The organism is Pseudomonas sp. SCA2728.1_7, from assembly GCF_018138145.1.
GTDB lineage: Bacteria > Pseudomonadota > Gammaproteobacteria > Pseudomonadales > Pseudomonadaceae > Aquipseudomonas > Aquipseudomonas koreensis_A.
In genome coordinates this window covers 2,571,229-2,683,586 of the sequence record NZ_CP073104.1, presented here as the reverse complement: position 1 = coordinate 2,683,586, position 112,358 = coordinate 2,571,229, and the positions used below count along the sequence as shown (strand labels likewise).

Below are 112,358 nucleotides of genomic sequence, written 5' to 3'. Positions count from 1 at the left end.
CCATCCGGTCCATGCCAGCGTAATCACTCACACCAGGCTCAAACGCCAGTGAACCGACAAACAGGCTCATGGTGAAGCCGATCCCGCACAAGATCGCCACGCCCAGCACCTGACCCCAGTTGGCGCCTTGGGGCAGGGCGGCGATGCCGGTTTTCACCGCGAGCCAGGTCAGGCCGAACACGCCGACGGTCTTGCCCAGCAGCAGGCCGACCGCGATGCCCATCGGCACATGATGGGTGAAGCTTTCGACGGTGACGCCGGTCAGCGACAGGCCGGCGTTGGCGAAGGCGAACAGCGGCAGGATGCCGTAGGCCACCCACGGGTGCAGCGCATGTTCGAGGGTCAGCAACGGCGACGGCTCGGCATTTTTCGTGCGCAATGGAATGCAGAAGGCCAGGGTTACGCCCGCCAGCGTGGCGTGGACACCGCTCTTGAGGACGCAGACCCAGAGAATCAAACCGATGATCATGTACGGCCCAAGTTTGACCACCCCGAGCCGGTTCATCGCCACCAGCGCCGCGATGCACGCTGCCGCCAGACCCAGCGACAGGGTCGAGAGTTCGCCCGAGTAGAAGATTGCGATGATCACGATGGCGCCGAGGTCATCGATGATCGCCAGGGTCATCAGGAACAGTTTCAGCGATACCGGCACACGCTTGCCGAGCAGCGCCAGTACGCCGAGGGCGAAGGCGATGTCGGTGGCGGTCGGGATTGCCCAGCCGTCGAGGGCTGCAGGGTTATCGCGATTGAGGAACCAGTAGATCAGCGCCGGCACCAGCATGCCGCCGATCGCTGCGGCGCCGGGCAGGACGATCTGCGACGGTTTGGACAGCTGGCCATCAAGGACTTCGCGCTTCACTTCCAGGCCGATGAGCAGGAAGAACATCGCCATCAGACCGTCGTTGATCCACAGCAGCAGGGGTTTAGCGATTTTCAACGCACCGATCTGCGCCACCACCGGAGTGTCGAGCAGGCCGGTGTACAGCCACGACAGTGGCGAGTTGTTGATAATCAGGGCGAGGACAGCGGCGGCGATCAATAACAGACCGCTGGCAGCTTCCAACTGAAAGAAACGCGTGAAAGTGCTACGCAGAGGCAAGGTCGCTCTCCATCGATAAAGTCAAAAGGTGGAACACCCTAACCCGTACTGTTAGTTGTTAAAACAAAAGTTATATTCTTTTTTGTTATATGGCGTTACAAGGTGTCTGGCTCAAGCCACGCTGAGCCTAGCAGTTGTCTGACATATTGAGACTCAGCTGTATCTGTGCGCGCTATAGGATTTTTCCTAAGCTGATGGGTGAGCCTTTCGAACAGCTTCATCTCCTGCCGATTCAACGAGAACCATCACCATGAGCGACAACCGACAGTGGGCCCGCGAAGCCATCCGCATCATCGAGGCGGATTTTCAGCGCAGCGCCGACACCCACCTGATCCCTTTGCCGCTGCCGGGTTTTGCGGGCATCGAGTTGTATTTCAAGGATGAGTCCAGTCATCCGACCGGCAGTCTCAAGCATCGTCTGGCTCGTTCGCTGTTTCTCTACGCGTTGTGTAATGGCTGGCTGAAACCCGGCGCGCCGGTGATCGAGGCGTCCAGCGGTTCGACGGCGATTTCCGAAGCGTATTTCGCACGGATGCTGGGCCTGCCGTTTATTGCGGTGATGCCGGCGACCACGTCCAAAGAGAAGATCGCGCAGATCGCGTTCTACGGTGGCCAAAGTCATCTGGTGAAAGATCCCACGCAGATCTGCGCCGAATCCGAGCGTCTGGCCCGCGAGCATGGCGGCCACTTCATCGACCAGTTCACCTACGCCGAACGCGCCACCGACTGGCGCGCGAACAACAACATCGCCGAATCGATTTTCCAGCAGATGCGTTACGAAAAACATCCGGAACCGAGCTGGCTGATTTCCAGCCCCGGCACCGGCGGCACCACCGCAACGCTCGGTCGTTACGTGCGCTACCGCCAGCATTGCACCCGCGTGCTGTGCGCCGATGCCGAGCGTTCGGTGTTCTTTGATTACTACCAGACCGGCGATGCGAGTTTGCGTCTGGATTGCGGTTCGCGCATTGAAGGTATTGGCCGGCCGCGCGTCGAAGCGTCGTTCCTGCCCAAGGTGATCGATGCGATGGTCAAAGTGCCTGACGCCTTGTCGCTGGCGGCCATGCATTATCTGGCGCAGCGTCTGGGGCGCCATGTGGGTGGGTCGAGCGGGACCAATCTGATTGGGGCCTTGATGGCTGCGCAGCAGATGAAAGCAGCGGGGGAGTCGGGGTCGATCGTAGCGATTCTGTGCGATGGCGGCGAGCGGTATGCCGACACCTATTACGATCAGGATTGGCTGAAGGCGCAGGGGTATGAATTGACGGGGTTGATCGAGGCGGTGGCGGCGAGTGCCGAGCGGGGTGAGGCGCTGCCTGACTCAGTCCTGCGCGCCAATATCTGATACACCGAAATCAACTGTAGGAGTGAGCCTGCTCGCGATGGCGGAATAACATTCAACATTGATGTTGAATGGACTACCGCTATCGCGAGCAGGCTCACTCCTACAGGGTTTTGTGTCAGTCAGTCAGTCAGTCAGGCCGAGGATGTCGCGCGCCACGGCCTCGGCAATCCGAATCCCGTCAACACCCGCCGACAGAATCCCGCCCGCATAACCCGCGCCTTCACCGGCCGGGAACAAGCCCTTCACGTTCATGCTCTGCAGGGTTTCGTTACGGGTAATGCGCAACGGCGACGAAGTGCGCGTCTCGATCCCGGTCAACACTGCATCGTGCAGCGAGTAACCGCGAATCTGCTTCTCGAACGCCGGCAAGGCTTCACGGATCGCCTCAATGGCAAAGTCCGGCAGCGCCAAGGCCAGATCACCCAGCGCCACGCCCGGTTTGTACGACGGCTCGACTTCACCCAACTCGGTCGATGGAATGTCGTTGATGAAGTCGCCAACCAGTTGCGCCGGCGCCTTGTAATCGCTGCCACCGAGGATAAACGCATGGGATTCCAGACGTTCCTGCAACTCGATGCCTGCCAGCGGGCCGCCCGGATAATCGACTTCCGGGGTGATGCCGACAACGATGCCGGAGTTGGCGTTGCGCTCGTTACGCGAGTACTGGCTCATGCCGTTGGTGACCACGCGGTTCGGCTCGGAAGTCGCCGCGACCACGGTGCCGCCCGGGCACATGCAGAAGCTGTAGACCGAGCGGCCGTTCTTGGCGTGGTGCACCAGTTTGTAGTCGGCAGCCCCGAGTTTCGGGTGGCCGGCGTATTTGCCCAATCGCGCGCGGTCGATCAGCGATTGCGGGTGTTCGATGCGGAAACCCACCGAGAACGGCTTGGCTTCCATGAACACGCCACGGCTGTGGAGCATGCGGAAGGTGTCACGGGCGCTGTGGCCGAGGGCCAGAACCACGTGTTTCGAATGCAGGGTTTCACCGCTGGCCAGTTCGACGCCGACCAGTTGACCGTCTTCGATCAGCACGTCGGTGACGCGTTCCTGGAAGCGCACTTCGCCGCCCAGTTCACGGATCTGCTCGCGCATGTTTTCAACCATACCGGTCAGACGGAACGTACCGATGTGCGGCTTGCTGACGTAGAGAATTTCTTCCGGTGCGCCAGCCTTGACGAATTCGTGGAGGACTTTGCGGCCGAGGAACTTCGGGTCCTTGATCTGGCTGTACAGCTTGCCGTCGGAGAACGTGCCCGCGCCGCCTTCGCCGAACTGCACGTTGGACTCGGGGTTGAGCACGCTTTTACGCCACAGGCCCCAAGTGTCCTTGGTGCGCTGGCGGACTTCGGTGCCGCGCTCGAGGACGATCGGCTTGAAGCCCATTTGCGCCAGCAACAGACCGGCGAAGATCCCGCACGGGCCGAAACCGACAACGATCGGACGCTGGCTCAGGTCGCTTGGCGCTTCACCTACGAATTTGTAGCTGACATCCGGCGCCACGTTGACGTTACGGTCGTCGGCGAACTTGCCCAATACCTTGGCCTCGTCGCGCACTTCGAGGTCGATGGTGTAGATGAAGCACAGTTCGGAGGACTTTTTGCGCGCATCGTAGCTGCGCTTGAACAAGGTGAAATCGAGCAGATCATCGCTGGCGATGCCCAGGCGCTGCACGATGGCAGGGCGCAGGTCTTCTTCGGGATGGTCGATTGGCAGCTTGAGTTCAGTGATTCGTAACATGGCGAGGATCCGGGTTCGCGGGGCGCACAACTGCGCCAGGGCGTTTGAAGGCCGCGATTATAAGCCGCAAAGGCCGGATCCGGTGAGGCTAAAACGCTCAGTCGTTGCGCGATCCGCCGAAATACCCGCAACCACGCTGCACCTGGCCGTCGATGCGCAACTCGGCGCTCATGTGCTGCACGCTGCCGGTGTTGCTGTCGACGCAACGCTGCGGCGCGACCCACAATTCGATGCGCTGGTTGTTGGCTTCGCTGCTGAGATTGAAGCGGCCATCGCCCAGTTGTTCTTCAACATAGGGCACGGCAAGCGGCGGCTGGCCTTCACGGTCGATGACCATGCCTTTGCCGCTGACTTTGACGTTCCATTCCGGGCCATGGCCAGTGGCGCGCAGGATCAGTAGCTTGAAGTTGGGGTCATCGCAGGCAGTGCCGGAGCGTTCGACGCGATACAGCTGCGTCAGGTCGAGTCGATCACCGGCGACTTTGCCGCGCACATCGGCAAACAGTTTGCCTTGCTCGTCGGCGAGGGTCGCGGCTTCTTGCAGAATGCTGGTGCCACCGATGTCATTGACGATGAGCTGGCGCTGCTCCTGACACGGCTGAAACACCAGTTTGCCGTCAGCGGCGGTCAGTTGCCCCTGCATCCGCGTCTGCCCGACGTGCGAGGCACTTTCTCGCTGGCCATCGAACAACTGGCAAGCGGCAAACAACGGCAGCAGGGCAACAACGACTAACGAACGGGCAACACGCATCTTCGGCTCTCCAGACAAGTGCCGCCACGTTACGCAGCCTGACCGTTCATCACAAGGGTTTAGCCCACGTGAAATGTCTGACCTGTCTGCAAGCCTTCGACACTTTTCGCGTAGGCCAATGCCACATCCGCCGCAGGAACCGGCTTGTAACCACGGAAATACGGGGCGTAGCTGCCCATGGCTTCGAGCAGTACGGTCGGGCTGATCGAGTTCACTCGCAGGCCGCGTGGCAGTTCGATGGCAGCGGCGCGGACGAAGCTGTCGAGGGCGCCGTTGACCAGCGCTGCCGAGGCGCCGCTACGAATCGGGTCGTGGCTGAGTACGCCGGTGGTGAAGGTGAACGAGGCGCCGTCATTGGCGAATTCGCGACCGATCAGCAGCAGATTGACCTGGCCCATCAGTTTGTCTTTGAGGCCGAGAGCGAAGCTGTCTTCCGTCATCTCGCCCAGCGGTGCGAAGGTCACGTTGCCGGCGGCGCACACCAGTGCATCGAACTTGCCGGTTTTTTCGAACAGTTTGCGGATCGACGCGCTGTCGCTGATATCCACTTGCAAATCACCGCTGCTGCGGCCGATACGAATGACTTCGTGGCGTTGCGAGAGTTCTTTGTCGACCGCCGAACCAATGGTGCCTCCAGCGCCTATCAACAGAATTTTCATCGAGCTGTACCTCAAGTGAGTGAACGAGGTTTCAGTCTAGAGTGGTTTTTTCTGCGGATAAGCGCGCTAATGGGCAACCTTTGGTTTTCAATTGGAAACAATCCATGAGCGAAATGGATGATCTGGCGGCGTTTGCCGTGTTGATTGAAGCGGGCAGTTTCACCTTGGCAGCGCAGCAATTGGGCTGCAGCAAGGGCCAGTTGTCCAAGCGCATCAGCCAGCTCGAAGCGCAGTTTTCCGTGGTGTTGCTGCAACGCACCACCCGGCGCTTGAGCCTGACCGCCGCCGGCGCAGCCTTGTTGCCGCAGGCGCAAGCGTTGGTCGTCCAGGTCGAAAAAGCGCGCCAGGCCTTGGCGCGGCTAAAAGACGATATGGCCGGACCGGTGCGAATGACGGTGCCGGTGTCGCTGGGGGAAACCTTCTTCGATGGTCTGCTGTTGGAGTTCTCGCACAAATACCCCGAGGTGCAGATCGAACTGGAGTTGAATAACAGTTACCGCGATCTGTCACGGGACGGCTTTGATCTGGCGATCCGCAGCGAGGTGGCCAATGACGAACGGCTGGTGGCCAAACCGTTGCTGGCCTGGCAGGAAATGACTTGCGCGAGCCCGGCTTACCTCGAACGCTTCGGTGAACCGCTGACGCCACAGGCATTGGCCGAGCACCGCTGTTTGCTCAACAGCCACTACAGCGGACGCGAGGAATGGCTGTATCACCAGCAGCATGAATTGCTCCGGGTTCGCGTGTCAGGACCGTTCGCCAGTAACCATTACAACTTGCTGAAGAAAGCCGCGCTTAGCGGCGCCGGTATCGCGCGATTGCCTTCCTACCTCCTGCAGGCGGAATTGGCTGACGGCAGATTGCGCTGGCTCCTGCGTGACTTTCAGACCCGACGCATGCCGATGTACCTCGTGCATCCGTATCAGGGTGGATTGCCGAAGCGCACGCAAGTACTCGCGGACTATCTGATCGGCTGGTTCAGGCGCAGCGGTGAAGCGCTGGATCGACTTCAGCGTTGACTTCATTCTCCTGTGGGAGCGAGCCTGCTCGCGAAAGCGGTTTCACAGACACTTCATGTGTTGACTGAACCAACGCATTCGCGAGCAGGCTCGCTCCCACAAGGATTTTGTTTATTTTGCGAAACGGCGGGCGATCAGATGATCAATCGACAACTTCCCCGGCCCGGTCGCCATCAGGTACAGCAGCACTGCCGCCCAGGTGCCGTGGGTTGGATAAGCATCCGGGTAGACAAAAAGCTGAATGGTCAGGGTCATGCCCAACAACGCCAATGCCGAAAATCGCGTAGCGAAGCCGATCAGAATCAGCAGCGGAAAAAAGTGTTCGGCAAAAGCCGCCATGTGCGCGGCAATCTCTGGCGACAGCAGCGGCACGTGGTATTCGCTCTTGAACAACGGAATGGTCGAGTCAGCCAAGCGTGGCCAGCCGAGTTGAAAAGTGCCGTCAATCAAATCAATGGCCAAACCTTCAACCTTGGTCTGTCCTGATTTCCAGAACACGGCGGCAATCGAGAAACGTGCAATGAAAGCGATCAGGCTGTGGGGGATTTTTTCCAGCAGCGTGATGGCACGGTTGATGAACGTTTTCATGGCAGTTCCTTGTTGTTCAATTGGATGATGGCGTTACGCGCGATCAGCAAGCCGAGGGTTTGCGCGAGGTCGAACTCAGGGCTGTTTTCAGCTGCTGCCAGAAGTGGTTGGCCATCGATCAGGTTGCGGATAAACGTGCTGGCGCCGGGGTCGAGGGCAAACACTTCGACATCCAGGCCATTGCGCAACACCAGCCCGTGTTGCCTTTGGTGGGTGTCGACGCCCGCCAGCGTCGAGTCATGCTGATGTGCGCCCCAGATCGCGACCACGGCATAGGCTGAGTCGAGCAAATGCAGCGAGGGATGAAATTCGAAGCGCAGTTCACTCAGCGTTTGCACATCAGCCAGTGCTGCCGTGATCTGTTCTGCGCGCACGGGCTGGGCGTCAGCCGCGTGGTAGGCGAGGGTGCGCAAGTGCTCAAGGCGCGCCACGTCCGCCAGATAAGGCACGTCGCCGGCCGGTTCAAACGCTGCAATGAAATCCGCAAATGCTTCTCCGTAGCGGCACATCAACGGACTCTGTGGAGGCTGCTGTTGTACGAAAACGGTCGCCATGGCGCGGAAGAATTCATCGCCGACCAATTGCGCAACCACCGGATAACTATCGCCCAACGCATTGATCAGCGAGCCCAGCACGTTGTTGCGATACACCGCGAAACGGCTCGCCGGATCAGCGCCGTTGGCGCTGCACAGACCTTCGGGGCAGGGCAGCCGCGTATCGATGAGCGCCGCAGCGAAAGCGCGTTGAGTGCTCATGTGCGCCCTCCGGCATCCCGCAAAAGCGCATCAGCCTGTTGCGCCTCCGCCAATAGCACCTCGAACGCCGGCACTTGATTGTCGCGCTCGATCAGCGTCGCCACCGGGCCGATGCGTTGCAGCACTTGCCGGTACAAACGCCAGACGGCTTGATCGATCGGCGCGCCGTGATCATCGATCAGCAAACGGTCGCCGAGGTTGTCGCAATCCTCGGCAAACCCGGCCAGATGAATTTCGCCCACCGCGTGTAATGGCAGCGCATCGAGATACGCCAGCGGATCACGCTGATGGTTCACGCAGGAAACGTAGACATTGTTGACGTCCAGCAACAGTCCACAGCCGCTGCGGCGGATGACCTCGGCGATGAAGTCAGGCTCATCGATGGTCGAACGCTGAAACCCCAGATAGGTCGCCGGATTCTCCAGCAACATGGGCCGTTTGAGCGTGTTTTGTACCTGATCGATATGCTCGCAGACGCGGTTCAATGTCGGCGTGTCATAGGCCAGCGGCAACAGGTCATTGAGAAACACCGGGCCATGGCTCGACCAGGCCAAATGTTCGGAAAAGGATTGCGGTTGATAGCGTCGGATCAGTTCGGCGAGGCGCTTGAGGTGCTGTTTATCCAACGGGCCTTCAGCGCCGATGGACAAGCCGACACCGTGCAGCGACAGCGGATACTGCTCGCGGATCAAACCGAGAAAATGATGAAACGGACCGCCGTCGACCATGTAGTTTTCGGCGTGGACTTCGAAGAAGCCGATGTCCGGTTGTGAGCCGAGCACTTCACGAAAGTGCCCGGTCTTGAGCCCCAGCCCGGCACGGGGCGGGAGCTCGCGCAGGGCTGCCTGAGTGGCGGGGTGGGCAGGGTGGTTGGCTATAAACATGATCGTCACTCAGGCAGATCGTCGATCAGGACTTGGCTTTGAACGCTTCCATCTGGCCGAAACCGGTCGGCGAAGTCTTGCTCTCAGTGGTGGCGCAGGTGCCCTTCGGAACGAGTTTCCAGGCGTTGGCCTGATAGTCCATTTTCGCCGTGCCGGCACAGGTGGTGCCTGCGCCTGCTGCGCAATCGTTGTGACCTTTCATGGCCACGCCGAAGCATTTTTCCATGTTGGCGTCAGCGGCACTGACAGTCGATACAGCGGCCATGCTCAGGGCAGAACCGAGGGCCAGAACCAGGGCGGTGGCGGACAGGGTGCGGGTGGTAGCAGTCATGATGTTTCTCCAGTCTTTGTCAGGGTTTTTACAAGCGCGGTTGCGCTTGCTTACCCCACTAGAGAAACGCGGTAGGGTTACGTTACAGCCCCCTCAAAATCTTTTTGAAAAAATGCAAATACCTGTAGGAGTGAGCCTGCTCGCGATGGCGTCGTGTCAGACGCCGATGATGTTGAATGACACTACGCCATCGCGAGCAGGCTCACTCCTACAAGGGATTTTTGGAGAATCTGAAAATCGTACAGGCACAAAAAAACGGCCCGAAGGCCGTTTTTCTGTTGGGTGAAATGCATCAACCGCCGAGGTACGCCTCGCGTACTTTCGGGTCGGTCAGCAGCGCTTCACCGGTGCCTTGCATGACCACGCGGCCGTTCTCCAGGACGTAGGCGCGGTCAGCGATTTTCAGCGCCTGGTTGGCGTTCTGCTCGACCAGGAACACGGTCACCCCGTCCTTGCGCAGCATTTCGATGATGTCGAAAATCTGCTGGATGATGATCGGTGCCAGGCCCAGCGACGGCTCGTCGAGCAGCAGCAGTTTCGGCTTGCTCATCAGCGCACGGCCGATGGCGAGCATTTGCTGTTCGCCGCCGGACATGGTGCCGCCGCGCTGGTTGAAGCGTTCTTTCAGGCGCGGGAACAGGCCGAGAACCTTGTCCATTTGCTCCTGATAGTCGCCCTTGTCGGTGAAAAAACCGCCCATGGAGAGGTTTTCTTCAACGGTCAGACGGGCGAACACCCGACGACCTTCCGGCACCACCGCGATGCTTTTGCGCATGATCTGCGACGAGTCCTGGCCGACCAGTTCCTCACCCATGTAGCGGATGCTGCCGCTGTGCGCTTGCGGCGAACCGCAGAGCGTCATCAGCAGCGTCGACTTGCCGGCACCGTTGGCGCCGATCAGGGTTACGATCTCGCCCTGACGGACTTCGACGTTGACGCTGTGCAGGGCCTGGATCTTGCCGTAGAAGGTGGAAACGTTTTCGAACTGCAGCATTTACGCTTCCCCTAGGTAGGCTTTGATCACTTCAGGATTGTCGCGGATCTGTTCCGGCGTACCGTCGGCCAGAGGCGTGCCCTGGTTGATCACGACGATGTGGTCGGAAATGCTCATGACCAGTTTCATGTCGTGTTCGATCAGCAGCACGGTGACGTTGTGCTCTTCACGCAGCACGCTGATCAGCGCCTTGAGGTCTTCGGTTTCCTTCGGGTTCAGACCGGCAGCCGGTTCGTCGAGCATGAGGATCCGCGGACGGGTCATCATGCAGCGGGCGATTTCCAGACGTCGTTGCTGACCGTAAGCCAAGGTGCCGGCGGTACGGTTGGCGAACTCCTTCAGGTTGACCTTTTCCAGCCAGTACTCGGCAAACTCCATGGCCTCGCGCTCGCTTTTGCGAAACGCCGGGGTCTTGAACAGACCGGACAGGAAGTTGGTGTTCAAGTGACGGTGCTGGGCGATCAACAGGTTCTCGACCGCCGTCATGTCCTTGAACAGGCGCACGTTCTGGAAGGTACGCACCACGCCTTTGAGGGCGATCTTGTGGCCCGGCAGGCCTTGGATCGGCTCACCGTCCAGCAGGATGCTGCCGCCCGTTGGCTGATAGAACCCGGTCAGGCAGTTGAACACGGTGGTCTTGCCCGCGCCGTTCGGCCCGATCAAGGCAACCACTTGTTTCTCTTTAACGGTCAGGGCCACGCCGTTGACCGCGAGCAAGCCGCCGAAGCGCATGCTCAAGTTCTCGACTTTCAAGATCTCGCGGCTCATTTTCGCAACTCCATGTGTGGGCGTTGCATCGGCAGCAGACCTTGTGGACGCCAGATCATCATCAACACCATCAGGGCACCGAACATCAACATGCGGTACTCGCTGAACTCACGCATCATTTCCGGCAACAGGATCATCACCACGGCCGCCAGAATCACACCCAACTGCGAGCCCATGCCACCCAGCACCACAATGGCGAGGATGATTGCCGACTCGATGAAGGTGAACGACTCTGGCGTCACCAGACCCTGACGCGCAGCGAAGAAGCTACCGGCGAAACCGGCGAATGCAGCGCCGAGAGTGAACGCGGACAGCTTGATGATCGTTGGATTCAGCCCCAGCGCACGGCAGGCGATTTCGTCTTCACGCAGCGCTTCCCAGGCACGGCCGATCGGCATGCGCAGCAGGCGGTTGATGACGAACAGTGCCGCCAGCGCCAGCAACAGCGCAACCAGGTAGAGGAAAATCACCTTGTTGATCGAGTTGTATTGCAGGCCGAAATACTCGTGGAAGGTTTGCATGCCTTCCGCCGCTTTACGTTCGAAGGTCAGACCGAAGAACGTCGGCTTCTCGATGTTGCTGATGCCGTTCGGACCGCCAGTGATGTCGGTCAGGTTACGCAGGAACAGACGGATGATCTCGCCGAAACCGAGGGTCACGATCGCGAGATAGTCACCGCGCAAACGCAGCACCGGGAAGCCCAGCAGGAAGCCGAACGTCGCCGCCATCAGGCCGGCAATTGGCAGGCAGATCCAGAAGCTCAGGCCGTAGTAGTGCGACAGCAGCGCGTAGCTGTAGGCGCCAACGGCGTAGAAGCCGACGTAACCGAGGTCGAGCAGACCAGCCAGACCGACGACGATGTTCAGGCCGAGGCCGAGCATCACGTAGATCAGGATCAGCGTCGCGATATCCACCGCGCCACGGGAGCCGAAGAACGGCCACACCAGTGCGACCAAAATCAGCGCAATGATGAAATAGCGCTGAGTGGTCGGCAGGGTCAGGAAGTTGCTGGCCTTGGCCGGAATCAGCGGCAGGCCCGGCGATGCACGCCAGGCCTTGCTGATCTGCTGGTTGAACAGCACGCGCAGGAACATCAGCACCGAACAGATGGCGATGGTCGCCAGTACGGCCGGGCTGGTGTTGTGCACTTCGAGGTTGATGCCGACGATGGTCAGTTTCAGTCCGAGCACAGGATACGCAACTGCCCAAACCAAGAGCGCACTGAACAGTGCCTGTTTAAGATTCCTAGTCATACTTTCTCAACCTCCGGACGGCCCAGAATGCCGGTCGGACGGAACAACAGCACCAGAACCAACAAGCCGAAAGCCACGACGTCCTTGTACTGGTCGCCGAAGATATCGGCACCAAAGGCTTCCGCCACCCCAAGCACCAACCCGCCGAGCATGGCGCCGGGGATGCTGCCGATGCCGCCAAGTACCGCAGCGGTGAAGGCTTTGAGGCCGACGAGGAAACCGGCGTTCGGGTTGATCACCCCGTATTGCATGCTCAGCAGCACAGCCGCAACGGCTGCCAGCGCGGCACCAATGACGAAGGTCAGGGCGATGATGTTGTTGGTGTTGATGCCGAGCAGGTTGGCCATCTTGATGTCTTCGGCGCAGGCGCGGCAGGCGCGACCCAGGCGAGAGCGGGAGATGAACAGCGTCAGGCCGAGCATGGCGATCAGGGTCACCACGAACACCACGATTTGCATGTAGGAAATCAGCACTTCTTGTGCGCCACCTGGGCCGAAGGCAAGGTTGCCCGGAATCAGGTTGGGGATCGCTTTGTCCTTGGAGTCTTGCGCCAGCAGAACCGTGTTCTGCAGGAAGATCGACATACCGATCGCGGAAATCAGCGGGATCAGACGGTTGCTGCCGCGCAGGGGGCGGTAGGCGATCCGTTCGATGCTGTAACCGTAGGAACTGGTGACGACGATGCTGGCGATAAACGCAGCGGTCATCAACAGCGGGACACTGTCGAGTCCCATCATGGTCAACCCGGCGATGGCGATGAACGCCACGTAAGAGCCAATCATGTACACCTCGCCGTGGGCGAAGTTGATCATTCCAATGATGCCGTAGACCATCGTGTAGCCGATGGCGATCAAGGCATACATGCTGCCAACGTTCAGGCCGTTAACCAGCTGTTGGAAGAAGTGATAGATGTCAGGCATTACAGCGCTCCTAAAAACCTGATACGCATTTCACTGGTGGAGTCATTTTCCCGCCCGGCCCCGTGGATCTTTATCCACTTCGAATCCGGGTTTTGCCAGCGAACCGCTGATGACGGTTTTGAGATTTTCAGGTGGGGAGACTGGCGGATCACGCCAGCGCGGCCCAATACATTCGTAAAACAAAGCCCACGGCACGCCGTGGGCTTTGTTGGCAGTCAGTCAGGCAGCGCCTTACTGAGGCGATACTTCAGTTTTAGGTTTGCCGTTGTGCCACTCGTAAACCACGAATTTGAAGTCTTTGAGGTCGCCCTTGGCGTCGAAGCTCAGGTCGCCAGTCGGAGTCTTGAAGGTACCGGCGTGAATGGCTTCAGCCACTTTGGTCGCGTCTTCGGACTTGGCTGCCTTGATGCCTTCGGCAATCACTTCAACCGCCGAGTAGGACGGGAACACGAACGGACCGCTCGGATCTTCTTTCTTCGCCTTGAATGCATCGGCCAGGGCGATGTTGGCTGGATCCTGGTCGAAGGATTTCGGCAGGGTCACCAGCAGGCCTTCGGCTGCGTCTTTGGCGATCTGGGTGATCGAGTCGTTACCCACGCCTTCCGGACCCATGAACTTGGCTTTCAGGCCTTTTTCCTGGGCTTGACGCAGGATCAGACCCAGCTCCGGGTGGTAGCCGCCGTAGTAAACGAAGTCGACGTTGGCTTGTTTGAGTTTGGCGATGATCGCCGAGAAATCTTTGTCGCCGGCGTTCACGCCTTCGAATACGGCAACCTTGGTGCCTTTCTTCTCGAGAGTCGATTTCACCGCGGTGGCGATGCCTTCACCGTACTGCTGTTTGTCGTGCAGCACGCCGACGATTTTCGGTTTCACGTGATCGGCAATGTAGTTACCGGCGGCAGGGCCCTGGGCGCTGTCCAGACCAATAGTACGGAAGATCATTTTGTAACCACGGGCGGTGATGTCCGGGCTGGTGGCAGCCGGGGTGATCATGATCACGCCTTCGTCTTCGTAGATGTCCGAAGCCGGTTGAGTGGAGCTGGAGCACAGGTGACCGACCACGAACTTGACGCCGTCGTTGACGACCTTGTTCGCCACCGCTACCGCTTGTTTTGGATCGCAGGCATCGTCGTATTCAACGGCTTCGAGTTTCTTGCCGTCGACGCCGCCCTTGGCGTTGATTTGCTCGATGGCCATTTTTGCGCCACTGAACTGCATGTCGCCGTATTGGGCTACTGGGCCGGTTTTAGGACCGGCAATACCGATTTTGATGGTGTCAGCTGCGAACGAATGGCTGGCAACCCCGGCCAGAACCATAGCGGCAAACAGTTTGGAAATCTGCTTAGTAGCCTTAGTCATAGTGCTCCACTCTTACTGTTGTAATTTTTTTGAGTTCTGGCGCCGTAGCAGCAGAACCGGGTCAGATATCTTTGCGATACCCTCCGGAAATGCCCCCGGCAACTGTACCGGTACAGTGTAGAGCGCCGGTTGTCAGCCTGGGAAGCGGGCGCCGAGGGGCAAAACTTGGGGGTGTCGCATTTTTGAATGAAAAAGACAGAATTGCGGCGGGGCGTTCGTGGGTATATATCCCAATCAGCAGCATTCCTTGGCGTTCCTGCTCTTTTCGTTCGGTGCAGCCTTTTGCAACCGGGTTTTGCTGGCGGACCACCGACGTTATTATTCGCGTCGATTTCTTTTCCGGACAGTTCCCATGAATCAAGAACCTAGCACCCTCTATGCCAAGCTGCTTGGTGAAACCGCATCTATTACCTGGAAAGAGTTGGAGCCGTTCTTCGCCAAGGGTGCCCTATTGTGGGTCGACCCCGACCTGGATTTGATCGCAGCTGCCGAGGCCGTGGCCTCGGATGATGGCGAGAAAGTGGCTGCCTGGCTGGCCGAAGACAAGGTCGCCAAGCTGTCTGAAACGCGGGCGCTGGATCTTTTCGAGCGCGATCCGTCGTTGTGGGCGGTAGTGGTTTCGCCGTGGATTCTGATCCAGGAAAGGGCAGTCGCCGCCGACGTCGCACCTTGATGGTGCGACCGGTCATCGGCGAAAAGTGTGTAGCGGAGTAGCGTGATGGCACGTTGCCGTAGAGAAACGCCACAAGCGAAGGTGGCCTCACGGTGACGTAAACGTAACGGGAACAGTTTAGTAAGCAGCCTAACGGCTGCTTAATTGTTTCTGGATATTGGATTGGAGAATTCTGTCGTCTGAAAAGGCCTCATCGCGAGCAGGCTCACTCCTACAGGGGAACGCATTCCAATTGTAGGAGTGAGCCTGCTCGCGATTGCCGCGACTCGGTCCTGGATCAGACCGAGAACGACTTGCCGGTATGGTTATTCAGCGAAATAACCTTGGTCTTGCCAATCCGGTGACGATAGATCTCGCGCAAATACTTGATCGACTTCTTCACGCAATCGCGCGACAAACGAATGTCATTGATCGAGACAAACTTCTCTTTGTCGTTGATCAGCTCGCGGTACTTCTTCTCGTACATCGGTTTGATCGCGTACCAGTTGGTGTCGAGGATCTTCGCCGGGTTTTCGAACTCGTTGAGCAGGTCGTCGATGCGGTCTTCGTCGAACTCCTCGTTGATGATGAAATCGAGGATCGAGTTGTCCAGGGTCTCGTCGAAACGGTACGGGTTCTTCGCGAAGCAGCGCTTGATGAACGCGACGATCAGGGTCAGGAAGTCATCCGACAGGCACGGGCTCTTGGCGATCAGGGTGGTCAGCGACAGGTTGGCCGAAGCACCGATTACCAACGCATAGCGCTTGAGCGTGGTGTTGGGGAACAGGCTGTTGAGGTGAGTCTTCAACCGGTTCAGGTCCATGTACGACAGCTTGTAGTCTTTTGGCAGCGAAACGATCGAGACCACCGACGAGCAGTTCTTGAAGAAGTGCAGGTCGTGCAGTGCCGCAGCGTCGTAGCCGGAATTCTTGTACTGCTCCAGCGAAGCGCGATAACGCTTGGATTCGATCGGCAACAGGCTGATGCCTTCAATCGCTTGCGTGACCTTGTTGAAGTGCGGCAGGTCGATCGAGCGGAAGAACAGGTCGTCGATGTTCAGGCGCTGCGGTTCTTTGTCGAACACCTTGAATTTGTCGCTGCTCGGTGGCGGCGTTTCCGGCACCACCGATTCGGCGTAGGCAATCGCCACCGGGCCGGCCAGGCTCATGAACAGGTCGTTGGCGTCGAGGCGAATGGTTTCACCGATGTCGATGCCGGCGCGGCGGAAGTAGTTCTGGTCGTAGTCAGTGGTGACTGCCTGCGCCGTCAGAATGTTGAAAATCTGCTGCGAGATGTACTGGTTGGCGTGTTTCTCCATCGCATTGACATCAATGTTCTGGATATTGCCGTCATCGCTCTCTTCGGCGTAACGCATGATGTCGTTGGAGATCAGCATCATCGCGTTCCATGGGCGGATACGGCCCATGACGCTGGCTTCGCTGCTGTCTTCATTGGCGAAGTTGTAGGAGAAATCCCATTCTTCCGAGAGGTATTTGCACAGCAGGCGACCGGCGTTGATGTGCAGCGCCTCGGACATTTCGCTGCGGTGATCGGAAATGTTCGGCAGTACGCAGATGCCGCTGGTGAAGATCGGTTCGAACACGAACGAATGACCGCTCTTGCCGTCGTGCTCGTCCATCGGCTTGGTGTCGAACGTCTTGTTCATGTACGAGTGCTGCTGGGCCAGACCGAATTCCGAAGCCATGCCGGAACCGGTACCGCCGCCGGCACTGAAGATCGAGAAATACAGGCGCGACTGGTTGGCCTTGATGCCGCAGCTGTCGATCAGGTACGAGTGGATCATTTTCCAGTCTGGGCTGGAGAAGCGCTGGGTATCCTTGTTGAGGATGATCTTCGCCAGGTATTGGCCGAGGATCGGCGCGTTACCGGCGCCACCGGCGTGGACTTCGGACAAGTCCATGATCTTCATTTTGCTGTAGTCGCGCAGGAAGCCGCTTTTCTCGCCTTTGCGCGAGAAACGGATGCGCCCGGCGATGTCCTTGTCGAGGTCGCCGAGCATCACCAGCGGTTCGACCAGAAACACCGGTTTGGTCGATTTGTTCGGGCCGATGCGCAGGTTGTTCTTGATCCACTGCGCCGGGCTGTAGCCCTTGTCGGCCAGTCGGCGATCCGCCGCACGGTCTTCGTTGTTGAATTCGTTGAGGTAGAACTTGCGCGCGTTGTACACCAGCTCCGCGACATCTAGAGCAATGTTCGAGCCGCAGCGACCGAGGCCGATCAGGCACACCGAGGGGAATTCCTGATCGTTGTGCTGTTCGTTGTCGCCTTCCAGGTGCGGTGGGCGCGGGAACACCAGATCTCGCAGGCCGTCGAGGTTGTCGAGGATGCGGTCGGTATTGGTTTCGGTGAAGTACAGGTATTGCTGAGTCGACAGCGGGCGCGACGGGACCAATGGCTTCGACGATGACGGGCTGTTGGCGGCAGGGCTCAAAGTCAGATCGGATACCGCAGTGGCGGGATTGTTTTTAGAAGTCATTGTGCGCCATATACCTGGACTGGTTGGCTCGCTGGCCAGTTGCCTGCGAACCTCACGGAATAAGATCTCGCGTCTTTTATTTGCGCGAATTGAGCCCGAGCATCAGGGTTTTGGCCTGACTGTCGCTGGGGGGAATCCTTTCCTGATCGTTGATGAATCGGCCATTATTCGGCGATCTTTAATCGAAAAGAGGCAAAATGATGTCAACGCTACCTTCGTTGGGGTTCGCCGGAATCGGTCTGATGGGCCTGCCCATGTGCCGGCGTCTGTTGGCGGCGGGTTACCCGCTGACCGTGTGGAATCGCAACCCGGCCAAGTGCGCGCCACTGGTCGAGGCCGGTGCCCGCCAGGTGTCGAGCCCCGCAGAACTATGCGAACACGCCGACGTGGTGATGCTGTGTCTGGCCGATACGGCGGTGGTCCGCAACGTGGTTTTTGGCGCTGGCGGTATTGTCGAAGGCGCGAAAAGCGGCCAGTTGCTGGTGGATTTTTCCAGTCTTGAACCGACGGCCACTCGCGAGATGGCGGCGCAACTGCTGGAGAAAACCGGCATGGCCTGGCTGGACTCACCCGTGTCGGGCGGCGTGGTCGGCGCCGAGGCCGGTAGCCTGGCGATCATGGTCGGCGGCGATGCGGCAGATCTTCAGCGCGTGCGCCCGGTGCTGCTCAATCTCGGTCAACGCGTCACGCATATGGGCGGCATCGGCGCGGGGCAAGTGACCAAGGCTTGCAACCAGATGATCGTCGCCTGCAACGCGCTGGTGATTGCCGAAGTGGTGGCGCTGGCCGAGCAGGCCGGCGTCGATGCGAGCCTGATCGCCGAAGCGTTGGCCGGTGGTTTCGCCGATTCGAAACCGTTGCAGATTCTCGCGCCGCAAATGGCCGAAAGCCGCTTCGAACCGATCAAGTGGCACGTGCGCACCTTGCTCAAGGATCTCGATACGGCAGTGAAGTTTTCCCGCGAACAAGGCTCGGCGACACCGATCAGCGGATTGGCCGCACAACTGATGCGCCTGCATGGGGCGCAAGGCTATTTGGCGCAGGATCCAGCGACACTGGTGAAAATGTACCGCGCGCCAGAATCAACGGATTGACCGCGTGTGAATGTTTGCGCTGATTGATTTCTTCCAGCACCGGGCGCAGTTCGTCCAGCGGCACCGGACGGCTGAGCAGGTAACCCTGAATAAAGTCGCAGCCCGAGCGTTCAAGAAATTCGTATTGCTCCAGGCTTTCGACGCCTTCGGTCACTACCTGCAAATGCAGGGTGTGCGCCATGACGATGATCGCCTGGACGATCTCCATGTCGGCGGTTGCCGTGGGAATGTCGAGGATGAACGAGCGGTCGATCTTCAGGGTGTTGAGCGGCAGGCGCTTGAGGTAGGCCAGCGACGAGTAGCCGGTGCCGAAGTCGTCGATCGACAACGACACCCCGAGCGCACGGATCTGCCGTAGCAGCACCAGGGTGTTGGCGATGTTGCCCATCAACGCGTTTTCGGTGACTTCCAGTTCCAGGCGTTCCGGCGCCACCCCGGCGCTGCGCAATGCCTGTTCGATTTCGTTGGCCAGTTCTTCCCGAGTGAGGTTGAGTGGCGAGCAGTTCCAGGCGATTTTCAATTCTTCGCAGCCATGCCGCGACAGTTCACCCAGATCCTTGCACGCGCGGCGCAGCACCCAGTTGTCCAGTTCGGCGATCAGGCCATTGTTTTCGGCGATGGTTATAAAGCGATCCGGGGTCAGCAAGCCGTGCAGCGGATGCTGCCAGCGGATCAGCGCTTCGAGTTTGGTGACACGGCCGGTTTTCAGTTCGAAGATCGGTTGGTAATACAGCGTCAAACCGTTTTCCTCGCGCAGGGCATGGCGCAGTTCTTCTTCCAGTTGCAGCTCGAAGCTGGCGCGGGTCTTGAGGTTGGAACTGAAAAAGTGCAGGCCATTACGCCCCGCGCCTTTGGATTGATACAACGCCAGATCGGCGTGCTTGAGCAGTTCTTCGCAGGTGCTGCCGTCCTCCGGAAACAGACTGATGCCGATGCTGGTGGTCATCACCATGCGACGTCCGGCCAACTCGATCGGCTCCTTCATCTTGAGCATGATGCGCTGGGCCATATTGCGGGCTTCTTCGCGCTCACGCAGGTTGATGAGGATGCAGAATTCGTCGCCGCCGAAGCGCGCGACCACGTCTTCATGGCTGCGCACCGAGCCCTTGATGTGCTGGGCGATGACTTTGAGCAGTTCGTCACCGGCGTCATGGCCGAGGCTGTCGTTGATCCGCTTGAAGTGGTCAATGTCGAGAAACATCACCGCGAGCATGCCGCCTTCGCTGGTTTTCTGGCTGAGTTTCTCGGCGAAGATCTGGTTGAAACCGCGACGGTTGATCAGGTTGGTCAGGGCGTCGTAGTTAGCCACTTGTTGCAGCGACATACGCGCCTGATCGAGCTGGCTAAGCAGGGCGTTGACCCGGCGCAGGTCTTCTTCCTTGTTCTGCAGTTTTTTATCGGCCAGCGCCGCACTGATCGCACTGCCAAGGATCAGCAGGATGATCAGCGCCACGGTCAGGCCCAGTTGCAGATGCCCGTTATCGCCGCCGCTCGCTGTCAGGCCTCCCTCGGGAAGAACCAGATCCAGCGCAGCCATGCCGGTGAAATGCATGCTGATGATGCCGGCGCCGAGAATCAGCGCAGCGCTGTACTTGAGCAACTGATGCGCCACGCCGCTGCCTTCGCTCAGATAGCGGGCCACCCACAGCGCGGCGAAACTGGCGCCGATGGCGATCACCACAGACAGCGCGAACATTCCTGGCTGATAGTAGGCGGTGGCGCTCGACTTCATCGCCGCCATGCCAACGTAATGCATGCCGGCGATGCCCAGGCCGATGACGAACGCGGTTTTCAAGCAATGCAATGCACTCGGCTGCGCTTCGCTCAGGGTTTGCATGGCCAGCCAAGAGGCGAGCAGGGCGATCAGCAACGAGAAAAGGGTGATGCCAAGGTCGTACTGAATGTCGATCGGTGTCTGGAAAGCCAGCATGCCGATGAAATGCATGGCCCAGATGCCGCCGGCCAGGCAGGTCGCGCCGATCCAGCGCCAGATCCGCCGCGACCCCGGATCTTCGGCATTTACAACGCGCTCAGCCATATCCAGAGTGGCGAAACTGGCTGCGCAGGCGACCAGATACGCAACCATCACCAGGAAAGGGTTGTGACTGCAATCGAGGATGACCTGCCCGCTCTCCGGCAGCTCGGTAACAAACTGCAAACCAAGCCACTCCATAGCATGCCCCGTCTCTGAAGTCGTCCTGACTGCGCGGTGAACGCAGGCGAATGACAGGAGTATAGAGGCGGTTTTTGGCCTGGAAGGGGTAGTGGCACATTGGCGCTAATGATTTCGGCATTAGCGTCATAGCGATTGGCGCTAAAGGCTCAAGCGATCTGTTCGAAAGGGATTTGCGCCCAGTCCGGTTGCAGCGGCGGCAAGCCGAAACGCGCGCGGGCCTTATCGCAATCGACATTCTGTTCGCCGTTTTCCCAGGACGATTCGAATTCGCGGCAGGGGCTGGAGCGCAATTCGTAAATCGAGCACTTCACCTCGCTGCCGACTTCGCCTTCCAACGCCGTGCAGCGTGGCGATTTGCAGTCGGTGCCGTTCATCGCCACCCGGCTCGGGCTGATCTGCGTGACCAGTTCATCGGGCACCGTGCCGCCGGAAGATGAGCACTCACCCCAAAAGAAAGACACGCGAAAATGGGAACAGCAGGCACCGCAATTCAGACACGGACTGACTTCAGACATGGGCGAGGGTATCAAAGGGATTGATCGGGAGATCCGGACGGATCCGGCGGCCATTCTAGGCTTTGCCGCAGACTTGGGAAGGGGGGCGCGAAACTATTTTTTTGTGGCAAGGTTTTGCCGCAATAGCCCCGGTTTTCGGGGGATTGCAGGCTTATCAAGGGCTTACGTTTCGTTACAGTGCCATGGGCCGATATCAGGCAGACGAATGATCACAGACAGCCTCGGCGCGGCTGACTAGATTGCAGGTTCCGGGCTCGGATGCGTTGGCAGTGAAGCCCTATAACAATAAAGAGACGGACCCATGCAGAACTCGACCCAAGCGGCGAATGCCTGGCGCATTCTGTTCCTGCTGTTCCTCGCCAACCTGTTCAATTTCTTCGACCGCACCATTCCGGCGATCATCATCGAGCCGATCCGCATGGAATGGCACCTCAGTGACTTTCAACTGGGCATCGTCGGTACCGCATTCACTATTGTTTACGCGATTGCCGGGCTGCCGCTGGGGCGGATGGCCGATACCGGTTCGCGCAGCAAGCTGATGGGCTGGGGTCTGGCGACGTGGAGTGCGCTGACGGCGGTCAACGGTCTGGTCGGCAGTTTCTGGAGCTTTCTGATCGTGCGCATGGGCATCGGCATCGGCGAGGCCAGTTATGCACCAGCGGCCAATTCGCTGATCGGTGATCTGTTTCCGGCCCATCGTCGGGCGCGGGCGATGGGCATTTTCATGCTCGGTCTGCCGTTGGGGCTGTTGCTGGCGTTCTTCACCATCGGCTGGATGGTCAAGGCTTTCGACAGCTGGCGCGCGCCGTTCTTTATTGCCGCGGTGCCGGGGCTGATCCTGGCGATCTTCATGTTCTTCATCAAAGAGCCGAAGCGCGGCGCAGCGGAGACCGTGCAGGTTTCGCAAGAGAAGGTCGACAGGCCGATCCGGCGGATTCTGGCGGTGCCGACCTTTCTCTGGCTGGTGCTGGCCGGGTTGTGCTTCAACTTTGCGACGTATGCCTGCAACTCGTTTCTGGTGCCGATGCTGCAGCGTTATTTCCTCATGCCGTTGCAGGAAGCAGCGGTGGCCACCGGGATGATCGTCGGCGTCACCGGGCTGGTGGGTTTGACGCTGGGCGGCTGGATTGCTGACAAGATTCACCAGCGTGTGGCTAATGGTCGGTTGTTGTTCGCGGCGTTCAGTCTGATTATTTCGACGTTGTGCACGGCTTGGGCGCTGCATGCCGGGCGGATCGAGATCGGTGTATTCGTGGCGGTGTTCAGCGTCGGTTGGTTGTTTGCCTACAACTTCTACACCTGTGTTTACACGGCGATTCAGGACGTGGTCGAACCGCGCCTGCGGGCCACGGCGATGGCGTTGTTCTTTGCCGGGTTGTATTTGCTCGGTGGTGGTTTGGGGCCGGTGGTTGTCGGTGGTTTGTCCGATCATTTTGCGCACACGGCGATGGCGGCGGCGGGGGCTGAGCAGATGACCGAAGCGTTCAAAGCAGTCGGGCTGCATGATGCGATGTACCTGATTCCGGTGGCGCTGTTTTTGACCATGGTGTTTCTGTTTCTGGCAGCGCGGTGTTTTGTCCGAGATGCGCAGCGGATGAAGGAGGGGTTGGTGGCGGTGGTTGAGCCAGAAGTGGCTGCGGCGACTGCATAACCGCTATCGCGAGCAGGCTCACTCCTACAGGGGGACGCATTCCAACTGTAGGAGTGAGCCTGCTCGCGATAGGGCCCTTAGCATCGGCAAGTAAATAACAGGCAAACAAAAAGGCCCGCATCACTGCGGGCCTTTCTGTTTTCAGCGGTGGAGCGGGGCGGTTTAGCCCGCCACCAACACCCGAATCGCTTCCAGACGCAACGCCGCTTTATCCAGCATCGCCAGACCCTGCTCGCGCTGTTCACGCAACGCCACCAGTTCGCTGTCACGCACAGTCGGGTTGACCGCTTGCAACGCGGTCAGGCGCGCCAGTTCTTCGTCGGTGTCGGCCGCCAGACGGCGACGGGCCTCGGCCACGCGCTCGGCGTGACGCGGGGCGATCTTGTCTTCACCGGCGTTGATCCTCGGCGTCAGCTGATCGCGCTGGGCCTGGATGAACTTGTTGGCGCTGGCGCGTGGCACGCTTTCCAGCTGATCGTTCAGGGTTTCAAACGAGACGCGAGCCGACAGGTCGTTGCCGTTGGCGTCGAGCAGGCAGCGCAGGGCGGCCGGCGGCAGGTATCGGCCCAGTTGCAGCGAACGCGGCGCCACTACTTCGCTGACATACAGCAGCTCAAGCAGCACGGTGCCCGGTTTCAATGCCTTGTTCTTGATCAGCGCGACGGCGGTGTTGCCCATCGAACCGGACAGCACCAGGTCCATGCCGCCCTGCACCATCGGGTGTTCCCAGGTGATGAACTGCATGTCTTCACGCGACAGCGCCTGGTTGCGGTCGTAGGTGATGGTCACGCCTTCGTCGTCGCCCAGCGGGAAACTGGCGTCGAGCATTTTCTCGCTCGGCTTGAGGATCAGGGCGTTTTCCGAATGGTCTTCGCTGTCGATGCCGAACGCGTCGAACAGGGTTTCCATGTAGATCGGCAGGGCGAACTGATCGTCTTGTTCGAGGATGTCCTCGACCAGAGCTTCACCTTCGCCGGCGCCGCCGGAGTTGAGCTCCAGCAAACGGTCACGGCCGGTGTGCAGTTCGGCTTCGAGACGCTCGCGCTCGCTGCGCGCTTCGTCGATCAGCGCTTGCCACTCACTGTCGTCGGCTTCTTCGAGCAGCGGCAGCAGGCGCGGGCCGAACTGGTGCTGCAAGGCGTTGCCGGTCGGGCAGGTGTTGAGGAACGCGTTCAGCGCTTCGTGGTACCACTGGAACAGGCGCTCTTGCGGGCTGGTTTCCAGGTACGGCACGTGCAATTCGATGATGTGCTTCTGGCCGATCCGGTCGAGACGACCGATACGCTGCTCGAGCAAATCCGGGTGCGACGGCAGATCGAACAGCACCAAGTGGTGAGCGAACTGGAAGTTGCGACCTTCACTGCCGATTTCCGAGCAGATCAGCACTTGTGCGCCGAATTCTTCGTCGGCGAAGTAGGCGGCGGCGCGGTCACGCTCAAGGATGTTCATGCCTTCATGGAACACCGTGGCCGGGATGCCGGAACGCACGCGCAGGGCGTCTTCCAGGTCCATCGCGGTTTCGGCGTGGGCGCAGATCACCAGCACTTTGGTGCGCTTGAGCATTTTCAGCTGATCGATCAGCCATTCAACGCGCGGGTCGAATTTCCACCAGCGCTCTTCTTCGCTGGCGTCCGGTTGCGCCTGGAAGCTGACTTCCGGGTACAACTCGGCGTGTTCGCCCAACGGCAGTTCGAGGTATTCGTCCGGGCATGGCAGCGGGTAAGGGTGCAGTTTGCGCTCCGGGAAACCCTGCACGGCGGCGCGAGTGTTACGGAACAGCACGCGGCCGGTGCCGTGGCGATCGAGCAGTTCACGCACGAGGCGGGCGCTGGCTTCAGTGTCGCCATCGTTGACCGCGGTCAGCAGCGCTTCGCCTTCGTTGCCGAGGAAACCCTGAATGGTTTTGTGCGCTTTGGCCGAGAGACGGCCCTTGTCGAGCAGTTCCTGAACGGCTTCGGCCACCGGGCGATAGTTGTCGCTCTCGGCGCGGAAGGCGGCCAGGTCATGGAAACGGTTCGGGTCAAGCAGGCGCAGACGGGCGAAGTGGCTGTCCTGGCCGAGTTGTTCCGGAGTGGCGGTGAGCAGCAGCACGCCCGGGATGACCTCGGCGAGTTGCTCGACCAGCGAGTATTCGGCGCTGGCTTTCTCTTCGTGCCAGACCAGGTGGTGCGCTTCGTCGACTACCAACAGGTCCCAACCGGCGGCGAACAGTGCGTCTTGCGCCTTCTCGTCGTCGACCAGCCACTCCAGCGCGACCAGCGCCAGTTGGGTGTCTTCGAACGGGTTGGCGGCATCGCTTTCGATGAAGCGTTCTTCGTCGAACAGCGCGACCTGCAGGTTGAAGCGACGACGCATCTCCACCAGCCACTGGTGCTGGAGGTTTTCCGGGACGAGGATCAGCACGCGGTTGGCGCGGCCCGAGAGCAGTTGGCGATGGATCACCAGACCGGCTTCGATGGTTTTACCCAGACCCACTTCGTCCGCCAGCAGTACGCGCGGCGCAATACGGTCGGCGACTTCTCGGGCGATGTGCAATTGGTGCGCGATCGGTTGCGCACGCACGCCACCCAGGCCCCAAAGCGAAGATTGCAGCTGGCGGCTGGTGTGTTCGAGGGTGTTGTAACGCAGCGAGAACCACGCCAGCGGATCGATCTGCCCGGCGAACAGACGGTCGCTGGCCAGACGGAACTGAATGAAGTTCGACAGCTGGGTTTCCGGCAGGGTGACGGCTTCGTTCTGCCCATTGAGACCGTGATAGACCATCAGCCCGTCGACATCGTCGACTTGCTGCACGGTCATCTTCCAGCCTTCGAAGTGGGTGATGCTGTCGCCCGGCGAGAATCGCACGCGGGTCAGGGGCGCATTCCGTAGCGCGTACTGGCGGGTTTCGCCAGTGGCCGGGTAAAGCACGGTCAACAAGCGGCCGTCCTGTGCCAGAACGGTGCCTAAACCAAGCTCTGCTTCGCTGTCACTGATCCAGCGTTGCCCCGGTTGATACTGCTGCGCCATGCTGCCTGACTCCCACCTTGAAAAAGCGGGCTATCTTAACGGAATGCGGGCTTCAGGCCAAAGGATTAGGAGCAGTTGCGAGCTTTTAGCTGCAAGCTGCAAGTCGAAGCAGGCGGCGGTCATGCGTCGGTTTTACGAGAGAACAGGGCACCGGTGAGTGTTAACCCGGTCACAAGTTTGCGACCGACGGCTCAAGGCGCCTTTGCCGCAGCCGATAGCCTGCTGACAGGAGACCCTTTATATGTTGCCACCGATGCTCCCCTTGAGCGCTGTGCCGATCACTTCCCAGCAGGATCCGATCCGCCAGCGGCCGGACATTCCTCCGGTGGTGCCGGTGCAGGAAAGCTCCAACGAAAGCACGATCGATCTGCAAAAACGCGATCCGGAAGAGGATCGACTGCTGGCGCGCGAAGAACAGCGCCGCCAGCAAGAACGTGATCGCCGCCGCCGCGAGGCTGACGAAGACCCGGAAGAACACCTGGCCATACCCGGTACCGAGTTGAACGCTGATAACACCGTGCCGGTGGTGCCGCTGATGGAAGATCAGCCGCGTCAGGGCTTGTGGGTCGATATCGAGATCTGATCTTCGGCTGGTCAGCGCTGGTGTGACGTTGCATTATTGACGCGGTCCTGCCGGTGATGTGGCAGTTGTGATTCTTTCAAGTGATGTACTGATGCCATGAGCCAAGACGACAAACTGATTGACCTCAGTACTGAACGCGCCAAGCGCGTGCATGACATTAAAGAGAAGCGGCTGAACGAAGTGCGCCAGGCGTTCGAACAGGCGATGCCGTTGGGAAAAGCCAAGAAAAAGTCGAAAAACAAGCCGAAAAAGCGTTGATCTCCCCTGCATCCGTTGATGCAGGTCAGTTATTTTCCCTCCTTTATCTCCCTTCCTTGCTGGTATTGATCCCGGTCAATTTGTGCGTCTGTGTGTTTGGTAACTTAGGTCCATCGCAGCAGAGCAGGGGCCAGGAGGCCAGTCATGTTTTTCGATAACGTGGTGTTTGCCGGGGTCCTGACTGTAGGGCTGATGGTTCTGTTTTTTGCAGGGTTTGGATTTTTTATCTGGAAGGATGCGAATAAGCGCAAGAAGTGATTCTTCTGGATTGATGAGCACGCAAGGCATTTTGGGGCGACTTCGGTTGCCCCTTTTTTTTTGTGTCTTGGCGGCCTGTGGGCCGACCATGTTCTTGGGGTTTTGGGTGTATATCCGTTGCTTCGGTAACGGCGGCTTAGGGTTTCGCCCTGACGGCGACTCACTTTTTTGACAAACGCCTCAAAAAAGTAAGCAAAAAAACGCTTGCTCCTACGTGCGGCCCGCTCGCTGGGGCTCGGGGTTCCTTCGCTGCGGGATCGATCCGGGCGCAGCGCCTACGGTTTGCTTCGCTGCACCTCCTCTCGCTGTGTTTGGCTGCGCCAAACGGTCGCTGCGCTCCCACGCCCGGATCAATCCCTCCACTCAGCCTTCCGACGTCGCCCGTGGATCAAGATCAAGAGCAGGCGAGCTGACACTCGGCCTATTGAGTGGTGAAGAGCGGGTGTTCGGCTTTGGTTCGGTGTTGGATTCGCCCCTCACCCCAGCCCTCTCCCCAAGGAGAGGGAGCCGATTTGTGGGCTTTTCAAGATCTGAGTTCAACGCGGTATTCCAAGTCGGCGTAACTCTCCCAAACACCTCGGTCAGTCCCCTCTCCCTTCGGGAGAGGGCTAGGGTGAGGGGCTTTTGATCTGTTTCGGAATCTGAGTTCGGCTCGGTATCCCAAGTCGGCGTATCTCTTCCAAACACCCCGGTCAGTCCCCTCTCCCTCTGGGAGAGGGCTAGGGTGAGGGGCTTTTGATCTGTTTCGGAATCTGAGTTCGACTCGGTATCCCAAGTCGGCGTATCTCTTCCAAACACCCCGGTCAGTCCCCTCTCCCTCCGGGAGAGGGCTAGGGTGAGGGGCTTTTGATCTGTTTCGGAATCTGAGTTCGACTCGGTATCCCAAGTCGGCGTACCTCTCCCAAACACCTCGATCAGTCCCATCTATCGAGGGAAATGGGGCCGATTTTTGTGCTTTTCAAAGCCTGAGTTCAGCGCGGTATCGCACGTCGGCGTACTTCTGCCAAACACCTCGATCAGTCCCCTCTCCCTCCGGGAGAGGGCTAGGGTGAGGGGCTCTTGATCTGGCTTTGGCTTTTGATGTGGTTTTTGATCTTTTGCCCCATCGGCAGGCCGAGCGTAGGTGTTCATCCGGGGGGAGGCGCGCAGCGCCGTGCGGCGTAGCCGCATACATCGAGAGGAGGTGCAGGGAAGCAAACCGTAGGCGATGCCCCCGGATGGACACCGTAGCGAGGGAACACTGAGCCTCAGCGAAGTGCCGTACGCCAGGGGCAAAGCCTTTTGGTTCCTTTTTGGCGTTTGAAAAAGGGACTCGCTGTAAGAGCGAAACCGCCAGCGGCAACCCCCGCAGCAACGGATATGCCCCCAATCCCAATCCCAATCCCAATCCCAATCCCAATCCCAATCCCAAACCCCAGACAAAAAAAAGGCGCGATCCTCTCGAATCGCGCCTTTCTCATGTCCCGCTATCTATCAACTACCCAGCGCCTTCGACGCCAGCCAGAACAACCCAGCCGACAGCGCCACAGTCGCTGGCAGGGTCAACACCCATGCCAACAGAATGGTGCGAACCGTGCCACCTTGCAGGCCGCTCTTGTTAGCAACCATGGTGCCAGCCACGCCCGAGGACAGAACGTGCGTGGTCGACACCGGCAGGCTGAAAATGTTGGCCATACCGATCAGACTGGCCGTGGTGATCTGCGCCGACATGCCCTGGGAATAGGTCATGCCCTGCTTGCCGATCTTCTCACCGATGGTCAGAACAACGCGTTTCCAGCCAACCATAGTGCCCAGGCCCAAAGCCAGTGCGACCGCCAGAATCACCCAGAACGGGGCGTATTCGGTGGTGGTGGTCAGGTCTTTGCGCAGCTTGTCGAGGTCAGCCTTTTCACGCGGTTCCAGGCCTGGCAACTTGCCAACCTTTTTCGCGGTGTCGTCCAGGCACAGCAGGTAACGACGCACTTCGATACGGCTTTCCGACGACAGCGAGTGGTAGTCCGCTACGCCTTTAAGGGTGTGCAGCAGGGCGCTGATGGTCGGTTCGGTCTGCTGCGGGTTGCAGCGGAATTTCTCCGGCAGGTCGCCTTCCACGCTTTTGCCCAGGGCCAGGAATTCACCCAGCGAATCGGCGTTGCGCTGGTAGAACTGGCTCAGGTGCAGGGTCGCATCGCGAGTACGTTCGATCTGATAAGTGGTGCTGTTAAGGTCGAGAACGAACTGCGCAGGGACGATACCGATCAGCACCAGCATGATCAGGCCGATGCCTTTCTGGCCATCGTTGGAACCGTGCACGAAGCTCACGGCCATGGCCGAGATCACCAGGACCAGACGGTTCCAGAACGGCGGATGCTTCTTGTCGTCGATCTTGCGGCGCTGTTCCGGTGTCTTGTGCATCTTCGACAGCGGACGCCACCACTTCAGGCCGATCAGGATCAGCGCGGCGATCAGGAAACCGGCCATCGGCGAGAACACCAGCGAGGCGCCGATGTCGATCGCTTTCTGCCAGTTCACGCCGTCGGCCAACGGAATGTCGTTGATCAGGGCATTGGCCAGGCCGACACCGAGGATCGAACCGATCAGGGTATGCGAGCTGGAAGCCGGGATACCGAAGTACCAGGTGCCCAAATTCCAGGCGATTGCCGCGGCGAGCAACGAGAACACCATCGCCAGACCATGGCCGGTGTTCACATTGATCAGCAGTTCCACCGGCAGCAAATGGACAATGGCATACGCCACGCCAACGCCGCCCAGCAGCACGCCGAGGAAATTGAACACACCGGAAAAGAACACCGCCAGGTGGGGCGGCATGGCTTTGGTGTAGATAACAGTGGCTACCGCGTTAGCGGTGTCATGAAATCCATTGATGAACTCGAAGGCGAGGACAAACGTCAGGGCGAGCAAGAGGCTCACAAGCACCCAAGCATCCAGTCCGCTGAATAAATCGATCATGAAGGTTTTCTGACCCGGTCGTAAGGGGGCGCGATTATGCCAGAAAAGACTGGAAATCGATGCCCTACCTGCTCATCGGTTACACACTTCTTCGATTTAATTTGTTGCAGCGCATGAAAACCAAGCGTCGCGCAGGGTTTTTCAAGTCTTTGATTTATATGAAAAAAGACTTTTTTGACAAGCGTTTTTACCGCCACAGGAGAGGCTCAAACGCCTGTCTGAAATATCTGTGAAACGTGTAGGAAGCGCCCTTCAGCCTGCCAGGCGGGGAGATCGCCGCTGCCCGCGGGTAGCGGGCGCGCAAGGCTTCGTCTCGACACCGCGCTTGTAACCGGTGTGCACGTAAACCCTCGAAAGATACAAATAACCGTGGCTCACGGCTCTTCGGCTTTGAGTTCCTTTTCGATCTTTTCGATTTCCTGTTTGAAGACCTGATCCTGAACAGTGGGGCGTTTACGCCATGCCTTGCGTTCCGGTTCCGGTTGAGCGGCGTAGGTGGTGACTTCCCCGCCGTAAACTTCCTTGTAACGTTGTTCCTGGCGCTCAAGTTCCGCGCGCAGTTCGTCTTTCGTCACAGTGCTACCTGTATGAGTTGAGATAAATGTCTGGTGAAACGCGCTGCAACGAATCCAGTGAGTGGCCCGGTCGAGTGCTCAGCGCCCGGACAGGCGTTGAGGTCATCGCATGGCGATCAAGACTTCCATGTTGCAGGCGGCTACGACACCAGATTAAAACTGACGCAGCATCAGTTTCCTGTTTCAGCAAGCGCTGGCGTTGCATAAGTAATGCGCATCAGGCGCTGGCCAGGCTGACGGCAATGGACATTGCCTCAGCAGGTGGTCGCCGCACCGAATCAAACAACGCGGCCCCACTGAGATGCATTATAGCGGTCGATTCAGGAATGACTATCTTTGCCAAGTTAAAAACGGTTCGGGATGTGTGATCGTTTTGTTATTCGCAACTTTTGTTACTAGTTGTCGAGCGGACAAATCGTTATTTACCCGGCGATGTGTTTTTGGCGCCATTTAGTCGAACAACTAAGACGCGATTGAACGGGCTACCGAAGTTGAACAAGCGTTCAATGCCGGCGTTGAGGTGGCTGCGCCGGATTGCGATTATCGGTCGACGGTTCGATAATCGCCCAATCTTGCAGGCCCGACGCTTGTGCATTGGTCGGCGAGCCGCTTGTATAGCCCATTGATCCGTGCCGTATAGAAGGACAAGAAATGAACGATCAAATGCGCAACTCTTTCACCTCCGTGGCGCCGCCGATCGTCGCCTCGCCGGCCAAACGCATCCAGGCGCTGACCGGTGATCCGGACTTCATGACCTCGCTGGCCCGGGGCCTGGCGGTGGTGCAGGCGTTTCAAGAGCGCAAACGCCATCTGACCATCGCCCAAATCAGTCACCGCACGGAAATTCCCCGCGCCGCCGTGCGCCGTTGCCTGCATACCTTGATCAAACTCGGCTACGCCACCACGGATGGTCGCACCTACTCATTGCTGCCCAAAGTGCTGACCCTCGGCCACGCCTATCTGTCGTCGACGCCGTTGGCAGTGTCCGCCCAGCCGTACCTCGACCGCATGAGCGAGCAACTGCACGAAGCCTGCAACATGGCCACGCTCGAAGGCGACGACATTCTCTACATCGCCCGCTCGGCAACCACCCAGCGGTTGATTTCGGTGGATCTGTCGGTGGGCGGTCGTTTGCCGGCGTACTGCACGTCGATGGGGCGGATCCTGCTGGCGGCACTGGACGACACGTCCTTGCGTGAATACCTCGATCACGCCGAACTGGTCGCCAAGACCAGTCGCACGATCCATACACCCGACGCGTTGCTCGAATGCCTGCAGGAAGTGCGGCAGCAGGGCTGGTGCATCGTCGATCAGGAACTGGAACAGGGCCTGCGATCGATTGCCGTGCCGGTCTACGACGCTTCCGGTCAGGTGGTGGCGGCGCTCAACGTCAGCACCCACGCTGGTCGCGTCAGCCGTACCGAGCTTGAGCAGCGCTTCCTGCCGGGCCTGCTCAGTGCCAGTCGCGACTTGAGTGCGCAGTTGTTTGCCTGATGAAGCTGTTCGATAAACGCACAGTGTTGCGTTTATCGAATTGACGCTAAAACCCTCGGATCATTAATGTCGCGGCAGCGTCATCCGGCGCTGATATGAATGAGCCCGCCGGACTGTCGACTCCCATAATAATGACAAGAGGCAACTCACCATGCGCACGCTCTCCGACTGTCTCCGCTCCACCCGCTGTTGCCGGGTTTCCCGCAACGCCTGATCCAGACCTTCTATTCTTGTGACCGTGCCGCTCTTTGGCCGGCCGCCGTTCGACTGCGTTTTTTGCGTGGAATAAAAATAATGAACCAGCCTCAGTCCGCTGTAGGTAACTGCCTCGACGTGCAGACTTTCATCAATGCCCAACCGATCTCGCGCTATCAGTGGCGGGTGGTGATCCTGTGTTTCCTGATTGTCTTCCTCGATGGCCTCGACACGGCGGCGATGGGCTTTATTGCCCCGGCGCTGTCGCAGGACTGGGGCATCGACCGCGCCAGCCTTGGTCCGGTGATGAGCGCCGCGCTGATCGGCATGGTTTTCGGCGCACTGGGTTCTGGCCCGTTGGCTGACCGCTTCGGGCGAAAAGTCGTACTGGTGGGCGCCGTGGTTCTGTTCGGTGCCTTCAGTCTGGCGTCGGCGTACAGCACCAATGTTGAGCAATTGCTGGTGCTGCGTTTCCTGACCGGTCTGGGTCTGGGGGCGGGGATGCCGAATGCCACAACACTCCTCTCGGAATACACCCCGGAGCGCAAGAAATCGCTGCTGGTGACCAGCATGTTCTGCGGCTTCAACCTCGGCATGGCCGGTGGCGGGTTTATTTCCGCCAAGCTGATTCCGGCGTTCGGCTGGCACAGTCTGTTGCTGATTGGCGGGGTTCTGCCGTTGATCCTCGCCGTGGTGCTGCTGTTCTGGCTGCCAGAGTCGGCGCGCTACCTTGTCGTGCGTAACCGCGGCACTGACAAAGTGCGCAAAACCCTGGCACCGATCGACCCGCTCACCGTCGCCCAAGCCTCCAGTTTCAGCGTGCCTGAACAGAAGACCGTCAAGGCGCGCAACGTGTTTGCGGTGATCTTTTCCGGCACTTACAGCACCGGCACCTTGCTGCTGTGGCTGACCTATTTCATGGGCCTGGTGATCGTTTATCTGCTGACCAGTTGGCTGCCGACGCTGATGCGTGACAGCGGTGCGAGCATGGAACAAGCCGCGTTTATCGGAGCGTTGTTCCAGTTTGGCGGGGTGTTGAGCGCGGTCGCGGTGGGATGGGCGATGGACCGCTTCAATCCGCACAAGGTCATCGGCATTTTCTACCTGCTGGCCGGGGTGTTTGCCTACGCGGTCGGGCAGAGCCTGGGCAACATCACCTTGCTGGCGACTTTGGTACTGGTGGCGGGGATGTGTGTGAACGGTGCGCAATCGGCGATGCCGTCGCTGGCCGCGCGGTTTTATCCGACGCAGGGGCGGGCGACCGGGGTCTCGTGGATGCTCGGGATTGGCCGCTTTGGCGCGATTCTCGGGGCGTGGATGGGCGCGACCTTGTTGGGGCTGGGCTGGAATTTCGAGCAGGTGCTGACGGCGTTGGTGATTCCGGCGGCGTTGGCGACAGCTGCGGTGCTGATCAAGGGCATGGTCAGTCATGCGGATGCGACCTGAGTTTCATGCGTAGGAATGTTCGTCGAATGTTCCGGCCCCTTCGCGAGCAGGCTCGCTCCCACATTTTGAAATGCATTCCAATGTGGGAGCGAGCCTGCTCGCGAATGAGGTGATAGTTAGGGGAGTAACAATCTGTTCGATAAACGAACACTCAGTCGATTATCGGATTGTTTGGTGAATTTCCCAGGCTTAATCTTCAGTGACTCCGGCGCTGAACCTCGCGCCTTTTTATCACTGGCGATTCATTACAAAAACAGGAGCCCGCTCCATGGCTGAGATCCTTTCGCTGCACGACGCGGTGAAGCAATTCGTCAACGACGGTGACACCGTCGCACTCGAAGGCTTCACTCACTTGATCCCTACGGCAGCGGGTCATGAAATCATTCGTCAGGGCAAGAAAGATCTGACGCTGGTGCGGATGACGCCTGACTTGATCTACGACCAACTGATCGGTGCCGGTTGCGCACGCAAACTGATTTTCTCCTGGGGCGGCAACCCGGGTGTCGGTTCGCTGCACCGTCTGCGTGACGCGGTCGAGAAGCAATGGCCGCACGCTCTCGAAATCGAAGAGCACAGCCACGCTGACCTGGCGAATGCCTACGTTGCTGGCGCGTCCGGCCTGCCATTCGCGGTGCTGCGCGCTTACGCCGGCTCTGACCTGCCGAAGGTCAATCCACTGATCAAAACCGTGACCTGCCCGTTCACCGGTGAAGTGCTGGCGGCGGTGCCGTCGGTGCGCCCGGACGTGACCGTGATCCACGCACAGAAAGCCGACCGCCAAGGCAACGTGTTGCTGTGGGGCATTCTCGGTGTGCAGAAAGAAGCGGCACTGGCGGCCAAGCGCTGCATCGTCACCGTCGAAGAAATCGTCGACGACCTCAAGGCACCGATGAACGCCTGCGTACTGCCGACCTGGGCCTTGAGCGCGGTCTGCCACGTACCCGGTGGCGCGCATCCGTCCTACGCCCACGGTTACACCGAGCGCGACAATCGTTTCTATCAGGCGTGGGATCCGATCGCCCGCGACCGTGAGACGTTTACCGCGTGGATCAACGAATACATCCATGGCTGCGCTGACTTCAGCGCGTTCCAGGCCAAGTTGGCCGCTGCTTCGGAGGCCAAGTAATGACTTACACCACCAATGAAATGATGACCGTCGCGGCGGCCCGTCGCCTGAAGAACGGCTCGGTATGCTTCGTCGGTATCGGCCTGCCGTCGAAAGCCGCCAACCTTGCGCGTCTGACCTCGTCGCCGGACGTGGTGCTGATCTACGAATCGGGTCCGATTGGTGCCAAGCCGAGCGTGCTGCCGCTGTCCATTGGTGACGGCGAACTCGCTGAAACCGCTGACACTGTCGTGCCGACCGGTGAGATTTTTCGCTACTGGTTGCAGGGCGGGCGCATCGACGTCGGTTTTCTCGGCGCCGCGCAGGTCGACCGTTTCGGCAACATCAATACCACCGTGGTTGGCGATTACTTCTCGCCAAAAGTGCGTCTGCCGGGTGCCGGTGGCGCGCCGGAGATTGCCGGCTCGGCGAAAAGCGTTTTGATCATCCTTAAACAGTCGGCGCGCTCGTTTGTCGACAAGCTCGATTTCATCACCTCGGTCGGTCACGGCGAGGGCGGCGATTCGCGCAAACGTCTTGGCCTGCCGGGCGCCGGGCCGGTCGGCATCATCACCGACCTGTGCATCATGGAACCGGAAGAGGGCACCCACGAATTTGTGGTCACCGCACTGCACCCGGGCGTGACCCGCGAGCAAGTGGTCGCGGCCACCGGTTGGGCGATCCGTTTTGCTGACAACGTCGAGAGCACTGCGGAGCCGACTGAAGTCGAACTGACCGCGCTGCGCGATCTCGAAGCGCGCACCGCCGCCGCCCACGGCCAGGCCCCGGGAGAAGCATGATGCGTGACGTTTATATCTGCGACGCGATTCGCACACCGATCGGCCGTTTCGGCGGCGGTTTGTCCGCCGTCCGCGCCGATGACCTGGCCGCAGTGCCGATCAAAGCCCTGATGGAACGCAATCCCTCGGTGGACTGGAACGCCATCGACGAAGTCTTCCTCGGTTGCGCCAACCAGGCCGGCGAAGACAACCGCAACGTTGCGCGCATGGCGCTGCTGCTGGCCGGCCTGCCGGACAGCGTACCGGGCGTGACCCTCAATCGTCTTTGCGCTTCGGGCATGGACGCGATCGGCACCGCATTCCGGGCGATTGCCAGCGGCGAGATGGAGCTGGCGATTGCCGGTGGCGTCGAATCGATGTCCCGCGCGCCGTTCGTGATGGGCAAGGCTGACGCGGCGTTTTCGCGCAACATGAAGCTGGAAGACACCACCATCGGCTGGCGTTTCATCAACCCGTTGATGAAGGCGCAGTACGGCGTCGACGCGATGCCGCAGACTGCCGACAACGTCGCCGACGACTATAAAGTGTCGCGCGCCGATCAAGACGCTTTTGCTCTACGCAGTCAGCAACGTACCGCCGCCGCGCAGGCTGCGGGCTACTTCGCCGAAGAAATCGTCGAAGTGCGGATCGCCCACAAGAAAGGCGAAACCGTGGTCAGCCAGGACGAACATCCGCGCGCCGATACCACGATCGAAGCGCTGACCAAGCTGAAGCCAGTCAACGGCCCGGACAAAACCGTTACCGCCGGCAATGCTTCCGGTGTCAACGACGGTGCTGCTGCACTGATTCTCGCTTCCGCTGAAGCCGTGAAAAAGCATGGCCTGACCGCCCGCGCCAAAGTGCTCGGCATGGCCAGCGCCGGTGTGGCGCCGCGAGTGATGGGCATCGGCCCGGTGCCGGCGGTGCGCAAATTGATCGAGCGCCTGGGCGTCGCGGTCAGCGATTTCGACGTGATCGAACTCAACGAAGCATTTGCCAGCCAAGGCTTGGCGGTGCTGCGTGAACTGGGTCTGGCCGATGACGCTGCGCAGGTCAACCCGAATGGCGGCGCGATCGCCCTCGGTCACCCGTTGGGCATGAGCGGTGCGCGTCTGGTGTTGACCGCGCTGCATCAGTTGGAAAAGACCGGCGGCAAGAAAGGTCTGGCGACCATGTGCGTCGGTGTCGGCCAAGGTCTGGCCCTGGCCATCGAACGCGTCTGACGCAAGCCGTGACGAAAAAGAACAGAGGAAAGCGACATGTCTGACAAGCCTGGTTACCGTCGTCCGCAGGAAGGCACTCAGCCTGAGTATCTGCACCCGACGTATCAATCCACCAACCTGCGCTCGCCGTCGAAGCCGTTGGTGTTTCTGCCGCACTCGCTGTCGGAAATCACCGGCCCGACCATCGGCGCCGAGCGTGTGGGCGACACCGATAACGACCTGACCGCACAGCATGCAGGCGAGCCGCAAGGTGAGCGCATCATCGTTCACGGCCGCGTGCTCGACGAAAACGGTCTGCCGGTGCCGGGAATTCTGGTGGAAATCTGGCAGGCCAACGCCGCCGGCCGCTACAACCACAAGCGCGACCTGCACGATGCGCCGCTGGACCCGAACTTCACCGGCACCGGCCGCACCGTCACCGATGCTGACGGCTGGTATCAGTTCCAGACCATCAAGCCCGGCGCCTACCCGTGGGGCAACCACCACAACGCCTGGCGCCCGGCGCACATCCACTTTTCGCTGTTCGGGCCGAGCATTCTTACGCGCCTGGTCACGCAAATGTATTTCCCGGGCGATCCGCTGCTGGCCTACGACCCGATCTACAACTGCGTGCCGGACACTTCGGCCAAGGAACGCCTGATCGCCAGTTTCGATCTGGAAAAAACCATTCCGTCCTACGCCCTCGGTTATCGTTGGGACATCGTGCTGCGCGGGCGTGAAGCCACGCCGATGGAGAAATAAGATGACGCTGACTGCGACCACGTCCCACACCGTCGGGCCGTACTACCACATCGGCCTGACCTGGCTGAACCGCGAAAACCTCACCGTCGAGCAGACCCTCGGCGAGCGCGTGGCGATCACCGGGCAAGTGGTGGATGGCAACGGCGATGTCGTCAACGACGCCATGCTTGAAGTCTGGCAGGCGAATGCCGCCGGCAAATACGACCACCCGGAAGACGAGCAGGACAAACCGCTCGATCCGAACTTTGAAGGCTTTGGCCGGGTGCCGGTGGATGCGGAAGGGCGCTTCCGTTTCACCACGATCAAACCGGGCACGGTTGAAGGGCTGAAGGGCTCGACCCAGGCACCGCATCTGGTGGTGCTGGTGTTTGCGCGCGGGTTGGTGAAGCATTTGCTGACGCGAATCTACTTTGAAGGCGAGCTGGCGAACGTTGATGATCCGCTGCTTGAGTGCGTGCCGGCTGAGCGTCGCAGTACGTTGCTGGCCAAGCAGGACGCCTCGGGTGTTTACCAGTGGAATGTGATTCTGCAAGGCACTGATGCCGAGACGGTGTTCTTCGATTACTGAAGAACACCCCAATCCCTGTAGGAGTGAGCCTGCCCGCGATGGCGGTGTGTCAGATTTAAATGGTCTGAATGACACACCGCCATCGCGAGCAGGCTCACTCCTACAAGGGAACTGTGTTGCAGATGGAACTGTGGAACGGGACTGTTGCAAAGTATGTCTAGACTCTCACTGTCCCTATCGAGTGAAAAACAATGACAACCACCACCTCCCATTACAGCGGTGAAGAGCGCAGCAAGCGCATCTTTGCCATTGTCGGCGCCTCGTCCGGCAACCTTGTCGAATGGTTCGACTTCTACGTCTACGCCTTCTGCGCGATCTATTTCGCCCCGGCGTTTTTCCCCTCCGACAACCCGACGGTGCAACTGGTCAACACCGCTGGCGTGTTCGCCGCCGGCTTCCTTATGCGTCCGATCGGTGGCTGGATTTTCGGCCGGGTTGCCGACAAGCACGGGCGCAAGAATTCGATGCTCATCTCGATTCTGATGATGTGCTTCGGCTCGTTGCTGATCGCCTGCCTGCCGACCTATAAGGACATCGGCGTCTGGGCGCCGGTCTTGCTGTTGTTCGCACGCTTGCTGCAAGGCCTGTCGGTCGGCGGCGAGTACGGCACCACCGCCACCTACATGAGCGAAGTCGCCCTCAAGGGCCAGCGCGGATTTTTCGCCTCGTTCCAGTACGTGACGCTGATCGGCGGGCAACTACTGGCGGTGTCGCTGGTAGTAGTGCTGCAGCAATTCCTTACCGAAGAAGACCTGCGCGCCTACGGCTGGCGGATTCCGTTTGTGGTCGGTGCGGTGGCGGCATTGATTTCGCTGTTCCTGCGTCGCAGCCTGAAAGAAACCACCAACAAGGAAACCCGCGAACACAAAGACGCTGGCAGCATCGCCGCGCTGTTCCGCGATCACAAAGCCGCGTTCATTACCGTGCTCGGTTACACCGCCGGTGGCTCGCTGATTTTCTACACTTTCACCACCTACATGCAGAAGTACCTGGTGAACACCGCCGGTATGCACGCCAAGACCGCCAGCTACATCATGACCGGCGCGCTGTTCCTGTATATGTGCATGCAGCCGCTGTTCGGCATGCTCGCTGACAAGATCGGTCGACGTAATTCGATGCTCTGGTTCGGCGCGCTCGGTACGCTGTTTACCGTGCCGATTCTGCTGAGCCTGAAAAGCGTCAGCAGCCCGTTCCTCGCCTTTGTGCTGATCACCGTGGCGCTGGCGATTGTCAGTTTCTACACCTCGATCAGCGGTCTGGTAAAAGCTGAAATGTTCCCGCCGGAAGTCCGCGCCCTCGGTGTCGGTCTGGCCTATGCGGTGGCGAATGCGATCTTCGGTGGCTCGGCGGAATTCGTCGCCCTGAGCCTGAAGAACATCGGCATGGAAAACTCCTTCTACTGGTACGTGACGGCGATGATGGCGATCGCCTTCCTGTTCAGTCTGCGCTTGCCGAAACAGGCGGCGTATTTGCACCACGATCTCTAACCCGATGCGCGCGGGCCGTGATGGCCCGCGCCGGCAAGGACTGTTTATGACTCAGCGACCGGGCAATCAATTGTTCGATGCCTACTTCACTGCCCGCAATATGCGTGAAGTGTTCTGCGATCAGGGCCGTGTGCAGGCGATGCTCGACTTCGAAGCGGCGCTGGCGCGGGCCGAGGCGCGGGTTGGTCTGATTCCTTCTGCGGCTGTCGCACCGATTGCAGCGGCGTGTAACGCGGGGTTGTATGACTTTGCGGCGCTGGGCGAGGCGATTGCCACGGCCGGCAATTCGGCGATTCCGTTGGTCAAAGCGTTGGGCAAGCAGATTGCCGCGACCAGTGCCGAAGCCGAGCGTTATGTGCATTTGGGGGCGACCAGTCAGGACGTGATGGACTCGGGGCTGGTGCTGCAATTGCGTCAGGCATTGGTGTTGATCGAAGACGATCTGGCGCAACTGGCTGACTCTCTCGCTGTTCAAGCCCAACGCCATGCTGCAACGCCGCTGGCCGGACGCACTTGGTTGCAACACGCGACGCCGGTGACCCTGGGCATGAAAATCGCCGGATGGCTGGGCGCTGTGACTCGCAGCCGTCAGCGCTTGCGCGAACTCAAGCCGCGTTTACTGGTGCTGCAGTTTGGCGGTGCATCGGGGACGCTTGCCGCGTTGGGTGAACAGGCGATGCCGATTGCGCAAGCGTTGGCTGAAGAACTGCAACTGACCTTGCCGGAACAACCGTGGCACACCCAGCGCGATCGCGTGGTCGAGTTTGGCGCGGTGCTCGGTTTGATCGCCGGCAGCCTCGGCAAATTCGGCCGCGACATCAGCCTGTTGATGCAGACCGAAGCCGCTGAGGTTTTCGAGCCTTCAGCGCCGGGCAAGGGTGGTTCGTCGACCATGCCGCACAAACGCAATCCGGTCGGCGCGGCGGTGTTGATCGGCGCAGCGACGCGGGTGCCGGGTCTGGTCTCGACGCTGTTCAGCGCGATGCCGCAGGAACATGAACGCAGTCTCGGCCTGTGGCATGCCGAATGGGAAACCTTGCCGGAGATTTGCTGCCTTGTTTCCGGTTCGCTGCAACAGGCTCGGTTGTTGGCGCAAGGGCTCGAAGTCGACGCTGAACGTATGTCGCGCAATCTCGAACTGACCCAAGGGCTGGTGCTGGCCGAAGCCGTGAGCATCGTCCTCGCCCAGCGGGTCGGCCGCGACACCGCGCATCATCTGCTTGAGCAATGCTGCAAACGCGCGGTGGCCGAGCAGCGTCATTTGCGCGCCGTACTCGGTGACGAACCGCAAGTCACCGCCGAGTTGAGCAGCGCTGAACTCGATCATCTTCTGAACCCCGCCCATTACCTCGGTCAGGCGAAAACCTGGGTCGAGCGCGCGGTGGCCGAACACAACGCATTGTCTGACTGAAAGGAGAGGGCTGTGGCTTTCGTTCAACTCGCCGATGGCGAACTGCACTATCAAATCGAGGGCCCGGTCGATGCGCCGGTGCTGGTGCTGTCCAACTCGCTGGGCACGGATCTGCACATGTGGGACGCGCAGATGCCGGCGTTTACCGAGCATTTTCGCGTGCTGCGCTTCGACACCCGTGGCCATGGCCAATCACTGGTGACGCCGGGGCCTTACAGCATCGAGCAACTCGGTCACGACGTGCTCGGCTTGCTGGATGCGTTGCACATTGAACGTGCGCATTTCTGCGGACTGTCGATGGGCGGCCTGATCGGCCAGTGGCTGGGAATCAATGCTGGTCATCGTCTGCACAAGCTGATCGTCTGCAACACAGCGGCAAAAATCGGTGATCCGTCGGTGTGGAATCCACGCATCGAAACCGTACTGCGCGATGGCGCGGCGGCGATGGTGGCCCTGCGTGATGCTTCGATTGCCCGCTGGTTTACCCCGGACTTCTCGGCAGCACACCCGGCGGCGGCCAAGCAGATTACCGACATGCTCGCAGCCACTTCGCCTGAAGGTTACGCGGCCAATTGCGCGGCGGTGCGTGATGCCGATTTCCGCGAGCAACTGGCGTCGATCAACGTGCCGTTGCTGGTGATCGCCGGCACTGAAGATGCGGTGACGCCGCCGTCTGGTGGGCACTTTATTCAGGAGCATGTACGCGGTGCCGAATACGCCGAGTTCTATGCGGCGCATCTGTCCAACGTGCAGGCCGGTGCAGATTTCAGTGATCGCGTGTTGGCGTTTCTCAACGCCTGATAAGGGGATTTTCGTGGACGAGGAACAACGTTACGACGAAGGCATGCAGGTACGCCGCGCAGTGCTCGGCGATGCACATGTCGATCGCAGCCTGACCACACTGACCGAGTTCAACTCGGAGTTTCAGGAGATGATCACCCGGCATGCCTGGGGCGATATCTGGACGCGTCCGGGTTTGCCACGTCATACGCGCAGTTTGATCACTATCGCCATGCTGATCGGCATGAATCGTGAGGGCGAGTTGAAACTGCATTTGCGTGCGGCGGCGAATAATGGCGTTAGCCGTGGTGAGATCAAGGAAGTGATCATGCAGAGCGCGATTTATTGCGGAATTCCGGCGGCGAATGCGACGTTTCATCTGGCCGAGTCGGTGTGGGATGAGTTGGGTGTCGAATCCCGGGAATAGTCGTTGGCCGGGCTGACGCCATCGCGAGCAGGCTCACTCCTACATTTGGAATGCGTTCCCCCTGTAGGAGTGAGCCTGCTCGCGATAGCGGTAGTGGCCGTGACGAATCAAACCCTGGCGACAATAAATATCCGCTTGAACGCAAACAACGTATGCCCATCACCCTCCTGCGGATAATGCTTATTCACTCGCATCAGATAGTGATAGATAAACCGCGCCTGTTCCGCTGAACTCAGCGCCTGCATCACTGGCCGCAGCGCCGAGACCTTCACCCAGTCATACACCGGCGACTTGCCGTCGACTACCTGCAGTTGCTCGGTCTCCCAGATATCCAGCGACGAGGTCAGCGGCGCGAGCAACCGGTAGTAATCCTCCAGTGCCAACAATGGCCGCGCCGCCATGCGCTGACGCAGCTCAGGTGTGCCCATCGGCGTGCCGCCGGGGCCGCCGTCTTCGAGGGTGTCGAGCATCAGTCGATACCACAGCGCATCGCGCCAGTCTGGCATGTGCGCCGCCAGACAACCGCCGGGATTCAGATAACCGAGCAGGTGCGGCAGCAGCGTTTCATGGCCCCCGATAAAGTGCAGTACGGCGGCAGCGAGCAGCAGATCCGCCGGCTGCTCCGGCCGCCAATCGAGCAGATCGCAACACTTCCACTGCGCCCGAATCGGCAGACAGCGTGCTTCATCGAGCATCTGCGTGGAGCTGTCGACGCCCTGCAACTGCGCGCGCGGCCAGCGTTTGGCCAGCAACTGCGTGGCAATGCCGGTGCCGCAGCCGAGGTCGTAAATGCGTTGAGGGTTTTGCAAGTCGACACGGTCGAGCAATTCATTGACCGGGCGTTGCCTGAGACGGAAAAACTGCTGGTACGCCTTGGCGTCCCAGTCGGATGTTGCGAGACGAGAGATCATTGAGGTGGTCCTCCGGTGATCGTTGGTGTCTTCCGATGACAACCTGGCTCCCAGCTTGAGGACCGACTACGACGACGGAAGCGGAAAGGTGAAGCACCTGAGTCCTTCAGGTTTTGTCACTTTACCCGCCGGCCGGCAAATCACCACTTCTCCAGACCAATGGCACAAAACCCCTGTAGGAGTGAGCCTGCTCGCGATAGCGGTGTGTCAGTCACTTTAAATGTCACTGATTAACCGCTATCGCGAGCAGGCTCACTCCTACAATTTTATGCGGTGTTTAGAGGAGGCTGATCGGGTAGCTGACGATCAAGCGGTTCTCATCGAACTCGTTATTGCTGAAGTCGCGGCGCATGGTCGAGTTGCGCCACCGGACGTTGAGATCCTTCAGCGCGCCGCTCTGCACGGTGTAGCCCAGTTCCGATTCGCGACCCCATTCCTTGCCGTCGGTGATCGTCCCTGTGTGCACGTTGTCGCCGCTGATATAGCGGTTCATCAGGGTCAGGCCTGGGACGCCCAGCGCGGCGAAGTTGTAATCGTGACGCACTTGCCAGGAACGCTCCTGCGCATTGTCATAACTAGCGTTGTAGCTATCGTTGGCCAGCGTCCCGCCGCTGGTGCCGTTGACGCGCATCCAGGCGCTGTCGCCGGTGAGTTTCTGCAGGCCGACGTAGAAGGTGTTGCCGCCGTACTTCGCTGAGAACATGCCCGACCAGGTCTTGTTGTCGAGATCGCCGGCGCGGGCGCTGCCGTCATCCTTGCCGTAGAAGAAGCCGAGGTTGGCGCCCAGCGTCCAGTCGCCCAGCGGCTGGCTGTGGATCAAATTGACGTATTGCTGGCTGTAGATGTCCTTGAGTTCGGCGTTCCACAAACCGATCTGTGTGCGTTTTTCGTTGAAAACGTATTCACCGCCCTGAAAGTTGAAGCGATCAGAGGTGAACGCCGCTTTGCCGGTCATCGACATGTCGCTCATGCTGCTGTCGTCGCGCGGGCTGTTGGCGCGGAACTGGCCGCCGTAGAGGGTCAGGCCGTCGATTTCCTTCGAAGTGATCTGCCCGCCACGAAAGGTCTGCGGCAGCGAGCGGCCGTCGTCCGAACGCAGGATCGGCAGCACCGGCATCCACTCGCCGACCTTCACTTCGGTCTGCGAGAGTTTGGCTTTGAAGGCGACGTTGGTTCGGCCAAAGTTGTCGGCCGGACGACCGTCGCGATCCAGCGGCAGCAACTGCGTGCCGCCCGTGCCTTTGCCGCCATCAAGCTTTACCGAATACAAACCCAACACGTCCATGCCGAAGCCGACGGTGCCTTGGGTGAAGCCGGATTTGGCGTCGAGGATGAAGCTCTGCGTCCACTCTTCAGCCTTGCCCTGAGCTTTGGTCGGATTGGTGAAGTTGCGGTTGATGTAGAAGTTGCGCAGGTTCAGGTTGACCTTGGCCCCTTCGATGAAACCGGCCTCTTCAGCCGCTGCGGGCAGGGCCGCGCCGGCCAGGGCCAGGGCGATCAGACCGGGAAATGCGTAAGGCGCAGGGGAGGTTGTCATGGGCTCGGGTCTCTCTTGTTTTTTTAAGGCGAACGGGGGCGCTGCCACCGGTTTTCGGGGTGCAGACATGAAAAGTGTTCAGGGATGAAACGACGGCAATCAGCCGGACGGGGCAGGGCGCGGGAGCATGGTGTCGAACCTGTTGTTATTGGTTTTGTGGAGCGAATGGTGCGGGGCGCGGATGTTTTGATTCAATTGGTAAAAGCGGGTTTTGGGCGATTATCGAACGCAAGATTGAGCCGGATTTTTTGGTGCTAATGCCGGCCTCTTCGCGAGCAGGCTCGCTCCCACATTTGGAATGCGATCCCCTGTGGGAGCGAGCCTGCTCGCGAAGGGGCCAGCCCAGACAACACAACTTTCAGACAGGCAACAAAAAGCCCACCAATCGGTGGGCTCCTTGTGTTCACCTGATGATGATCAGAACAACTTCATCTTCGGTGCTTCTTCTTTCAGCGGTTCGTTCTGCGCGGTCTGCGCATTCCAGCCGCCACCCAGGGCCTTGTACAGGTTGACCGCACTGGTCAGTTGCGCGAGGCGGTCGGTGATCAGCGCTTGTTGCGCGCTGAACAGCTGACGCTGGGCATCGAGGAAGGTCAGGTTGCTGTCGACGCCGATGCGATAGCGACGTTCGGCCAAACGGTAGTAATCCTGGTTGGCCTGCACGAAGTCACGCTGCGCTTGCAGCTGCTCGGTGTAGGTCTGACGTGCGGCGAGGCCGTCGGCGACTTCCTGGAAGGCCGTTTGAATGGACTTCTCGTAGTTCGCCACGCCAATGTCCTTCTGGATCTTGGCGTAGTCGAGGCTGGCGCGCAGGCTGCCGGCGTTGAAGATCGGCAGGTTGATCTGCGGCTGGAACAGCCACGTTCCCGAACCACCCTTGAACAGACCGGACAGGTCCGGGCTCAGGCTACCCGCGTTGGCGGTCAGGCTGATGCTCGGGAAGAACGCTGCACGAGCCGCGCCGATGTTGGCGTTGGCCGCTTTCAGGTTGTACTCGGCTTGCAGAATGTCCGGACGACGTTGCAGCAGGTCCGAAGGCAGACCGGCCGGTACATCGCTGAGCAGGTCATCGGACAGCGGTTTGGCCGCTTGCAGGTTGGCCGGGATACCGGTGCCGAGCAGCAGAGTCAGGCTGTTTTCGTCCTGCGCGACCTGGCGGGTGTAACGCGCCAGTTGTGCCCGGGCGTTTTCCACGGAAGTGCGCGACTGCGCGAGATCCAGCGCCGAAGCCACACCGACTTCGTTGCTGCGGCTGGTCAGCTTGTAGCTTTCTTCAAAGGCACCGAGGGTGTCTTGGGTCAGCTTGAGCAGTTCCTTGTCCGCCTGCCAGGTCAGGTAAGCGTTGGCGACGCTGGCGACCAGACTGATCTGGGTGCTGCGGCGTGCTTCTTCAGTGGCGAAGTACTGTTGCAACGCTTGTTCGCTCAGGCTGCGAACGCGACCGAACAGGTCGAGTTCGTAAGCGCTGATGCCGACGGTGGCGGAATACGAACTGCTGATCATCGAGTCGCCAGTCGTCGATGCGCGAGCCGGGAGACGTTGACGGCTGCCGCTGGCGTTGGCCGAAACCGCCGGGAACAGATCGGCACGCTGGATGCGGTATTGAGCCGCGTAAGCATCGATGTTCAGCGCCGCGACACGCAGGTCACGGTTGTTTTCCAGGGACACCTGGATCAGCTGTTGCAGCGCCGGGTCATGGAAAAACTGCTTCCAGCCTTGCTCGGCAGCGGCCTGCGCCGGAGCCTGGGCCGGCGAGTACGCCGGGCCCTGCGGGAACTGACCTGCGACCGGAGCCTCAGGCTGCTGATAGTCAGGTATCAGCGAGCAACCGCTCAGCACGAAGGCGGCGACTGCGATGGAGAGTAGCGACTTGCTCATTGGCCAGCCTCTTTAGGAGTTTCAGTAGCTTCATCCTCGTCAGCGATCTTACGCTGGCCGATGGACGAAACCGTAACGAAGAACAGTGGGACCCAGAAGATCGCCAGGATCGTGGCCGTGAGCATACCGCCAATCACGCCGGTACCGATCGCATGTTGACTGCCTGAACCTGCGCCAGTGGAGATCGCCAACGGTACAACACCGAGGACGAAGGCCAGCGAGGTCATGATGATCGGTCGCAGACGCATGCGGCAGGCTTCGATCGCCGCATCACGCAGACTGCGTCCCTGTTCATGCAGTTCCTTGGCGAACTCGACGATCAGAATGGCGTTTTTAGCCGCCAGACCGATGGTCGTCAACAGGCCTACCTGGAAGTACACGTCGTTGGACAGACCGCGCAGGCTGGTAGCGAGCAGCGCACCGATGATCCCCAGCGGCACCACGAGCATAACCGCGATCGGAATCGACCAGCTCTCGTACAACGCCGCCAGACACAGGAACACCATCAGCAGCGACAGGGCGTACAGCGCCGGCGCTTGCGAACCCGACAGACGTTCCTCATAGGACAGACCGGTCCAGGAGATACCGACACCGGCCGGCAGCTTCTTGGCAATCGCTTCGACTTCGGCCATCGCTTCACCGGTGGAATAACCCGGCGCTGGCGAACCGAGCACCTCCATCGCTTCCACGCCGTTGTAACGGGCCAGTTTCGGCGAACCGTAGATCCACTCGCCTTTGGCGAACGCAGAGAACGGCACCATGGTCCCGGCGTTGTTGCGCACGTACCATTTCTTCAAGTCTTCAGGGCTCATGCGAGCACCGGCCTGACCTTGCACGTAAACCTTCTTCACACGACCACGGTCGATGAAGTCGTTGACGTAGCTACTACCGAAGGAGATCGACAGCGTGTTGTTGATGTCGGTAAGGCTCAAGCCAAGGGCCTGGGCTTTCTCGTCGTCGATTTCCAGGTGGTATTGCGGTTCATCGTTCAGACCGTTCGGACGCACCTGATAGAGCACCTTGCTCTGAGCGGCGAGGCCGAGGAACTGGTTGCGCGCTTCCATCAGTTTTTCGTGACCGATACCGGCGCGGTCTTGCAGGAACACGTCGAAACCGGTGGCGTTACCCAGCTCCAGTACCGCAGGCGGGGCGAAAGCGAACACCATGGCATCGCGGAAACTGAAGAAGTGCTGCTGGGCACGTTGGGCCAAGGCAAACACGCTGTTGTCCGCGTTACGCTCGTCCCAAGGCTTGAGCATGATGAACGCCAGACCAGAGCTCTGACCGCGACCGGCGAAGTTGAAGCCGTTTACGGTGAACACCGAGGACACTGCGCCTGCTTCTTTATCCAGCAGGTAGCTGCGCATTTCGTCGATCACCACCTGAGTACGCTCGGCACTCGAACCGGCCGGGGTCTGCACCTGGGCGAACAGTACGCCCTGGTCTTCTTCCGGCAGGAACGCGGTTGGAATGCGGGTGAACAGCCAGATCATGCCGACCACGATCAGCAGATAAGCCAGCAGGTACGGCGCTTTGCGCGACAGCATGTTGCCGACACCGCGCTCGTAGCTCTGCACACCACGGTCGAAATTGCGGTTGAACCAGCCAAAGAAACCCTTCTTCGGCGTGCCGTGTTCACCTTTCGGAATCGCCTTGAGCATGGTGGCGCACAGCGCCGGGGTGAAGATCAGTGCAACCAGAACCGACAGGGCCATGGCCGAAACGATGGTGATCGAGAACTGCTTGTAGATCACACCGGTGGAACCGCTGAAGAACGCCATCGGCAACAGTACCGCCGACAGCACCAGCGCAATACCGACCAGTGCGCCCTGGATCTGGCCCATGGACTTCTTGGTCGCTTCCTTCGGTGACAAGCCTTCTTCGCTCATCACCCGCTCGACGTTTTCCACCACCACGATGGCGTCGTCCACCAGCAAACCGATGGCCAGCACCATACCGAACATGGTCAGGGTGTTGATGCTGAAACCGAACGCCGCGAGGATGCCGAACGTACCGAGCAATACCACCGGCACAGTCATCGTGGTGATGACGGTGGCGCGGAAGTTCTGCAGGAACAGGAACATCACCAGGAACACCAGCACGATCGCTTCGACCAGGGTTTCAACCACACCTTTGATCGATTCGGTCACCACCGGGGTGGTGTCGTACGGGAACACCACTTCCATGCCTTGCGGGAAGAACGGCTTGAGGTCGTCAATCGTCTTGCGCAGCGCCTTGGCGGTGTCGAGGGCGTTGGCACCGTTGGCCAGTTTTACCGCCAGACCAGAAGCCGGGCTGCCGTTGAACTGCGCGGAAATGCTCGAGTTTTCACCGCCCAGACCGACGTCAGCGACGTCGCCGACGCGCACTTGCGAGCCGTCCTGGTTAACCTTCAGCAGGATCGCCTTGAACTGCTCGGCAGTCTGCAGACGGGTCTTGCCGATGATCGTCGCGTTCAACTGCTGGCCCGGCAACGCCGGCAAGCCGCCGAGTTGACCGGAAGACACCTGGACGTTCTGTGCCGAGATCGCGGTGCTGACATCGCCCGGGGTCAGGTTGTACTTGTTCAACTTGGCCGGGTCGAGCCAGATGCGCATCGCGTACTGGGCACCGAAGACCTGGAAGTCACCGACGCCGGCGGTCCGCGAAATCGGGTCCTGCATGTTCGACACGATGTAGTTGGACAAGTCGTCCTTGGTCATGCTGCCGTCACGCGATACCACGCCGATCACCAAGAGGAAGTTTTTCACTGCCTTGGTCACGCGGATACCTTGTTGCTGCACTTCCTGCGGCAACAGCGGGGTGGCGAGGTTCAGCTTGTTCTGAACCTGCACCTGCGCGGTGTCGGAGTTGGTGCCTTGCTCGAAGGTCGCGGTGATGGTCATGCTGCCGTCGGAGTTACTTTCCGAGGACACATAACGCAGGTTGTCGATACCGTTGAGCTGCTGCTCGATCACCTGGACCACGGTGTCCTGCACGGTTTGCGCCGAAGCGCCCGGGTAGGTCACGGAGATCGCAATGGCCGGCGGCGCAATGCTCGGGTACTGGTTGATCGGCAATTTCAGGATCGAAAGTGCCCCGACCAGCATGATCACCAGGGCAATTACCCAGGCGAAAATCGGACGGTCGATGAAGAATTTTGACATGAATTACTCCCCTTTGCCGCCGGCGGCTTTGTCAGCTGCCTGAGCGGGGGCCGGGTTCTTGTTGCCGACATTGGTGGCTTCGGACGGGTTGACCTGAACACCCGGGCGCACGTACTGCAGCCCTTCGGTGATCAAGCGATCGCCCGCTTTCAAGCCGTCTTCGATCAGCCACTGGCTGCCGACGGTGCGGCTGGCCTTGAGCTGACGCAGTTCGACCTTGTTGTCGGCGCCGACGACCAGCGCGGTCGGGGTGCCTTTGAGGTCGCGGGTCACGCCTTGTTGCGGCGCCAGAATGGCCGCAGCGTTGACGCCGGCCTGCAACTGGGCGCGGACGAACATGCCCGGCAGCAGGGTGTGATCCGGGTTCGGGAACACCGCGCGCAGGGTTACCGAACCGGTAGTCGGGTCGACCGTGACTTCGGAGAATTCCAGCTTACCGTCGAGCTTGTACTGGCTGCCGTCTTCCAGGGTCAGTTTGACCGCTGCCGAGTTTTCACCGGATTTTTGCAGACGACCGCTTTCCAGCTCGCGGCGCAGTTCCAGCAATTCAACCGAGGACTGGGTGACATCGACGTAGATCGGGTCAAGTTGCTGGATCGTTGCCATCGCGTCGGTCTGGCCATTGCTGACCAGTGCACCTTCGGTGACCGACGAACGACCGATACGGCCAGAGATCGGCGCATAAACCTTGGTGTAACGCACGTTGATCTGCGCGGTCTGCAACGACGCTTCCGATTCCATGCGATTGGACACGGCGGTGTCGTACTCCTGACGGCTCACGGCCTGCTCGTCGACCAGTTGCTTGTAGCGATCGGAGATCGACTTGGTCGAACGCAGGTTGGCTTCGGCGCTTTTCAGGGTCGCTTCATAGACCGACGGATCGATCTGATACAGCTGCTGGCCGGCTTTGACATCGCCGCCTTCCTTGAACAGACGCTTGAGAATGATGCCGTTGACCTGTGGACGCACTTCAGCGATGCGGAACGCACTGGTGCGACCCGGCAGTTCAGACGTGAGGGTAAAGGCTTGTGGTTGCAGGGTGACGACGCCGACCTGAGGCGGTGGAGCGGCCGGTGCCGCTTCTTCCTTTTTACATCCGCTGAGCAGCGATGCCAGGGCGACGGCAGTGACCAGAGCGGTAACAGCTGGCTTGAATTGCATGAAGATCCTCGGGTCAGGCGCGCAAAGAGCGCACAAGAAGTGTGTAAGGGTAAAAAAAGGATACCGGGTGGATAAGTAGCTTGCTAAGGAATATACTTACGTTCATGGTTGTTTGTAAATACCTTTGCCGCGTACCCAACCCGTTACAAAAGTCGTTGCAAGGTTTGAAATTGTAGGCCGGGGAGCCGATCCGCGAGAGATCGCCCCCTCTTTATTCAGCGGATATTCAGCCATCCCTGAAACATCCTGTTTGAGGTTTTACTGTCATGGTCCGTCGTACCAAAGAGGAAGCTCAAGAAACCCGTAGCCAGATTCTGGAAGCGGCGGAGAAAGCCTTTTATGAAAGGGGCGTCGCCCGTACGACGCTGGCCGACATCGCGACAATGGCCGGCGTCACGCGCGGTGCCATCTACTGGCATTTCAGCAACAAGGCGGATCTGGTCCAGGCCATGCTGGATTCGCTGCGTGAGCCGCTGGATGAATTGGCCAAGGCCAGCGAAAGTGAGGATGAACTCGATCCGCTGGGCTGCATGCGCCAACTGCTGATTCATTTGTTTCATCAAGTTGCGCTGGACCCGAAAACCCGGCGTATCAACGAAATTCTGTTTCATAAGTGCGAGTTCACCGATGAAATGTGCGATTTGCGCCAGCAGCGCCGGGACGTCAGTCTCGATTGCAATGAGCGCATCGCTCTGACGTTGCGTAATGCGGTCAATCGTGGCCAGTTGCCGGAAGATCTCGACACCGCCCGCGCGGCCATCAGTATTCACAGCTATATCGATGGCCTTCTGTATGGATGGCTTCTGGCGCCGGACAGCTTTGAGCTGCATGCCGAGGCCGAGCGTTGGGTCGATACAGGGTTGGATATGCTGCGCCTGAGCCCCAGCCTGCGCAAATGAAACAAAATGCGTAATTGGCACAGCTTATGTCAATTGGCCTGCTTCTATATAGGTTCGCAGCGGGGAGTTTATACGTGGCGGGCTACGCATTTTGTAGGGATTTTGTTTCGTCCATGTGAATGAGTGTGAGCCGCTTGCCCTCACCCTCACCCTCACCCTCACCCTCACCCTAACCCTCTCCCAGAGGGAGAGGTGACTGACCGAGGTGTTCTTTCGAGGTACGCCGACGTGAAATATCCGGTTGAACTCCGATTTTCGAACGTTCCCCCGATCGGCTCCCTCTCCCTTGGGAGAGGGCTGGGGTGAGGGGCTACGTACTCAGCCGCGCAATAGCTCTCCAGGCGAACACAAAAAAAGCCCCCGACTCTCACAAGTCGGGGGCTTTCGCGTTTCTGCGGTATGCCTTACAGCGTCGGATAGTCGATATAACCCACCGGGCCTTTAGCGTAGAACAGCTCCGGACGCGCATCATTCAACGGCGCATCAGCCTGCAAACGGGCCGGCAGATCCGGGTTGGCAATGAACGGCACGCCAAACGCCACAGCGTCAGCCTTGCCACTGGCCAGCCATTCATTGGCGCTGTCCTTGGTGAATTTTTCGTTGGCAATGTACGGGCCACCGAACGCTTCTTTCAGTTGCGGGCCGAGGCTGTCGGCGCCTTCTTTCTCACGGGAGCAGATGAACGCGATGCCGCGCTTGCCCAGTTCACGTGCGACGTAGGTGAAGGTTTCTGCCAGGTTGTCGTCGCCCATGTCGTGGGAGTCGGCGCGCGGTGCCAGGTGCACACCCACACGGCCTGCGCCCCAGACTTCGATCGCCGCGTCAGTCACTTCCAGCAGCAGGCGCGCACGGTTTTCCAGCGAGCCGCCGTAGTTGTCAGTGCGCTGGTTGGTGCTGCTTTGCAGGAACTGGTCGAGCAGGTAACCGTTGGCGCCGTGGATTTCCACGCCGTCGAAACCGGCGGCTTTGGCGTTTTCGGCGCCGGTGCGGTAGGCGTCGACGATGTCGGCGATTTCAGCAGTTTCCAGAGCGCGTGGGGTTGGGTAGTCGGCCAGTGGGCGCACCAGGCTGACGTGACCTTTCGGCTGGATCGCGCTCGGTGCCACCGGCGCTTCACCGTTGAGGTACGACGGGTGCGAGACGCGACCGACGTGCCACAGTTGCAGGAAGATCTTGCCGCCGGCGCCGTGAATGGCTTTGGTGACGTTGGCCCAGCCGCGCACTTGATCGTTGGACCAGATGCCCGGGGTGTCCGGGTAACCAACGCCCATTGGCGTCACCGACGTGGCTTCGCTGAGGATCAGGCCGGCGGAAGCACGCTGTACATAGTATTCAGCCATCAGCGCGTTCGGCACACGGCCTTCGTCGGCGCGGCAGCGGGTCAGCGGGGCCATGATGATGCGGTTGGCCAGCTCGACGTCGCCGAGTTTGATCGGATCAAAAATAGTTGCCATGTCTACAACCCTCGTAAGTGGAAAGTAATCAGTTAGTTGCCGGGGCCAGATCGGCATTGCCGTTCTGACGGAAAGTAATCAGCGTCACCAGCAGGGCGAGCACTGCCAGCGCGGCGGCTGCCAGCGGCACGCTGGTCAGGCCATAGCCGTGGGCGATGACGCTGCCACCGACCCAGGCGCCAAGCGCGTTGCCGACGTTGAACGCGCCGATGTTCAGGGTCGACACCAGATTCGGTGCGGCTTTGCCGAAGGTCACCACGTTGACTTGCAGCGCTGGCACGGCGGCGAAACACGCGGTGGCCCAGAGGAACAGGGTGATTTCAGTCGGGATCAGCGCGACGCTGGTCCAGGTCAGTACGGTGGAGACCACGGCCATGGCGATGAACACGCCGATCAGCGTGGCGGCCATGCCTTTGTCGGCGAGTTTGCCGCCGATGATGTTGCCGACGGTCAGGCCCAGGCCGATCAGCATCAGCGTCCAGGTCACGCCACGCGGCGACACGCCGGTGACTTCGCCGAGCAGCGGGGCGACGTAGGTGAACAAGGTAAATACGGAAGCGGCGAACAGCGCGGTCATGCTCAGCGACAGCCAGATCCCGGCACCTTTGAGGGCGGCGAGTTCGGCGCGCATGTCGAGTTTCTCTTCGTCACGCTTGGCCGGCAGGAAGCGGATCAGGCCGATCAACGCAATCACACCAATCACGGTCACCGCCCAGAAGGTCGAGCGCCAGCCGTATTGCTGACCCAGCGCAGTGCCCAGCGGCACACCGAGGACGTTGGCCAGGGTCAGGCCGGTAAACATCAAAGCCACTGCCGAAGCGCGTTTGTTGGCCGGCACCAGATTGGCCGCCACTACCGAGCCGATACCGAAGAACGCACCGTGACACAGCGCGGTGATCACACGGGCAAACATCAGCACGTTGTAATCACTGGCAATGGCGCAGAGCAGATTGCCGACAATAAAAATGCCCATCAACGCGACCAGTGCTGCTTTACGCGGCAGTTTGGCCGTGGCCATTGCCATGAACGGCGCACCGATCGCCACGCCGAGGGCGTAACCGGTCACCAGCCAGCCGGCGCCGGGGATCGACACACCGAGGTCGGCCGCCACATTGGGCAGCAGGCCCATGATGACGAATTCGGTGGTGCCGATGGCGAAGGCGCTCAAGGCGAGGATGAGGAGCGAGAGGGGCATGCAGGTTTCCTTGTCGGCTGGCTGACGTTAAGGGTCAGAGCTCTTTACTGAGGGTGCTGAGGAACGCCTGGATCACGTCCTCGTTACGTTTGAAAAAGTGCCATTGACCGGCCTTCTGGCTGCTGATCAGACCGGCGCGTTGCAACGTCGCGAGGTGTGCCGAAACGGTCGACTGCGACAGGCCGCAGCGCTGATCGATCTGCCCGGCGCAAATGCCGTACTCGTGGTTGTGCAACTGTTCCGGAAATTCGTTCTTCGGGTCTTTCAGCCAGTTGAGGATGTCTCGCCGTACTGGGTGCGCCAGGGCTTTTATTATTTCGTCGAGGTCGAGGTTCATGGCAGGTGCTCACAATGTGTACAACGCTATATCGCGATGTGGCGAAATATAAATCGTTAGATCGCGATACACCAATATGATTTTGATCTGACGTCAGCATAAATTGGTATATCGCGTTATAACGATGCATGGGTGTATGGCTTATGGGCCGCAGTGCTAAGCTGCGCCCATGAACTATCTCGCACATTTACACCTCGGTGGCCAGCGCCCCGGGCAACTGCTCGGCAGTCTGTATGGCGATTTCGTCAAAGGCCGGCTGCAAGGGCAGTTTGCGCCGGAGGTGGAAGCGGCCATTCAACTGCATCGACGGATTGACGTGTTCACTGACCGTCATCCGCTGGTGGACATCGCGCTGGGGCGGTTTTCCGACACGCGCCGGCGTTATGCCGGGATCGTGCTCGATGTGTTTTTCGATCATTGCCTGGCGCGGGACTGGAGGCTATATGCCGATCAGCCGCTGGAGGTTTTCACCGCTGATGTGTATCGGGTGCTGACCCACGAACGGCAACTGCCCGAACGGTTGGCGAAGATCGCCCCGCACATGGTCGCCAATGACTGGTTGGGTTCGTATCAGGAGTTTGAAGTGCTGGAGCAGGTGTTGCGCGGGATCTCGCGGCGACTGACCCGGCCGGAGGAATTGGCGGGAGCGATGCAGGAATTGCGACGGTTGTATGAACCGCTGAGTGAAGATTTCGCTTTGTTCTACCCCCAACTCCAGGACTTCGCCCAAAACCCCCAGACACAGAAAATCTAATGTAGGAGTGAGCCTGCTCGCGATAGCGGTGTGTCAGTCGACATTAGTATTGACTGACACAGCGCTATCGCGAGCAGGCTCACTCCTACAGGGGATTTGTGTTTTCAGGCGGCAATCAATTCGCCTGCACGACGTGGTTCGGCCGTTTTCGCCACTTCGCCAAACAACGCCTTCTGCACCGCCTGCTGCGCCTCGAACGCCAACGCCGCACGCTCACGCCCCTGACAGGCAAGCGGCTTGAGCAGGTGCACTTCAACATCGCCGCAGTCATTGCTGAACAGGCGCATCAGATGCGAGAGCAAATCGTCGTCACCAATGAACGGCGCCAGCCCATCGATTTGGCCATCGCGCAGATAACGGATCGCCACCGGTTGCAGCATCACCTCGGAATCAATCGCCGCCGCCAGCAAGCGACCATGAAAGGTGCGCAGCGAACGGCCATCGGTGGTGGTGCCTTCCGGGAACATCAGCAAGGCGTGCTCGGTTTGCAGATGACGGGTCATCTGCTTGCGGATCAACTGGCTGTCGCCCGAACCGCGACGGATGAACAGGCTGCCAGCCTTTGCCGCCAGCCAACCGGCCACCGGCCAGGTGCGCACTTCGGCTTTCGACAGAAACGACAGCGGCGTGAGCATGCCGAGTAGTGGAATGTCCGTCCATGAAACGTGGTTGCTGACCCACAGCATCGGCTGTTTCGGCAACTCGCCGTGCACGGTCACGCGAAAGGGCAGGGCATTGCTCAGGCGCGCCATGAAGAAGCGCGACCAGCGCTGACGCCGCTCCATCGAATGCGCCAGACCGATGCGTTCAAATACGCCGAAGACGCTGGCCATGGTCAAACCCAGCGACACCACCAACAGCACCCGCGCGATCCGCGCGTACACGCGCAACCGGCTCATTACACAGCCGCCTTGAAGTGCTTGGCATAGCGCGGGCAGAGTTCGTCGCGTTTGAGCAGGATGAACACGTCGGCGACCTGGAAGTCCTCGTCCCAGCACGGCTCGCCGCAGATCTTCGCGCCCAGGCGCATGTAGGCCTTGAGCAGTGGCGGCATTTCCGCGATCACGTTCGATGGAATATCCAGCGTCGGCAGCGGATTTTTCGGCTCGGCGCGCAGGTTTTCGGTGCACAGATAGCGTTCGCGCAGGCGCTGCATGATCGCGTGGGCCTGAATACCGCCGTCCTGCATCGGGATGCTCGCGCAACCCATCAGATAACTGTAGCCACCCTGATTCAGCACTTCGGCCAACTCGCCCCACAACACCGCGATGGTGCCGCCGTTGCGGTACGCCGGGTCGACGCAGGTGCGGCCGATTTCCAGAATCGGGCCTTGCAGATGCGCGAGGCCGTGCAGGCTGAATTCTTCTTCGCTGTAGAACTTGCCGAGGCTGCTGGCGGCGGTGTGATCGAGCAAACGCGTGGTCGCGACCAAACGGCCGGTGTTCAAGTCACGCACGCCGATGTGGCTGCAGTGAACATCATAATCATCCATGTCCAGACCCAGTTCCGCGCCTTTCAGTTTGGCGTTGAACTCGCCGCTGAAGACGTTGAAGCGCAAGGCCTGGGCTTGCTGCAAGGCCTCGGCGCCGATCAGGCGTTCGGCTTGCAGGCGGCGTTCATTGCCGGTGTCGCTGATGCGGGCGATCTGAGTCATGTGAATCTCCGTACGGGCCTTTAACCCGTCGTGGGTTGCAGCCGATCGACTTTCTTTATGCAGCCGTGTTGTGCAAAGTCAGGCTATGTAGCCCCGGTGTCATCGCCATGAACGTTCGGTGATGCTTATATGACAGCCCACAAGGAGCCTCCTATGTCCTGGCCAGATCTGCTGCACAGCCGTGAACGATTGCCCGCCGTTGCTGACCTGGCCGAGGGTTTTGCGACGTTGTTGCAGCAACTGGGCAGCGTCACACCGTTCGAATTGGCGGTCGCGGGCGGGCGGCGAATGGCGACGCCGGGGCTGGCGTTTCTGGTCGGTTATCAAGCGGCATTACGCATGTTGTGGCCGAGTGCGCCGCTGAGCCTCGGTGCGTTGTGTGCGACCGAACAGCGCAGTTTGCGCCCGGCGGACATGCAGACGCGGCTGAGTGAATTGCGCTTGAGTGGACGCAAGGATTTCGTCACCGCCGGCGATGCGGCGGATTGGCTGTTGATCGCTGCGCGCAGTGAAGAACCTGGTGAAGCGCCGCGCCTGAGCTTGGCGGTGGTGTATCCCGGCGAGCCCGGCGTGACCGTGGAAAAGCTGCCGGCGCTGCCGTTGATGCCGGACATCAGTCATGGCCGGTTGCTGCTGGATGGCGCGTTGTGTGAGTTGCTGGCGGGGGATGGCTGGGATGCTTACGTCAAACCGTTCCGCACGCTGGAAGATGTCTATGTGTTGAGCGCGATGACCGCGTGGTTGTACGGCGTCGGCCAGGACAGTGACTGGCAGCAGGCCTTGCAATTGCGTTTGCTGGCGCTGTTGGCCGGGTGTGCGGAGGCGAGTCGGCAGCCACCGAACAATCCGGCCGGGCATGTGTTGCTGGGTGGTTTGTTTACGCAGTTTGAGGCGCTGGAGGGGGAGGTGAGTCAGGCGTTGACTGACGGGCCGGCAGAATGGGCGCAGATGTGGCAGCGCGATCAGGGGGTGATGCAGTTGGCGGCGGGGGCTCGGGCCAAGCGGTTGGCCAAGGCTTTGGCGGCGGGCTGAAGGGCCTCATCGCGAGCAGGCTCACTCCTACAGTTGATCGAGTTTCGTCAGTTGAAATGCGATCCCCTGTAGGAGTGAGCCTGCTCGCGATAGCAATCCCAAGAACACCACACATCTGTCATCAACCCCGACTAGTCTCAGCAGGTTAATTCCCAGAGCCCTCACCATGTGCAAAGGCCTGCCCCTGTTTCTGCTGCTGATCTGCTTCACCGTTCAAGCCGAACAATGGCCCGGTGAACAATGGCCAATCGGCACGACGATCACCGATACAGGAACGCTGGATAAGTACGCCTTCCCACCCCGCGATGACAACACCCGCCAAGGCATCCGCACCGATGCCCTGCTGATCATCCGCGACGGCCAGATCATCTACGAACGCTACGCCGGCCCGACCACAGCACAAACCCCGCACCTGACCTGGTCAATCAGCAAAAGCCTGATGGCCAGCGTGCTCGGTGTGGCCTACGGCGAGGGGCTGTTCAAACTCGAAGATCCGGCCACGAAGTTTTACCCGCCACTGAGCAAACACCCGGCGATAAAAATCGCCGACCTGCTGCACTGGGCCTCTGGTATCGATTGGCAGGAAGACTACGAATACGCCCCTCTGAAATCCTCGGTGGTGGCGATGCTTTACACCCGAGGCCATCGTGACATGGCTGCATTTACCGCCGATCGCGATGCCTACGCCGAACCGGGGCGGGCCTTCCGCTATTCCAGCGGCGACAGCAACCTGCTCGCGGCCGCGTTGAAAAATATCGTCGGCCCGCAGCGTTATGCGGATTATCCATGGACGGCGTTGTTCGAGCCGCTGGGCATCCGTCACGCCGTGTGGGAAACCGATGCCAGCGGCACGTTTGTCGCTTCTTCTTATGTCTATCTCACTGCGCGGGATCTGGCGCGAGTCGGATTGCTGATGGCCCGCGACGGACGATGGAATGATCGACAACTACTCCCCAAGGACTGGATCGACTTCAATCGGCAGCCCTTCGCCGGCTACAAGGCTCATCAGGACGAAGCGGTGCCCGGCGGTCAATGGTGGCTCAATCGCCCGGCCGATGGCGCCTTGTCACCGTGGCCCGATGCACCGCCCGACACCTTCGCCGCGCTTGGCCATTGGGGCCAGGCGCTGTACGTAATCCCCAGCGCCAACCTGGTGATCGTGCGTTACGCCGATGATCGCGATGGCAGCTATCGCCATAACGAACTGCTCAAACGCGTGTTGAAGGCGGTGCAGCCATGAAGCGCTTTTTGCTGTTGCTGCTTGTTTTGTTGCTCGGCTGGGTCGTTTACGAGCGCGAAAATCTGTGGGCCTTCCCCGACATCATCAGCGCCTACACCGCCAAGGAATATTGTTCGTGCCGGTATGTGATGAACAACGATGCCGAGTATTGCCGTGGTTATGTGAAACAGTGGCTGCCGACCAGCCAGTTCACCGACGACCCCGCCAGCAAAACCATCACCGTCAGCGGCATGGGCCGCAGCAATCGCGCCCAGTGGCAAAGCGAACGGCAGGGCTGCCGCCTCAGCCTTTGATGTACGCGGTTCCCCTGTAGGAGTGAGCCTGCTCGCGATGGCGGTATCAGTTCCAACATGTTCTTCGAATCTAAGTGCGCTATCGCGAGCAGGCTCACTCCTACAGAGTTAGATCTTCAGTTTGCAATAACGGCGTGGGCGGTTAAGGTTCGTGCAGGTTTATCGGCCCCACGAGTGTTCAATGTTCAACCGCTCCCTCTGTGCAACCCTGTCCAGCCTGTTGCTCGCCGCTGTCGCGCTGCCGGCGCAGGCCAATTGGTACCTGGACGGCGAGTCGTCGCGGCTGTCGTTCGTCAGCACGAAAAACGCCAATGTCTCCGAAGTGCAGCGCTTTCTGGTGCTGCACGGCAAGGTCGACCCAAATGGTCGCGCCGAAGTCGAGGTCGAGCTGGACTCGATCAACAGCGGCATCCCGCTGCGCGATGAGCGCATGCGCAAGGAGCTGTTCCAGATCGAGCAATTTCCCGAAGCGACCATCACCACCCAGATTGACCTGCGCCCGATCAACGATCTGGCCCCCGGTGCGCAGCTGGAGTTGCGTCTGCCGCTGACCGTCAACCTGCACGGCAAGCAACACGAATACCCGGCCGAACTGCTGGCGACGCGTCTCGATGATCGTCGTTTTCAAGTGGTCACGCTTGAGCCGCTGGTGATCAACGCTGAAGATTTCGATCTGCTGCCGGGGCTGGAAAGCCTGCGCAAACTCGCCGACTTGTCGGCGATCAGTCTGTCGGTGCCGGTGGGTGCGGTGCTGATCTTCACGGCGCGCTGACATGCGCGGCGCGGTGTTCCCGTGGCGGGACGGCAACCGGTTCGAGCTGTTGATCGACGGCCCGCAATTCTTCCCGCGCATGCTCGAGCAGATTGCTGGTGCGCAGGAGCAGATCGAACTGGAGTTGTATCTGGTCGAGGCTGGCGCTTGTGCCGAAACCATCGTCCAGGCGCTGGTGCTGGCGGCCGAACGTGGCGTGCGCGTGCGCTGCCTGTTCGATGATTACGGCAGCCTGGCGTTCACCCTCAATCTGCGCCAGCGCCTGACGCATGCCGGGGTTGAACTGCGCTTTTACAATCGGCTGAACTGGCGGCGCTGGGTCGGTAATTTCTATCGTGATCACCGCAAATTGTTGCTGGTCGATCAGCGCCTGGCGGTGGTCGGCGGTACTGGCGTCACTGATGAGTTCTGGACGCCGGGCCACGACACCAGCGAGTGGCACGAAGTGATGGTCGAGATCAGCGGCCCGTTGGTGATCGACTGGCAATTGTTGTTTGATCGCCAGTGGATCGCCAACCGCTATCGCCGCGCCTGGCGCCCGGCCGCGCATTTCGGTCTGCCGCGTTTGCCTCGGGTGCCGGACAAGGGCGAGGGCATGGGCCGCGTGGCGTATGCCGACGCCCGTCAGCACCGCGACATTCTGCAATCGCTGTTTCGCGCTTTGAACAGCGGGCAAAAACGCATCTGGATGGCCACACCGTACTTCCTGCCAACGTGGAAAATCCGCCGCTCCCTGCGCAAGGCTGCGGCGCGCGGTGTCGACGTGCGTTTGCTGCTGACCGGGCCGCGTACCGACCACCCTTCAGTGCGTTACGCCGGGCATCGCTACTACCCGCGATTGCTCAAGGCAGGGGTGCAGATCTTCGAATACCAGCCGTGCTTTCTGCATTTGAAAATGGTCTTGGTGGACGATTGGGTGAGCATCGGTTCGTGCAACTTCGACCACTGGAACCTGCGCTTCAATCTGGAGGCGAATCTGGAGGCGCTGGATCCGTCGTTGACGGGAGCGGTAGAGGCGAGTTTTGTGAAGGACTTCGGGCTGAGTCAGCAGGTGAGTCTGGAAGAGTGGCAGCGCCGACCGTTGTGGCGACGGGTCAAACAGCGGGTTTGGGGCTGGGTGGATCGAGTGGTGGTCAACATACTCGATAGACGCGGATAAATTAACGCTGCAAAACCAATGTAGGAGTGAGCCTGCTCGCGATAGCGGTGTGTCAGTCAGCATTGAATTAGCTGAATGACCGCTATCGCGAGCAGGCTCACTCCTACAAGGGAACTGCGTTGTCAGTTACAGCAACTCGAAGCTCTGCTGCGTGACGTCCTGGGAATCCAGGCCGATCTGCACGTTGAACTTGCCAGGCTCGGCGGCGTACTTGAGCTGGGCGTTGTAGAACTTCAGGTCATCCTCAGTGATGGTGAAGTGCACGACTTTCTGTTCGCCGGCCTTGAGCATGATTTTCTGGAAGTTCTTCAGTTCCTTCACCGGTCGGATCATCGAACCGGTGACGTCCTGGATGTACAACTGCACCACGGTTTCGCCGTCACGCTTGCCGGTGTTCTTCACCATCACGCTGGCGTCGAGCTTTCCAGTGGCGTTGAGGGTGGTTGACGACAGCGCCATGTCGCTCAGGGCGAAGTTGGTGTAGCTCAGGCCGTAACCGAACGGGAACAGCGGCCCGGTGGTGTCATCGAAATACTGCGAGGTGTAGTTGCCCGGTTTGCCCGGCGTGAACGGCCGGCCAATGCTCAGGTGGTTGTAGTAGGTCGGGATCTGGCCCACGGAACGCGGGAAGGTCACCGGCAGTTTGCCCGACGGGTTGTAGTCGCCGAACAGCACGTCGGCGATGGCGTTGCCGCCCTCGGTGCCGCTGAACCAGGTTTCCAGAATCGCGTCAGCCGACTGGTTCTCTTCGAGAATGGTCAGCGGGCGGCCGTTCATCAGCACCAATACCAGCGGTTTGCCGGTGGCTTTCAGCGCCCGGATCAGCTCGCGCTGGGTTTCCGGGATGTTCAGGTCGGTGCGGCTGGAGGATTCGTGGGACATGCCACGGGATTCACCTACCGCTGCAACGATCACGTCAGCGTCTTTTGCAGCTTTCACTGCTTCGTCGATCAGCACGTTGGCCGGGCGCGGATCGTCGACCACTTCCGGGGCATCGAAGTTGAGGAAGTTCAGGTAGTCGAGGACCTTCTTGTCGCTGGTGATGTTGGCGCCACGGGCGTAGATCAGGTTTGCCTTATCGCCGATCACCGAACTCATGCCATCGAACAGCGTCACCGATTGCGCAGGGCGCCCGGCGGCAGCCCAACTGCCCATCATGTCGATCGGCGCTTTGGCCAACGGGCCGACCAGCGCGACTTTTGCGTCTTTCTTCAGCGGCAGGGTTTCGTTCTGGTTCTTCAGCAGCACCAGACTGCGACGCGCCACTTCACGGGCCTCGGCGCGGTGCAGACGGCTTTCGGCGTAAGTGTCGGCCGGATCATCTTCAGCCTTGCCGATGCGCAAGTACGGGTCCTTGAACAGGCCCATGTCGTACTTGGCCGCGAGCACTTCACGCACGGCGTTGTCGATGTCTTTCTGTTCGATCTCGCCGGACTTGAGCAGGCCCGGCAGCTCTTTTCCGTACAGGGTGTCGTTCATGCTCATGTCGATGCCGGCCTTGATCGCCAGCTTCGCCGCTTCACGACCGTCGCGGGCCACGCCATGCTTGATCAGTTCGAAGATCGCGCCGTGGTCGCTGACCGCCAGGCCTTTGAAGCCCCAGTCGCGGCGCAGCAGATCGTTCATCAGCCAGGTGTTGGCGGTGGCCGGAATGCCGTTGATCGAGTTCAACGCAACCATCACACCACCGGCGCCGGCATCGATCGCGGCACGGTACGGCGGCAGGTAGTCCTGGTACATCTTCACCGGACTCATGTCGACGGTGTTGTAGTCGCGGCCACCTTCAACGGCGCCGTACAGGGCGAAGTGCTTGACGCTGGCCATGATGCTGTCAGCCGCGCTCGGGGTGGCGCCCTGATAGGCACGAACCATGACGCCGGCAATGCGCGAGGTCAGGTAGGTGTCTTCACCGAAACCTTCGGAGCTGCGGCCCCAGCGCGGGTCGCGGGAGATGTCGACCATCGGCGCGAAGGTGATGTCGAGGCTGTCGGCAGCGGCTTCCTTGGCGGCAACGCGGCCGGACTGGCCGATGGCGTCCATGTCCCAGCTCGAGGCGAGGGCCAGCGGAATCGGGAAAATCGTACGGTGACCGTGGATCACGTCGTACGCAAAAAACATCGGAATCTTCAGCCGACTGCGCATCGCCGCGTCCTGCATCGGACGGTTTTCCGGACGGGTGATCGAGTTGAACGTGCCGCCGATATTGCCGGCAGCGATCTCTTTGCGGATCAACTCGCGAGGCATTTCCGGGCCGATGCTGATCAGGCGCAACTGGCCGATCTTCTCGTCGAGGGTCATTTGCTTCATCAGATTGCTGATGAACGCGTCCTTGTTTTCCAGGGGTACCGGGGTCGTGGCGGCCAATACTTGATGACTGGCCAGGCTGACGAACAGACCCAGCAAACACAGCTTCTTCATGAATATTTTTCTCAAAGGCCCAAGCGGCAATGCAACGCCGGCCAGCCAAAATTTAGGGAGCGACTATTGTTGTTCGGGTACAGGCTCAAAGAAACAGAGCCAAAAACGGCAGCCGACACTTGCCAGCATGATCACGCAGGGCACTTTTTAGCCCATTGCCCCGTCGTAATCCAGCGACGCGGCCGATTATGCCCCAAGAGCCCGCTGAGAATGTTTCGCGCTCGGTTTTTATAATGAAATGTGCCAAGGAGCATCACTGCGATGAATGTTAGCCCAACCAATCGCTCGCGTTTGCAGGTCGCCACACTGCTGGTGCTGGCCACGCTGTTGACCGCGTGCGGCATCAACAATATCCCGACCCTCGACGAACAGGCCAAAGCCGCGTGGGGGCAGGTGCAGAACCAGTACCAGCGCCGCGCCGACCTGATCCCCAATCTGGTGGAAACGGTGAAGGGTTACGCCAAACATGAAGAGGAAACTCTGACGGCAGTGATCGAGGCGCGGGCGAAAGCGACGTCGATCCAGGTCGATGCCAGCACCCTCGACAACCCGGAAAAACTCAAGCAGTTCCAGCAGGCGCAGGATCAACTGACCGGTGCGTTGAGCCGCTTGATGGTGGTCTCAGAGCGCTACCCGGATCTGAAAGCCAACCAGAACTTCCTCGCCCTGCAATCGCAACTCGAGGGCACGGAAAACCGCATCGCCGTGGCGCGCCGCGATTTCATTCTGGCGGTGCAGAAATACAACACCGAGATCCGCACCTTTCCCGGTCGGCTCTGGCACAGCGTGATGTACAGCGACCTGCCGATCCGCGAAACCTTCGAAGCCACCACGCCCGGCGCGGAAAAGGCCCCACAGGTTAAATTCTGAAAGCAAACCTGTGTAGGCGCTGCCGAAGGCTGCGATCTTTTGATGTTGGTTTGTAAAAAAACAAGAGCAAAAGATCGCAGCCTGCGGCAGCTCCTACAGGGGATCGGTGGGGGTATGCATGCGTGTTTTGAAGATGGGGCTGTTGTTGGCGCTGTGGCTGTTCGCCGTCAGCGCCCGGGCCGAGTTGACGTTCCCGGCGCTGAGCGGGCGGGTGGTGGACGAAGCGCAGATGCTCGAGCCGTCGGTGCGCGCGCAACTGAGCCAGCAGTTGCAGGCCCACGAGCAGGCGACCGGCGAGCAATTGGTCGTGGTTACCGTGCCGGATCTGCAAGGCACGACCATCGAGGACTTCGGCGTTCAGCTCGGGCGGCACTGGGCCATCGGCCAGAAGGACAAAAACAACGGCGCGCTGCTGATCGTTGCCCGTGACGAGCGCAAACTGCGCATCGAAGTCGGTTATGGCCTCGAAGACCGGCTGACCGACGCGCAGACTTCAGTGATCATTCATCAAGTCATCACGCCCGCGTTCAAGAGCGGAAATTTCAGCAAGGGCATCAGCGATGGCGTCGCGGCGATGCTGGTGGTATTGGGCGGTAATCCGCTGGATGAGCCGTCGACGGTGTATGAGTCCAGCGGTGATCCGTCCGATGATTTCATCTCGCGGCATCCGGCATTGTTCGTGTTTTTGGTGATGTTGTTCATCCTGACGGTGTTTGTCTGCCAGATGCTCGGTATCCTGCCTGCCGGCCGTGGCGGCTCCGGAGGAGGGGGCGGCTTTGGCGGTGGTGGCGGATTTGGCGGCGGCGGTGGAGGCGGAGGCTTCAGCGGCGGCGGGGGCAGTTTCGGCGGCGGTGGTTCGTCCGGCGGCTGGTGATATCAGAAGAATAATGAGCAGGCACTTTTCAACATGGCACTACTGACCGAACACGAACAACGCAAAGTCGCCGAGGCGATCGCCCGGGTCGAGCGCGACACCGACGCCGAACTGGTGACGGTGCTGGCCGCTCGCGCCGACGATTACGCGTACATCCCGCTGTTGTGGGCGAGCCTCTTGGCACTGGTGGTGCCGGGCGTCGTGCACTACCTGACCGGGTGGCTGACCCTGCGCAGTCTGCTGTTGGTGCAGTGGGGTGCGTTTATCGTGCTGTGCCTGCTGTTTCGTTTGCCGAAAATCACCACCCATCTGATTCCGCGCCGCGTGAGGCATTGGCGCGCGTCGAACCTGGCGCGGCGGCAGTTTCTCGAACAGAACCTGCATCACACGGTGGGCAGTACGGGGATGCTGATTTTTGTTTGCGAGGCTGAGCGGTATGTGGAGATTCTGGTGGATGAGGGGATTTCCAAACGGCTGGACAATAAATCCTGGGATGCGATTGTTGCGGCGTTTACCGAGCAGGTGCTGCAGGGGCGCACGCTTGAGGGGTTTGTCACTTGCATCGAGGCGTGTGGGGAGTTGCTGAAAGTGCATGTGCCGGTGACGCAGGTGAGGAATGAGTTGCCGAATCGGTTGGTGGTTTTGGGTTAGGTTGCAGATTTTTTATTCGGCTTGAGGGCCATACCCTCACCCCAGCCCTCTCCCAGAGGGAGAGGGAGCCGACCGAGGTGTCTTGCGCTGGACATCGACTTGGAAAAACGTATCGATTATGGATTCAAAGCAAATCGTTCAAGTCGGTGTATCTCGTCAATATCCCCCAATCAGTCCCCTCTACCTCTGGGAGAGGGCTAGGGTGAGGGCCGCTTTAACCAACCGTTGGGTAAATAAGAGCGTGTCCCCAACCCCCATCCCCCCTAAAATACCCGCCATTCCCGATATCGCCCGTCCGAGGCCGCTTTTCCATGTCCGTTACTGCCCCTGCCACCAAGCCTGCGCCCGATCACCACGCCCAGTTCATCGAACTGCTGCAAACCAGCCTCGAACAGAACGGTTTCATCAAACTGGTGCTGGCCAAGTACGTCGGTGACGAAGCGGATCTGCAGCGGGTCATCATCAAACCGGTGACGGTCAAAGCGCAGCCGAATCTGTCATTCGTTTATCGCTACAAAACCCGCGACATCACCAAAAACCTGCCCTTGGTTGACGGTGTGACGGCGATTGCCGAGCTGTTGCCTGCCGCGTTCAAAAATGCGCATTTGCTCGCAGTGACTGACGAAGTCCAGCTCGAATACAGTAAAAAGGGCAAGAGTTCGCTGTTCAAGAGCAAACCTCAGCAACTGCGCGAAGCGCCGTCCGCTGAGCACAATCGCGAGAAAAACCGCTTCCTTGAGCTGAGCCGACCCTTCCTCAAGGATCTCGGCGTGACCAATGCGCAACATGAGCTGATCCCGGCGATGTCGCGCAAGTGGAAGCAGATCAACAAGTTCATCGAAGTGTTCAGCCACGCCCTGACCTCGTCGCCGCTGGCGCTGGACAAACCGGTGCGGGTGGCGGATTTCGGTTCGGGCAAGGGTTACCTGACGTTCGCCATTCACGATTACCTGCGCAACACCTTGAAGGCCGAGGGCGAGGTCACGGGTGTCGAGCTGCGCGAAGAGATGGTCAACCTGTGCAACGCTGCCGCCGCGAAGCTCGATCATCCGGGGCTGGTGTTCAAGTGCGGTGACGTGCGCAGCGTGGCGCCGAGCGAGCTGGACGTGATGATCGCCCTGCATGCCTGCGACATCGCTACCGATTATGCGATCCACACCGGTATCCGTTCCGGCGCGTCGATCATCATGTGCTCGCCGTGCTGCCACAAACAGATCCGCCTGCAGATCCAGAGTCCGGCGTTGCTCAAACCGATGCTGCAATACGGTTTGCACCTCGGTCAGCAGGCGGAAATGGTCACCGACAGTCTGCGCGCATTGTTCCTTGAGGCCTGCGGTTACGAGACCAAGGTCTTCGAGTTCATCTCGCTGGATCACACCAACAAGAACAAGATGATTCTCGCGGTAAAACGCGCCGAGCCGGTCGATCCGGCTCAGCTGTTGGTGAAGATCGAAGAGTTGAAGGCGTTCTACAACATCAGCGAGCACTGCCTGGAAACCCTGCTGCGCGCCGACGGCTACCTGGCCTGACACAAAACCCTGTGGGAGCGAGCCTGCTCGCGAAAGCGGACTGACAGTCAACGATGATGTTGGCTGTTACGGACCCTTCGCGAGCAAGCTCGCTTGTATGGTAGGACTTGAAGGGAGGAGGAGGGACAAGGCTCGATTCTGACTGTTAGCGCAGTACAGACCGTGGGAGATTTCACCCTCCTCCTTTCACCCAAGCGCCGATAAAGAATGCATCTGGCCTAGACCGACGATAGGAACAAGCCTGCGCCTCTGGGTGAACCCTTCAAGTGTTCAAACCTTAGCCCGGAGGATTTCTCATGGCAATGCCCGTCGTTACTACTCAGTCGATCATCGGGGTTGATGATGTCGCCAAGGATGAACTGGTGATTTATTGCACCGAATCAGATCAGCTCGAGACAATCTCTAACACCAAAGCAGCAATCAAAAAATGGCTCAAAACTGTAGCCAAGCCAGTGGCAATCGCCATCGAAGCCACCAATATCTATCACCAGGAATTTGCTGATCTGGCGTATGCCGATGGTTGCGTGATCTATATGGTTGGCGGTTATGAGCTCAGCCATTACCGCAAAGGCGTGAACGTTCGCGCCAAAACTGATGCGCTGGATGCCCGATTACTGGCCCGTTATCTGACAAACGAAGGGGACCACTTACGCCCTTGGACACCGCCGTCGCCCTTGTATTGCCGGCTCATCAGTCTTTTCCGGCGCCGTGCGGCTCTGGTCCAGGCTCGTGTCAGCCTCAAGCAGAGCTGGGAGAATGAGCCATTGCTCAAAACCGCTTTCAAAAATCAGATAAACGCCATGCAAAGACTGGAAATTCTGCTGGAGAAAACGATCCTGGCGCAGATAGACGAAGCCGGTTTAGGCGCTCAGCTCAAGCGTTGCATGAAGGTAGAAGGCATCGGTACGTTGACCGGCGCCCGCTTGCTCGCATCCTTTCAGCGTGGGGACTTCAGAAACGCCGACGCTTTCATCGCTTTTCTAGGCCTGGATCTGCGCATATCGGACTCAGGCAAAAAGAAAGGCCGTCGCTGCCTGACCAAACGAGGCGACTCAGAGGCGCGTCGGCTGCTGCACAACGCTGCAATGGCAGCGAGCCGGACCTCGGCGTGGAAAGGGTTTTATGAGGCTTTAAGAGAGCGCGGATTGAGCACTACCCAAGCACTGGTCGCACTAGCCCGCAAGCTTGCCCGGGTGGTATTTGCTCTGTTGAAAAACCAGAGCGAATACTCACCTAAAGCCGTTTAGGGGCTAGGCATGAACCATAGAATCTCCCACATTTGATTTCACCGCAGTCTTGCGGCCGAGCATGACGGTGGCAATCACGCCACACGCAAACACCCAGGTAATCGGTTCGACATGTTCGCCAAAGAACAACGCCGAAAACGCGATGGTGAAGAAGATCTGCAACAACTGGATCTGACTGACCCGGGCAATGCCGCCCATGGCCAGCCCGGCGTACCAGGCGAAGAACCCGAGAAACTGCGAAAACAGAGTCACATACCCGAACGCCCACCAGGCCTTGGCCGACACCGCGCCCTGATGTTGCAGCGCCAGATACAGCACCGGCCCGATCAACAACGGCGTCGACAGCACCAGCGCCCAGCAGATCACCTGCCAGCCGCCCATCTCCTTGGCCAATCGGCCGCCTTCGGCGTAGCCCAGCCCCCCGACGGCAATCGCGCCGAGCATCAGCAGATCACCTGCTTGAATACTGCCGGCTCCGGTGTACAACGCATAACCGAGCACCAGCGCACTGCCCAACGCCGCGCAGGCCCAGAAGGCTTTTGACGGCCGCTCGTGGGACAACCACGCGGCGTACAGCGCCACGCACAGCGGTTGCAGCCCGTTGACCAGCGCACCATGGGAAGCAGGCAACGTTTGCATGGCCCACGCCGACAACACCGGAAAACCCAGAATCACCCCGGCGATCACCAGACTCAGGCCTTTGACTTGCTGCCACGTCGGCCACTTCTCTCGACGCCACAACAGAAGCAACGCCGCCGGAATTGCTGCGAACAACGCGCGGCCCAAACCGTTGAGCAGCGGGTGCAGTTCCTGCACCACGATGCGGGTGAAGGGCAGGGTGAGGCTGAAAATCACCACGCCGAGCAGGCCGAGGGCCATGCCGGTGTTTTCGCGCGAGGACATGAGGGGAGACCAGAATCGTAGGGAATTGGAAGGTGTCCTCATCTAGCCATAATCCGCGAATTTCTGGGTGTTACAGCTAGGCACGGACTTAGGCGTACAGTTTGCGGACGCCATCGCGAGCAGGCTCACTCCTACAGTTGAAATGCGTACTTCTGTAGGAGTGAGCCTGCTCGCGATGGCGTCAACTCGGTAGTAGCCCGTTGTTACCCGTCATTCTCGAATAGGTCTACCTTGAACACTCACAGGTAAATTCCAGAGGAGTCCTCCCCATGGCCGCGAAAAAGATCCTGATGCTGGTCGGCGATTACGTCGAAGACTACGAAGTGATGGTGCCGTTCCAAGCCCTGCAAATGGTCGGTCACACCGTCCACGCCGTATGCCCGGACAAGGCTGCCGGCAAGACCGTGCGCACCGCGATCCATGATTTCGAAGGCGATCAGACCTACAGCGAAAAGCCTGGTCACCTGTTCGCCCTCAACTTCGATTTCGCCAAGGTCAACGAAGCCGATTACGACGCGCTGCTGATTCCCGGCGGTCGTGCGCCGGAATACCTGCGCCTCAATGAAAAAGTCCTCGACCTGGTGCGTGCCTTCGACAAGGCCGGCAAACCGATTGCCGCGGTCTGCCACGGCGCGCAGTTGCTGGCGGCGGCGGGTATTCTTGAAGGCCGCGAATGCAGTGCCTATCCGGCCTGCGCGCCGGAAGTGCGACTGGCGGGCGGTACGTACATCGACATTCCGGTGACGGACGGCCACGTTCAAGGCAATCTGGCCACTGCTCCGGCATGGCCGGCGCACCCGAACTGGCTGGCCGGTTTCCTTGGCTTGCTCGGCACTAAAATCACCCTGTAACGAGGATTCGCCGATGTGCGAGCTCTACGTCAAGGCTGACCCGATTCTCTACGAGTCACGCTCGCGCTCGCTGCGCATCTGCGGCGTGGTGACCACGTTACGCCTGGAGAATCAGTTCTGGGACATCCTCAGCGAAATCGCCGAAGTCGATGGCATGACCACCAACCAATTGATCGCCAAGCTGTATGAAGAGGTGATGGATTATCGCGGGGAGGTCGTGAACTTCGCCTCGTTCCTGCGGGTGAGTTGTATGCGCTATCTGAGTCAGCGGCGGGTGAGTGCGCCGGAGTTGTCGGTGGTGCGGGCGGTGGTGAAATAGCCGGCACCGAGTTGCCTCATTCGCGAGCAGGCTCGCTCCCACATGGGACCGCATTCCACTTGGACAACTCGGTCGAAAGTGGGAGCGAGCCTGCTCGCGAAGAGGCCGGTACAGGCGACAGATGTTCTGGACTGGTCTTTACTCTGAAGCGCGAAATCTCTCAATCGCCAAGGAGCAACGAGCATGTCCGGATGGTACGAACTCAGTAAAAGCAGCAACGGCCAGTTCAGGTTCGTGCTGAAAGCGGCAAACGCCGAAACGATTCTGACCAGCGAGCTGTACACCACTCGCGCAGCGGCCGACGGCGGTATCGTTTCGGTGCAAACCAACAGCCCGCTGGATGAACGCTACGAGAAGAAATCGACGAAGGACGGCCATCCGTACTTCAATCTGAAAGCGGTCAATCACCAGGTCATCGGCAGCAGCGAAGCGTATTCATCGGATGCGGCGTGCGATAAAGGCATTGCCAGCGTCAAGGCGAACGGGCCGAGCAAGGTGATCAAGGACAAGACTTTGCCGGTCCTCTAAATTCACCACATTCCTTTGTAGGAGTGAGCCTGCTCGCGATAGCGGTGGGTCAGTCGATACATGCTCAACTGATCCACCGCTATCGCGAGCAGGCTCACTCCTACATTGTTTTTTGTGGTGTCAGTAAGATCAGCGCAGGGTCTTGAGGATTGCTTGCAGCTGAGTCTGGCCCGCTTCACTCAGCGGAAATACCGGCAAACGTGGATCGCCCGATTCAAGCCCGGTCTGCCGCAACCCGGCCTTGATCGTCGCCGGCAACCCACCCTTGAGAATGAAATCCAGCAGCGGCAATTGGCGGTAGAACAGATCCCGCGCCCGATCCAGATCCCCAGCCATGGCGGCCTCATACAAGTCCAGATTCAGTTGTGGAATCAAATTGGGCGCCGCCGTGCACCAGCCCTTCGCCCCGGCGGCAAACGCCTCCAGCGCCAGCGGATTGCAGCCGTTGTAGAACGGCACCTGGCCTTCGCCGAGCAATTGCAGCTTGTGCATGCGCTGAATATCGCCGGTGCTCTCCTTGACCATGGTCACGTTTTCCACGCCATTGACGATGCGCAGAATCAAATCCACCGACATGTCGGTGCCGCTGGTGGCCGGGTTGTTGTAGAGCATGATCGGCACGCCGATGCTCTCGCCGATGGCGCGGTAGTGCGCGAGGATTTCCGCTTCAGTAAGTTTCCAGTACGAAGCCGGCAGTACCATCACCGCGTCGGCACCATGGGCTTCAGCAAAACGTGCGCGGCGTACGGCTTTGGCGGTGGTCAGGTCGGACACGCTGACGATGGTCGGCACGCGTTTGGCCACATGTTTGATACTGAATTCGGCGACCTGATCCCACTCCGCATCGCTCAGGTAAGCGCCTTCGCCGGTGCTGCCCAGCGGCGCGATGGCGTGGACGCCGCTGGCGATCAGGCGATCGATCGATTGCCCGAGCGCTGGCAAATCCAGCCCTTCGCCGTTGGCGCCGAACGGGGTGATGGTGTAGCCGATGATGCCGTGAATAGTGGACATGGGAATCTCTCCGTAAATAGGTTCAGTTCAGGCAATCGGCGTGTTGGCGCAGATTCTGCCGGGCGTAGTAGTTGAAGGCCGCGGCGTGGCGCTTCGGCTTGGCGATCCAGTCGTGCGCCTCGCGGCCCAGCTCCGGGATGATCGGTTTGATCGTGCCCGCCGCCATCGCCAGCAGTTGCAGCTTGGCCGCGCGTTCGATCAGTTGGGCGATGACACACGCCTCTTCAATCGTTGTGCCGGTCGACAGCTGACCGTGGTGCGAAAGCAGGATCGCGCGTTTGTCGCCCAGTGCACCGGCAATCAACTCGCCTTCTTCGTTACCCACCGGTACACCCGGCCAGCCTTCGAGAAACGCGCAGTCGTCGTACAGCGGGCACAGATCCATGTGGGAAATCTGCAGCGGCACCTCCAGCATCGACAGCGCCGCGACGTGGGTCGGGTGGGTGTGAATGATGCAGTTCACATCCGGCCGGGCGCGGTACACCCAGCTGTGAAAACGGTTGGCCGGGTTGGCCATGCCGTGACCTTCGAGAACTTCCAGATCCTCGTTGACCAGCAACAGATTGCTCGCGGTGATTTCGTCGAAGCCCAGGCCCAATTGCTGAGTGTAATAGGTGCCGAGCTGCGGCCCACGGGCGGTGATTTGCCCGGCCAGACCTGAGTCGTGACCGTTCTCGAAGAGAATCCGGCAGGTCAGGGCCAGCTTTTGCCGGTCGGTCCACGTATTATCCGCGAGGCTTTTTTGCATCTGGGTCAGCGCTTGCTTGACCAGTTGGTCTTTGGGTAGTGCTAATGTCTTGGCCATGTCTGTGTCCTTTGGGTGAGAGCAAATGACACGAAAGAGGCTATATGACACAAAGTGTCATTGGCAAGCACAAATCGTCGCTTCCTTGCTGGAATAACCGCCGCGCATGTCTATCCGTTTGAAATTATTGAGAAAAAAACTTGGCGTTACTCTTGAGGCATTGGCCGAAAAATCCGGCATGACCAAGAGTTATCTGTCGAAAGTCGAGCGCGGGCTGAACACGCCGTCGATTGCTGCTGCGTTGAAACTGGCGAAAGCGCTGAATGTGAAAGTCGAGGATTTATTCTCCGAAGACAACGTCAGCCTCGACAGCTACAGCCTGGTGCGCAGCCACGAGCGTCAGTCATTGGCCGCGAATGATCAGAGCCCGGGGTATGCCGTGCTGGCGCATCAGGTCAGCGAGCGCAACCTGCTGCCGTTCATCATCTACCCGCCAAAAGAGTTCAGCGACAAGACCTTCAAGGAGCATTTGGGCGAGGAGTTTCTGTTCGTCCACGAAGGGCAGGTCGAAGTGGATTTCATGAACGAGAAGGTGCTGCTGGAGCGCGGTGATGCGCTGCATTTCAATGCGCAGAAACCGCACCGGATCAGATCGGTGGGGGATGTGCAGGCGCAGTTGCTGGTGGTGGTGCACAGCGCCGAAGAATGAGTTGATTGGGCTAAAGCTATCGCGAGCAGGCTCACTCCTACAGTTGAAATGCGATCCCCTGTAGGAGTGAGCCTGCTCGCGATAGCGTCGGTAGCCTCACCACTAAATCTCGACCGGCACCGACAACTTCGGGTTGCCAAGCGCATGCGTCTTGGCATCAAAAAACCGCAACTCCACACCCGTCCCCTCAAACACCTGCGCGTAATGCCGCTTCTGATGCTGAACAAACGCCGCACTGCGCGGGTAAATCGAGATCGCCACCGTCGCAGGTTTCGCCAAGCGCAGCGCCCGAACGATATGCGCATCCTGCTCGCCCAACGCATGGCCAAAAATGCACAGACTGCCGCCATGCCCGAGCAATTGCTCATAACAGAACGACAGATAATCCGAACTGCGAATGGTCTTGAGCTTGTCTGCACTCGGCCCTTCGGTAACGAACAGCGGCACGTCATCCAGCGTCTTGATCGTATTGTTGATCGCGAAACTGCCGAGCAGCGTGCCTTCGGTCGAGGTCAGCTTGCGCGCGGTGCCGTCCTGGTTGCGTACCAGATGCAGACCACCGTGCAGGTACAGCAGGCGCGGTTTGTCGGTGGCCGTTTCGCTCAGATCGAAACTCGCATTGGCGCCGTTGAACAGATCGTCGATGGCATCGCTTTGGTGTTGCAGCGCCCAGTAGTTGAGCAGGTCGTAATTGGTGGTGAACACCGTGCGATAGCGCGCCAGTTCTTCGTTCAACGTCGCCAGCGTCGAAGGCTTAACCAGCCGCCACGGAATGTGCACGGCGTGCACGGTGTTGATCAGCGCTTCCTTGATCGCGTAATAGCGGTTGCGCGGCGCCGCTGAGCTGACGGCCAACGCTTTGTTGACCCGGCTGGTGGTTTTCAGCGCGCCGAGGACCTGCTCGAAGCTGCGCGTCTGCATGGCGTCAAACACCGCCAGTTCCGACGGGCTCAGTGGTTTTTCTTCCACGGTGCGGGCGTTTTCGAACAGCGAGTCATAGCCGAAATCGTCCCATACCGCACGGCTGGCACCATTGCCCACCAGCAAGCCGTTGAAGTCGGTCGCGGCGCGCAGGGTGTTCCAGTCTTCAAGGCTGGCGTCGACATCGAGAAAATCGGTCATTGCGTAGGCGGTCTCAAAACAAAGGGGCTGATGGGCGGCGACTTTATCACGAGCGGGCATTGAGCCAGATCAACATCGCTCGTGACCGATCGGTCGATGCTGTGTCTATCCGCCGAACCGGAGCAGTCGATTCGGCCCCAGTCAGGAGACGCGCGCATGACCAGTACCTTTTTCATTCCGGCGGTAAACATCATGGGCAATGGTTGCCTCGACGAAGCCATGGTTGCCATCCGCAACTATGGTTTTCGCAAGGCGCTGATCGTCACCGACACCGGGCTGGCCAAGGCCGGCGTGGCAACCATGGTCGCAGAGAAACTGGCGATGCAGGACATCGATTCGGTGATCTTCGACGGCGCCAAACCCAACCCGAGCATCGCCAATGTCGAGTCGGGCCTGGGGCTGCTCAAGGAAAGTCGCTGCGATTTCGTCGTGTCGCTGGGCGGCGGTTCGCCCCACGACTGCGCCAAGGGTATTGCGCTGTGCGCGACCAACGGCGGTGAGATTCGCGATTACGAAGGCGTCGATCAATCGAGCAAACCGCAATTGCCGCTGATCGCGATCAACACCACCGCCGGCACCGCCAGCGAGATGACCCGGTTCTGCATCATCACCGACGAATCGCGACACGTGAAAATGGCCATCGTCGACCGCAACGTCACGCCGCTGCTGTCGGTCAACGACCCGGAGCTGATGGTCGCCATGCCCAAAGGCCTGACCGCCGCCACCGGTATGGATGCGTTGACCCACGCCATCGAAGCCTACGTCTCGACCGCTGCCAATCCGATCACCGATGCCTGCGCATTGAAGGCGATGACCCTGATCAGCAACAACCTGCGCCTGGCCGTGCGCGACGGCAGCGACCTCGCCGCGCGGGAAAACATGGCGTACGCGCAGTTCCTCGCCGGCATGGCCTTCAACAATGCCTCGCTTGGTTTCGTGCATGCGATGGCGCATCAGTTGGGCGGGTTTTACGACTTGCCCCATGGTGTGTGCAACGCCGTGCTGCTGCCCCATGTGCAGACGTTCAATGCGCTGGTCTGCGCCGAGCGCCTGACCGATGTCGCTCACGCCATGGGCGCTGATATCCGAGGTTTCAGCCCGGAAGAGGGCGCGCAAGCGGCGATCACTGCGATCCGTTGCCTGGCCAAAGATGTCGAGATCCCCGGTGGCCTGCGTGAGCTCGGCGCCAAGCTCAGCGACATCCCGGTGCTGGCCACCAACGCACTGAAAGACGCCTGCGGTTTGACCAATCCTCGGGCGGCAGATCAGCGCCAGATCGAGGAGATTTTTCGCAACGCGTTTTGAGAGGCACGGCAGGGGTAATTTCTTGACGGTCAGGTTTTGCCCTTGCCCTTGCCTTTAGCGATCACCGTAAACGTTCGAACACGGACCCAGTCAGAGAACTCCCCGTTGATGTTCTGAATGGCGGATATCCGGTGCGGTCCGGGAGGTAAGGGTTTTGTAACCTGAGTACGCCATTGCTTGAAGGAGTCGACGTCGGCGTTGGCAATCATCTCGCCGGTGTCCAGATCGATAAGGCTAACGACGCCTTCAGCTTTTGTGACATCTCCCGAAAGGACCAGAACCGTATTTACCTGTGCTCCCTCTTTTGGTTCGAAAATTACCGGGACGTCGATTGCCGGCTGCAGTAGCACGGTATAGCTGCGCTCCTCACTCCATTCTGACGTGACGCCTTGCCATGTCTGGTGGGCGTGAATTCCCTGCTGACCCGGAGACTGGACACCGCTGATGCTAAACGCCCACCGTCCATTTGCGCTGACATGGCCGCTACCGAGCAAATGCGTGTTTGCAATGTTCCAGACCTGCACCTGAGCTCCCGGTATAGCGCTGCCGAGAAACAGTGTTGCAACCCCCGTTTTCTTGCCCTCTTCGGGGTACGTGATGGTCGGGGGCGGGACAGGTTGCTTATTGGACTTGTCGGGAGTGCTCATCGTGCTGCTCGTTTCAGGCTGATTTGAAACGGAACACTGGCACGGTGTGTCCCGTTTAGAACCTGTAAGAACTACCAGTTTTTTAGCTTTTTTTGATTGGACAGTAATTTCATTTCGCTCTAAAAAACTGTCATTTCTGTCAGTTGTTTTGCTTGGGTGCTTCGGATCGAATGCCTTGACAACGGGATCGATTCCGGTCTTTTGAGGAGCACACGAACATGCCGAAAGCCACAGCACCCAAAGTATCGAAAGCCCCCAAAAAGAAAAAAGCACAATCAGCGGGAGAACTGGATGATCGCTTTGGCCTGCGAACGCTGAAGTTTCCCGGAGCGAGCAAGACCATTGGCCATGGGGTGGCGATAACCCCGTCGGGGCGGATCATGGTCAGCGCAACCGTTGAGGTATCGGGGCTTTCGTATTACGGCCTGGTGTGTCTGGATGCCAATGGAGATCTGTATTCGAACTTTGGTACTGGGGGCTATCTCCACGGCCAATTTGCCAGCGGCCTGCTCTCGCAAGGCGGACAGTTAATCGTTGCTGCAAACGGTCTTATCTATCTGTGCGGCGTGATTGGCGTGATCAAAAACACGACCGTCGAATACCAACAGGTTATCGCTCGGTTCTTGCCCGACGGCTCGCCGGATATCAGCTTCGGCGGCAATAACAACGGCTATCGGATTATGCCCATGCGCATTCCCCTCCTGACCGGTGCCACGGGTGGGCGTCTGATTCTGGCAAAGTCCACTCCACAGGCAGCAGAGCCGGACAGGCTGTTGTTCGTGACCTCGCAAAAAGGCAGTGGATTGCTGGCGCGATTCCATCTCGATGGCTCGGACGATTTATCGTTCGCGAGCAAAGGCTGGATTGTTCTGACGCTGCCACAGGTGGCGATCACGTTGCTGGGGATCATCCAGCTGGGCAATGGGCTGATTCTGGTGTTCGGCAAAACAGAAGTCACCAACCAGGGATTGGTCACGGCGTTCGACAGCAGCGGAAACGTCGCAGAAGCGTTTGGCAACAAGGGGATATTGTTGTTGAGCCTTCAGAAGGAGGGCAAGCCACTCGAAAGCACGGTGAAACAAATCATTGAGCAAAGGACAGAGCGCTTGCTCTTGCTCGGTTCGGCGGTGGAAGCATTGGCAGGGGAGAAACTCCAGCATGCGTTTATCAGCGGCATCACCCACACCGGCGAGACGGATGAAACGTTCAATGACAAAGATCCTGTTATCACCCCGGCGACAGGGGCCCTCGATCTAAGGAGCTGGACAGAAGGGGTCGCCCTGGATGACAGAATCGTCACGGTCGGACAAACCACGGGGGGCACACGAGGTTTACTGACGGGAGGCTTTCTGTCCAATGGCGCCGTGGATCCTGCATTCAAAGTCGAGGGTGCGATGGACATTTCGTGGGCCGCCATCGATGCCAGCCTGCAGGAGTCTTCGATCCTGGTGCTGGGAAGGAACGACAACAACGCGCAGCTGGTCCGCCTGCTGACCGCACCTGCCGCAAAACGGCGTAACACCACCGGCCGTTGATCAGTTGGAGATAAATCCGGGCTATCCTGCCGACTCGGACGAACCCCAGTCAGCGAGCCCTCCATGCTGCAAAAAAGCCTGATCCGCCGCCTCGACCTGATCACCCTGCAACTGTTTGTCGCCGTCCACGAAGAGGGCACGCTGACCCGCGCGGCCTCGCGCGAAGCCATCGCGGTGTCGGCGGCCAGCAAACGGCTGATGGAGCTGGAAGAGGCGCTCGGGATCAGTTTGTTCGTGCGTCAGGCCAAAGGCATGACGCTGACCCCGGCCGGGGAAACCTTGCTGCATCATGCCCGGCAGATGCTGTTCAACGTCGAGAAAATGGGCCTGGAACTCGGCGAACACAGCCACGGTGTGCGCGGTTATGTGCGCATGCTGGCGAACCTCTCCGCGATCATTCAGTTTCTTCCCGAAGACTTGCGCGACTTCTCCGCGCAGCACCCGCAGGTCAAGACTGACCTTGAAGAGCGGCCCAGCGCCGGAGTGATTCAAGGCGTGCTCGATGGCGTGGCAGATCTCGGTATTTGTTCCAACGACAGCGACACCAAAGGCCTGCACAGCGTGTTGTACCGTCAGGACAAACTGCTGGTGGTGATGCTGCCGGAACATCCGTTGGCGGCGCGCGAGTCGGTGGCGTTCGCTGAAACGCTCGACAGCGACTACGTCGGACTGCATGCCGCCAGTTCGATCAACATGCGTACTCACGCGGCGGCGCGACAGGCCGGCAAAGTCCTGCGCATTCGCATTCATGTGCCGGGGTTCGATGCGGTGTGCCGGATGGTCCAGGCCAACATGGGTATCGGCATCTTGCCGCAGCGTGCTTATGAATTGTTTGGCCAGGCGCTGGGGTTGCACGCAGTGCCGTTGACGGATGACTGGTCGGATCGCGCGTTGATTGTGGTGGTGCGCGATGAGGCGGGATTGTCGCCGGTGAGCCGGATGTTGTTTGAGCATTTGCGGGGGCAGGGCGCATAGATCTTCAGTGAATGTCCCGGCCTCTTCGCGAGCAAGCTCGCTCCCACAGTGGATATGTGTTGAGCACAGAATCTGCAGCCGCCACGAAACCCTGTGGGAGCGAGCCTGCTCGCGAAGACTGATTTGAATTCACCACATCACTCCTGAGCGTTCGCATTTGGCGAACGCCCATTGCCGAGACACGGCTGGATTGCCCGATCATCGTTCCTCTAGCCTTGGCCACCTATTCCAAGAACAAGAGGTACCCCGCGATGACTGCCCCTTTGAGTGCGATCAAAGTGATCGAGATCGGCACGCTGATTGCCGCGCCGTTTGCCGCGCGCATGCTCGCCGAGTTCGGCGCCGAGGTGATCAAGATCGAAGCCATGGGTCAGGGCGACCCGCTGCGCAAATGGCGCAAGCTGCACGAAGGCACGTCGCTGTGGTGGTACCTGCAATCACGCAACAAGAAATCGCTGGCACTCAATCTGAAATCCGCCGAAGGCATCGAGTTGGTCAAGCAACTGGCCAGCGATGCCGACGTCATCATCGAAAACCTGCGCCCCGGTGCGCTGGAGAAACTTGGCCTCGGCTGGGACGTGCTCCACGCGCTGAACCCCAATCTCACCCTCGTGCGCATTTCTGGCTACGGCCAGACCGGCCCGTACCGCGATCGCCCTGGTTTCGGCGCGATCGGCGAGGCCATGGGCGGCATTCGTTACACCACTGGCACCCCCGGTTCACCACCGGCACGGGTCGGCGTCAGCCTCGGCGATTCACTGGCCTCGCTGCACGCGGTGATCGGCGCGTTGATGGCGCTGCTGCGGGTCAAGACCGGGCAGGGCGGCGGGCAGATTGTCGATGTGTCGCTGGCCGAAAGCGTGTTCAACGTCATGGAAAGCCTGGTGCCGGAATACGACATGCTTGGCCATGTCCGCGAACGCAGCGGCGGCGCCTTGCCAGGCATTGCACCGTCGAACACTTACCTCACGGCGGATGGCGCTTACGTGGTGATCGCCGGCAACAGCGACCCGATCTACAAACGTCTGATGCAAACCATTGGCCGTGATGACTTGGCTGAAGCAGCAGAATTCGCTCACAACGATGGCCGTGCGGCCAAGAGCGGTTTGCTCGACGCCGCGATTACCCACTGGACCAGCAGCCTGCCGATCGACGACGTGCTCGCCGCGCTGGAAGCCGCTGAAGTGCCGGCCGGGCGAATTTATTCAGTGGCCGATATCGTTGCCGACCCGCACTATCAGGCACGGGACATGCTGCTCAGTGCCGAGTTGCCCGGCGGTGTAACAGTGAAAATGCCCGGCATCGTCCCCAAACTCTCGGAAACCCCCGGCGGCGTGAACTGGTCGGGGCCGACACTCGGCCAGCACACCGACGGTATTCTTGCCGGCCTTGGCCTGACTGAACTCGACATCGAACGCCTGAAAAGCCAAGGGGTGGTGCAATGATCACCGACTATTCGCAAACCCTGATCGTCCAGGAAGTCTCGCCGCGCGATGGTTTGCAGATCGAGCCGACCTGGGTGGAAACCGCTGACAAGATCGCCCTGATCGATCAGCTGTCGCTGGCCGGTTTCAGCCGTATCGAGGCGGGTTCGTTCGTCTCTCCGAAAGCCATTCCGGCGCTGCGTGACGGCGAGCAAGTCTTCACTGGCATTCAACGACAGTCGGGGGTGATTTACGTCGCGCTGATTCCCAACCTCAAAGGTGCGCAGCGTGCGTTGGCGGCGGGTGCCGATGAACTGAATCTGGTGATGTCCGCCAGCCAGACGCACAACATGGCCAACATGCGCATGCGCTGCGAGGATTCGCTGGCGGCGTTTGCAGAGATTGTCGCGTTCGCCAGCGGTTCCGGCGTGCGCCTCAACGGCAGTATCGCAACGACGTTCGGTTGCCCGTTCGAAGGCCAGATCGACGAGGATCGCGTACTGCAAATCGTCGATGCTTATCAGGAACTCGGCATTGCCGGCATCACCCTCGCCGACACCACCGGCATGGCCAATCCGCGTCAGGTAGATCGCTTGGTGCGGCGGGTGTTGCAGCGGGTTTCACCGGCTGATCTGACCCTGCATTTCCACAACACCCGTGGTCTGGGTCTGTGCAATGTGCTGGCGGCCTATGAGGCGGGGGCGCGGCGTTTCGATGCGGCGCTCGGTGGTCTCGGTGGTTGTCCGTTTGCGCCGGGCGCGTCGGGGAATATCTGCACCGAAGATCTGGTGAACCTGTGCGATGAGATCGGTATTCACACCGGCATCGATTTGCCTTTGCTGCTGAAACTCTCGCGTGGCTTGCCGGATCTGCTGGGCCACGAAGTCCCCGGCCAACTGGCCAAGGCCGGGCGCAACTGCGACCTGCACCCGATCCCCACCTGACAACACCAATCCCCCTGTAGGAGTGAGCCTGCTCGCGATAGCGGTGTGTCAGGCAACATTTGCGGTGATAGATACAGCGCTATCGCGAGCAGGCTCACTCCTACAGTTAAAAACGCATACCAGACAACAAAAACAATCGGACGCCCACCGGCAGTCCGTCTGGAGAAAAGCCATGAGCCTCAATGTAATGGAGGCGGGCGCAAGTCCGTCCGTCGATCACGACGCCGAAAAAGCCCTGGTCAGCAAAGTCGCCTGGCGCCTGATGCCGCTGATCATGGTCTGCTACCTGTTCGCCTTTTTCGACCGCATCAACATCAGCTTCGCCAAGTTCCAGTTGCAGACAGACCTGAGCCTGAGCGACACCGCGTACGGCCTCGGCGCCGGGCTGTTCGTGGTCGGTTACGTGCTGTTCGAAGTGCCGAGCAACATGATGCTCTACAAGGTTGGCGCACGCCGCTGGATCGCCCGAATCATGATGTCCTGGGGCGTGGCGACGGCAGCGATGGTCTTCGTCAACAGCGAATGGCAGTTCTACGCGCTGCGCTTTGTGATCGGCGCGATGGAAGCCGGGTTTGCCCCGGGCGTGCTGTATTACCTGACGCTGTGGTTCCCGCAGCATTTCCGTGGTCGCATTACCTCGATGCTGTTTCTCGCTTCGGCATTTGCCGGGCTGGTTGGCGCGCCGTTCTCCGGGCTGGTGCTGGAGCACCTCGACGGCGTGCTGCAAATGCGCGGCTGGCACTGGCTGTTCCTGCTCGGCGGCGTACCGTGCATCGGTCTCGGTTTTCTGGTGCTGATGCTGCTCAAGGATCGTATCGAGGATGCGCACTGGCTGACGGCTGACGAGAAAAAATTGCTCTCCAGCCGCATCGCCCAGCATGAGCCGCACAAGAGTGGTGGTTCGTTGCTCGCGGCGTTGAAGATTCCCGGTTTTCTGACCTTGGGTCTGATCTACTTTCTGATTCAGGTGGCGTCCTACGGTTTGAATTTCTGGGCGCCGCAATTGATCCGCAGCGCCGGCACCGAGAGCCCGGTGATGATCGGTCTGCTGACGGCCATCCCGTACATTTGCGGGGCGATCAGCATGGTAGTAATCGGGCGTTTGTCGGATGCCACCGGTGAGCGGCGCAAGTTTGTTGCCGGGTTGGTCATCGTGGGGGCTATCGGCTTTTTCAGTGCGGGGATTTTCGCCAGCCACACGACGTTTCTGATCGTCGCTCTTGGCTTGCTCGGCGCCGGGATCATTGCCTCGATTCCGAGCTTCTGGACCTTGCCACCGAAGTTGCTCGCCGGGGCGGGCGCTGGTGCGGCGGGCGGGATTGCGGTGATCAACACCCTTGGGCAATTCGGCGGGATTGTCAGCCCGGTGATGGTCGGGCGGATCAAAGACCTGACCGGCAGCACCACGCCGGCGCTGTATGTGATCGGTGTGGCGGCGCTGATTGCGGCGGCGTTGCTGTTGTGGGGCTTGCCGCAGAAATTGCGCACGCTAGACAAGTTCTGAGATTGGCGGCGCCTGCAATGACGCTTTCGCGAGCAGGCTCGCTCCCACATTTGAAATGCATTCCCCTGTGGGAGCGAGCCTGCTCGCGAAGACTGACTTCCTGACACTGAAAGTCGTGGATTCATAACATCAGCTAACGGCCAGCCCATTCTTCTCAAACACCCCGCCGTGGCACAAGCGTTGGGGGGGGGCGATCAGGCGTTGAACGGGTTGAACCGGACGATTGAGGAGGGGATAGCGCGCCCCTCATAAGTCGCTACTACCACGCCTTGGGTGGGAGCCGTCGGGTATGGAAAATACGCAAAACCTGCAACCGGCTTTGGCGAACGCGATAAGGAATCAAATAGGGGCGATCAGGAACAACCCACTCTCGAGTGCCCGGAAGGCGACCTTCGCGACCTGATGAGGGAAATCGAGTGAGGTGATCAACGTTGGCGAGAATAGTCTGGACAAATTCTGAAGCAGCCTTCGGATTATCGAGAGCGATGTAGGCAGCTTCATCATCGAGATTTTTTAACGCAGTTTTTAGCCACTCAACTCGCATTGGCATTCCATTTTTCCGCGATGGCCCTGACTTCCTCATCAGAAGCGAAATCACCAGCGTCGGCTTCTTTCAGTGCTTTCTGAATTTCTTCGATTTGCCAGGCTTCGCGTGCGAGGTATTCACGCAATGCATCCACCGCCAAGTAAGACTTGGTGCGACCGGTTGCTTTGGCGAGGTTGGCGAGCGTGTCGGCAATTTCGTCTGGGATACGCAGGGACATGACGGACATGGAGAACTCGGTGTAGTGATGTGTAATACGAGAAACTACAGAGTAATACAGGGAGAAGCCAGTTCCGTTCGTCTTCAGGGTAGGAAGAAATACGTTTTGATTTGCTGATGATTCGGTTGAAAGGGTCGATACAGCAGGGGATAGTGCGCGACTGAAAAAGTCATCAAGGAGCGGGAAGTGACAGTGAAGTCTGGCTGGATCGGGTGTGCGGCATTGTGTGGGTGGTTGCTGGCGGGGCAGGCATTTGCCGATTGCACGCCGGCGCCAAAGGCGCATGAGGTGGATTTTTCCCTCTGCAAGGATTGGCCGGCGTATCCCGGGCTGACGCTCACCGCTGCTGCCAATTTCTCGCCCGATCCGGTGTATGGCGAGTCAGGGACTGTAGGGCTTTACGATCTGCGTTTGGCCTTGGTGGCGAGTGCAGACTCCAAGCCGTTAGCGAGCTTTTATCAGCCCTCGGCATTCTCTGTAGATGCAATCGCGCTGGACGAACTGAAATTCGATACCGCCCGCTATAAGCTCACGCCGCAATTGCAGGCTTTTGGCGTTCGGGTTCGATTCAAAGGCTCTTCCCGTCTGAATCCTCTGGATGAAACCTGGTTGTCGCTCTATGTGAAAGACGGCAACGTATTGCGTCCTGTCATGGATCGGCTGGTGGTTTATGAATATGGCGGGGAGTGGGATGGCAATTGTGCGGGAGAGCGCTACGAGACTACGCGAACCGTAGCTTTGGCCAAGACCAGCAGCCATGGCTTTGCCGATCTGATGATCAAAACGATCCGTAGCTCGACCGTTGGCGAGGGCGAAGGCGAGGCGTGTGTATCCAATACCGTCACGCAAAAACCGGTCTTGACGACACTTCGCTATGACGGCAAAAACTACGTAGTGCCTGAAGATTTCAAAGGCCTCTAAGACCGATGTCTTTTACTCAAGGAAGAACAATGATTTCGCGTAACACACTGCTGGGCGCTTTCATCGCAATGGGCCTTTTGACGATGGCCGCTCAAGCCCAGGCCGCTTGCGAAGTGAAGAGGTTCGACGGCCATTCCCTTTCGCGCTGCAAAGCGTGGCCGGCGTACAACGACCAGTCGATTGCGGCGAAATCTTCATTTCTCTCCGATTCGGGCGACGATGAAATGGGGGTGTTCGATCTGGAACTGGCGCTCGTCAGTTCGACAAGCGGCAAGAGCCTCGCTACCTATGCAAAGCCGGGTGCCTACAATTCCGATGCCATTAGTTTCGACGATCTGACGATCGATACGGCCCGTTACCGATTGGCTGCTGATGTCCGTGCATTCGGTTTGCGTTCAAAATTCGCCAGTCACGGCTCCAGAGCCAATCCTTACGCAAAAACTGATTTGGCGTTGTATGTGCGCGAAGGCAACAAATTGCGCCCTGTGCTGGAAGGCTTGGTGATTCGCAAGGAGTTCGGCGAAGGGACGGATGAGTGTGGAACCGAGGACACGCAAATCCGCAGAACTATCGATCTCGGCCCTACGAGCAACCATGGTTTCGCCGATCTGATCGTCAGCTCAAGTGGTTCAGTTTACAAATCCTTCCTGTCGGGCAAAGAGTGCATCTCGAAAACGATCGAGATGAAGAAAACTCGCGTCACTCTGACCTACGACGGCCAACAATACATCGTCCCCGAAGACCTCAGAGGCTACTGACCCGATGCTCACCGGCCTCAATCACCTGACCCTCGCGGTCAGCGATCTGAACCGCAGCCTGGCGTTCTATCGCGATGTGCTGCAGTTGCGCGTCGAAGCCGCGTGGGACGCCGGTGCCTACCTGTCGCTGCCGGGACTGTGGTTGTGTCTGTCGCTTGATCCGCTGCGCAAAGCCGAAGCGTGCAGCGATTACACGCATTACACTTTCAGCCTTAATGCAGCCGATTTCTCCACGTTCGTAGCAAAGCTAAAAGCGGCGAACGTGCGGGAATGGCGAGATAACCGCAGCGAAGGCGCGTCGTTCTACTTCCTTGATCCCGATGGCCACAAGCTCGAAGCCCATGTCGGCGATCTCGCTTCACGATTGGCAGCCTGTCGGCAAAAACCGTACGCCGGCATGCGTTTTTACGACGAGCAGTGAACACCTGCAATCGGCTGATATAGACTGGCGGCCACGTATTTTGGCGCTTGCAGGTTTTCCATGACTCCATCGTTGCTAATGGCCGTGCTGGCCTCGGGTTTCATTTACGGGATTACGCCCGGGCCGGGTGTGCTGGCGGTGTTCGGCATCGGCGCAGCCTATGGGCGGCGGGCTGGGGCGGGGTTTCTTTGCGGGCATCTGCTCGGCGATGTGGTCTGGTGCAGCACGGCTCTGATCGCGATTGTCGGCGCCCGGGAAATCGGCAGCACTGCGTTTGATGTGCTCGGTGTGCTCAGCGGCTTGTACCTGTTCTGGCTCGGCTGGCGCGCGGTGCGGGCCCAGCGTCGCAATGGTGACGAACCCCAGGGCGCGGCGCGCAATCCGTTCTGGCACGGCATTCTGTTCGGTTTGACCAATCCCAAAGCTTATCCGGTGGCGGTCGCCACGTTCACCGCGCTGCTGTCGAGCCGTGCCGAACTGCTCAACTGGTCAATGCTGCCGGCGCTGATTGCCCTGAGTTTCCTCGGTGGCTTGCTGGCCTACGCTATTCTCATCGGCGTGGTCGGCGCGCAGCGGGTACGCACGCTGTATCAGCGTCATGAGTTGCTTATCACCCGCTTGTGCGGCGTGATGTTCATCGGTTTTGCCATCAACGCGCTGGTGCATGCACTGCCGGGGCTGATGCCGAACAAGGCTTGAAAGTGAGTGCAGGGATGCGCAATCACAAGGTCAGGGATGGTTGATCAGTGCTGCATTGCCCGGACACCCACGCTGAACCATGGAAAGCCGAAATTCCGCGCCGTTGGCGAGTTTTATCGATCTGTTGCTGGACGCCGTTTGCGCAGTCGACAAGCAGGGTCGCTTCGTTTTTGTCAGTGCCGCTTGTGAGCGGGTTTTCGGTTATTCGCCTGAAGAGTTGATTGGCCGGCAAATGATCGAGCTGGTGCACCCGGCGGATCGTCAGCGCACTCTGGCTGCCGCCAACGAAATCATGGGCGGCGAACCCAAACTCAACTTTGAAAACCGTTACCTGCGCAAGGATGGCAGCGTCGTGCATATCCTCTGGTCGGCGCGCTGGTCGGAAGTCGATCAACTGCGCATCGCCGTGGCGCGCGACATCACCGAGCGCAAACAGGCCGAATCGCGCCAGGCGGCGTTGTACGCGATATCCGAAGCGGCCCATGCGGCGGAAGATCTGCTGGCGTTGTTCAAGCGCATCCACCTGATCATCGGCGAATGGCTGCCAGCGATGAATTTTTCCGTGGCGCTGTACGACGAACACTGCGCACAACTGAATTTCCCGTATCACGTCGACGATCACGAATTGCAGCCCGAGCGACCGGGCACCGTCACCGGGCGCCTGTGTGCGGAAGTTATCCGTAGCGGCCAGCCGATTCTTCTGACGCCGGACAGTGCGGATTCACCAGCCGATTTCGCCGAACTGGTGGCCGGGCAGAACGCGCCGTGCTGGCTCGGCGTGCCGTTGAATTCGAAAAACGGCACTATCGGCGCCTTGATCGTCAAAAGCCTCCCCGGCGGCGAGCGCTACACCGAGCAGGACAAGGAACTGCTGCAATACGTCTGTGCCCAGGTCGCCACGGCCATCGAGCGTCAGCAATTGCACGCGCGCCTGCGGCGCATGGCGCAATACGATCAACTGACGCAACTGCCCAATCGTGAATTGCTGCGTGATCGCTTGAAAGCCGCGTTGGCCGGCGCTCGCGAGCAATCCGGGCATATGGCGTTGTTGTATGTCGATCTGGATCGCTTCAAACAGGTCAACGACACCTTCGGTCATGCCGTCGGCGACATGCTTCTGCAAACCGTGGCCAACCGCCTCAAGGGCTGCGTGCGGGAAACCGACACCGTGGCTCGAATTGGCGGTGATGAATTTGTCGTGCTGCTGCACAGCGTTCAGGCCTCGGAAGACGCTGACAGCGTGGCGGAAAAAATCCGACAGGTGCTGGTGCAACCGATGCGCCTCGATGGTCACAACCTGCACATCGAACCGAGCATTGGCGTCGCTCGCTATCCAGAGCACGGCCGTGAGGAACAGCAACTGTTTCGCCATGCCGATCAGGCAATGTACGCCGCCAAACGTTTGAGTCAGCTTTCGCTCAGTCGTTAATCCGATGGAGCCGTTCGTCGCGGCAACTGCAACTTTTCTAAACCTTTGTCGGCGAGAAAATTCTCAATGTTAGGCGGGCACCTGCTCGCCACGATCATTACCAAGAGGTAGAGAATCATGCCTAACTCAAGAAACTCGAACTCGGGAAACTTCGCCAACGATCGAACCAAGGCCTCTGAAGCAGGTCGCAAAGGTGGGAAAACCACCACAACGACTGTCGACAAAGAGCCAAAACCCGATATGGGCCGCAAGCCCGCTCAGAAATCGAAATAGTCGGTGAAGGTAGTTTTGATTGAGAGGCGGGGGCGTAAGCTCCCGCTTGAATTTCGCAAGTAAGGAGGGCGCGACCATGAGCCGGATGGCCACCCGTATACGCAACATGAGTTTTGCATCGCTGTTGGGCCTGTGTGCCAGCAGTGCTTTTGCCCAGTCGCCCGCCGATTTCATCAACGATGCCTCCGCCAAAGGCATGGCCGACATCGAGGCCAGTCGTCTGGCCCACAGCAAGGCCGAATCGAAAGAGGTCAAGGACTACACCATCGTCGTCATCAATGACCGCACCACGGCCAACCAGCACCTGGCGAAAATCGCCAAGAAGCTCGACCTGCCGGTAGCGCCGCGTGAAGAACTGGCCGACAAGGCCAAGGAGTTGATGCCGCCAGTGACCGACGGCGCCTCCTTCGATCAGGCCTATGCCGCCAGTCAGGTCAAAGCCACTGAAGAGGCCATCGAGCAGATTCAGCAGGAAGCGCAGACCACCGACGTGCCGGAGATCAAAGCCTTCGCCGACGAGACACTGCCGAAGCTGCAGAGTCATCTGGAAAGGGCTCGCCAGTTACAGGCCAGTCGCTAATCAAGATCAAAGGATCGCAGCCTTCGGCAGCTCCTACACCTGTTTCTGCAGGAGCTGCCGAAGGCTGCGATCTTTTGATTTCAATCCTCAACACTCATTCAAATCCTGCTTGGTCTTGCTCTTCTCGCCCAACCCCTCAAGATTAAAAACCTCACCCTCGCCCAACGAACGGTAGTGCCTGCGCAACGCCTCCAACTGCTTCAGATCCAGCGCCTCCAGCCCAAGCATCGCGTTCTGCGCCTCTTTGGTCACCAAGAGCAATTCATCGATTTTCAAATGAAGAATGTCGGTGTCGCGGTTCTGCGTGTTCTGGATCAGGAACACCATCAGGAACGTGATGATGGTGGTCGACGTGTTGATGATCAGTTGCCAGGTGTCGTTGTAATGAAAAATCGGCCCGCTCAAGCCCCACAGACCGATCAGGATCAATGCGCCCATGAAGGTCTTGGGACTACCGGCCACCATCGCGAGCTTCTGGGAGATTTTTGCGAATTTCATAGCGGTGTTCCTTATTGGGAAGAGTCTTGAAATTCAGACATCTGTGGCTGGTGGAAAATTCTAATTACAAATCCCCCCACGTCACCGGACGTTGGTAGGGCAGGCAGGCGCGCTAGATCGCGGTATCGTGACGAGCCGCCAAAATGTCCCGACAGGAGAACGCAATGAGTTGGTCCGCCAAACAATACGTCGCTTTCGAAGATGAACGCACCCGCCCGGCCCGCGATCTGCTGGCGGCGATTCCCACGCCTGAAGCGCGAACAGTGGTCGATATCGGTTGCGGTCCCGGCAACTCGACTGAGTTGCTGGTGCAGCGTTTTCCGGGGGCGAAGGTCAGCGGGCTGGACAGCTCGGCAGACATGATCGACGCGGCTCGCAAGCGCTTGCCGGATTTGCGCTTCGCTGTCGCCGAGATTGATAAGTGGGCCGATGCAGGGCCGTTTGATGTGATCTTCGCCAACGCCGTGTTGCAGTGGGTGCCGGATCACGCGACGTTGTTGCCGACTTTGGCCAGCAAGCTGTCGGCGGGTGGCAGTCTGGCGATCCAGATGCCGGACAACCTCAATGAACCCTCCCACCGTTTGATGCGTGAAGTCGCCGCGAATGGTCCGTGGGCGAGCAAGCTTTCCGGCGCTGCGGGGCAACGTACCGACATGGCCAGCGCCAGTGATTATTTTTCGATGCTGCGACCACACTGTGCGCGGGTCGATGTGTGGCGTACGACCTATCACCATCAACTGTCAGGCGGGGCGGCGGGGGTGGTGGAGTGGTTCAAGGGCAGCGGGTTGATTCCGTTTTTGAGTCCGCTGACCGAGGCGGAAAAGGCGCAGTACCTGGAGCAGTATCTGGCGGAGGTTGAGAAGGCTTATCCGGCGCTGGCGGATGGTTCGGTGCTGTTGCCATTTCCACGGTTATTTATCGTCGCGACGCGCTGAAATAAATTGGGCCTGTTTTTCGGCTGGAGATTTTTGGTGCGCTTTCGGACGGACCCCTCACCCCAGCCCTCTCCCGAGGGAGAGGGAGCCGATGCGTGTCGCTTCCAAAACCTGAGTTCGCCTCGATTTTGCACGTCGGCGTAGATCGTACTGGCACCGCGGTCAGTCCCCTCTCCCTTTGGGAGAGGGTTAGGGTGAGGGTTCAGCGCTGCACCGCCACCAACATCATCATCGGCCGCTCCCGCTCTTCTGCCAGCGCCGGTTGCGCCGCCACTTCCGCTTCGCTCGGCCCCCATTCATTGACATGTCGAATCGAGAACCCCGCATCGATCAGCGAATTGAGCAATGTCCCGACCGTACGATGCTGCTTGATCACACCCTCGGCCAGCCAATTGGTCACCCGCTCACCCTCCAACTGGTAGCTGTCCAGCGGCCAACGCTTATTCCCTTCAGCGTCAATCAACCAACCCGGATTACGCGGCGCCATGAAGATCGGATGCTCAATGGAAAACACAAAGTGCGAACCCGGTTTCAGCGCCGCGTACAGGTGCGCAAACAGCCCCGGCAAATCCTTGATGTAATGCAGCGCCAGTGAACTGTAAGCCAGATCAAAACTGCAGGCGGGCAAGTCGAGCTGTTCCAGATCGGCACGCTCATAACGAATATTCGCCGCCGTCGTGGTCTCCCGAGCCCGCTCCAGCATCTTCTCCGAGACATCCAGCCCCAAGACACTGGCCGCGCCATTCTCAATGGCCCAGCGACTGAACCAGCCATAACCGCAGCCCAGATCCACCACGTTCAAGCCGTGCATGGATGGCAACAGCGCCTTGAGCGCCGGCCACTCCGGCGCCGCGTCGAGGCCGCCGATGGAGCGGTTCATCTGGCTGTAGCCCTGGAAAAACTCGGGATCGTCGTAAATGTTTTGCGTCATGGTGAAGGGCTCTTTTGAGTTCGATCGTCAGCGGCAAAGTGGCCGCGATTGGAATCCCTCGAAAGTGATGGCGCGTATTCGTCGATGGCCGCGCAGGGGGAGGGTGGTGGCTGATAGGGAAATGCTAGTCGGTCGAGAGGAAGGTGAAAATGGATGGAGTGTTGTGGATCTGTAATGTCAGAAAATGCTGCAAGGTTTTTGTCTGATTAAACGCATTCGGTGGCCAGTGTTTATAAATGTTCGGTGTTACGTCCTGAAGCCTACAAATCCTTGCGCCGTTGCCTACCGCTACGCCAGAATCCGCCGGCTTGTGCGCTTGGTAGGCGGTCGGTAACTTGGTTCGCGTCACTGATTTCCAGTGATCGGGTTTAGCAGCCACGCGTTTCCACCAAATCGTACGAGCGTCATTTAGCCAGGATCTCCTGTGCTTAATGGTGGCTGTGCGCATGGCACCCTCGGGTGCGCCGGGATTTTGGTGGATTCGCCCGGTCTGCTAACTTGCGTACAGCCGCCACCCTTTCGTGTAGCAGCGGAATGGTCGTAGCCCTATTTTGGAATACACCAAATGTTCAAAGTAACGCCAAATCCGCCGGAAACCGATCCGGCATCCCCCTACGAATCACCCAACTCAAAGAAATTCCACGAAGCCGCCGAACGCGCCCTCGACCACTACCTCAGCCCCACGGCCAGAATCATGGGTTCCACCCACGAACCCGAACCGATGTACCTCGCCAACCCGAAATACGACACCGAATCCCTGTTGGCCAACGCCAGCGAAACACTCGGCTCTGCCACCACCATGCTCAACAACTTCGCCGCGTTGCTCGACACCTCACACCGCAAGACTGCACTCGGCATCGCGCAGGTGGTCATGTTGGGTGAATTGGCGGTGAATCAGGCACTGGATAAGGTTGTGCCGGCTGAGTAATCAAAAAATCGTCGATTTGTAGCAGACACAAAAAAACCGGCTCTAAGGGCCGGTTTTTTATAGTTGCGCCTACGAACATTCACGATTCAAGGCGCCAACATCCGCAAGGCCGCCGAAGTCAAAAACGCCGAACGATTCTTCTCCTCCGGATGATGGTGAACGTGAAGATCAATCCGCTCCAGCAGGTAGCCCGGTAGCGTAATACTCAGTTCCTGCGGACTCCCGAGGCACCGACCGACATCCGCATCCACCAACGCCCAAACGCAGCCTGCGTATTTCTGATTGGAGAAGTGAGTTCCAAGTTTCCCAGCGACCGGAATGGCTGCACCACTTTCCGCCAGAATTTCGATGTGGGCCTCTATGGCCGCTTTTGCCATCTCAATGGCATCCTCTTGATCCTCACCGGCAGAAAAACACCCCGGCAGATCCGGCACCTCAACCCCCCAGGCACATTCACCGTCACTGGCAGACATTGCGATTGGATAGAGCATCTAGATCATCCCCTTGAGCACGCAGCGCTTTTTGTTAGAGAGATCAAAGCGTAAAGGGGGATGGCGTTTCTGCAATCAACGCTGTGTTTCTGAATCATTCTGCAACGGGGCAAACGTTAAAAACTGGAATAGACATTGCGGTACGGTAAAACGAGAAAGAAAAAGCCCGGCACTTTGCCGGGCTTTTTTTAAAATTCTGCCTCGTCCTAAATAAGGTTTACACCTTCTGGCTTCTTATCAGGAGGGTGCAATGGAGACGGGCGAAAAGCGGAGTCAGCGCGATTACACACTGACTTTTAAATTGTCGGTTGTCGATCAGGTCGAAAAAGGCGAGTTGAGTTATAAAGAGGCTCAACGGCGCTATGGGATTCAAGGCCGGTCGACGGTTCTGGTTTGGTTACGCAAGCATGGTCGGCAGGATTGGAGCCAAGGCGCCTCCATTCGCTCTCAGAGGACTCGACCGATGGACGAGCCAACTTTGCCGCTGACGCCTGAGCAGAGAATCAAAGAGCTTGAAGAACAATTGGCGCTGGCCAATCAGAAAGCCAAATTTTTTGAAGACGTGGTCGATGTTCTGAAGAATGACTATGGCGTATCCGTTGTAAAAAAGCGGCCAGGCAAGTCGTTGCGCAAACCCAAACCCTGAGTGTCAGCAGGGCTTGCCAGTTTATGGGAATAAGTCGCCAAGCCTATTACAAGCGAGATCGGGCTTACCGATCCAGGCTTGAGCAAGACCAGAAGCTCATCAAGTTTGTGCATGAGATCCGCTTACGTCAGCCCTGCATCGGTACTCGTAAGTTACATTCGATGATGCATGCCAAACGCGAGAGACAAGAACTGCATGTTGGAAGGGATCGTCTATTCGATGTTTTGCGCGATCATCGACAACTGGTACGTAGAAAACGGGCCTATCACAAGACGACTGACAGCCATCATCGTTTTCGCTGCCATCCCAACCTCCTGAAACCTGGCCCGCATCAAGTGATTGCGACCGGCCCAGAACAAGTCTGGGTAGCAGATATCACCTACATCCCCACACGAGAAGGATCTGTTTACTTGAGTTTGGTGACAGATGCTTACTCGAGAAAAATTGTCGGCTTTCACGTACATGACAGCCTGCACGCCAAATCCGTGGCTCAAGCCTTCCGAAAGGCGCTAAAAGAGCGCCGAACAAAGCAACGACTGGTGCATCACTCGGATCGAGGCGCACAGTACTGCTCTGATCTTTACCAGAAGCTGCACGCCAAACATGACGTCACTTGCTCAATGACCGATGGCTACGATTGCTACCAAAACGCTCTCGCAGAGCGGGTTAACGGCATTCTGAAAACAGAGCTGCTGCTCTACAGGCCAGAAAATCTAGAACAGGCTGAACAGATGGTGCGGGAGGCTATTACGATCTACAACCAAGAGCGGCCGCACCTTTCCTTAAAATACAAAACGCCCGATGCGGTGCATCGGGCGTTAGGGTGAATAGGTGTAAACCTATTTCAGGACTAGACATTCAGTAAAGTAATCACGCCTGCTTTTCACGCGCCGCCGACATCACTTCATTCTGTTTTTTGGTAGCTTCGGTGAGCACTTCACTGTAAACGCGCTTCTTCTCTTCCGATTTCGCATTCCGAATGAAGTCTGCGAATGGACTCGTGGACTCTTTTGTGGATCCGAATTTCATGGGGTTACTCCGTCATTGATCCCAAGCATGGCCATCAGATCGTGTCTCGTATGCTTCTCGGGGATATGGTAGTCGATCTTGTCGACGCCAGCCTTGTAGAGGCGTCCAGAATTATCAATGTGCTTCACGAGCAGATCGACATGAATGTCCTTGCCAAACTCTAGCTTAAGGGTGTTTACCACGTCACGCGCTGCAAAGTATTGGTCGACGAAATGCTCCGGTCGAATCCTTCGTCCTTCGGCTTCCTCACGGGCTCTGACAAAGGACCAGGCAAGTCTAGGATCTTGATAGACGTAGAGAATTTGCACAAATCTCCCTTTGTCTAGGCAGCGCTGCACATTTTTCCTTGCGATCTCCATATTGGAAAGCGTCCCGTCCAGCAGGAAAGACTGTTTTCGCTCCAGGGCAAGGTCAATCAGCTTTCCGACGAGAATTGAAACGGCTCCTTGGAAAAGCCAGGCATTGCCACCTTGATAGGCTTCAAATTCGTTTCTGAGTTCGTCTGGATCGATTCGCAGGATGGGGGTATCGGAGAAGAGGTTCAGCAGGGCTAATGATGCCTCTGTTTTACCAGCGCCCGGCGAACCTGCCATGAATACCGAAACAGGTTCTTTTTCGGGAGGATAGGTGGCCTGATCGGTTAGCCGCTTACCGATAGCTTTCTTGTTTGATCGAGCAAACTTGATTGCACCATCCCAGATGGTCTGCTCCTCTTCCGTCATTCCCTGCCTTTTATCTTCCTGCACTGAGAGCGCAACCTCTTAGAGTGAGCAGTGATTTGCCGTGTGCTCCGGGTTTTCTGTACCGAGCGCCACGTGTAGATCATTCTCTTGAACAGACTGCACTTGTTGTCATTAGAGAAAACGAAGCGTAGAGGGGACTGGCGAATCTGCAATCAACGGAGTGTTTCTGAAAGGTTCCGTACTGCCCAAATGGCAAACCTCAAATCCCAGCCACAAAAAAACCGGCCCTATAGGCCGGTTTTTTCTATCCCTGCATCCCCCGTCAAAAAAACACAACGTGAGACAAAAATTGAGTGGAGCGGGTAGAGGGAATCGAACCCTCGTCGGAAGCTTGGGAAGCTACTGTTCTACCATTAAACTATACCCGCTCAGAGCGGCTGACTTTGTACCAGACTCGGCCACGGATTTGAAGTTTTTCTTTTACTCATGAACGCTTTGAATCATTGAAAACGGTCAATCGCGGGCGAGCACTGCGGTGCGTAAAGCAGAATCTCAACCCCACAGCCTCGCTCGCGACGACACCCTTTCAAATAGCCAATGCATGTTGATCCTGAACAAACGAGTAACGCGTTCGGCTGGTCTGCTGTGCCGGTTTCAGAAAGCCGAGCAAGGCGTTCTGGCTATCGCGGCATGCCGCTTTGTGCTCCATATCGAGAAAGTGCCCGGTGGCTTGCAGCGTGGTGAACGTGCTCTGCGCCACATGATTGCCAAACAGGCGCGCGTCTTCGGCTGCGGTGTATTCGTCCCATTCGCCGTTGAGAAACAGCACCGGCACGTTGATCTTTTTCGCCGCATTCAAGTAGCACTGCCGATCGCTGTGCAGCACGTCGCTGATGTGGAAGTGCATCTGCCCGTATTCGTGCTCGGCCAGGCTGCTGACGTGGCGATAGTTGAAGCGTTTGAACAGTGACGGCAGGTGTTTGCCGATGGTGTTGTTGACCAGATGGCCGACGCGGTCGCCGTCGCGCTGGCCGAGGTAGTCGACGCCGCGTTCGAGGTAATCAAGCATGTGCGCGTTGATCACCGGCGAGAACGAGCTGATCACCGCCCGTTCGATGCGCCGTGGCTGCTGGGCGAGAGCGACCAGGGTCGCGGCGCCGCCCCAGGAGAACGACAGCACGTGTTCGGCGGCGAAGTGGTCGATCAGCTCCAGCAGAATCTGCCCTTCGACGTCTTTCGTCAGATGTTTCTCATGGCGGTTGTGGGCTTTTGACCGACCCGCGTAGGGTTGGTCGTAGCAAACCACGTTGAATTGCGGGTGCAGGTTTTTCACAGTCTGTGCAAACGACGCAGTCGTGGCCATCGAGCCGTTGACCAGGATGATGGTCTTTTCTGCGGCGTCTGCGCGATAGAACTCCGTGTAAACCCGATACTGACCCTGTATATCCAGCACAGCGATTTCTGGCCTCATGTCATAAGACTCCTGGCAAGCAAGCGGGTATGCGCGCAAATAGAGATTGCACGAGCTTTGTGACAGGTAGGCATACGCCTGGAATTTGCTTGGCCCATGTCGATCCATGACTGCGGTCGACGGGTATTGTTATTGGCGGGCAGTCTGCCGGCTGAGGCGGAGCCTTGAAGGCTCTCTACCGGCAAAAAGTTTCTTGGATGCATGTTGTGACTCATCGGTCACATTCTGGCCGACGTCCTGATTCAAGCAGGGGAGTCGGGATCGCGCAAGTGCCGTTGGTAAATTGTTCGACAACTTCTGCTGAGCGGTCGCCGGCTTAGAACAAATGAATCTCTTCGGTGCGCAAAGCGCGGTACTCGCCCGGTTTTAGCGCGTTATCGAGGTGTAGCAGGCCCATTGATTCGCGGTGCAGGCGCAGGACTTTGTTGTTGAAGAAACCAAACATGCGCTTTACCTGATGGTAACGCCCCTCGACGATGCTCAGCCGCGCCGAGCGTGGCCCGAGCAGCTCCAACTGCGCAGGCTGTGTGGTCAGGTCTTCGAAGGCGAAGTAGATGCCCTTGGCAAAAGTGGTCGCATATTCTGCGCCAATCTCTTGCTCGGTCTCGACGTAGTAGACCTTCGGCGATTTGGTCTGCGGCTGGGTCAGGCGGCGTGACCACGCGCCGTCGTTGGTGATCAACATCAGGCCAGTGGTGTTGAAGTCCAGGCGTCCGGCGATGTGCAGGTCGTCCTTGTTTGGTTCATCGATCAGGTCGAGCACGGTCGGATGCTGCGGGTCACGCGTGGCGCTGACGCAGCCTGGCGGCTTGTGCAACATGAAATAGCGCGCCGGTTTGCCGACTTGTAGCACTTCGTCATCGACTTCGACGCGGCTGAACTCCAGCACTTCACTGTGCGGATCGCTGACGACTTTTCCGTCAAGCCGCACGCGCTTTTCCACCAGCAACAGGCGAACCTGCTGACGGTTGTAGCGGGGCAGGTTGCTGAGGAAACGGTCAACGCGCATGATCAGTGTTCGATGAATGAAGGGCCGCGCATCTTACGGGATCGGCCGCTTGGCCGCTTGCAGTTGCGCCTCGACTTGCGCGCAACGCGGGCACAGGCAGGATTGATTGCGCAGCGCTGGCGGCAGCGCTTCAAGCACGGCCGGATCGATGCTCACGCCATAGCACCAGCATTCGCGGTCGGCGGTGCGCGGGTCGGCGAGGCTGCAGTCGTTGCGGGCGCCGCAAGCCGGGCAATGGTCGGGTTTAACGTCAGAATCAGGCATAAGTCGAGTGAGGCATTTCCACGCAGGTGCGGTTGCGGCCGGTTTGTTTGGCTCGGTACATCGCATGATCGGCCCGCGACAGCAGGCTGTGCAAGGTGTCATCGCGCTGCAGGGTGGTGGCGCCGATGCTCACCGTCAGATGGAGGCGGTGGCCGTCGTAGGCATATTCGTGTTGTTCGACGTGTTGGCGGATCTTCTCGGCAATTTTCTGACCGGTGTCGCCGTCGGTGTCTTTCAGTAAAACGATAAATTCCTCTCCGCCCCAGCGACAGACAATGTCGGCGTGGCGCAGGCAGCTTTGCAGGTCGCGAGCAAAACCGATCAACACCTGATCGCCGGCCATGTGCCCGTAAGTGTCGTTCAACACTTTGAAGTGATCGAGGTCGAGCAGCAACGCCGTTAGCGGTTTGGTCTCGCGTTGCGCTTCGTGCAGGGCCTGTGCGGCGAGAATGTCGAAGCCACGCCGGTTGGGCAGTTCGGTGAGGCTGTCGAGAATGGCCTGCGCCTGGATTTTGCTTTGGTAGCGCTTGATCACGCGGTTGAGCAGCGCCAACACAATCAGCGTTACCAGCAGGCAGATAAGCAGGTTCAGATACAGCGACTGGCGGATCTCACTCAGCGCGCCGTCTTCGCGTTTATCGACAAACAGATACCAGTTCAGCTCCGGGATAAACCGCACGTTGAGGAAATGCCCCTGACCGTGGGCGGAATATTCGTAGCTGCCGCTGTGCGGTTTCGGCAACTGGCTGACCAGACTCTTCATGCTCTCGAGTTCGCCGAGACTCTTGCCGATGTGCGCACCTTCCGGACCGCCCTCGGCGCCGGTCAATACCAGTCGGCCGAAGGTGTCGACGAAATACACGCTGCGTTGATAGCGCTGTTGATACTTGTCGATCAGCTTGATCACCGCGTCCACGGTCAGACCGACGCCCGCCGCACCGATGAAGCGGTTGTGGTAGTCGTAAACCTTGTAGTTGATGAAGAAGGTCAGGTTGTCCTTGTTGGCCAGATCCGGGTCGACGTTGATCTCGTACGGATCCTTCATGTCACGCACGCGGAAGTACCAGGCGTCGCGCGGTTCGTCGACCTTGACCTGCTTGAGCACGCCTTTGGCGTGGTAATAGGTGTGGCTGGCGTTGGAGACGAAGAACGCGGTGTAGGCGCCGTAATGGGTCATGACTTCGTCGAGGTAGCGGGTCATCTGCTCGGGATTCTGCTCGCCATTGACCACCCAGTCGCGCATGAAGGTGTCGCGGGACATCATCGAGGAAATCAGGATCGGTCTGACGAGGTCTTTCTGGATTTCCGAGTAGACCGTGTCGGAGGTCAGCGGCAGTTCGGTGTTGACGATGTTGTCGCGGATCGACGCGCGGGAGGCGTAGTAGCTGAGCAACGACGTGGCGAGAAACCCGGCGCCGAGCAGGGCGATCAGCGTCAGAACCAGCGAGCGTTGCGAGTACAGGGGAGAACGAAGCGGCATGGCAGTTCCGTTGGCAGTGGCCCGATGGCATGCATTCTAGTGGCACTGCCTGGAAATAACTGCACCATGTGCGGCGCGAATGATCGTTCCTGACGCAAAGCCAACCTTGTAGGAGTGAGCCTGCTCGCGATTGCAGTGTGACATTCAGTGAAGATGTGGCTGATACACCGTCATCGCGAGCAGGCTCACTCCTGCAAGGTTTTGCGATGGGCTGAACACCGCTGATCTGAAGCCAAGCGGGACGTGGCACTTGATTGATCCGCACCAGTCAAACGTGTGTCGGCCGCTCTGTTCCGTTGTGGCCGTGGGTCTTTCAGGAGGCCGCCATGCGTATTCACAAAGTGTTGCTCGGTGCAGTTCTGGTTTTCGGTATTTCCGGCTGTTACTACTACGCCGGTCCCTACGATGCTTATCCCGCCACCTACTACTCTCCCGGCTATTACTCGCCTTATTACTACGGTGGTTATTACGGTCCGCGCTACTACGGCGGCGCGCGTTATTACCACGGTGGCTACGGCTATCGAGGCGGTTACGGACGGGGTTATCACGGCGGCGGATATCACGGTGGCCACCATTAATCAGCGGCTGAATGACAGCGTTTTCCAAATGAACAGGATTTCATCAATCACTTGTTTCAACTTGTTGCAGGAACGCACCAGATGCCGAAAACGCTGTCTGATTTTTCGACAGTCACCGATTAAATGACTGTCGCCTGCCAGCGTCGCTGGTGTGGCCAACCCGCGGTCCAGGAGGCCGCCATGTATAGACGAATTCTTCTACTTGCTGCGTTGATGTTTTCCGTTGCCGGTTGCGTCCCGTACTCCTACGCGGACTCGTATTACAGCTCAGAGGTCTACACATCACCCGCACCGGCCTACTACAACACGGGCGGCACGTATTACAACGGTGGCAGCACGTATTACGCGCAGCCACGCTACTACCAGCCAGCCCCGCGGTATTACCAGCAACCGCGCTATTACCAATCGGCGCCGCGTTACTATCAACCGGCCCCGCGCTATTACGAAAGCCGTCGCTGGCACGACAACGATCGCGGACGCTGGGATGGCCACCGTCGCGGCGGTTGGGATAACGACCACCGCGGTCGTGGCAACTATGATCGCCACAGCGGGCGCGGTGACCACAATGGACGTGGCAACCGCTGGTAAATCCACGCAAATGAAAGCGGCGCAATTAGCGCCGCTTTTTTATGCCCGTCGAAAAGTCGTCCCGTTAGCCATCTCCTAGGACATTCCCAGACGCTTCCTACAGTTTCATTTCCTTGCATTTGTTAGCGTTTGTTCCTGCCGATCGAGGTGAGCAAAACTCAGTTCAATAGCGGCGAATAAACGGACGATGCCGCTATGAAGCTTCTTGTGATTCACCAAAATTTTCCGGGCCAGTTCCGTCACGTGGTGCTGGCAGCGATTGACAGGCGTTATGAGGTTTTGGCGATAGGTCGGGATACGGCGCCGGGTATCGCAGAGGTGAAAATTTATCGATACCGCGCTGCCAGTAGAGCACCAGGCGATATTCACCCCTATCTGACCCGTTACGAACAAGCGGTGACTGATGGACAGAAGGTTTTTGAAATTCTGAGCCGGCTGAAACATTCGGGTTATCGGCCGGACGTGATTCTCGCTCATCCCGGATGGGGGGAAACGCTCTTCGTCAAGGATGTCTATCCTGAGACGCCGCTTATTCACTATTGCGAATATTACTATCGAGCGCAGGGCGCGGATTCCGGGTTCGACCCTGAATTCCCGCGAGCCCCAAGGGAGTCATCAAGGCTGCGAATACTCAATTCGCTGCATCTTTTGAATCTCGAACAATGTGACATTGCCATCGCGCCTACGCGGTGGCAGCGCAGCCTGTTTCCTGCAGCTTATCGGTCGGCCATTCGGGTTATTCACGAGGGCGTCATTCAAAGTTCTTACCTGGCGAAAGCTGGGGCAGTCAGGTTGCCCAATGGCATCGAGCTGAGAGCCGGGCAGCCGATCGTTACTTATGTCGCGAGGAATCTTGAGCCTTATCGCGGGTTTCATAGTTTTATGCGAGCGATCCCGCATATTCAGGCTGAGTGTCCCGATGTGCAGATAATCATAGTGGGCGGTGATGACGTCAGTTATGGATGTAAGCCGGTTGGATATGCAAATTGGCGCAGCAGGATGGAGGCAGAGGTAAGTTTCGATGACTCCAGGGTGCATTTCACAGGGAAGCTTCCTTACCAGACTTACCGGGCAGTTCTGGAATGTTCGAAAGTCCATGTTTATTTGACGTATCCGTTTGTTTTGTCGTGGTCGTTACTGGAGGCGATGGCCTCTGGGTGTGTGGTAGTAGCGTCGGATACGGCTCCGGTAAGGGAGGTGATCGTTGATGGCCACAATGGAATGCTGGTGGATTTCTTCGATCATCACAGTATTGCCAAACGTATTGCCAGGGTTCTTGGTTCCGTTGATGAGTACGACTGCCTTCGCAGCGCCGCGAAGTTGACGGCGAGCAGATTTGATGTGGAGTACGGCACGAAACAATACTTTGAGGTATTTGAAAACACGACGTCCGGGCATCTCAAGAAACAGCCTGAACCTCAGTTTGACCGGGAGATTTGAAATGCTCGGGATGTCGCGTAAGCAATGGGTTAAATGGTTTAAGAAATTGTTGAAGTATGGCTTGTTTGTTTATGTCTGTTATTGCGTGGTGGATTTTTATATCCGTGAAGCAGAAGTCGCCGAGGCGATGGCAATCTATTACGCGGATCAGGAGGCCTGTCAAAAGAAGCTGGCGAGCCTGAAGCAGGTGCCCATACTGGGCGGTAGCTATGTGGATAAGACTCTGGTGCCGGAGTTTTATGTTGGCATGCCTGAATTGTCGAATAAGAAAGCCTGCCTTGCCAATACGCTCAAGGGGCATTTCTGGTGGACCGGGACGGAGATACGGTCGTACCACGATCAGAGTGTAAAGCCGACTCCTGAAACTTGGCGTCTTTATAAAGTGAACGCTGGGCTTTATACAAGAAAAGAGACTGCCGAGCCCCATGAACGGGGTTATCGGCACGTCAACTGGCCGGATGAGTTGATTGTGAAGTTGAAAAATTATCCTGGACTGGAGATTTGGCTTAATGCACCTCCGCCGCATTTCAAGAATGAGGGGGTCGTTAGAACGTTTGTCATTACTGGCTGGGCGCGGCGTGATGGAACCCCTCGATTAATAAATTGTGACGGCTTGATACGTCCGGCTTCCGAGGAAGAACTGACTGGCAAGAAACTGGCAAAGTTCAACAGAACTGAATTGGAAAATCTAGATTTTGGAAAGTTGAGTTTTTTTTGCACAGTGGAACTGCACAGCTTTGATTTTTCCGGGGGGCACGGTCGCGTAAGTCTCCGACTTTCCTCATTACGCGAAGCACCTGGGATGCTCAAGTTTCTCAGTGATTATCTTTCACACGCTGTTATTACAAGGAAGTAAAGATGAGTTATGTATTTAGCGATATGGAAAAAACAGAAATCTTTAATGCGGCCAATATTTGCAAAGGGATGAGGCTGCGCTCAGAAGAGCTTCAGTACGAAGCGCTGGAGTTGGCTGGGGCTGGCTGCGCTCCGCTGTATCAAAAGCTATTTGATATTATCGATGGAAGAGTTTCTGAAATTTTAGCTGTTGATGAAGAGACTGCAAAAGTTCTGAAAAGCGCCAGGCTCTGGCTTGCCGTGGCCATTGATGCCAACGGGGGAAACGGTGCCTACTCCGCCCTGATTCGCGGCTACACCTCGCGCCAAGGCGAATTGAGACTGAATAAAATCTTCAGTGAAGACCTGATGCAGCTGTCATCCAATCAAGTCGCCGTCAATTTCATCAATACCCTGATCGACGGATCCCTCGCTGATCGATTGGCACCCTGGACGGTTCCGTCCATTAGCCAGATCGCAGAAATCGATGCCAGCGCGATTGGCGAGGCTCTGTTTAGTAAGGTTTGCGGGGAGGACGATACAGCCGTGAAACGCAATGCCGGCTGGTCCGGGACCGTCGGATTCAGCCTGTTGGGTGGAGCGCCACCCTATGAAACCTGGAGATTGATCTCCGCTGGTGATTCGCAAGGGGAAGATGGCGGCCCGCCGACTCAAGCAAAAGCCAACAGGCTCGATGACTATAAAAATATTCTGTTCGCCATCGATTCATACAGTGTCGGCCTGCGAGCGGCGATCAGCAATTTCGGCGTCAATCCATTGCAAAGTCTGCTTTCCGTCGTGCCGGAGCAAATCAATATCGCGCTCGCCAGTGGCAGCCTCAATCCGCTGATTCAGCATGTAGTGAAAGGCACGCCGGTTTCCGTCGTGGTCGACCTGATATTGCGCTATGGCCAGAATGAATTCCTGGACATGTTCAAGCGCACTTACGACGGCGATTCAGCAGCGCCACCTACCACCGATGAAACCTTCGCCACCAACGCTTACGCATTCTTCTCGGCATTTTCACCAGAGCAGTCCCAAAGCATCGTCACCCGATCAATAGGCGAATACGGAAACGCGGATTCATGGGCAAAACTGGCTGGGGAGTCGACACCCATCGGCCTGGCGCTGCGCAATTCCCTGAAGCACCTCAGTGAAATCGTCATTGAACGCGATGACGGTTATCCCGGACGCGGACTGGAGCTCTACGATCCGCTGACCGGCGAAGGTTTCATCACCGCGCAATGGCTCGCCGATCGTGCGCAGATGTTGGCCCGGTTGATTGCTCGATCCCAGGGCTCGTTTGGAGAACAATCGCTGCAGAAGTTTTCCTACTCCGATCTCGCCTCAGCCAAACAGGCGCTGATGACCACCGGTGTGTTGAACCCGCTGGTGATGTTCGGTGATGACGGCGGGCGATCTTTCGCCGGCGGTGCAAATGCCGATCATCTGTATGGCGGCGTGGGCAATGACACGATCAACGGGCTGGCAGGTCAGGATGTCATCGAGGGTGGAGGTGGCAACGACTTGCTGGCCGGAGGCGACGGCAATGATGCGCTGTACGGAATGGCCGGTGATGATGTTTTGCTCGGAGGCAAGGGCAATGACTCTTTGATCGGCGGCGCAGGCAGCGACCGCTATGAGTTTTCCAGCGGTGATGGCATCGATGAGATCTTCGAAGCAAATGCAAATGGGCAGCTATGGATCAACGGCTCGCCGATTCCTTCACTCAAACGTCGCGCCCCTTTGAGCGATGTCTGGTCGACCGAGGATCAGGCCATCACCCTGACTCTCATCGAAGAACTCAGCGAACCCACGCTCAACATCAAATATGGCCTGAACGATCTCGTCGTTATCAAGAACTTCCGCCCCGGGATGCTGGGTATCCGACTTCCTGAATACCAAGGCCATACGGTCTCTGCTCCCGATCTGGTTCTCCAGGGCGACTGGAAAGCGAAAGATATCGAGCCCAATGTTCCCGGTGATCAGTTCTCATACGATGAGCTGGGCAACGCCTTGCTATTACCCAACGTAAAACACAGAAACAAGGCCGATGTGCTCTACGGCTCTGCCAAGGACGACGTCATTCTCGGACTTGGCGGTTCTGATCGATTATTCGGCAAGGCCGGAAACGATCAGTTGTTTGGGGACAAACAGACGACGCTCGAAAAAGCCATGGCCGCTGGCGACTCTAAAGGCAAAGCAGCTCGAGGCGATTGGCTTGATGGCGGTGCTGGTCACGATTTGCTCATCGGTACGGCATCCCAGGACGTGCTTCTGGGCGGTAACGATCGGGATACGCTGATTGGAGGTGCGGGGGATGACATTTTATCAGGGGATGAAACGACCGGCGCGCTGGAGCAGAAATGGGGATTCACACGCGTCAAAGTGCTTATAGACGGTGGTGTCACCAGTCATCGAACTGTCTTTTCAAAGGCCTCCTTTAACAGTTCGACGGAGGGCAATAACGATGTTCTCTACGGTCAGGCCGGTCGCGATGTTCTCAATGGCGGATGGGGTGAGGATCTGCTCGATGGCGGAACTGAAGATGATCTTCTTAGGGGGGAAGAGGGGAATGACACGCTGGCCGGAGGAAGCGGTAACGACACAATGATGGGAGACAACCTCGATTGGGGAGGTGGCCTGCAAAGCAAACACCATGGCAACGATGTATTGGACGGTGGCAGTGGCGATGATTGGCTCGCTGGTAACGGTGGAGCCGATGCGATTTATGGTGGCTCTGGCAATGACACTCTCCACGGGGATGACATTGTACTGAACGGCGTTGCCGGTGACGCCGCCCACTTTTTTGGAAATGACCTGCTGGACGGTGGTGCGGGAGACGACACACTCTGGGGCGGTGGGGCGGATGATCTGCTGTTCGGAGGTGAAGGTAACGACGCGCTGGCCGGGGATTATGCTGAGCATCCGGTTCGTTATCACGGTAATGATTTACTTGATGGTGGAGCGGGCGATGACACACTTCAGGGAATGGGTGGCTCTGATACCCTGATCGGTGGGGCAGGAGCTGACGCAATGGATGGCGATGTGTCCAACCTGCAGTCAGGTGGAATCAACAATGATTACCTTCAAGGCGGTGAAGGAAACGATACCCTTTTGGGCGGCTTGGGCGCCGACACGCTTTATGGCGGCGCTGATGATGACATTTTATCCGGCGACTACGAGCAGACAGCCGAGGCCGAGCACGGCGCGGATTATCTGGACGGTGGTTCAGGCAACGATACCTTGCTGGGCGGTGGTGGCAACGACACATTAGTGGGCGGGGAGGGTGTAGACCACCTTCGCGGCGATTCAGGCAATAACGTTTTTGATGGCGGGGCCGGTAACGACGTGATGGAGGGCCATGACGGCGCTGATGTTTACTATTTCGGGGTGGGTGATGGTCTTGACGTTATCACCGATTCAGGTGGCAGCAATGTCATCAAGTTCGGTGCCGGGTTCTCTGCGGAACGTTTGAAAGCCGACATCATTGATGTTTCCGTAGGCCGGGTATTGCGGCTGTTCAATGGTGAGGGGGACGCCATCCTTATCAGGAATTATGAAGAATGGAAGAATTCCACGTTCAGCTTCAGCGATGGCGTTGTACTTGGTTATGAGGATGTCCTGCGCAAAACATTGCCGCCGATAAAGGTGCCCGAGTCACCTGTACCGGAAGTTGTAACCGCCTCAGGAATCCAGCAAAGCAAAGTTGAAGATCCGGTTCATCCAGACACCATCGCGGCGCAACGCCCTGTGGCATCTGATCACCCCGTTGACTGGACTGAAAAATTCCTCGCGCAAATCAAATCCAAGCGCTACGCCCGCAAACACGCCACAGGTTTCACCTTGAGTGATCAAGGCGTCTGGGTTCGCAGTCATATCACGACTAGCGACACCGGTTACATCACTCACACCGAGCTGAGCGATGACGGCGTCGAAGCGGGAACACTGTCTGAAACGCCGCCATGGATGAAGGTTGATGCAGGGCAAGCCGTGGTCAGTGAAAGGCAGTCGAAAACCACAAGCCGTGTCGAACATAAGCAGGTGAAAGCCGATGGGGCGATAGCCTCTTCGAGTCAGGCGCCTCGCTATTATCGATCCGGCTCGGCCAACGGCTTTTCATTCAATACGGGAGATGTATTGGTTGAAGACCGTAAGGAATCCGGCGCGCTTGAGGGCTGGTACATCTATCCGGCAACAAGCTTCGGTTCGGGGGAAACGGTGCCCAAGGCGTTTCGCTGGGATGTCACAACTGAAACGATCAAACGCAAAATCGTCCCTGGCGACGATGCCGGCGGGCGAGTCAACGTCGAAGTGGAAAACGTTTTCCACGGCGGCGCGGGAGACGATCTGATTGTCGGTTATGCAGGCTCCCCACTTGACTACGGCACTGTCGGCGGCAGAACACCGGGAGCGTTTTTATCCGCAGGTGCAGGTGACGACACCTTGCTGGGCTCCGAGGGCGCCGACTATCTGGTCAGCGGGGCAGGGGATGATTGGCTTTACGGTGAAGACGGTGCCGACACCTACATCGTGCAAGCGCACGCCGGAGCAACTACCACGATTGCGGATGTGCCGAACCCTGTTTTCCACCGAGCAGAAGTTGGCGCAGCGGGGTGGAAAGACGAGTACGGGTTGATCGATCAGGACACCGTCGTCCTTCCAGCAGATGCGCAGCGCGATGCACTGCAATTGAGCTGGGGTGCTGCGCTGATAGAAACCACATATGTCGAGCTGGAACCCAACCCAGGTCGCGGGGCACACCGCAATCCGCCAAGAGCGAAAATGCTCCATCCGACACTCGATATCAATTGGGGTGGGATACAGAAAGTTCGCATCGTCTTGCCCCTCAACGGTGAACTTGAGGGGGCCGGGATTGAGCTCTTGAATTTCGCCGATGGGTCGGTCGTGAGTTTGAAACAACTCTTGGAGTCAAGTCAGCTGGGCCCTGCGCCCGAGACTTTTCATACGGGTGTAACCGTTAACAATTCAACGCGTTTTACGTCTCTGCGAGACGGACGGGCGCTGCCGTTAGTCGGTGGTCGAGGCAACGACACGATAAGCGGCGCGGGGGAAATCCGAGGCATGGAAGGGGATGACGTGCTCACGGGCAGCCCCGGTGATGATCTGCTGTTAGGTGGGCCGGGCAATGACACGCTAACCGGCGGCGCCGGAAATGATATCTACCGATACGATGGCCTCGGCAGGGACGTGATCATCAATCGGGGAGACGGCCTTGACGGGATCGACTTTTCCGAACGCAGGCTGAAGATCGACAACTTGAAGTTTCACCGTGAGCGCGATGATCTGGTGATCGTGGTGGATTACGGCATGGCACCGAAAATCCGGGTTTCCAATCATTTTGCCGCAGGCGAAAGCGCTATCGGCTTCATAAGAGTCAGCGAAGGAACTGCGACTCAAGACTACAGCGCGATGCAGATTGCTGAACGTCTGCATCCTCTTCCGCCATTGAGGGATGTCGAAGACATTTTGATAAAGGGCGACGAAGAAGCGCAGCGGGCGATGACGGAGATTATTCAGTTTTACGAGCTGAATGTCTGAGTCGTATGGCGACCGATTGAGCCAGCTCGCGATGGGAATCCAGTCGTCATCGCGAGCATCGCGTCAGTTCAATACTGCGTCAAATCCGCCAACGGATGCCGCCCCTCCCAAACCTTGTGAAAGTGCGCCTCGACCACCGCATCCGGCACGTTGCTCACGTCCGGCCAGTGCCAGTGCGGCTTCTGATCCTTATCGATCAACCGCGCGCGAACCCCTTCGCTGAACTCCGGATGCCGGCAGCAATTGAGGCTCAGGGTGTATTCCATCTGAAAGACCTCGGTCAGCGACATATGCCGGGCACGGATGATCTGTTCCCAGACCAGATGTGCCGTCAGCGGCGAGCCTTCGCTCATGGTTTTCGCCGCGCGGGCGATCAACGGATCACTGCTGTCGCGTTGCAGGCTGATGGCTTTCCACGCGCAGGCCACATCGCTGACGTCGAGCAGTTCGTCGATCTGCTGACGGCGCGGCAGCCACTGCGCCTCGGGCATCTGCGCTACGGCTTCCTGTTGCAGCGCTTTGAGCAGGCTATTGAGCTGCCTGTCGGTCTGCTCCTGCCAATTCAGCTGCAACAGGCCTTCGATCAATTGTGGCTGCTGTTCGTCGAGCAGGAAGCGGTCGGCCAGATCCAGATCGATTGCATCACGAGCGTTCATATGTGCGCCGGTCAGTCCCAGAAACAAACCGAGCTTGCCCGGCAGCCGCGCGAGAAACCAACTGGCGCCGACGTCGGGATACAGACCGATGGTGATTTCCGGCATCGCCAAACGGCTGCTCGGCGTGACGATCCGCGTACTGGCACCTTGCAGCAAACCCATGCCGCCGCCGAGCACGTAACCATGACCCCAGCAGATCAACGGTTTTGGATAGGTGTGCAGGCTGTAATCCAGGCGATATTCCGCGCTGAAAAACTGCGCGGCCAGCGGTGGTACTTCGCCGGGGTGAGCGCGACAGGCTTCCACCAGGCTGCGCACCTCGCCGCCAGCGCAGAAGGCCTTGGCGCCGTTGCCGCGCAGCAGCACGCAGACGATTTGCGGATCCTTGGCCCAGGCGTTCAGCTTGTCGCTGAGGGCGTTGATCATCGGCAGGGACAGCGCATTCAGCGACTTTTCAGCATCCAGGCTGGCGATACCGATGCGGGCGCCGTCGGTGCCGGTGAGTTCTTCGAAGTGCAGATTCATCGTGACCTCGATCGGGAATTTGAACGATCAGTATGATCGTTGTGTGGGAAAGTGCCGGATCTGCGTCAGATCAATTGACAAGCGTGGTCGGCTTTCCTAGGGTTCGCCCCATTGTTTTTGCCGGGTATGACCATGACTGCTGACGACCGTATCAAACTCGAACCGAGCTGGAAGGAGGCACTGCGTGCTGAATTCGACCAGCCTTACATGGCAGAGTTGCGCCAGTTTCTGCAGCAGGAGCGGGCGGCCGGCAAGGAAATCTATCCGCCGGGGCCAATGATTTTCAATGCACTGAATTCGACACCGCTGGATAAAGTAAAAGTGGTGATCCTCGGTCAGGACCCGTATCACGGCCCGGGGCAGGCGCATGGTTTGTGCTTCTCGGTGCAACCGGGCGTGCCAGCGCCGCCGTCGCTGGTCAACATCTATAAAGAGTTGAAGCGCGATCTGAACATCGATATTCCCAATCACGGTTACCTGCAGAGCTGGGCCGATCAGGGCGTGTTGATGATCAACACCACCATGACCGTCGAGCGCGCCAATGCCAATGCGCACAAGGACAAGGGCTGGCAGTTTTTCACCGATCGGATCATTGAGCTGGTCAGCGAGCGTCAGCCGCATCTGGTGTTCATGCTCTGGGGCGCACATGCGCAGAGCAAGCAGAAGCTGATCGACGCGACCAAGCATCTGGTGCTGACGTCGGTGCATCCGTCGCCGTTGTCGGCGTATCGCGGGTTTTTGGGTTGTGGGCATTTCAGCCGGACCAACAAGTTTCTCGAGCAGAATGGCGAAACACCGATCGAGTGGCGTTTGCCGCCGATTTGATGGGCTGACTGAGCCGGCCCCTTCGCGAGCAGGCTCGCTCCCACAGGGTTTTGAGGTGTACACATAATCTGTGGCACCCACAAGAACCTGTGGGAGCGAGCCTGCTCGCGAAAAGGGCGACGCGGTCTCACTCCGGATTACGATTCCAGTACTTGAACAACGGCTCCGCGAGAAACAGCACAAACAGCAGCCGCATCACCTGCATCGCTGTCACCAGCGGCACCGACAATTGCAGGGTCTCCGCCGTCAGACTCATCTCGGCGATGCCGCCGGGCATCATGCCCAGCGTCAGTGAACGCAAATCCAGATGGGTCAAAGCACTCAGCCCCAACGCCGCCAACGTCGCGATCAACATGGTCAACGCCGTGCCGATCAACGTCCGTCCCATAAATGAAGGCGCGCGGCGGAAGAACTGCCGGTTGAAGTGACAACCCAAACCACTGCCAATCAACCACTGGCCAATCTGACTGCCACCATTGGGCAAACCAATGTGCAGATCCCAGCCAATGCTCACCGCCGCACTCACCAGCAACGGCCCGAACAACCACGGATTGGGTTGGCGCAAACGCTGCCAGAGCCAAGCAAGCAAACCGCCCGCCGGAAACAGAATCGCCAACCAACGCCAATCGACGCTACCCGCATGAGAAATCGGATTGCCATCGCCGAGCAGATACTTGAACGCCGCTGGCACACACAGCACCACCACCAGAACACGCAAACTTTGCCCCGCCGCGACGTGGCTGAGCATCGCGCCATTACGCGCGCCAAGGTTGACCATCTCCCCGGAACCGCCCGGCATGCTTGAGAAAAATGCGGTGGCGCGATCCTCACCGGTACGGCGCATCAACCACACGCCGACCACTGCCGACAGGCTGGTGACCAGTGCACCAAAGAAGATCAAACCGAAATGACTGAGCACCTGCTCCATCACCACCGGGGTGAAGTGCAGGCCGATGCCGATGCCGACAATCCACTGGCCGCACTTGCGGCCGCCAGGGATTTCCGTGAGTTGCCACGGGGTCAGGCAGCGCACGAGGATGATCGCCAGCAACGAGCCGACCATCCACGGCAGTGGCCAGCCGATCTGGCTGGCGAGGTAACCGCCGAGCAGACCGACCAGCGGGGTTCCCCACCAGGATTTCAGTGAGGCGCGATCAAACATCGGCGATGGCGCGACGCGCGACCGAACGTTTGCGCCAGATGCGCAGCAGCGGCATCAGCAGCATGATCGCGGTCAGCACCCAGACACCGAAGGTGATCGGGCTCGACCAG

The 112,358-nt window shown here is 58.8% G+C and carries 107 protein-coding genes and 1 tRNA gene (2 of these 108 only partly in view); 57 read left to right on the top strand and 51 right to left on the bottom strand.

The window, feature by feature from the left end; all coding sequences use genetic code 11:
- A protein-coding gene (gene nhaA, locus KBP52_RS11960; RefSeq protein WP_212622822.1) for a Na+/H+ antiporter NhaA crosses the window boundary here: on the bottom strand, positions 1–1,099 show its 5' portion. The gene continues 89 nt to the left of window position 1, outside the view; 1,099 of the gene's 1,188 nt are visible here — the first part of the coding sequence; the start codon lies at positions 1,097–1,099; its stop codon lies off the left edge, out of view.
- Between the two features lie 250 nt (positions 1,100–1,349).
- Here nhaA and KBP52_RS11955 point away from each other — a divergent pair, with 250 nt between their 5' ends.
- Positions 1,350–2,444, top strand: a complete 1,095-nt coding sequence (locus KBP52_RS11955; protein ID WP_212622821.1) for a PLP-dependent cysteine synthase family protein — start codon at positions 1,350–1,352, stop codon at positions 2,442–2,444.
- A gap of 123 nt (positions 2,445–2,567) precedes the next feature.
- On the opposite strand, the gene KBP52_RS11950 is transcribed toward KBP52_RS11955, so the two are convergent.
- From KBP52_RS11950 to KBP52_RS11940, 3 genes are all read right to left on the bottom strand, one after another.
- Entirely contained in the window at positions 2,568–4,181 is a 1,614-nt protein-coding gene (locus KBP52_RS11950; RefSeq protein WP_122591545.1) for an NAD(P)/FAD-dependent oxidoreductase, read from the bottom strand.
- A gap of 97 nt (positions 4,182–4,278) precedes the next feature.
- On the bottom strand, positions 4,279–4,932 hold the full coding sequence (locus KBP52_RS11945) for a hypothetical protein (RefSeq protein WP_212622820.1): 654 nt from the start codon (positions 4,930–4,932) through the stop codon (positions 4,279–4,281).
- 59 nt (positions 4,933–4,991) lie between these two features.
- Complete coding sequence (locus KBP52_RS11940; protein WP_122600752.1) at positions 4,992–5,591, bottom strand: short chain dehydrogenase; 600 nt, start codon at positions 5,589–5,591, stop codon at positions 4,992–4,994.
- 104 nt (positions 5,592–5,695) lie between these two features.
- Between KBP52_RS11940 and KBP52_RS11935 the strand changes: the two genes are divergently transcribed.
- On the top strand, positions 5,696–6,610 hold the full coding sequence (locus tag KBP52_RS11935) for a LysR family transcriptional regulator (protein WP_095049139.1): 915 nt from the start codon (positions 5,696–5,698) through the stop codon (positions 6,608–6,610).
- Positions 6,611–6,721: 111 nt separating this feature from the next.
- On the opposite strand, the gene KBP52_RS11930 is transcribed toward KBP52_RS11935, so the two are convergent.
- The 9 genes from KBP52_RS11930 to KBP52_RS11890 form a co-directional block, all read right to left on the bottom strand.
- On the bottom strand, positions 6,722–7,198 hold the full coding sequence (locus KBP52_RS11930; protein ID WP_212622819.1) for a DoxX family protein: 477 nt from the start codon (positions 7,196–7,198) through the stop codon (positions 6,722–6,724).
- Positions 7,195–7,953: a DNA-binding domain-containing protein gene (locus KBP52_RS11925; protein ID WP_212622818.1), complete on the bottom strand. Its 759-nt coding sequence runs from the start codon at positions 7,951–7,953 to the stop codon at positions 7,195–7,197. Before KBP52_RS11925 ends, KBP52_RS11930 begins: the two co-directional genes overlap by 4 nt.
- Positions 7,950–8,837, bottom strand: coding sequence for a DUF692 domain-containing protein (locus tag KBP52_RS11920; protein ID WP_116028814.1), 888 nt, complete (start codon positions 8,835–8,837; stop codon positions 7,950–7,952). The genes KBP52_RS11925 and KBP52_RS11920 overlap by 4 nt, the downstream gene beginning before the upstream one ends.
- A gap of 25 nt (positions 8,838–8,862) precedes the next feature.
- Positions 8,863–9,168, bottom strand: a complete 306-nt coding sequence (locus KBP52_RS11915) for a DUF2282 domain-containing protein (protein ID WP_077571418.1) — start codon at positions 9,166–9,168, stop codon at positions 8,863–8,865.
- A gap of 292 nt (positions 9,169–9,460) precedes the next feature.
- Complete coding sequence (locus tag KBP52_RS11910; protein ID WP_008082262.1) at positions 9,461–10,162, bottom strand: ABC transporter ATP-binding protein; 702 nt, start codon at positions 10,160–10,162, stop codon at positions 9,461–9,463.
- A complete protein-coding gene (gene livG, locus KBP52_RS11905) occupies positions 10,163–10,930 on the bottom strand; it encodes a high-affinity branched-chain amino acid ABC transporter ATP-binding protein LivG (RefSeq protein ID WP_007918535.1) in 768 nt (255 codons plus the stop codon).
- Positions 10,927–12,183, bottom strand: coding sequence for a high-affinity branched-chain amino acid ABC transporter permease LivM (locus tag KBP52_RS11900; RefSeq protein ID WP_116028815.1), 1,257 nt, complete (start codon positions 12,181–12,183; stop codon positions 10,927–10,929). The genes livG and KBP52_RS11900 overlap by 4 nt, the downstream gene beginning before the upstream one ends.
- Entirely contained in the window at positions 12,180–13,103 is a 924-nt protein-coding gene (livH, locus tag KBP52_RS11895; RefSeq protein ID WP_016986597.1) for a high-affinity branched-chain amino acid ABC transporter permease LivH, read from the bottom strand. The genes KBP52_RS11900 and livH overlap by 4 nt, the downstream gene beginning before the upstream one ends.
- Before the next feature lie 231 nt (positions 13,104–13,334).
- Positions 13,335–14,462, bottom strand: coding sequence for a branched-chain amino acid ABC transporter substrate-binding protein (locus KBP52_RS11890; RefSeq protein ID WP_016986598.1), 1,128 nt, complete (start codon positions 14,460–14,462; stop codon positions 13,335–13,337).
- Between the two features lie 352 nt (positions 14,463–14,814).
- On the opposite strand from KBP52_RS11890, the gene KBP52_RS11885 reads away from it, so the two are divergent.
- Positions 14,815–15,135, top strand: coding sequence for a DUF2288 domain-containing protein (locus tag KBP52_RS11885; protein ID WP_212622817.1), 321 nt, complete (start codon positions 14,815–14,817; stop codon positions 15,133–15,135).
- Between the two features lie 277 nt (positions 15,136–15,412).
- On the opposite strand, the gene KBP52_RS11880 is transcribed toward KBP52_RS11885, so the two are convergent.
- Positions 15,413–17,611, bottom strand: a complete 2,199-nt coding sequence (locus tag KBP52_RS11880) for a hypothetical protein (protein ID WP_007918508.1) — start codon at positions 17,609–17,611, stop codon at positions 15,413–15,415.
- Between the two features lie 197 nt (positions 17,612–17,808).
- Here KBP52_RS11880 and KBP52_RS11875 point away from each other — a divergent pair, with 197 nt between their 5' ends.
- The gene (locus KBP52_RS11875; RefSeq protein WP_212622816.1) at positions 17,809–18,705 is read left to right on the top strand and encodes an NAD(P)-dependent oxidoreductase; all 897 of its coding nucleotides are present in this window, start codon (positions 17,809–17,811) and stop codon (positions 18,703–18,705) included.
- On the opposite strand, the gene KBP52_RS11870 is transcribed toward KBP52_RS11875, so the two are convergent.
- On the bottom strand, positions 18,596–20,878 hold the full coding sequence (locus tag KBP52_RS11870) for a bifunctional diguanylate cyclase/phosphodiesterase (protein ID WP_212622815.1): 2,283 nt from the start codon (positions 20,876–20,878) through the stop codon (positions 18,596–18,598). The two genes, KBP52_RS11875 and KBP52_RS11870, sit on opposite strands and share 110 nt — an antisense overlap.
- 149 nt (positions 20,879–21,027) lie before the next feature.
- Positions 21,028–21,396 carry a YkgJ family cysteine cluster protein gene (locus tag KBP52_RS11865; protein ID WP_077571423.1) on the bottom strand — a complete coding sequence of 123 codons (369 nt, stop codon included), beginning with the start codon at positions 21,394–21,396 and terminating at the stop codon, positions 21,028–21,030.
- A gap of 301 nt (positions 21,397–21,697) precedes the next feature.
- Between KBP52_RS11865 and KBP52_RS11860 the strand changes: the two genes are divergently transcribed.
- The gene (locus tag KBP52_RS11860) at positions 21,698–23,047 is read left to right on the top strand and encodes an MFS transporter (protein WP_160056414.1); all 1,350 of its coding nucleotides are present in this window, start codon (positions 21,698–21,700) and stop codon (positions 23,045–23,047) included.
- A 162-nt stretch (positions 23,048–23,209) separates the two neighbouring features.
- Here the strand turns inward: KBP52_RS11860 and rapA are convergent, their stop codons facing one another.
- Entirely contained in the window at positions 23,210–26,056 is a 2,847-nt protein-coding gene (rapA, locus tag KBP52_RS11855; protein ID WP_008082238.1) for an RNA polymerase-associated protein RapA, read from the bottom strand.
- Between the two features lie 241 nt (positions 26,057–26,297).
- On the opposite strand from rapA, the gene KBP52_RS11850 reads away from it, so the two are divergent.
- The 3 genes from KBP52_RS11850 to ccoM all read left to right on the top strand — a co-directional run bounded on the left by KBP52_RS11850 (position 26,298) and on the right by ccoM (position 27,155).
- Positions 26,298–26,639, top strand: coding sequence for an aspartate-semialdehyde dehydrogenase (locus KBP52_RS11850; protein ID WP_077571425.1), 342 nt, complete (start codon positions 26,298–26,300; stop codon positions 26,637–26,639).
- A 96-nt stretch (positions 26,640–26,735) separates the two neighbouring features.
- Complete coding sequence (locus KBP52_RS11845) at positions 26,736–26,897, top strand: hypothetical protein (RefSeq protein ID WP_007918490.1); 162 nt, start codon at positions 26,736–26,738, stop codon at positions 26,895–26,897.
- A 144-nt stretch (positions 26,898–27,041) separates the two neighbouring features.
- Positions 27,042–27,155, top strand: a complete 114-nt coding sequence (gene ccoM / locus KBP52_RS30695) for a cytochrome c oxidase subunit CcoM (RefSeq protein WP_003222396.1) — start codon at positions 27,042–27,044, stop codon at positions 27,153–27,155.
- A 363-nt stretch (positions 27,156–27,518) separates the two neighbouring features.
- Here ccoM and KBP52_RS11840 read toward each other — a convergent pair whose 3' ends face one another.
- The 3 genes from KBP52_RS11840 to KBP52_RS11830 form a co-directional block, all read right to left on the bottom strand.
- On the bottom strand, positions 27,519–28,079 hold the full coding sequence (locus tag KBP52_RS11840) for a hypothetical protein (protein WP_212622814.1): 561 nt from the start codon (positions 28,077–28,079) through the stop codon (positions 27,519–27,521).
- A 549-nt stretch (positions 28,080–28,628) separates the two neighbouring features.
- Positions 28,629–30,104, bottom strand: coding sequence for an inorganic phosphate transporter (locus KBP52_RS11835; protein ID WP_034153067.1), 1,476 nt, complete (start codon positions 30,102–30,104; stop codon positions 28,629–28,631).
- A gap of 374 nt (positions 30,105–30,478) precedes the next feature.
- A complete protein-coding gene (locus KBP52_RS11830) occupies positions 30,479–30,679 on the bottom strand; it encodes a hypothetical protein (RefSeq protein ID WP_008080067.1) in 201 nt (66 codons plus the stop codon).
- Positions 30,680–31,330: 651 nt separating this feature from the next.
- Between KBP52_RS11830 and pcaR the strand changes: the two genes are divergently transcribed.
- From pcaR to pcaC, 11 genes are all read left to right on the top strand, one after another.
- A complete protein-coding gene (gene pcaR, locus KBP52_RS11825) occupies positions 31,331–32,173 on the top strand; it encodes a pca regulon transcriptional regulator PcaR (RefSeq protein ID WP_007917109.1) in 843 nt (280 codons plus the stop codon).
- Between the two features lie 294 nt (positions 32,174–32,467).
- Positions 32,468–33,814 (top strand): MFS transporter, encoded by a 1,347-nt coding sequence (locus KBP52_RS11820; RefSeq protein WP_212622813.1) that lies wholly within the window; start codon positions 32,468–32,470, stop codon positions 33,812–33,814.
- Between the two features lie 268 nt (positions 33,815–34,082).
- On the top strand, positions 34,083–34,940 hold the full coding sequence (locus tag KBP52_RS11815) for a CoA transferase subunit A (protein ID WP_064393052.1): 858 nt from the start codon (positions 34,083–34,085) through the stop codon (positions 34,938–34,940).
- The gene (locus KBP52_RS11810) at positions 34,940–35,719 is read left to right on the top strand and encodes a CoA-transferase subunit beta (protein ID WP_077571458.1); all 780 of its coding nucleotides are present in this window, start codon (positions 34,940–34,942) and stop codon (positions 35,717–35,719) included. Before KBP52_RS11815 ends, KBP52_RS11810 begins: the two co-directional genes overlap by 1 nt.
- Complete coding sequence (gene pcaF / locus KBP52_RS11805; protein ID WP_174244436.1) at positions 35,716–36,921, top strand: 3-oxoadipyl-CoA thiolase; 1,206 nt, start codon at positions 35,716–35,718, stop codon at positions 36,919–36,921. Before KBP52_RS11810 ends, pcaF begins: the two co-directional genes overlap by 4 nt.
- A 36-nt stretch (positions 36,922–36,957) precedes the next feature.
- Positions 36,958–37,662, top strand: a complete 705-nt coding sequence (pcaH, locus tag KBP52_RS11800) for a protocatechuate 3,4-dioxygenase subunit beta (protein ID WP_102902709.1) — start codon at positions 36,958–36,960, stop codon at positions 37,660–37,662.
- Position 37,663: 1 nt separating this feature from the next.
- The gene (gene pcaG, locus KBP52_RS11795) at positions 37,664–38,230 is read left to right on the top strand and encodes a protocatechuate 3,4-dioxygenase subunit alpha (RefSeq protein ID WP_137218050.1); all 567 of its coding nucleotides are present in this window, start codon (positions 37,664–37,666) and stop codon (positions 38,228–38,230) included.
- Between the two features lie 191 nt (positions 38,231–38,421).
- A complete protein-coding gene (locus KBP52_RS11790; protein ID WP_212622812.1) occupies positions 38,422–39,717 on the top strand; it encodes an MFS family transporter in 1,296 nt (431 codons plus the stop codon).
- 46 nt (positions 39,718–39,763) lie between these two features.
- Positions 39,764–41,128 (top strand): 3-carboxy-cis,cis-muconate cycloisomerase, encoded by a 1,365-nt coding sequence (locus tag KBP52_RS11785; protein ID WP_212622811.1) that lies wholly within the window; start codon positions 39,764–39,766, stop codon positions 41,126–41,128.
- Positions 41,129–41,140: 12 nt separating this feature from the next.
- The gene (gene pcaD / locus KBP52_RS11780; RefSeq protein WP_212622810.1) at positions 41,141–41,929 is read left to right on the top strand and encodes a 3-oxoadipate enol-lactonase; all 789 of its coding nucleotides are present in this window, start codon (positions 41,141–41,143) and stop codon (positions 41,927–41,929) included.
- Between the two features lie 13 nt (positions 41,930–41,942).
- Positions 41,943–42,335 (top strand): 4-carboxymuconolactone decarboxylase, encoded by a 393-nt coding sequence (gene pcaC / locus KBP52_RS11775; protein WP_212622809.1) that lies wholly within the window; start codon positions 41,943–41,945, stop codon positions 42,333–42,335.
- Positions 42,336–42,442: 107 nt separating this feature from the next.
- Here the strand turns inward: pcaC and KBP52_RS11770 are convergent, their stop codons facing one another.
- The 5 genes from KBP52_RS11770 to KBP52_RS11750 all read right to left on the bottom strand — a co-directional run bounded on the left by KBP52_RS11770 (position 42,443) and on the right by KBP52_RS11750 (position 50,968).
- Complete coding sequence (locus KBP52_RS11770; protein WP_212622808.1) at positions 42,443–43,246, bottom strand: methyltransferase domain-containing protein; 804 nt, start codon at positions 43,244–43,246, stop codon at positions 42,443–42,445.
- Between the two features lie 277 nt (positions 43,247–43,523).
- Complete coding sequence (locus tag KBP52_RS11765) at positions 43,524–44,783, bottom strand: OprD family porin (RefSeq protein ID WP_212622807.1); 1,260 nt, start codon at positions 44,781–44,783, stop codon at positions 43,524–43,526.
- 417 nt (positions 44,784–45,200) lie between these two features.
- The gene (emhC, locus tag KBP52_RS11760) at positions 45,201–46,661 is read right to left on the bottom strand and encodes an efflux RND transporter outer membrane subunit EmhC (protein WP_077571465.1); all 1,461 of its coding nucleotides are present in this window, start codon (positions 46,659–46,661) and stop codon (positions 45,201–45,203) included.
- Positions 46,658–49,807: an efflux RND transporter permease subunit EmhB gene (gene emhB / locus KBP52_RS11755; RefSeq protein ID WP_077571466.1), complete on the bottom strand. Its 3,150-nt coding sequence runs from the start codon at positions 49,805–49,807 to the stop codon at positions 46,658–46,660. Before emhB ends, emhC begins: the two co-directional genes overlap by 4 nt.
- Before the next feature lie 3 nt (positions 49,808–49,810).
- Positions 49,811–50,968 (bottom strand): efflux RND transporter periplasmic adaptor subunit, encoded by a 1,158-nt coding sequence (locus KBP52_RS11750; protein WP_077571467.1) that lies wholly within the window; start codon positions 50,966–50,968, stop codon positions 49,811–49,813.
- A gap of 266 nt (positions 50,969–51,234) precedes the next feature.
- Between KBP52_RS11750 and emhR the strand changes: the two genes are divergently transcribed.
- The gene (emhR, locus tag KBP52_RS11745) at positions 51,235–51,867 is read left to right on the top strand and encodes an efflux system transcriptional repressor EmhR (protein ID WP_077571468.1); all 633 of its coding nucleotides are present in this window, start codon (positions 51,235–51,237) and stop codon (positions 51,865–51,867) included.
- A 404-nt stretch (positions 51,868–52,271) separates the two neighbouring features.
- Here emhR and KBP52_RS11740 read toward each other — a convergent pair whose 3' ends face one another.
- Genes KBP52_RS11740 through KBP52_RS11730 form a run of 3 tightly spaced genes read right to left on the bottom strand, consistent with a single transcriptional unit; the run spans position 52,272 to position 54,853 of the window.
- Complete coding sequence (locus KBP52_RS11740; RefSeq protein WP_212622806.1) at positions 52,272–53,321, bottom strand: alkene reductase; 1,050 nt, start codon at positions 53,319–53,321, stop codon at positions 52,272–52,274.
- A 28-nt stretch (positions 53,322–53,349) separates the two neighbouring features.
- Positions 53,350–54,516, bottom strand: a complete 1,167-nt coding sequence (locus tag KBP52_RS11735; RefSeq protein WP_007917078.1) for an MFS transporter — start codon at positions 54,514–54,516, stop codon at positions 53,350–53,352.
- A 34-nt stretch (positions 54,517–54,550) separates the two neighbouring features.
- A complete protein-coding gene (locus KBP52_RS11730; RefSeq protein ID WP_007917068.1) occupies positions 54,551–54,853 on the bottom strand; it encodes a metalloregulator ArsR/SmtB family transcription factor in 303 nt (100 codons plus the stop codon).
- Positions 54,854–55,022: 169 nt separating this feature from the next.
- Between KBP52_RS11730 and KBP52_RS11725 the strand changes: the two genes are divergently transcribed.
- Positions 55,023–55,607, top strand: a complete 585-nt coding sequence (locus KBP52_RS11725) for an ACP phosphodiesterase (RefSeq protein WP_212622805.1) — start codon at positions 55,023–55,025, stop codon at positions 55,605–55,607.
- A gap of 104 nt (positions 55,608–55,711) precedes the next feature.
- Here KBP52_RS11725 and KBP52_RS11720 read toward each other — a convergent pair whose 3' ends face one another.
- The gene (locus KBP52_RS11720; RefSeq protein WP_212622804.1) at positions 55,712–56,506 is read right to left on the bottom strand and encodes a lysophospholipid acyltransferase family protein; all 795 of its coding nucleotides are present in this window, start codon (positions 56,504–56,506) and stop codon (positions 55,712–55,714) included.
- Complete coding sequence (gene olsB / locus KBP52_RS11715) at positions 56,506–57,261, bottom strand: L-ornithine N(alpha)-acyltransferase (RefSeq protein ID WP_016982801.1); 756 nt, start codon at positions 57,259–57,261, stop codon at positions 56,506–56,508. The genes KBP52_RS11720 and olsB overlap by 1 nt, the downstream gene beginning before the upstream one ends.
- 153 nt (positions 57,262–57,414) lie before the next feature.
- Between olsB and KBP52_RS11710 the strand changes: the two genes are divergently transcribed.
- The 5 genes from KBP52_RS11710 (at position 57,415) to KBP52_RS11690 (ending at position 61,757) form a co-directional block, all read left to right on the top strand.
- On the top strand, positions 57,415–58,293 hold the full coding sequence (locus tag KBP52_RS11710; RefSeq protein WP_212622803.1) for an acyl-CoA dehydrogenase family protein: 879 nt from the start codon (positions 57,415–57,417) through the stop codon (positions 58,291–58,293).
- A gap of 166 nt (positions 58,294–58,459) precedes the next feature.
- Positions 58,460–59,533, top strand: coding sequence for a serine hydrolase (locus KBP52_RS11705; RefSeq protein WP_212622802.1), 1,074 nt, complete (start codon positions 58,460–58,462; stop codon positions 59,531–59,533).
- Positions 59,530–59,826, top strand: a complete 297-nt coding sequence (locus tag KBP52_RS11700; RefSeq protein ID WP_077571474.1) for an amidase — start codon at positions 59,530–59,532, stop codon at positions 59,824–59,826. The genes KBP52_RS11705 and KBP52_RS11700 overlap by 4 nt, the downstream gene beginning before the upstream one ends.
- A 181-nt stretch (positions 59,827–60,007) precedes the next feature.
- Positions 60,008–60,598: a YceI family protein gene (locus tag KBP52_RS11695; RefSeq protein WP_038358250.1), complete on the top strand. Its 591-nt coding sequence runs from the start codon at positions 60,008–60,010 to the stop codon at positions 60,596–60,598.
- Position 60,599: 1 nt separating this feature from the next.
- A complete protein-coding gene (locus KBP52_RS11690) occupies positions 60,600–61,757 on the top strand; it encodes a phosphatidylserine/phosphatidylglycerophosphate/cardiolipin synthase family protein (RefSeq protein WP_212622801.1) in 1,158 nt (385 codons plus the stop codon).
- Between the two features lie 126 nt (positions 61,758–61,883).
- Here the strand turns inward: KBP52_RS11690 and bglX are convergent, their stop codons facing one another.
- Positions 61,884–64,175: a beta-glucosidase BglX gene (gene bglX / locus KBP52_RS11685; protein WP_212622800.1), complete on the bottom strand. Its 2,292-nt coding sequence runs from the start codon at positions 64,173–64,175 to the stop codon at positions 61,884–61,886.
- A gap of 261 nt (positions 64,176–64,436) precedes the next feature.
- Here bglX and KBP52_RS11680 point away from each other — a divergent pair, with 261 nt between their 5' ends.
- The 5 genes from KBP52_RS11680 to KBP52_RS11660 all read left to right on the top strand — a co-directional run bounded on the left by KBP52_RS11680 (position 64,437) and on the right by KBP52_RS11660 (position 69,346).
- Positions 64,437–65,045 (top strand): LemA family protein, encoded by a 609-nt coding sequence (locus KBP52_RS11680; protein ID WP_116028830.1) that lies wholly within the window; start codon positions 64,437–64,439, stop codon positions 65,043–65,045.
- 118 nt (positions 65,046–65,163) lie between these two features.
- Positions 65,164–65,919, top strand: coding sequence for a TPM domain-containing protein (locus KBP52_RS11675; protein ID WP_116028831.1), 756 nt, complete (start codon positions 65,164–65,166; stop codon positions 65,917–65,919).
- Between the two features lie 33 nt (positions 65,920–65,952).
- Positions 65,953–66,570, top strand: a complete 618-nt coding sequence (locus KBP52_RS11670; RefSeq protein ID WP_212622799.1) for a hypothetical protein — start codon at positions 65,953–65,955, stop codon at positions 66,568–66,570.
- A gap of 311 nt (positions 66,571–66,881) precedes the next feature.
- A complete protein-coding gene (locus tag KBP52_RS11665; RefSeq protein WP_212622798.1) occupies positions 66,882–68,099 on the top strand; it encodes an SAM-dependent methyltransferase in 1,218 nt (405 codons plus the stop codon).
- Positions 68,100–68,395: 296 nt separating this feature from the next.
- Positions 68,396–69,346: an IS110 family transposase gene (locus KBP52_RS11660; protein WP_212622797.1), complete on the top strand. Its 951-nt coding sequence runs from the start codon at positions 68,396–68,398 to the stop codon at positions 69,344–69,346.
- A gap of 3 nt (positions 69,347–69,349) precedes the next feature.
- On the opposite strand, the gene KBP52_RS11655 is transcribed toward KBP52_RS11660, so the two are convergent.
- Positions 69,350–70,249, bottom strand: coding sequence for a DMT family transporter (locus KBP52_RS11655; protein ID WP_212622796.1), 900 nt, complete (start codon positions 70,247–70,249; stop codon positions 69,350–69,352).
- A 269-nt stretch (positions 70,250–70,518) separates the two neighbouring features.
- Here KBP52_RS11655 and KBP52_RS11650 point away from each other — a divergent pair, with 269 nt between their 5' ends.
- From KBP52_RS11650 to KBP52_RS11640, 3 genes are all read left to right on the top strand, one after another.
- On the top strand, positions 70,519–71,100 hold the full coding sequence (locus tag KBP52_RS11650) for a DJ-1/PfpI family protein (RefSeq protein ID WP_077571480.1): 582 nt from the start codon (positions 70,519–70,521) through the stop codon (positions 71,098–71,100).
- Between the two features lie 13 nt (positions 71,101–71,113).
- A complete protein-coding gene (locus KBP52_RS11645) occupies positions 71,114–71,419 on the top strand; it encodes a ribbon-helix-helix domain-containing protein (protein WP_007916314.1) in 306 nt (101 codons plus the stop codon).
- Between the two features lie 183 nt (positions 71,420–71,602).
- Positions 71,603–71,947: a YegP family protein gene (locus tag KBP52_RS11640; RefSeq protein WP_212622795.1), complete on the top strand. Its 345-nt coding sequence runs from the start codon at positions 71,603–71,605 to the stop codon at positions 71,945–71,947.
- A 129-nt stretch (positions 71,948–72,076) separates the two neighbouring features.
- Here KBP52_RS11640 and KBP52_RS11635 read toward each other — a convergent pair whose 3' ends face one another.
- The gene (locus tag KBP52_RS11635) at positions 72,077–72,958 is read right to left on the bottom strand and encodes a dihydrodipicolinate synthase family protein (RefSeq protein ID WP_212622794.1); all 882 of its coding nucleotides are present in this window, start codon (positions 72,956–72,958) and stop codon (positions 72,077–72,079) included.
- 22 nt (positions 72,959–72,980) lie between these two features.
- On the bottom strand, positions 72,981–73,763 hold the full coding sequence (locus KBP52_RS11630; protein WP_212622793.1) for an aldolase: 783 nt from the start codon (positions 73,761–73,763) through the stop codon (positions 72,981–72,983).
- 106 nt (positions 73,764–73,869) lie between these two features.
- Between KBP52_RS11630 and KBP52_RS11625 the strand changes: the two genes are divergently transcribed.
- Positions 73,870–74,412 (top strand): helix-turn-helix domain-containing protein, encoded by a 543-nt coding sequence (locus KBP52_RS11625; RefSeq protein ID WP_137218067.1) that lies wholly within the window; start codon positions 73,870–73,872, stop codon positions 74,410–74,412.
- Positions 74,413–74,514: 102 nt separating this feature from the next.
- Here KBP52_RS11625 and KBP52_RS11620 read toward each other — a convergent pair whose 3' ends face one another.
- A complete protein-coding gene (locus tag KBP52_RS11620; protein WP_212622792.1) occupies positions 74,515–75,534 on the bottom strand; it encodes a DUF4917 family protein in 1,020 nt (339 codons plus the stop codon).
- A 156-nt stretch (positions 75,535–75,690) separates the two neighbouring features.
- Here KBP52_RS11620 and yiaY point away from each other — a divergent pair, with 156 nt between their 5' ends.
- On the top strand, positions 75,691–76,839 hold the full coding sequence (gene yiaY / locus KBP52_RS11615) for an L-threonine dehydrogenase (protein ID WP_212622791.1): 1,149 nt from the start codon (positions 75,691–75,693) through the stop codon (positions 76,837–76,839).
- Between the two features lie 29 nt (positions 76,840–76,868).
- Here yiaY and KBP52_RS11610 read toward each other — a convergent pair whose 3' ends face one another.
- A complete protein-coding gene (locus KBP52_RS11610; RefSeq protein WP_212622790.1) occupies positions 76,869–77,486 on the bottom strand; it encodes a hypothetical protein in 618 nt (205 codons plus the stop codon).
- Positions 77,487–77,704: 218 nt separating this feature from the next.
- Here KBP52_RS11610 and KBP52_RS11605 point away from each other — a divergent pair, with 218 nt between their 5' ends.
- From KBP52_RS11605 to KBP52_RS11585, 5 genes are all read left to right on the top strand, one after another.
- Complete coding sequence (locus tag KBP52_RS11605; protein WP_212622789.1) at positions 77,705–79,021, top strand: hypothetical protein; 1,317 nt, start codon at positions 77,705–77,707, stop codon at positions 79,019–79,021.
- Positions 79,022–79,084: 63 nt separating this feature from the next.
- A complete protein-coding gene (locus KBP52_RS11600) occupies positions 79,085–79,996 on the top strand; it encodes a LysR family transcriptional regulator (protein WP_137218070.1) in 912 nt (303 codons plus the stop codon).
- 251 nt (positions 79,997–80,247) lie between these two features.
- Positions 80,248–81,441 carry a CaiB/BaiF CoA-transferase family protein gene (locus KBP52_RS11595; RefSeq protein WP_212622788.1) on the top strand — a complete coding sequence of 398 codons (1,194 nt, stop codon included), beginning with the start codon at positions 80,248–80,250 and terminating at the stop codon, positions 81,439–81,441.
- A complete protein-coding gene (locus KBP52_RS11590; RefSeq protein WP_212622787.1) occupies positions 81,438–82,364 on the top strand; it encodes a hydroxymethylglutaryl-CoA lyase in 927 nt (308 codons plus the stop codon). Before KBP52_RS11595 ends, KBP52_RS11590 begins: the two co-directional genes overlap by 4 nt.
- A 172-nt stretch (positions 82,365–82,536) precedes the next feature.
- Entirely contained in the window at positions 82,537–83,868 is a 1,332-nt protein-coding gene (locus KBP52_RS11585) for an MFS transporter (RefSeq protein ID WP_212622786.1), read from the top strand.
- Between the two features lie 259 nt (positions 83,869–84,127).
- Here the strand turns inward: KBP52_RS11585 and KBP52_RS11580 are convergent, their stop codons facing one another.
- Together KBP52_RS11580 and KBP52_RS11575 are read right to left on the bottom strand one after the other, a co-directional pair.
- Positions 84,128–84,412 (bottom strand): type II toxin-antitoxin system RelE/ParE family toxin, encoded by a 285-nt coding sequence (locus KBP52_RS11580; protein WP_137218074.1) that lies wholly within the window; start codon positions 84,410–84,412, stop codon positions 84,128–84,130.
- On the bottom strand, positions 84,402–84,641 hold the full coding sequence (locus KBP52_RS11575) for a ribbon-helix-helix protein, CopG family (RefSeq protein WP_137218075.1): 240 nt from the start codon (positions 84,639–84,641) through the stop codon (positions 84,402–84,404). Before KBP52_RS11575 ends, KBP52_RS11580 begins: the two co-directional genes overlap by 11 nt.
- 177 nt (positions 84,642–84,818) lie before the next feature.
- Here KBP52_RS11575 and KBP52_RS11570 point away from each other — a divergent pair, with 177 nt between their 5' ends.
- From KBP52_RS11570 to KBP52_RS11540, 7 genes are all read left to right on the top strand, one after another.
- Positions 84,819–85,553 carry a hypothetical protein gene (locus KBP52_RS11570; protein ID WP_212622785.1) on the top strand — a complete coding sequence of 245 codons (735 nt, stop codon included), beginning with the start codon at positions 84,819–84,821 and terminating at the stop codon, positions 85,551–85,553.
- Between the two features lie 29 nt (positions 85,554–85,582).
- The gene (locus KBP52_RS11565) at positions 85,583–86,311 is read left to right on the top strand and encodes a hypothetical protein (protein ID WP_212622784.1); all 729 of its coding nucleotides are present in this window, start codon (positions 85,583–85,585) and stop codon (positions 86,309–86,311) included.
- Between the two features lie 4 nt (positions 86,312–86,315).
- Positions 86,316–86,732 carry a fosfomycin resistance glutathione transferase gene (gene fos / locus KBP52_RS11560; RefSeq protein WP_212622783.1) on the top strand — a complete coding sequence of 139 codons (417 nt, stop codon included), beginning with the start codon at positions 86,316–86,318 and terminating at the stop codon, positions 86,730–86,732.
- A gap of 60 nt (positions 86,733–86,792) precedes the next feature.
- Positions 86,793–87,431: a LysE family translocator gene (locus tag KBP52_RS11555; protein ID WP_212622782.1), complete on the top strand. Its 639-nt coding sequence runs from the start codon at positions 86,793–86,795 to the stop codon at positions 87,429–87,431.
- A gap of 79 nt (positions 87,432–87,510) precedes the next feature.
- Positions 87,511–88,860 (top strand): diguanylate cyclase, encoded by a 1,350-nt coding sequence (locus KBP52_RS11550; protein ID WP_116028847.1) that lies wholly within the window; start codon positions 87,511–87,513, stop codon positions 88,858–88,860.
- Positions 88,861–88,977: 117 nt separating this feature from the next.
- Positions 88,978–89,133: a KGG domain-containing protein gene (locus KBP52_RS11545; RefSeq protein ID WP_007911485.1), complete on the top strand. Its 156-nt coding sequence runs from the start codon at positions 88,978–88,980 to the stop codon at positions 89,131–89,133.
- A 76-nt stretch (positions 89,134–89,209) separates the two neighbouring features.
- Positions 89,210–89,713 carry a DUF4142 domain-containing protein gene (locus KBP52_RS11540; RefSeq protein WP_077571498.1) on the top strand — a complete coding sequence of 168 codons (504 nt, stop codon included), beginning with the start codon at positions 89,210–89,212 and terminating at the stop codon, positions 89,711–89,713.
- Positions 89,714–89,800: 87 nt separating this feature from the next.
- Here KBP52_RS11540 and KBP52_RS11535 read toward each other — a convergent pair whose 3' ends face one another.
- Positions 89,801–90,211 (bottom strand): low affinity iron permease family protein, encoded by a 411-nt coding sequence (locus KBP52_RS11535; RefSeq protein WP_034153113.1) that lies wholly within the window; start codon positions 90,209–90,211, stop codon positions 89,801–89,803.
- A gap of 164 nt (positions 90,212–90,375) precedes the next feature.
- Here KBP52_RS11535 and tam point away from each other — a divergent pair, with 164 nt between their 5' ends.
- Positions 90,376–91,146 (top strand): trans-aconitate 2-methyltransferase, encoded by a 771-nt coding sequence (tam, locus tag KBP52_RS11530; RefSeq protein ID WP_212622781.1) that lies wholly within the window; start codon positions 90,376–90,378, stop codon positions 91,144–91,146.
- A 202-nt stretch (positions 91,147–91,348) separates the two neighbouring features.
- On the opposite strand, the gene KBP52_RS11525 is transcribed toward tam, so the two are convergent.
- Positions 91,349–92,077 (bottom strand): class I SAM-dependent methyltransferase, encoded by a 729-nt coding sequence (locus KBP52_RS11525; RefSeq protein ID WP_212622780.1) that lies wholly within the window; start codon positions 92,075–92,077, stop codon positions 91,349–91,351.
- Between the two features lie 565 nt (positions 92,078–92,642).
- Here KBP52_RS11525 and KBP52_RS11520 point away from each other — a divergent pair.
- Positions 92,643–93,005, top strand: coding sequence for a DUF6124 family protein (locus tag KBP52_RS11520; protein WP_212622779.1), 363 nt, complete (start codon positions 92,643–92,645; stop codon positions 93,003–93,005).
- Positions 93,006–93,091: 86 nt separating this feature from the next.
- Here the strand turns inward: KBP52_RS11520 and KBP52_RS11515 are convergent, their stop codons facing one another.
- A complete protein-coding gene (locus tag KBP52_RS11515; RefSeq protein ID WP_077571503.1) occupies positions 93,092–93,496 on the bottom strand; it encodes a type II toxin-antitoxin system HicB family antitoxin in 405 nt (134 codons plus the stop codon).
- Between the two features lie 250 nt (positions 93,497–93,746).
- Here KBP52_RS11515 and KBP52_RS11510 point away from each other — a divergent pair.
- Positions 93,747–94,969, top strand: a protein-coding gene (locus KBP52_RS11510) for an IS3 family transposase (RefSeq protein WP_212620801.1) whose coding sequence is annotated in 2 segments (ribosomal slippage) — positions 93,747–94,098 and positions 94,098–94,969 — 1,224 coding nt in all. Because the reading frame shifts where the segments join, the coding sequence is not laid out codon by codon here.
- A 43-nt stretch (positions 94,970–95,012) separates the two neighbouring features.
- Here the strand turns inward: KBP52_RS11510 and KBP52_RS11505 are convergent.
- The 7 genes from KBP52_RS11505 to KBP52_RS11475 form a co-directional block, all read right to left on the bottom strand.
- The gene (locus KBP52_RS11505) at positions 95,013–95,171 is read right to left on the bottom strand and encodes a hypothetical protein (RefSeq protein ID WP_176091699.1); all 159 of its coding nucleotides are present in this window, start codon (positions 95,169–95,171) and stop codon (positions 95,013–95,015) included.
- Entirely contained in the window at positions 95,168–95,893 is a 726-nt protein-coding gene (locus KBP52_RS11500; protein ID WP_212623125.1) for a zeta toxin family protein, read from the bottom strand. The genes KBP52_RS11505 and KBP52_RS11500 overlap by 4 nt, the downstream gene beginning before the upstream one ends.
- A gap of 315 nt (positions 95,894–96,208) precedes the next feature.
- A tRNA-Gly gene (locus KBP52_RS11495) sits at positions 96,209–96,282 on the bottom strand.
- A gap of 158 nt (positions 96,283–96,440) precedes the next feature.
- Complete coding sequence (locus KBP52_RS11490; RefSeq protein ID WP_077571505.1) at positions 96,441–97,325, bottom strand: alpha/beta hydrolase; 885 nt, start codon at positions 97,323–97,325, stop codon at positions 96,441–96,443.
- Positions 97,326–97,641: 316 nt separating this feature from the next.
- Complete coding sequence (locus tag KBP52_RS11485) at positions 97,642–98,334, bottom strand: pseudouridine synthase (RefSeq protein ID WP_212622778.1); 693 nt, start codon at positions 98,332–98,334, stop codon at positions 97,642–97,644.
- A 33-nt stretch (positions 98,335–98,367) separates the two neighbouring features.
- A complete protein-coding gene (locus KBP52_RS11480) occupies positions 98,368–98,598 on the bottom strand; it encodes a cysteine-rich CWC family protein (RefSeq protein WP_053118015.1) in 231 nt (76 codons plus the stop codon).
- Positions 98,591–100,078 (bottom strand): sensor domain-containing diguanylate cyclase, encoded by a 1,488-nt coding sequence (locus tag KBP52_RS11475; RefSeq protein WP_212622777.1) that lies wholly within the window; start codon positions 100,076–100,078, stop codon positions 98,591–98,593. The genes KBP52_RS11480 and KBP52_RS11475 overlap by 8 nt, the downstream gene beginning before the upstream one ends.
- A 326-nt stretch (positions 100,079–100,404) precedes the next feature.
- Between KBP52_RS11475 and KBP52_RS11470 the strand changes: the two genes are divergently transcribed.
- From KBP52_RS11470 to KBP52_RS30690, 5 genes are all read left to right on the top strand, one after another.
- Positions 100,405–100,656 (top strand): hypothetical protein, encoded by a 252-nt coding sequence (locus KBP52_RS11470; protein ID WP_116028851.1) that lies wholly within the window; start codon positions 100,405–100,407, stop codon positions 100,654–100,656.
- 180 nt (positions 100,657–100,836) lie between these two features.
- Entirely contained in the window at positions 100,837–101,244 is a 408-nt protein-coding gene (locus tag KBP52_RS11465) for a hypothetical protein (RefSeq protein ID WP_034153134.1), read from the top strand.
- Positions 101,245–101,439: 195 nt separating this feature from the next.
- Positions 101,440–102,684: a glycosyltransferase family 4 protein gene (locus tag KBP52_RS11460; protein WP_212622776.1), complete on the top strand. Its 1,245-nt coding sequence runs from the start codon at positions 101,440–101,442 to the stop codon at positions 102,682–102,684.
- Position 102,685: 1 nt separating this feature from the next.
- Positions 102,686–103,540, top strand: coding sequence for a hypothetical protein (locus KBP52_RS11455; RefSeq protein WP_212622775.1), 855 nt, complete (start codon positions 102,686–102,688; stop codon positions 103,538–103,540).
- A gap of 2 nt (positions 103,541–103,542) precedes the next feature.
- The gene (locus KBP52_RS30690) at positions 103,543–109,080 is read left to right on the top strand and encodes a calcium-binding protein (RefSeq protein WP_212622774.1); all 5,538 of its coding nucleotides are present in this window, start codon (positions 103,543–103,545) and stop codon (positions 109,078–109,080) included.
- 68 nt (positions 109,081–109,148) lie between these two features.
- Here the strand turns inward: KBP52_RS30690 and KBP52_RS11445 are convergent, their stop codons facing one another.
- Positions 109,149–110,261 (bottom strand): enoyl-CoA hydratase/isomerase family protein, encoded by a 1,113-nt coding sequence (locus tag KBP52_RS11445; RefSeq protein WP_212622773.1) that lies wholly within the window; start codon positions 110,259–110,261, stop codon positions 109,149–109,151.
- A gap of 132 nt (positions 110,262–110,393) precedes the next feature.
- Here KBP52_RS11445 and ung point away from each other — a divergent pair, with 132 nt between their 5' ends.
- Positions 110,394–111,086 carry a uracil-DNA glycosylase gene (gene ung / locus KBP52_RS11440; protein ID WP_007911441.1) on the top strand — a complete coding sequence of 231 codons (693 nt, stop codon included), beginning with the start codon at positions 110,394–110,396 and terminating at the stop codon, positions 111,084–111,086.
- Between the two features lie 127 nt (positions 111,087–111,213).
- On the opposite strand, the gene KBP52_RS11435 is transcribed toward ung, so the two are convergent.
- Together KBP52_RS11435 and KBP52_RS11430 are read right to left on the bottom strand one after the other, a co-directional pair.
- Positions 111,214–112,248, bottom strand: a complete 1,035-nt coding sequence (locus tag KBP52_RS11435; protein WP_077571521.1) for an AbrB family transcriptional regulator — start codon at positions 112,246–112,248, stop codon at positions 111,214–111,216.
- A protein-coding gene (locus tag KBP52_RS11430; RefSeq protein WP_007911435.1) for a tripartite tricarboxylate transporter permease crosses the window boundary here: on the bottom strand, positions 112,241–112,358 show its 3' end. Its footprint extends 1,397 nt past the window's final position; only the last 118 of its 1,515 coding nucleotides appear in the window; its start codon lies off the right edge, out of view; it ends in the stop codon at positions 112,241–112,243. The genes KBP52_RS11435 and KBP52_RS11430 overlap by 8 nt, the downstream gene beginning before the upstream one ends.

What these genes read in the sequence shown, in the direction of transcription:
- KBP52_RS11920 (WP_116028814.1), bottom strand. Translation starts at nt 8,837, where the DNA reads ATGTTTATAGCCAACCACCCTGCCCACCCCGCCACTCAGGCAGCCCTG.
- KBP52_RS11885 (WP_212622817.1), top strand. Translation starts at nt 14,815, where the DNA reads ATGAATCAAGAACCTAGCACCCTCTATGCCAAGCTGCTTGGTGAAACC.
- KBP52_RS11505 (WP_176091699.1), bottom strand. Translation starts at nt 95,171, where the DNA reads ATGAAATTCGGATCCACAAAAGAGTCCACGAGTCCATTCGCAGACTTC.
- KBP52_RS11565 (WP_212622784.1), top strand. Translation starts at nt 85,583, where the DNA reads ATGATTTCGCGTAACACACTGCTGGGCGCTTTCATCGCAATGGGCCTT.
- fos (WP_212622783.1), top strand. Translation starts at nt 86,316, where the DNA reads ATGCTCACCGGCCTCAATCACCTGACCCTCGCGGTCAGCGATCTGAAC.
- KBP52_RS11460 (WP_212622776.1), top strand. Translation starts at nt 101,440, where the DNA reads ATGAAGCTTCTTGTGATTCACCAAAATTTTCCGGGCCAGTTCCGTCAC.
- KBP52_RS11710 (WP_212622803.1), top strand. Translation starts at nt 57,415, where the DNA reads ATGTCCTGGCCAGATCTGCTGCACAGCCGTGAACGATTGCCCGCCGTT.
- KBP52_RS11720 (WP_212622804.1), bottom strand. Translation starts at nt 56,506, where the DNA reads ATGAGCCGGTTGCGCGTGTACGCGCGGATCGCGCGGGTGCTGTTGGTG.
- KBP52_RS11735 (WP_007917078.1), bottom strand. Translation starts at nt 54,516, where the DNA reads ATGCCCCTCTCGCTCCTCATCCTCGCCTTGAGCGCCTTCGCCATCGGC.
- KBP52_RS11790 (WP_212622812.1), top strand. Translation starts at nt 38,422, where the DNA reads ATGACAACCACCACCTCCCATTACAGCGGTGAAGAGCGCAGCAAGCGC.
- KBP52_RS11860 (WP_160056414.1), top strand. Translation starts at nt 21,698, where the DNA reads ATGCAGAACTCGACCCAAGCGGCGAATGCCTGGCGCATTCTGTTCCTG.
- KBP52_RS11810 (WP_077571458.1), top strand. Translation starts at nt 34,940, where the DNA reads ATGACTTACACCACCAATGAAATGATGACCGTCGCGGCGGCCCGTCGC.
- KBP52_RS11630 (WP_212622793.1), bottom strand. Translation starts at nt 73,763, where the DNA reads ATGGCCAAGACATTAGCACTACCCAAAGACCAACTGGTCAAGCAAGCG.
- KBP52_RS11515 (WP_077571503.1), bottom strand. Translation starts at nt 93,496, where the DNA reads ATGCTCTATCCAATCGCAATGTCTGCCAGTGACGGTGAATGTGCCTGG.
- KBP52_RS11480 (WP_053118015.1), bottom strand. Translation starts at nt 98,598, where the DNA reads ATGCCTGATTCTGACGTTAAACCCGACCATTGCCCGGCTTGCGGCGCC.
- KBP52_RS11850 (WP_077571425.1), top strand. Translation starts at nt 26,298, where the DNA reads ATGTTGCCACCGATGCTCCCCTTGAGCGCTGTGCCGATCACTTCCCAG.
- KBP52_RS11555 (WP_212622782.1), top strand. Translation starts at nt 86,793, where the DNA reads ATGACTCCATCGTTGCTAATGGCCGTGCTGGCCTCGGGTTTCATTTAC.
- emhR (WP_077571468.1), top strand. Translation starts at nt 51,235, where the DNA reads ATGGTCCGTCGTACCAAAGAGGAAGCTCAAGAAACCCGTAGCCAGATT.
- pcaF (WP_174244436.1), top strand. Translation starts at nt 35,716, where the DNA reads ATGATGCGTGACGTTTATATCTGCGACGCGATTCGCACACCGATCGGC.
- emhB (WP_077571466.1), bottom strand. Translation starts at nt 49,807, where the DNA reads ATGTCAAAATTCTTCATCGACCGTCCGATTTTCGCCTGGGTAATTGCC.
- KBP52_RS11675 (WP_116028831.1), top strand. Translation starts at nt 65,164, where the DNA reads ATGCGTGTTTTGAAGATGGGGCTGTTGTTGGCGCTGTGGCTGTTCGCC.
- KBP52_RS11695 (WP_038358250.1), top strand. Translation starts at nt 60,008, where the DNA reads ATGTTCAACCGCTCCCTCTGTGCAACCCTGTCCAGCCTGTTGCTCGCC.
- KBP52_RS11475 (WP_212622777.1), bottom strand. Translation starts at nt 100,078, where the DNA reads ATGCCGCTTCGTTCTCCCCTGTACTCGCAACGCTCGCTGGTTCTGACG.
- KBP52_RS11925 (WP_212622818.1), bottom strand. Translation starts at nt 7,953, where the DNA reads ATGAGCACTCAACGCGCTTTCGCTGCGGCGCTCATCGATACGCGGCTG.
- KBP52_RS11680 (WP_116028830.1), top strand. Translation starts at nt 64,437, where the DNA reads ATGAATGTTAGCCCAACCAATCGCTCGCGTTTGCAGGTCGCCACACTG.
- KBP52_RS11455 (WP_212622775.1), top strand. Translation starts at nt 102,686, where the DNA reads ATGCTCGGGATGTCGCGTAAGCAATGGGTTAAATGGTTTAAGAAATTG.
- KBP52_RS11815 (WP_064393052.1), top strand. Translation starts at nt 34,083, where the DNA reads ATGGCTGAGATCCTTTCGCTGCACGACGCGGTGAAGCAATTCGTCAAC.
- yiaY (WP_212622791.1), top strand. Translation starts at nt 75,691, where the DNA reads ATGACCAGTACCTTTTTCATTCCGGCGGTAAACATCATGGGCAATGGT.
- KBP52_RS11545 (WP_007911485.1), top strand. Translation starts at nt 88,978, where the DNA reads ATGCCTAACTCAAGAAACTCGAACTCGGGAAACTTCGCCAACGATCGA.
- KBP52_RS11765 (WP_212622807.1), bottom strand. Translation starts at nt 44,783, where the DNA reads ATGACAACCTCCCCTGCGCCTTACGCATTTCCCGGTCTGATCGCCCTG.
- KBP52_RS11655 (WP_212622796.1), bottom strand. Translation starts at nt 70,249, where the DNA reads ATGTCCTCGCGCGAAAACACCGGCATGGCCCTCGGCCTGCTCGGCGTG.
- KBP52_RS11930 (WP_212622819.1), bottom strand. Translation starts at nt 7,198, where the DNA reads ATGAAAACGTTCATCAACCGTGCCATCACGCTGCTGGAAAAAATCCCC.
- KBP52_RS11635 (WP_212622794.1), bottom strand. Translation starts at nt 72,958, where the DNA reads ATGTCCACTATTCACGGCATCATCGGCTACACCATCACCCCGTTCGGC.
- bglX (WP_212622800.1), bottom strand. Translation starts at nt 64,175, where the DNA reads ATGAAGAAGCTGTGTTTGCTGGGTCTGTTCGTCAGCCTGGCCAGTCAT.
- KBP52_RS11445 (WP_212622773.1), bottom strand. Translation starts at nt 110,261, where the DNA reads ATGAATCTGCACTTCGAAGAACTCACCGGCACCGACGGCGCCCGCATC.
- KBP52_RS11575 (WP_137218075.1), bottom strand. Translation starts at nt 84,641, where the DNA reads ATGTCCGTCATGTCCCTGCGTATCCCAGACGAAATTGCCGACACGCTC.
- KBP52_RS11740 (WP_212622806.1), bottom strand. Translation starts at nt 53,321, where the DNA reads ATGGCAACTATTTTTGATCCGATCAAACTCGGCGACGTCGAGCTGGCC.
- KBP52_RS11640 (WP_212622795.1), top strand. Translation starts at nt 71,603, where the DNA reads ATGTCCGGATGGTACGAACTCAGTAAAAGCAGCAACGGCCAGTTCAGG.
- KBP52_RS11660 (WP_212622797.1), top strand. Translation starts at nt 68,396, where the DNA reads ATGGCAATGCCCGTCGTTACTACTCAGTCGATCATCGGGGTTGATGAT.
- KBP52_RS11835 (WP_034153067.1), bottom strand. Translation starts at nt 30,104, where the DNA reads ATGATCGATTTATTCAGCGGACTGGATGCTTGGGTGCTTGTGAGCCTC.
- KBP52_RS11550 (WP_116028847.1), top strand. Translation starts at nt 87,511, where the DNA reads ATGGAAAGCCGAAATTCCGCGCCGTTGGCGAGTTTTATCGATCTGTTG.
- KBP52_RS11725 (WP_212622805.1), top strand. Translation starts at nt 55,023, where the DNA reads ATGAACTATCTCGCACATTTACACCTCGGTGGCCAGCGCCCCGGGCAA.
- KBP52_RS11700 (WP_077571474.1), top strand. Translation starts at nt 59,530, where the DNA reads ATGAAGCGCTTTTTGCTGTTGCTGCTTGTTTTGTTGCTCGGCTGGGTC.
- KBP52_RS11595 (WP_212622788.1), top strand. Translation starts at nt 80,248, where the DNA reads ATGACTGCCCCTTTGAGTGCGATCAAAGTGATCGAGATCGGCACGCTG.
- KBP52_RS11465 (WP_034153134.1), top strand. Translation starts at nt 100,837, where the DNA reads ATGTATAGACGAATTCTTCTACTTGCTGCGTTGATGTTTTCCGTTGCC.
- KBP52_RS11955 (WP_212622821.1), top strand. Translation starts at nt 1,350, where the DNA reads ATGAGCGACAACCGACAGTGGGCCCGCGAAGCCATCCGCATCATCGAG.
- KBP52_RS11625 (WP_137218067.1), top strand. Translation starts at nt 73,870, where the DNA reads ATGTCTATCCGTTTGAAATTATTGAGAAAAAAACTTGGCGTTACTCTT.
- KBP52_RS11610 (WP_212622790.1), bottom strand. Translation starts at nt 77,486, where the DNA reads ATGAGCACTCCCGACAAGTCCAATAAGCAACCTGTCCCGCCCCCGACC.
- pcaH (WP_102902709.1), top strand. Translation starts at nt 36,958, where the DNA reads ATGTCTGACAAGCCTGGTTACCGTCGTCCGCAGGAAGGCACTCAGCCT.
- olsB (WP_016982801.1), bottom strand. Translation starts at nt 57,261, where the DNA reads ATGACTCAGATCGCCCGCATCAGCGACACCGGCAATGAACGCCGCCTG.
- KBP52_RS11520 (WP_212622779.1), top strand. Translation starts at nt 92,643, where the DNA reads ATGTTCAAAGTAACGCCAAATCCGCCGGAAACCGATCCGGCATCCCCC.
- livG (WP_007918535.1), bottom strand. Translation starts at nt 10,930, where the DNA reads ATGAGCCGCGAGATCTTGAAAGTCGAGAACTTGAGCATGCGCTTCGGC.
- KBP52_RS11620 (WP_212622792.1), bottom strand. Translation starts at nt 75,534, where the DNA reads ATGACCGATTTTCTCGATGTCGACGCCAGCCTTGAAGACTGGAACACC.
- KBP52_RS11865 (WP_077571423.1), bottom strand. Translation starts at nt 21,396, where the DNA reads ATGTCTGAAGTCAGTCCGTGTCTGAATTGCGGTGCCTGCTGTTCCCAT.
- KBP52_RS11585 (WP_212622786.1), top strand. Translation starts at nt 82,537, where the DNA reads ATGAGCCTCAATGTAATGGAGGCGGGCGCAAGTCCGTCCGTCGATCAC.
- KBP52_RS11500 (WP_212623125.1), bottom strand. Translation starts at nt 95,893, where the DNA reads ATGACGGAAGAGGAGCAGACCATCTGGGATGGTGCAATCAAGTTTGCT.
- KBP52_RS30690 (WP_212622774.1), top strand. Translation starts at nt 103,543, where the DNA reads ATGAGTTATGTATTTAGCGATATGGAAAAAACAGAAATCTTTAATGCG.
- KBP52_RS11770 (WP_212622808.1), bottom strand. Translation starts at nt 43,246, where the DNA reads ATGATCTCTCGTCTCGCAACATCCGACTGGGACGCCAAGGCGTACCAG.
- KBP52_RS11820 (WP_212622813.1), top strand. Translation starts at nt 32,468, where the DNA reads ATGAACCAGCCTCAGTCCGCTGTAGGTAACTGCCTCGACGTGCAGACT.
- livH (WP_016986597.1), bottom strand. Translation starts at nt 13,103, where the DNA reads ATGCCTGACATCTATCACTTCTTCCAACAGCTGGTTAACGGCCTGAAC.
- KBP52_RS11435 (WP_077571521.1), bottom strand. Translation starts at nt 112,248, where the DNA reads ATGTTTGATCGCGCCTCACTGAAATCCTGGTGGGGAACCCCGCTGGTC.
- KBP52_RS11945 (WP_212622820.1), bottom strand. Translation starts at nt 4,932, where the DNA reads ATGCGTGTTGCCCGTTCGTTAGTCGTTGTTGCCCTGCTGCCGTTGTTT.
- KBP52_RS11750 (WP_077571467.1), bottom strand. Translation starts at nt 50,968, where the DNA reads ATGCAATTCAAGCCAGCTGTTACCGCTCTGGTCACTGCCGTCGCCCTG.
- KBP52_RS11915 (WP_077571418.1), bottom strand. Translation starts at nt 9,168, where the DNA reads ATGACTGCTACCACCCGCACCCTGTCCGCCACCGCCCTGGTTCTGGCC.
- KBP52_RS11785 (WP_212622811.1), top strand. Translation starts at nt 39,764, where the DNA reads ATGACTCAGCGACCGGGCAATCAATTGTTCGATGCCTACTTCACTGCC.
- KBP52_RS11730 (WP_007917068.1), bottom strand. Translation starts at nt 54,853, where the DNA reads ATGAACCTCGACCTCGACGAAATAATAAAAGCCCTGGCGCACCCAGTA.
- KBP52_RS11940 (WP_122600752.1), bottom strand. Translation starts at nt 5,591, where the DNA reads ATGAAAATTCTGTTGATAGGCGCTGGAGGCACCATTGGTTCGGCGGTC.
- KBP52_RS11580 (WP_137218074.1), bottom strand. Translation starts at nt 84,412, where the DNA reads ATGCGAGTTGAGTGGCTAAAAACTGCGTTAAAAAATCTCGATGATGAA.
- KBP52_RS11880 (WP_007918508.1), bottom strand. Translation starts at nt 17,611, where the DNA reads ATGACTTCTAAAAACAATCCCGCCACTGCGGTATCCGATCTGACTTTG.
- ccoM (WP_003222396.1), top strand. Translation starts at nt 27,042, where the DNA reads ATGTTTTTCGATAACGTGGTGTTTGCCGGGGTCCTGACTGTAGGGCTG.
- pcaR (WP_007917109.1), top strand. Translation starts at nt 31,331, where the DNA reads ATGAACGATCAAATGCGCAACTCTTTCACCTCCGTGGCGCCGCCGATC.
- KBP52_RS11650 (WP_077571480.1), top strand. Translation starts at nt 70,519, where the DNA reads ATGGCCGCGAAAAAGATCCTGATGCTGGTCGGCGATTACGTCGAAGAC.
- KBP52_RS11645 (WP_007916314.1), top strand. Translation starts at nt 71,114, where the DNA reads ATGTGCGAGCTCTACGTCAAGGCTGACCCGATTCTCTACGAGTCACGC.
- KBP52_RS11670 (WP_212622799.1), top strand. Translation starts at nt 65,953, where the DNA reads ATGGCACTACTGACCGAACACGAACAACGCAAAGTCGCCGAGGCGATC.
- tam (WP_212622781.1), top strand. Translation starts at nt 90,376, where the DNA reads ATGAGTTGGTCCGCCAAACAATACGTCGCTTTCGAAGATGAACGCACC.
- KBP52_RS11845 (WP_007918490.1), top strand. Translation starts at nt 26,736, where the DNA reads ATGAGCCAAGACGACAAACTGATTGACCTCAGTACTGAACGCGCCAAG.
- KBP52_RS11890 (WP_016986598.1), bottom strand. Translation starts at nt 14,462, where the DNA reads ATGACTAAGGCTACTAAGCAGATTTCCAAACTGTTTGCCGCTATGGTT.
- KBP52_RS11590 (WP_212622787.1), top strand. Translation starts at nt 81,438, where the DNA reads ATGATCACCGACTATTCGCAAACCCTGATCGTCCAGGAAGTCTCGCCG.
- KBP52_RS11705 (WP_212622802.1), top strand. Translation starts at nt 58,460, where the DNA reads ATGTGCAAAGGCCTGCCCCTGTTTCTGCTGCTGATCTGCTTCACCGTT.
- KBP52_RS11525 (WP_212622780.1), bottom strand. Translation starts at nt 92,077, where the DNA reads ATGACGCAAAACATTTACGACGATCCCGAGTTTTTCCAGGGCTACAGC.
- KBP52_RS11870 (WP_212622815.1), bottom strand. Translation starts at nt 20,878, where the DNA reads ATGGAGTGGCTTGGTTTGCAGTTTGTTACCGAGCTGCCGGAGAGCGGG.
- KBP52_RS11540 (WP_077571498.1), top strand. Translation starts at nt 89,210, where the DNA reads ATGAGCCGGATGGCCACCCGTATACGCAACATGAGTTTTGCATCGCTG.
- KBP52_RS11690 (WP_212622801.1), top strand. Translation starts at nt 60,600, where the DNA reads ATGCGCGGCGCGGTGTTCCCGTGGCGGGACGGCAACCGGTTCGAGCTG.
- KBP52_RS11935 (WP_095049139.1), top strand. Translation starts at nt 5,696, where the DNA reads ATGAGCGAAATGGATGATCTGGCGGCGTTTGCCGTGTTGATTGAAGCG.
- KBP52_RS11665 (WP_212622798.1), top strand. Translation starts at nt 66,882, where the DNA reads ATGTCCGTTACTGCCCCTGCCACCAAGCCTGCGCCCGATCACCACGCC.
- KBP52_RS11950 (WP_122591545.1), bottom strand. Translation starts at nt 4,181, where the DNA reads ATGTTACGAATCACTGAACTCAAGCTGCCAATCGACCATCCCGAAGAA.
- KBP52_RS11535 (WP_034153113.1), bottom strand. Translation starts at nt 90,211, where the DNA reads ATGAAATTCGCAAAAATCTCCCAGAAGCTCGCGATGGTGGCCGGTAGT.
- KBP52_RS11485 (WP_212622778.1), bottom strand. Translation starts at nt 98,334, where the DNA reads ATGCGCGTTGACCGTTTCCTCAGCAACCTGCCCCGCTACAACCGTCAG.
- KBP52_RS11470 (WP_116028851.1), top strand. Translation starts at nt 100,405, where the DNA reads ATGCGTATTCACAAAGTGTTGCTCGGTGCAGTTCTGGTTTTCGGTATT.
- emhC (WP_077571465.1), bottom strand. Translation starts at nt 46,661, where the DNA reads ATGAGCAAGTCGCTACTCTCCATCGCAGTCGCCGCCTTCGTGCTGAGC.
- ung (WP_007911441.1), top strand. Translation starts at nt 110,394, where the DNA reads ATGACTGCTGACGACCGTATCAAACTCGAACCGAGCTGGAAGGAGGCA.
- KBP52_RS11490 (WP_077571505.1), bottom strand. Translation starts at nt 97,325, where the DNA reads ATGAGGCCAGAAATCGCTGTGCTGGATATACAGGGTCAGTATCGGGTT.
- KBP52_RS11875 (WP_212622816.1), top strand. Translation starts at nt 17,809, where the DNA reads ATGATGTCAACGCTACCTTCGTTGGGGTTCGCCGGAATCGGTCTGATG.
- rapA (WP_008082238.1), bottom strand. Translation starts at nt 26,056, where the DNA reads ATGGCGCAGCAGTATCAACCGGGGCAACGCTGGATCAGTGACAGCGAA.
- KBP52_RS11600 (WP_137218070.1), top strand. Translation starts at nt 79,085, where the DNA reads ATGCTGCAAAAAAGCCTGATCCGCCGCCTCGACCTGATCACCCTGCAA.
- pcaG (WP_137218050.1), top strand. Translation starts at nt 37,664, where the DNA reads ATGACGCTGACTGCGACCACGTCCCACACCGTCGGGCCGTACTACCAC.
- KBP52_RS11840 (WP_212622814.1), bottom strand. Translation starts at nt 28,079, where the DNA reads ATGGGACTGATCGAGGTGTTTGGGAGAGGTACGCCGACTTGGGATACC.
- KBP52_RS11605 (WP_212622789.1), top strand. Translation starts at nt 77,705, where the DNA reads ATGCCGAAAGCCACAGCACCCAAAGTATCGAAAGCCCCCAAAAAGAAA.
- KBP52_RS11910 (WP_008082262.1), bottom strand. Translation starts at nt 10,162, where the DNA reads ATGCTGCAGTTCGAAAACGTTTCCACCTTCTACGGCAAGATCCAGGCC.
- KBP52_RS11900 (WP_116028815.1), bottom strand. Translation starts at nt 12,183, where the DNA reads ATGACTAGGAATCTTAAACAGGCACTGTTCAGTGCGCTCTTGGTTTGG.